The sequence below is a fragment of the Variovorax gracilis genome (genome assembly GCF_030317115.1).
GTDB lineage: Bacteria > Pseudomonadota > Gammaproteobacteria > Burkholderiales > Burkholderiaceae_C > Variovorax > Variovorax gracilis.
The window spans coordinates 1-111,405 of the sequence record NZ_JASZYF010000012.1 but is presented as its reverse complement, the minus strand read 5'-3'; the positions used below and the strand labels follow the sequence as shown (position 1 = coordinate 111,405).

Genomic DNA, 111,405 nt, shown 5'->3' with positions numbered 1-111,405 from the left:
GCCCTGACGACGTCGAGCTTCGCGCTCGATCGCCATCGCCTGGCTTCGCTGCTGGGATTCGACGGGCCGGTCGAGAACGCCTATGACGCGAATCATCTCGCGCCGGTCGACACCAGCCTGGAGGTGGCGGCGGCACTCGGCATCACGGCCGTGCAGATCGGTCAGTTCGCGCAGGACCTTCACGCGCAGTACGCGGCGCCGGCGCCGTGGGTGACCCTGCAGCGGGGCGAGCTCGTAGGGGTCAGCAGCATCATGCCGCAGAAGCGCAATCCGGCTGCCTTGGAGCAGCTGCGCGTGCAGAGCAGCATGCTCCTGGGCGAAATGCAGGCCGTCTCCCTCATGGCCCACAACGTGCGCACGGGAATGTTCGACTACCGGTCCTACGATCCGGTGCCGAGTGCCCGCGTCCTCGCCGTGCTCGAGCTCCTGCGCAAGGTTGTCGGCGGGCTTGTCGTCGACAAGGAGCGCGCGCTGGCAGAGGTCCATGCCGACTACTCGACGGCGACCGAGATCGCCGACGCCTTGCTGCAGCGCGCCGACGTCCCGTTCCGCATCGGCCATCACTTCGCCTCTGCGCTGACGGACTTCGGCCGCTCGCGCCGGCTCAGCCTGCGCGAGATTCCCTATCGCGAGGCCGCGCGCATCTACGAGTCCATGGCATCCCAGCCCTTCCCCCTGGACGCGAAGGCATTTGCCGAGGTATCGGGTCCCGAGTACATGGTCTTCGGCCGCCAGGGCGCGGGCGGCCCGCAGATCGCCGAGGTGGACCGGATGCTGGCCCGCCAGCGGGAGGCAGTCGCCGCCGATCTTGCGTGGACGCAGTCCTGCCGATCCCGCCTGTCGCTCGCCGAGGCGCAACTGGATGCCGCCGTTGCAGTGATCGCGAACGGCACGACAGCCTCCCTCACCACCATTCCTTCAAACCCGGAGACAACATCATGAAAAGACTTCTCTCGCTGCTGGCGGTCCTGACCGTATCGCTTTCGACCCTGGCCGCGCCCTACCCGGACAAGCCGGTGCGCATCGTCGTGCCCTACTCGCCGGGTGGCGGCGGCGACGTGGTGGGCCGCCCGCTTTCCCAGGAGCTGGGCAAGCAGCTGGGCAGCTCGTTCTTCATCGACAACCGCGGCGGCGCGGGCGGCAACATCGGCATGGAGTACGTGGCGCAGGCACCGGCCGACGGCTATTCGGTGGTGCTCGCCCTCACCTCGCAACTGGCCATCAACCAGGCCCTGTACCCCAAGCTGCGCTATGACGCGATCCATGATTTCGCGCCCATCACGCTGCTGGGTTCGGCACCGTACTTCCTCGCGGTCAACGCATCGCTGCCAGTGAAGAACCTCGCCGATTTCATCAAGCTCGCGAAGGCGAAACCCGGCGACATGTCCTATGCATCGACGGGCAACGGCAGCGGCCTGCACCTGTCCATGGAGCTGCTGAAGTCGATGGCCGGCGTCGATCTCGTGCATGTGCCCTACAAGGGCGGCGGCGTGGCGCTGACCGCCCTCCTCGCGGGCAACGTGCAAGCGATGTTCGTGAGCTACGGGGCAAGGAGCAGATCAAGGCGGGCAAGATCCGGGTTCTCGCCGTGTCGTCCAGCCAACGCTCGCCGGCGCTGCCTGACGTTCCGACCATCGCGGAGTCGGGCGTGCCCGGCTACGAGTCCGGGGTCTGGTATGCCCTGCTTGCGCCGCACGGCACGCCTGCGGAGGTCGTCAAGCGCCTGCATGACGGTTCGGTGGCCGCGCTTCAATCGAAGGACTTGCGCGAGCGTTTCGCGGCGGATGGCGTCAAGCCGATCGGCTCGACGCCGGAGGACCTCAAGAAATACATTCAGTCCGAGCGCGTCAAGTGGGCCGACGTGGTGAAGCGCTCGGGCGCAACGGTCGAATAGGGATCGAAGTCACGCGCGCCTGGCGCTGCGATATAGGGTAAACCCTTGTTTAATAGGTGTTAACCCTATATCATCCATGTCTTTGATCTCACTGGGAGGACGGCCATGGTTGCAACTCATCTCGCTCTATCCATCTTTTCGGGCGGCGCGCCCGGCGCATTGCTCAGCCTTGTGAAGCGCAACCTGTCCTTCAAGTCCGCCTCTGCTTCCCCTGCGGCGCGGACCCGAGCTCAGGAGGCCGATGACTTGCGAGCGATGGCCGACAGGTTCGTGCGCAGCGATCCTGGCTTCGCGGATGATCTGTACGCGGCGGCCACCCGCCACGAACGCGCGGCCTAGCGCTGCGCGCGAGCGAATCACATTGCCTACGGATCACCGATCACGTTGCGTGGCTTAATGAACGAAGCACCTGCGAGATCGCAATCAAGTTCGTGAAATAGTCCCGCCCACGTGAACCTTTGGCGGACTTGTGAATGGCCATGAGGCGAGTAATCTGAGGGCACGGATTCTCCCTGGGTAGGCATCAAGGACCAACCCCTTCAGGCCCGCCTCGTGCGGGCCTACTTTTGACCTATCGACACCGACTCCATGACTGACATCGGCTGGGAAGAGGCGCTCCCAGCGGTCAGACGGAGTCGGTTCGCGCGCTGCGACCGGCTCCCGTGGGTCCCGAATGTCCAGCCCAATCTGCAACGAAGATCCGCGACCGGTTGGGCCGCCAAGAACTCGCCTCGATCACTGAATGCGCGGCCACAAAGATTTGCGCTCGGCCGTGAAATCTGCCCTTCGCATCTGGTGGGCGCCCCATGCCCAATAGGGCTGTTCCCTACTTCGTGGAAGCGGCAGTGACGAAGAAAATTGAATATGCGCTGATCGTCGAGGAGTCCATCCCAGGGCACTTCTACTGGATGGTTGTCTGGCGGACGCGTGTGGTCGACTACGCCCGCGGCCCGATGCCGACTCACGATTCGGCCACCTCCGCTGGCCTCGCCGCAATTCGATTGCATCAGGCGGATGACCTGCCTGCGGGCGTAAAGACCGCCTTGCGGCGTTTGTCGGGAACGCGCACTGAATGGGGCATAGAGACGAAGCCCGCCGAACTGTAGTCAGACTGGTCATGAAGACCTGGCCTGCCTGCACCAACTTTATCGAAAGAGATTGTCAGCCGAGTTTTGGCTTTGGCTTTCGAGCGGAACGCCGAAGGCAGTGAGAAAGTTGCACACCAACTGGCAGAAGCCCACCGTCAGGACAAGATCGGCCAACTGCCGAGTTACGACCGGGCAATGCGGCTCAAGAGTCGCAAGGTCAAATCGGCTGGTCGTCGGCGACGTCAGCGTTGTGTGGTGGCGATCGCGCCGTCACCACAGGAGCCTAACGGTCTGTAGCCGACGCCTCACGGGTGGCCTCTTGAGTATCCCAATAACAAGGGCACTCTGAGGGAAAGCCGGCATTCGCCCCCCGCTCAAGCGCAGGACAATCGTTCGCATCCCCCGCTGCGAGCGAAGTCCCATGCAATCCGGCAAAGCCACCCAGATCCAGCTCGACATCACATCCGATCTTCAGAAGTGGCGCGCGTTTCTCGCCATCGCCGAGCTCGGCAGCCTGACGCGCGCGGCACTTTTCTTGGACAGCAACCAGTCGCTACTGAGTCGTCATCTGAATGCGCTTGAACGGGAATGCAAAGCACGCCTCTTCAACCGCACCGGGCGCGGCGTGGCGCTGTCGGATGTGGGTCAGCGCATCTTCCCGCTGGTGAAGGCACTGCTTTCGGATGCGGAGCAACTCGAGCTGGAAATCCACGGTGAGGCGCGTGAGCCCTCGGGCCGGGTCACCATCGGATCGCTGCCTTCGATCACCAATCCGATCGTCGGCCGCCTGTTCAAGCAGTTGCGCGATCGTCATCCCGGGATTCAGCTCAAGATCCTCGAGGGCTCTAGCGGACAGGTCGAGGAATGGCTGGCCGATGCGCGCGTCGACATCGCCATCCTCTATCGTTACGGCAACGCGCTGCACGAGCTGGAGCAAGCGCTGGCTACCGTCGACAGCTACCTGATCGGTCCGGCAGGCGACCGGCTCACGAAGGCACCCGAGATCCCCTTCTCATCGCTGCACGAGCTGCCGTTCATCCTGCCGAGCGCGCCCAACGGACTGCGGACAGCGCTCGACGCCATGGCGCGTCAGGAGCACATCACGCTCGCGCCGGCTCTGGAGGCCGATTCGCTTCCGCTCATGCGATCGACGGTCGCCGAAGCCAGGCTCTACACCGTCTTGCCCATTCACGCCGTATGGACGGAGGTGCAGGAAGGCCGATTGCAAGCCGCCAGGATCGTCTCGCCGCCGCTGCAACGGGTCGTTTCCATGGCATTGGCGCGCAGCAAGGGGCCTGGCCGGGCCGTGTCGGCTGTCGCCTCGGAGATCGTCGGCATCGTGGAAGACAGCGCACGCACCGGCATGTGGCATTTCGGCGGTCCTGCGTAGCCGCGGCCTTGCACGCGCGTGCATAGCAGCGTTGCGGTGGGCGCAGATGCGCAGCCTGCGCTCGTCCCCTAAGCTCGTCGGCAACGATCGATCACCGGAGACAACAGCATGCCAAGAATTTCCCTGCCCGCGCCTGAAACGATGAATGCCGAGCAGCGCACCGTCTACGACAAGATTATTTCCGGCCCGCGCGGGCGCATTCAGGGTCCACTTCGCGCCGCGCTCCACAACCCGGAGCTCGCGGACAAATGGCAGGCGATCGGCGCCCTGCTGCGCTACGGCACGACCCTGCCGCCGCGGCTGTCCGAGATCGCAATCCTCGTCACCGGGCGCGCCTGCAATTCGCCTTTCGAGTGGTACGCCCACCGCGCCGAGGGAGAAAGAGCCGGAATCGAGCCCCCGATCATCGAAGCGCTTCTCGCGCAGACCGAACCGCCGGGCATGTCGGCAGACGACGCCGCCGTCTACCACTACGCGGTCGAGCTCAATCGCTACAACTCGGTTTCCGATGCGACCTACGCGGTCGCCCTTGCGCGTTTCGGCGAGCGGACCGTCGTTGAACTGACGGCGCTGGTCGGCTACTACACGATGGTCGCCATGACGCTCAATTGCCACGAGATTCCGCTGCCGGAAGGCGTGGCGCCAGCGTTCCCGTTGCCTCAGAAAGCAGCGCTGCAATGAGCGACGCGGCAAGCGCCAGGGATGCTGCCGAGGGGTGGGATTGCCACGCCCACCTGTTCGGTCCGTACGATCGCTTTCCGTTGGCGGCCGAGCGAAGCTACACGCCACCTGAAGCCATCGAGGCGACCTATCTGGACCTGCTCGCACGACTCGGCCTTGGCCATGGCGTGCTGGTGCATCCAAGTGCGTATGGCAAGGACCATTCGTTGCTGTTGCATGCGCTGTCCGCGCAGCCCGCCCTGCGCGGCGTGGTCGTGGTGCAACCTGGTGATCCACTGGCGCTTGGCGGCTTGCGTGAGCGCGGCGTGCGTGGCGCACGCTTCAGCCATCGCAGCGGCCCTGGCACCAACTTCGCGGGCAGCGCGTCATTCGACGACCTGTGCGAGTTGGCCCCTGCGTTGGCGGATGCCGGCCTGCATGCGGAACTCTGGACAGACTGCAAGGCCTTGCCGGCCATTGCACCGCAGTTGCTGGGATTGCCCGTCCCCATCGTGATCGACCATATGGGAGGCTTCGACGTGACCGCTGGCGTCGACGATGCAGGGTTCCGCACACTGCTCGACCTGCTGGCAACCGGCAAGGTCTGGGTCAAGCTTTGCGCCTACCGCAACCTGCTCGGATCATCCGACTGGCAAGCGGGGCGGCCGTTCCAGCAAAGGATGATCGAAGCCAACCCCGAGCGTCTGGTGTGGGGCAGCGACTGGCCCCACTTGCGCGTGACGCCCGTTCCCGATACCGCGCAATTGCTTTCGATGTTCAAGGAATGGGCGGGGAGCAAAGTTGTCGCGGACAGGGTGCTGCGTATCAACCCGCAAGGCCTTTACCGATGAGAACGCCCACCGCGGCGAGACAGCTTCCGCGGGCCGGGTTGTCGGTTCTTGCCGGCTGCGGGAGCTCGGATCAGCGCCCCTCGTAGAGTGGAGTGCGCTTCTCAAGAAATGCGCGCATGCCTTCCTTCTGGTCCTCGCTGTCGAACAGCCGCTCGAAGTAGCGGCGCTCGAGTGCAAGCGCGGTGTCCATCGGCACGTCCGCACCGAGACGCACCGCGTCGCGAATGGACTGAACGGCCAGCGGTGGCATGGCGGCGATCTGTCCAGCCAATTCGATGGCCCGCGCAAGCGCTTGCCCGGTCGGAACCAACTCGCTCACGACGTTGGCCATGTAGGCGTCGCCGGCCGGGATCATGTCGCCGGTCAGGCTCCAAAGCAGCGTCTTGTAGCGCCCCGCGGCGCGCAGCAGCCGCTGCGTGCCGCCCGCACCGGGCATGATTCCGACCCGTATTTCGGGCTGGCCGAACTTGGCGTCCTCCGCTGCGATGATGATGTCGCAGGCCAGCGCCAGTTCGCAGCCACCACCCAGCGCGTAGCCTTCCACCGCGGCGATCACCGGCTTCGAGAGTTGCCGCACGACGTGGAAGACCCGGTCGGTGTCCAGGCGCACATGGTCATTCGGACGCATGGTCGACATCTCGCCGATGTCGGTGCCAGCGACGAAATAGCCTTCGCTGCCGGTCAGTACTACGGCGGCAATGGCATCGTCGCTCGCCAGCGCCTCCAGGTGCTCGACCAGGTCGTGCTTGACCTGGAGATTCAGGGCATTGCGACGCTCCGGCCGATCGATGGTCACGATGCCGACGCGGCCTCTGCGCTCGCTGCGCACCACCGGACAAAGGGTCTCGGCGTTCATGACGCGGCCTGCACTTCGCGCTGCAGCCACACCGAACCGCGGTAGCGGTCCTCGCCATAGCTTGCGCCCAGATTTCGAACCGTACGAAGCACGGTTGCCAGACCGATGTCGCGGCCCCATGCCATCGGACCGACGGGGTAGTTGACGCCCTTTGTCATCGCCGCGTCGACGCTGTCGGCGGAGGCGATGCCCTGGTAGACGGCTTCAGCGCCCTCGTTGACCAGCATGGCCACCGTGCGCATGACCAACATGCCGGGCACGTCCGCGAGCTGCGAGACACGCTTGCCTAGTGCGCCGAACAGGCCCGCGGCTTTGAGGACGTCGACGGCGCTCGCCTGGGCCGCCGCGGCAATCGCAATTCGGCCACACGTGGCGTAGTCAAGGGCGAGGTCGAACAGCACCACCGCCTCGCCCAGCGCGGCGGCCCGCTCGGTCGCCGTGCGGCCATCGGTCAACGCGAGTACGAGCCCGTCGACGCGCAAGAGGCCATCACCTGCCGTCCGCTCCAGGCGAATGTCGTCAAGCGTCACCAGCAGATCGACCAGCGGTCGCGCCGGGCCGAGGTCACCCTCGACGCGAACGACCCACGGCTTCCTGTTCGTCGCGAGCTCGTCAATCACGACAGGGCTTGCACCGTCGCGGTAGTCGAAAAAGCCTCGGCCCGACTTGCGTCCCAGCCAGCCGGCATCGACGAGATCCTTCTGCATCAGCGACGGCTTGTAGCGCGGATCGTCGAAGAAGGCCTGGTATACCGAACGAGTGACGGCGAAATTGACGTCGTGGCCGATCAGGTCCATGAGTTCGCACGGCCCCATGCGGAAGCCGCCGGACTCGCGCATCACGGCGTCGAGGGTCGCGGGCGAAGCCACCTGCTCCTGCAACAGCCGCAGAGCCTCGCCGTAGAACGGACGCGCGACCCGGTTGACGATGAAACCCGGCGTCGAGCGGCAGTACACCGGCGTCTTGCCCCAGGCCAGCGCCGTCGCAAAGATCGTCTGCGCCACGTCGGGCGCGGTGACGTGGCCGCTGAAAACTTCCACCAGCGGCAGCACGGTGGCCGGGTTGAAGAAATGCATGCCGACGACGCGCTCCGGTCGCTTCAATCGACCGGCCAGCGCGGTGACCGACAGTGAGGAGGTGTTGGTGGCGACGATGGCATCGACAGGCAACTGGCTTTCCAGCGCCGAGAGCGCGTTGACCTTGGACTCGAGGTCTTCGTAGATGACCTCGATCACGAGACCGACCTCGGCCATTGCGCCGTCGGGCAGTGTGGATTGAACGCGCTTCAACACTTCGTCGCGCGCCGCGCTGTCGAGCTTGCCGCGCGCCACCCGCTTGTCCAGGCTTGCGCGGATCATGCCGAGGCCCCGCTCGACTGCCGCGTCGCTGGCGTCGCGCAGGTAGACGGTGTGTCCGGCGGCGGCAGCGACCTCCGCGATGCCGCTTCCCATGGTGCCAGCACCGACGACGATGACGCTCTTGTTCCGCGGCAACGCATCGCCGCAGCTCGAGGTAGTTTGATCAGCCATCGACAGGCTCCGTGGATTGGAAGGACGGCCGAGCCTGCAAGGTTGCAAACCAGGCGGCGAGACGGGGCGCCAGCGCGCGCCAGTCCAGCGAGTCGAAGCGGTAGTCGAGATACCCGAGGGCGCAGCCAAGCGTCACGTGACCGATGGAGAACGGCGCGCCGCCGATCGGGTCGGCCTCTGCGTCGAGCAATTTCAACGCAGCGCGGGTCTTGAGCTCGAAGGCATCCGTCAGCGCCTGCAACGGATGCTCGCGTTCGCGCTCGTTGCGCCACAGGATCAGCACATCGAGCAGGCCATCCCCCAGCGCATGCCAGCGCAACGCCTGCCATCGTGCCTCGCCCTGCACAGGGAACAGCGAACCGCCGGCCCGATCGTTCAGGTATTCGCAGATCACGATCGAATCGAATAGCGTTGAGCCGTCTTCGCGCACCAGCGTCGGGATCTTCGACAACGGGTTGTCTTTCATGATGGTCGCATTGGGCTTGAGCATGGCCGCCACCGAGCGCACGAGCTCGAGCTTGTGCACGACGTCGAGTTCGTGCGCGCAGATCATCACCTTTCGCACATAGGGCGACTTGGGTGACCAGTGCAGTTTCATCTTTTCCGTCATCAGATCGCTCCCGCGGCTCGCAGGGAATCGATGCATCCAGGGCTGTAGCCCAGCTCGGCCAGGATGTCGTCGCTGTGCTGGCCAAGCAGCGGCGGTGCGGACTGTGTCTGCAGCGGCGACTCGGCAAAGCGCATCGGACTGACCACCTGGGGCACGTCGACCCCGCTCGGGTGCGGCACGTAGCGCAGCATTTCGCGCGCCTTGACTTGCGGTTCCTTGAACACATCCGCCACGGTGTTGATGGGGCCACAAGGCACGCCGGCCTTGTCGAGGGCTGCAATCAGCCGGTCGCGTTCCCACTCGGCGAAGACGTCGCGCAACATGCCCGAGAGTTCGCCGATGTTGCGCACCCGCTGTGCGTTGGTGGCGAAGCGCTCGTCGACGATCCAGTCGGGCCGCCCGAACACCTCGCACAGCTTCGCGAACTGGCCGTCGTTGCCCACCACCAGGATCACATCGCCGTCCGCACAGCCATACACGTCCTGCGGCTGGATGTTGGGATGCGCGTTGCCGTTGCGGCGCGGCACCTTGCCCGAGACCAGATAGTTCATGGCCTGATTGGACAGGGTGGCGACCTGCACGTCGAGCATCGCGATGTCGATGTTGTCGCCGACGCCCGTTTCGTTGCGCCGTGCCAAAGCGGCCAGCACTGAGACGGCGGTGTACATGCCGGTCATCAGGTCGACCATCGGGATGCCGACCTTCTGCGGTCCGCCGCCCGGGCGACCGTCCTTCTCGCCGGTCACGCTCATCAGGCCGCCCATGGCCTGAATGAGGAAGTCGTACGCGGGCTGGTCGCGCCGCGGTCCCGTCTGGCCGAAGCCGGTGACCGAGCAGTAAATGAGGCGCGGGTTGACCTCGCGCAGCGATGCTTCATCGAGCCCGTAGCGCTTGAGGGTGCCGGCCTTGTAGTTCTCCAGCACGATGTCCGCCTTTGCGGCCAACGCCTTGACGATCTTCTGCCCTTCGGGCTTTTCGAGGCTCACCGTGATCGAGCGTTTGCCGCGATTGACGGCGAGGTAGTAGCCCGCTTCCTTGGTGTCTTTGCCCTCGGCGTCCTTCAGGAACGGAGGGCCCCAGGTGCGGGTGTCATCGCCGGCGCCCGGCCGTTCGACCTTGATCACGTCGGCGCCGAGGTCGGCGAGGATCTGGCTGGCCCAGGGGGCGGCGAGGATGCGGCTCAGATCAAGCACCTTGACATGCGAGAGGGGGCCTTTGGCGGTGGTCATGTGAAGTCTCCTTTGGATGGGGACAATTCTGGAATTGCGATGCGTTCCGGGCTACGCCCTCGGCGGCAACGCTGTGATGCGCCGCGGCGCATACCGGCGGCCTGCACTGCACCGGTCCGCATAGCAGGTTTGCGCGGAAGACCGGTGCCACGCGACGGCCATGTTCCTAAAGTCCATTCATCACGAACCGGAGACATTGACCATGAATCGACTTCTCAAATCCGCCGCGACACTTGCCTTTGCATTGGCCGCAACTTCAGGATGGGCGCAGGCCTACCCGACCAAGCCGATCCGCGTGATCGTGCCCTTCCCCGCAGGCGGTCCTGTCGACCAGACAGCGCGTGCGCTGGGCTCCCGGCTGAGTACGTCGCTGGGCCAGTCCATCATCATCGACAACAAAGGGGGTGCGGGCGGCCTGCTCGGCGCCGACGCCGTTGCCAAATCGCCGGCGGATGGCTACACGCTGCTGTTCTCTTCTGCCGGCGCGCTGGCCATCGTTCCGCACATCGTGCCGTCGATGCCCTACAACCCGCAGAAGGACCTGGTGGCCGTCACCCAGGCACTCAAGGTGCCTGCAGTGCTGGTCGTGGCTGCCAACTCGAAGTTCAAGGCATTTGCCGACCTGAAGGCCGCTGCCACGGGCGATGCCAGCAAGATCAACTACGCCTCGGCCGGCAGCGGCACCACGCCGCACCTGCAAGCCGAGTTGCTCAAGCGCGAAGCGAAGCTCAACATGAACCACATTCCCTATCGGGGTGCGGCACCCGCGCTGACGGACCTCATGGGCGGGCAGGTGGACATGATGATGGTCGACATCCCGGTGGTGCTGCCCTTCATCCAGTCGGGCAAGCTGCGCGCGCTGGCGGTGACCGATGCCAGGCGAATCCCGGTGCTCAAGGACGTGCCCACTGTCGGCGAGCTGGGCTTGCCCAAGGCCGAGGCCTACAACTGGTACGGAATGCTCGCCCCGGCTCGCACACCGCCCGAGATCATCAACAAGCTGTACACCTCCGTCGGTGCCGCATTGCGCTCCCCGGAACTGAAGCAGCAATTCGATCATCAAGGCGTGGAAGTCGTCGGCAGCAAGCCGGAGGAATTCGGAGCGTTCATCTCCGCGGAGTCGGAACGCTGGGGCACGCTGGCAAAGGCGGTGGGCGCCAAGCTGGAATAGCGCGGCGGCCGAATGCATCGGCCGAGTCGGCCGGTCGAATCACAGTCTTCAGCGCCCGTGCGGGCGCTGAAGACTTTTCCCTTTACGCTGCTGCCGGCCTCCTGGACAACTCCAGCTTGGCGATGGCATTGCGGTGCACTTCATCCGGGCCGTCGACGATGCGCACTGTGCGCTGGTGCGCATAGGCCTCGGCCAGCCAGAAGTCCTGGCTGACGCCGGCCGCGCCATGCGCCTGGATCGCCCAGTCAACCACCTTGCACGATGTGTTGGGCGCGACCACCTTGATCATGGCGATCTCCGCACGCGCTTCCTTATTGCCGACCGTGTCCATCTTGTGCGCTGCATTCAGCGTCAGCAATCGCGCCTGGTCGATCAGGCAGCGCGACTCGGCGATGCGTTCGTGCCAGACGGATTGCTCGGCCAGCGGCTTGCCGAAGGCGATGCGCGAACGAAGGCGGTCGCACATCATCTCCAGCGCGCGCTCGGCGGCGCCGATGGAACGCATGCAGTGGTGGATGCGTCCAGGGCCAAGGCGGCCCTGGGCGATCTCGAAGCCACGGCCTTCGCCCAGAAGGATGTTGCCGGCCGGCACGCGGACGTTTTCCAGCAGAACTTCCATGTGGCCGTGCGGTGCGTCGTCATAGCCGAACACCGACAGGTGGCGCAACACGCTCACGCCGGGCGTGTCGCGCGGCACCAGCACCATCGACTGTTGCGCATGGCGCGGCGCGTCCGGGTCGGTCTTTCCCATCACGATGAAGATCTTGCAGCGCGGGCTGCCCGCGCCGGACGAGAACCACTTGCGGCCGTTGATGACGTACTCGTCGCCCTCGCGCGTGATGGTGCACTGGATGTTGGTGGCGTCCGAAGAGGCAACGGCCGGCTCGGTCATCAGGAAGCCGGAGCGGATCTGGCCGGCGAGCAGCGGCTCGAGCCATTGGTCCTTCTGCGCCTCGGTGCCGTAGCGCTCGATGGTTTCCATGTTGCCCGTGTCGGGCGCCGAGCAGTTGAACACCTCGCCGGACCAGGAGACACGGCCCATCACTTCGCACAGAGGTGCGTAGTCCAGGTTCGAAATACCTGGCACGCCGCGATACTCGTGCGGCAGGAACATGTTCCAGAGGCCGGCGGCGCGCGCGAGCGGCTTGAGCTCCTCGATCAGCGGCGACACCTGCCAGGCATTGCCCGAGCGACGGAATGCATCCATCTCCTCGTAGTAGCGTCCCTCGTTGGGATAGATGTGCTGGTCGAAGAACTGCCGCATCCGCTGCAGCAGGTCCTGTGTCTTGGGGGAGGGTTCGGCAAACATGGTGTGTCCTTCAGTCTTGAGGGCCGCGTCCGGTCCTGACGCTTGCTGTTCAAGATTAGAACGCTGCCGATGAAAAGAAGCCGTCTCGCGTGTGACGAGGCGGCTGGCGATCGGAAATCAGTCGAGGCGCACGCCGGAGCGCTTCACCACCTCCGACCACTTCGCTGTATCCGCGCGAATCAGTGCCGCGAATTCCTTCGACGTGCTGAGACGAACTTCGATGCCGGCATCGGCCATCTGCCGGACGATGTCAGGCGACGACATGGCCGCGCCGATCTCGTCATGCAACTTCGCGACGATGTTGCTGGGCGTGCCGGCCGGCGCGAGCACGCCGAGCCAGAGCGACATCTCGTAGCCGGCCATGCCAGGTGTTTCCGAGATGGTTGGCACGTTCGGCAGGGTCGGCAGGCGCTTGCGGCCGGTGAGCCCGAGCGGCCGCACCTTCCCGGTCTTGACGTATTCGACGAAGTTCGACGCCGTGTCGAACATCATCGAAGTGCGACCGCCGAGAAAGTCGGTCATCGCGGGCGCGCTCCCCTTGTAGGGGACGTGCGTCAGGTCGACCTTGGCCAGGCTCTTGAAGAGCTCGCCGGACAGGTGGCTGGTCGTGCCGTTGCCCGCCGATGCAAAGGTCAGCACTCCGGGCTGCTTGCGCGCAAACTCGATGAGGTCAGCCACCGACTTGGCGGGCACGTCCGGATTGACCACGAGCAGGTTCGATGTGTTGTGCGTCAGCGTGATGGGCTCGAAGCTCTTGGCCGGGTTATAGCGCAAGTTCTTGTACAGGCTCGGGTTGATGGTGAGCGAACCCATGGTGGCAAACAGCAGCGTGTAGCCATCCGGAGCCGCAGTCGCCACCGCTTCGGCGCCGATGCCACCGCCAGCACCGGCGCGGTTGTCGATGATCACGGCCTGGCCGAGTCGTTCTGCCAACTTCTGGCCCATGGTGCGTGCCATCAGGTCGGTCGCCCCTCCTGCGGGGAACGGCACGACGAGGCGGATCGGCTTGTCCGGATACCCGGCCGCATGGGCAGGCATACCCAGCGCCGAGAGCCCGAACGACCCGCAGGCCAGCAGCATTCCACGTCGGGTCGGGTGCAGGTTGCCCGCACGTGAGCGTGACTCGGCGGGCGCCATGGCTCAGCGTCCCGTGAAGATCGGCGCGCGCTTTTCCGCGAACGCGCGCTGCGCTTCCTTCGCGTCGTCGGTCTTGCCGATCAGCGCCGTCATGTCCTGTTCGTAGCGATAACCGTCGCGCAGGCTCATGTCCTCGATCACGTTCAGCGTGTGCTTGCCCATGCGTGTCGACACCGGGCTCTTGGACGCGATGGTGGCCGCGATCTCCAGCGCCTTGGGCATCAGGTCCTCCGGTGTCGTGCACTCTTCGATGATGCCGAGGCGATAGAGCTCGGCCCCTGGCACGCGCATGCCAGTCAACATCATCCGACGCAGGCGGGAGTGGCTGAAGAGCCGCATCGCGTGGCGGCAGCCGCCGAGCAGTCCCACGTCGACTTCGGGCAGGCCGAGCGATGCTTTTTCCGATGCGATCAGGATGTCGCTGGAGGCTGCCATCGCGACACCGGAGCCGAGCGCAGCGCCGTTGATCGCACAGATCACCGGCTTGGCGCATTCCCGAATCGCGTGGAAACACTCGCGAGTCCGCCTAGAGTGCGCAGGCAGGTCGCCTGGCCCCTTGATGACCGACGCGCGGCCCTTAAGGTCGGCGCCGGCACAGAACACCTTGCCCGCGCCGGTCAGCACGACGACGCGCACCTCGTCCATCTCCGAGATGCGATCGAGGGCCAGCGTGAGTTCGTCGTTGAGCGTGCGCGTAAGCGCATTCACTGGCGGGCTGTTGAGCGTGAGGGTGGCTACGAAGTTGTTCAGTTCGTAATTAAGTTGGGTCAGGTCGTCCATGGTCTCCATTTCCGGCGCGAAGCGCGCTCGTCTTGTTCGGTATGCCAGTCTAGTGACGGGACCACCTCTAAGAAGCCATCGGTCCCACAGAGCTGGTATGCAGTTTTCGGCAAGTCGCGTGCGCGGAACGGAGAAAATTCACCAGTCAAAACACGCAGGCTGCGCCCATTTGACGACCTGCCAAGCGTGCACGACGGCGAACGGCCGCACGACCCTTCTCCCGCACCGCCGACGTTCCAGTAAACCCCATAGACGACCGCAACGGGCCCTGACCGCCATTTCGCGACTTTCAGAAGCAGTCGCTCACGCGCGACAGAGTCGCGCCGATCGACCGTGATACGCTCACCCGATCGGCGTTGGGCCTGGGGACGGGGAGACCGAGATACGATCCGGTCATGACGCAATCACACGACCTCTTCGCTCCGCCGCCCTGCTGCGCATACGTTCCTGGCTCGGCCCTGGGGTGCATGAGGAACGCGAGTTGCCGCTCGAGTCCGAGGCTTACAAGACCACTCCAGTCAATCGCTGGACCGTCATCGCGGTGAAGACTTGAAACTGTCTACTGAGGTATCGGTCCCGTGCAAGTGATCCAGGCTCGCGCCCAGAGGACTTCCCTGAAGCAGACGCGGTTCGCGCCGCTTCCGTAATTCACTTCAGGGCTGTGACCCCGCCTCCAGATGCCAGTGGACGAGAACTTGAGACGACGCATCTGTTCCGGCCTCGGACGCCAGGAGCGTCTCGTGATGGACTCGCAGGCGTTCCGGCCCGCTGCGGTCGCCCTCGTGGTGCTCGAAGAGGGGCCTGGCGCGGATCTTCCGGGCATTGATTCTCCCCCGACCTGGAGCAGCGGACCGGCGATTCTCCTGACCCGCAGGTCCGAGAAGCTTCGCGCGCACGCGGGTCAATGGGCACTTCCTGGAGGAAGGATGGACCCCGGAGAATCTCCCGAAGGGGCTGCGCTGCGGGAACTTCGGGAGGAGGTCGGACTGGAACTCGGCATGGCGCAGGTGCTCGGCAAGCTGGACGACTTCACGACACGATCAGGATTTGTCATCACGCCTGTCGTCATGTGGGCGGGGATGGCGAAAGACCTGGTGATCAACGAGGCCGAAGTGGCGAGCGTCCATCGCATCCCGTTAAGCGAGTTCATGCGATCGGATTCACCCCTGCTCGATGCGATCGAGGACAGCCCGAACCCCGTCTTGAGAATGCCCGTCGGCGATACGTGGATCGCCGCACCGACCGCGGCCTTTCTCTATCAGTTCCGTGAGTTGTGCATCGCGGGCCACGCCATCCGCGTGGCGCACTACGAGCAACCCGTCTTCGCGAGAAAGTGACCCGTCCGTCGGGCTCGATGCACAGGTGAAGTGGGGCGCGCGGATCGCGAGATCGCTGCGCAAGGCGTCCGTCAAGGGGCGCCCGAGGCCGGCAGGCGTCGAGGCTGCGCCGCGCCGGTTCGCCAAATCCTTCCTGATATTGAGCGCGCGAGTGAAAAACTGCGTCCGGCGAATGTGACCTACTTCACTGCCTCGAATCCGTGCAGGGCGGATAGTGAGGCACCGGCCCGCGCGCTCCTGTGAAAAGGGTTTCTGGGGCGTTGCGGTTCGATCGGATGCATCTGCGGGAGCCAGAAGTGGACGCCAACCAGTCGCCGAAGCGCCAGTTGCAACGAGGGGAACAGCTCGTTGAGCGAGCCTTCGGCAATTCAGCCGTGGAGCTCGCAGTGACCGCGTCGGCTCGGCTCTCGCCACGACGCGCACCCGGCACAGATGTCGATGTGACACGCGTGGCCCTCATGCGCCGAAATGCGCCCTCATCCGCTGAGTGGACGGCGTCGGCAGCCCTCACCAACAGCATGTCGCCCCTCGACGATGCGGAGCTCACTCTGTCGCGCCGCCTCAAAGTCGTGCTATTGGTGGATCTGGTCGAATCGGTCGTCCTGATGCAGGCCGATGAACTGGGCGTGATTGCGCGCTGGCAAGCGTTCATCTGCTACGTCAACCGCATCATCCTGCCCGCCAACGAGGGACGACTGGTCAAGAGTCTAGGCGACGGATTGATGGCCGAGTTCGACTCCGCCACGAGCGCGGTGAGCGCGGCCGCAGCCATGCACGCGTGGATGGCCGAACGTTGCGAACCGCTCTTCGACGGCAGGCCTTTGGCGCTGCGCGCGGGCGTGCACGCAGCCCACGTCTTCGTCGGACGCGACGACGTCTACGGTGCGGGAGTCAATCTCGCGGCGCGCGTCGCGACGCTGGCCGAACCCGGGGAAACGGTCGCGACGGCCCAGGTCCGTGACCTTCTCGACGACGTCCTCGATGCAGACATCCACGATCTGGGTGACTGTCACCTCAAGCACATCGACGAGCCCGTCCGGGCGTTTCGCGTCGGTCCCGCTCGTGACCTGGGCAGCCAACCGTCGCGGGTCTTGCCTGTACAGCTTCACGCGACAGTGGCCGTGATTCCGTTTGCCTGTCATCTCGCGGCGCAGGAGTTCGCGTCGGTCGGGGACCTGCTGGCCGACGGCATCATCGAGCGACTGTCGCTCTCTGCGGACCTCCAAGTCGTGTCCAGGTTGTCGAGCGGAAGCTTCAAAGGACGCTCCAGTTCATTGAACGAGATTGCAACGTGCCTCGATGTCCGCTATGTCGTATCCGGTAGCTATACCGTGTCGGGCTCCACCCTGGCCGTCACAACTGAACTCGCGGACGCGTCGAGCGGTCACACCCTCTGGGCCGCAAGGCTCCAAAGCGACTGGCGTGCTCTCCTGGTGCCTGAAAGCGAGTTGATCCATCAGGTGGCCGATGCAGTGCACAGCAAGTTGCTCGAGAGCGCAGCCGTCAAGGCGTGCAACCGCCCGCTGCCAACTTTGCGGAGCTACGAGCTCTTTCTCGGTGGCATCACCTTGATGCACCGAGCGAGCCCCGACGGCTTCGAGCTCAGCCGACGCTTGCTCGAATCACTCGCAGAACGGCACCGCACCGTCGCATCGGCGCATGCGTGGCTTGCCAAATGGTATGTGTTGCGAACCATCCAGGGCGCGGTCGACGATCTGCCGCGGGCGGCGTCAATGGCGCTGGAGCACACCCGACGAGCACTCAGGACCGAACCCACCAGTGCGCTTGCCTTGGCAGTCGAGGGCTTCGTCTACGCGCACCTGAAGCAGGACATCGGGTCGGCATCGCGGCGCTTGGCCGCGGCTTGCGAAATGAATCCCAGCGAGGGCCTCGCGTGGCTCTTTTCGGGCGTCATCCATGCGTTCCTTGGCGAGCCCGAGATGGCCTTGCAGTCGGGTCACAAGGCGCTTGCGTTGTCACCCATGGATCCCCTGCGCTACTACTATGAGTCGCTCATGGGATCGTGCGAGTTCAGCGCTGGCCACTACGAGGAAGCGATTCGATGGTGCGAACGCTCGCGCAAGCGCAATCGTCAGCACCTGTCCACGTTGCGGGTGCTCATTGCAGCCTACACGGCCGCCGACAACGGCGCCCAAGCGATCCTGATTGCCAACGAGTTGCGCCGCCTGAAGCCGACCTACACGGTGGCTGCGTACGAGGCGCAATCGGTTGCCGCCCGGTATCCCTTTGGCCAACAGATCGCGCGGGCCCTGCGAAGCGCGGGCATCCCTGGGTAACCTACAGCGCGGGCATTCGCTGCTGGTTTCGTTTTTTCACGAGGAGATCAACATGCTTTCACTCGGTGGTTCGACGTTGGGCGGTTCTGGTGGTTCCGGCGGGTCCGGCGGATCGGGTGGCTCGGGCGGCTCGGGCGGCTCCGGCACCCTGGCGGATGCCTTCGCGACGCCGCTGGTGGTCAGTGCGTTGTGGACGAGCCGCGACGGCACGATGGAGGTGGATTCGCACCGCACCGCCGAGCACCTTCCGAAGCTCGCCGCGCTGGGGAATGCGGACCAGCTCACGCGCTGGGAGCCGTGGGTGCGGGCGATCGTTGCGCAGACCGAACTCAACGAGGGCCTGGTTTTCACGCGGGAGGGCGAGTCGCTGCACCTGGCCCAGGGAGGCACGCGCCTCGCCACCCTGGCGCGTCCCTCGCAGGAATTCTTCCTCAAGCAGCTCGGCCTGGTTCAGAGCTGGGCCGAGCTGCGCGACGAACGCGCCAACGAGATCCTCGCGCAGATCGACAACCAGTACGCCTTCATTGGCGCAGTCACGGGCCTGAACGTCGGCCGGCACCGCTGGACGCTCGAGTGGCTCACGATGGCGCTGCAGCTCGTGATCCCGGTCGAGATGAGGTTCAAGCACGAGCTGGCCTGCCACCGGCCCGTCGAGTTTTCTCCCCAGGTGCAGCCGATCATCACCACGCCCGGCCATGGCACCTATCCGATGGGTCACGCAGCCCAGGCGTTCGCGACGGTGGTGGCCTTGCAGGGCCTGCTGGGCCTCAAGGACAGCGATCCGATCGCGACCCAGCTGCAGCGACAGGCCGACCGCATCAGCGTCAACCGCGTCGTCGCGGGCGTGCACTTCCCGATCGACGCGCACGCGGGCGCAGCGCTGGGGCGGACGCTGGGCGAGTACTTCCTGTGCCGCTGCGGCCTGTCCAACAGCTGCATGCAGCGAAGCTTCGGCCTGAACCTTCTGCCCGAGAATGCCGGCACCGAAGACTGCGATTTCCCGGGGACGGGTGATCAGTGGAAGGAGGGCTTCGGGCGGCCGGATGGCGAGGTCGAGCACAAGGACTTTGGCTTGTCCCCCTTCATGAAGAAGGTCACCGATCTGGCGCGGGCAGAGTGGCCCGGGGTCGCGTCATGAACTCCACACCGCAAGCGTCGCCGCTGCTCTTCGAAGGCGTGGCGGACGCCTATCTCGAATGGGGCCTCAAGACCGAATTTCGCTACCTCGGTGGCCGGAAGGAGGACCGCATCGGGCTGCTGCTGCAATGGAAGACACGCGGGCGCGAGGAGGCGGACGCCAATATCGCGAAAGCGCAGACAGAGCAGCCCGGACTCGACATGGTCGACGTCTATGCCGGGAGATCGGTCTGTGCGCTCGCGGTCCCAGCGGAAGACCTGAAGGATTTTCTGACGAAGCTTGCAGACTACGTGGAGGGGGTCGAGCTTTCCACGCCGATCGTCGTGTGCCCGCGCGAGCAGGCCGAGGGAACCTCCTCGCCGACATCGACACCCGAAGCCACCGGTGGCACCGCTGCACCGATACCCTCGCAGCGGCCCGAATCGCCCTCGATCCTGCTGGGGCTGCTCGATGACAGCTGCGCCTTTGCCAACCGCCGCTTCCTTCGCGACGGCGTTCCACGTGTCCATTGGCTGTGGGACCAGAACGAGAAGTCTGCAGGCAAGATGCCCACACGCCAGAACGGCCCCGGCGCGAAGGCCGAATTCCGCAAGACCGACTTTCGATACGGCGGTCAGTGGTCGGGCGCGCAACTCGCCGAGACGCTCGAGCAGGCGGGCGGCAACGAGGACGCGGCCTACCGACTTTCACGCGTGAGTGGCCTGCAGCGCCGCGCCACCCACGGGGCGCACGTGATGGACCTGATGGCCGGTGGCAGCGAGCATCCAATGGTCGTCGTCCAGTTCCCGGCCGTCGGCATCGACGATCCGTCCGGGCGCTGGCTCGCGCGCCATGCGCTCGATGGCCTGCACTATGTGCTCGCGCATGCAGGCCCCCAGACGCAGAAGGTGGTGGTCAACATCAGCTGGGGTCCGCAGACCGGGCCCCACGATGGCACGTCGCTGCTCGAGGAGGCGATCGACGAGCTGGTCGCCGGGTCGGACGGTCAACTCGAGGTGGTGTTCCCGGCGGGCAACACCTACAGCTCGCGTGCGCATGGCGTGGTCGCGCTCGCAACCGGCGGCGCAGTGCAGTGGGTCGTGCCGCCCGATGGAGGGATGCCCGCCTTTCTCGAGGTCTGGTGGCCCGTCGAGGTGGACCCGGTGCAGGCCCGACTGACCGTGGAAGCGCCCGATGGAACGGTTCTTTCCGCAACACCCGGATTCGTGGAGGCGCCCGCGGCACGCTGGTCGATCACGCTGACTCGCGCGCGCAAGAACGGCGCCATGGCGCTCGTCGCGGTCTCTCCGACCGCCGGAGGCCAGGGCTGCAAATCCGCGGCAGCCACCGGCCCACACGGCATCTGGAAAGTGTCGGTCGACCGGATCGAGGGATGCACCGGCGAAGCGCACCTCTACATTGCGCGCGCCGACCATGACATGGGCGCGCGCCGCCGTGCCCGGGCGAGCTACCTGCGCGACAAGGCTTCGGACGACGCGCGCTTTCGCCAGCCTGCACTGCGCGACGAGGAAGCACCGCGATCGGTGGTCCGTCGCACAGGAACCCTCAACGGCGTTGCCACCGGCACCGCCAGCCGCGTGGCCGCGGGCTACGTGGGCGATTGGACAGATTCGACCCAGGACTGCCGGCTCTCGAGCTACTCCTCCTCGGGACCGTCGCGCGATGGCAAGAAGGTCGGCCCGGACTATGCGTTCATGACGGACCACTCGCTCGTCGTGAAAGGCGTGCGGGCTTCGGGGGTGCGAACGGGCACGGTGGCGCGGCTGGTGGGCACCAGCATGGCGGCACCGCAATATGCGCGCGAGCTCGCGGTCGCATCAAAGCGATCGGCTGCCAAGGCCAACGAAAAGGTCGCTCCGTCGACTATCGATCCGCGCTTCGGCAAGGGATACAGGAGACCGCTCGAGAGGCATTGAAATCGAATGACAGTCGGCGGGGGATCGTTCGCGCGCGTGGATGGAGCCATGGTATCCAGCATCCCGGGCGCAATTCGATCTGCCCAACGAGCCCGACTCGACCCCGCGGATTCGGGGCTGACGCCGTGAGTACCTTGACCGACGCTTGACGTGACGCATGCCGCGCGCGCAACATTGGTCCGGTGAACTTGGAGCGATGCCCATGAAAGTGCAGCGCGCAGACTTTCCCGGCGCCGAAGGTCAACGCCTGGCAGCGCGAATCGACATCCCCGAGGGCCCCGTCCGGGCCTACGCGCTCTTCGCCCATTGCTTTACCTGCGGCAAGGACATCTTTGCGGCGAGCCGTATTGCGCAGACCTTGACGGAGCATGGCATTGGGGTGCTGCGCTTCGACTTCACGGGCCTCGGCGCGAGCGAGGGAGAGTTCGCGAACACCAGTTTCTCATCCAACATTGCCGATCTGGTGGCGGCGGCTGACCACTTGCGACAAGCGTACGACCCTCCACGCATGTTGATCGGGCACAGTCTGGGCGGCGCCGCCGTGCTGGCTTCCGCTTCGCAGATCCCCGAAGCACGAGCCGTGGTGACCCTGTGTGCGCCCAGCGATCCGTCCCATGTCACGGGTCTGTTTCGCCAGAACCTCGAAGCCATCGAATCCCAGGGCGAGGCGGAGGTGCAGCTGGCGGGTCGGCCCTTCCGGATCAAGCGCGACTTTCTCGTTGACATTGCCAACCACAGCCTGACCGAGAAGGTGGCCGCGCTCCGCAAGGCCCTGCTCGTGATGCATGCACCCACCGACACGACGGTGGACATTTCGAATGCCACGAACATCTACCTGGCAGCCAAGCATCCGAAGAGCTTCATCTCACTCGACAACGCCGATCTCCTGCTGAGTCGGAAGGACGACGCCGTCTATGCAGCGAACCTGATCGCGGCCTGGAGCCAGCGCTATCTCTAGCCAGTTCCAGGCAGGCCGCATCGTTCGGGCACAGACACGCATGTCTATCGATGGTCGCTCGCGCAAGGAGCGGTGCGAGTTCATCACGGGCATTCGGGCACCACGACGTCCACGGGGCCGAATTGCTGGTAGGAATAACTCTCCGGGTCGACATAGATGCGCTCCCGAATCATCTTCGGCTTCGAATCATTGGCGTACGAGAGGATCCGAGCTCCGGGATCCGCCTCGATGTCGTGATCCTTGAGGCACGCTTCACCTGTCTCGGCCACTCCGTCACATCGAGCTTTCAGCGATGCGCATCAGCCTGAGGTCGTTCACCATCCACACGCCCGCGCCATGCCATTGATCAAGCCAAATTGCAACGCGTCCCCTCCTTGCCGACATGAAGGCAGTGGATCGGACGCCGTGTTCCTCATCGCGCGGTTGCGCGACGCGGACCTCCGACGTCATCCGACGCCGAGTGAGTGGGTCACTCTAGGCACGTCGCGGCCGATTGGTAAGGCGATGCGGCACAAAGCGCTCTTTCACCTTCGTCCACAACGCGCAGTCGCAAACGGGCACGCCGTCGCCATCACCCAAGGTCGTGCACGGCACAGATTTGTTCCCAAAGCCGCCCCACCACCCCCCGCGCATTGACCCGCGAGCGGTAGGCCACGATGCTCACATCGATGTCCCACGCGCCGTCGCCCAGCGGCACCAGCCCGGCCAGCCGGCCCGAGACGAATGAACTGTCGGGCAGCCACGCGATGCCCATGCCCTGCAACGCAAGGTCGCCGAGCACGTCGGTCATTTCGGCCTCGAAGGCGCGATAGCCGACCAGCGCCTGCGCCGACTGTTCGATGGCCGAGTCGACCACGCGCGCGAAGTAGCCGCTGGGCGAATACATCAGCAGCGGCAACGGCTTCAACACCGTGCCCGGCAGCTCGAGTCGGCCCGATTCGGCCAATGCGCGCGACATATAGGGCCGCACCTTCTCGACGCCCAGTTCGTGCCGCTCGAAACGCGTCGCATCGATCTGCACCGGGTGCGCGGCCTGGTGAAATCCGATCAACACATCGGCCGATCCCGCATTGAAGGCCGAGACCGTGTCGTGCACATTGCCCACCTCCAGGCTGCAACTCATGTCACCCGCGCCCGACCAACGCGCCCACCAGCCCGGCAGCCGCGTGCTGGCCAGCGCATAGGTGGAGGCGATGCGCACGTGGTTGCGCGACGGCGCGTCGCCGATCTCAGCCTTGGCGTCGGCGATCTGGTTGAGCAGGCCCGTGGCCACCGTGCGAAAGCGCTCGCCCGCGGCCGTGAGCTTGGTCGGGTAGCTCGCGCGGTCGATGAGCTTGGCGTCCAGCCACTGCTCCAGCGCCTGGATGCGGCGGCTGAACGCGGCCTGCGACACGTTGCGCATCTCGGCCGCACGCGTGAAGTTCTGCACCTCGGCGAGGGTGACGAAATCCTGAAACCAGCGAATGTCCATGGTGCGAATTGACGCCTGCGCGGGCGAATTTTGCAAGTCGAATGCCCATTCGTTGTTCGCATCGGCGATGCGTGCCGCGCATTGCCCCCGGATGCAAACTCGACATTGGACCGCGGTGCCGCTCCTCGCGACCATTCACGAACCCTCTCACCACTTCAGCAAAGGATTCGGACATGAGCGAGCAACTACGCGCGGCGGCCAAGGAATACATGGTGCGCTACGGCGGCGACACCTTCCCCAACCTGTTCCGCAGCGCCCGCGGCGCCATCGTCATCGACGACACGGGCCGCGAGATCCTCGACTTCACCTCGGGCCAGATGTGCGCCACCATCGGGCACAACCACCCGGCCATCGTGCGCGCGGTTCACGAGGCCGGCGAAAAGGCCTTCCACATGTTCAGCGGCATGATCCCTGAAGTCGTGGCCGAGCTGGCGCAGAAGATGGCGACCGAGTGGATGCCCGCACCGCTCACCAAGTCGATCTTCGTGAACACGGGTTCCGAGAGCAACGAAGTGGCGCTGCGCATGGCCAAGATGTACACCGGCGGCTTCGAGATCCTGGCCGTGGGCGGCTCGTGGCACGGCGTGACGGGCGGAACCAGCGCCGTGTCCTTCGCGAGCGACCGCAAGGGCTACGGCGTGCACGTGCCCGGCGTCTACCTGATGCCCGAGCCCAACGCCTATCGGCCTTACATCCAGGGCATGTCGGGCGAGGAGTCCGCGCTGGCTTGCCTGGAGTTGGGCCTGAAGATGTACGACATGGCCTCCACGGGCCGGCGCGCAGCCATCATCATCGAACCCATCATCAGCGCGGGCGGCGTCCTGGTGCCGCCGAAGTCGTACATGCAGGCCCTGCGCAAGGCGGCCGACGACCGCGGCATGCTGCTGATCTTCGACGAGGCGCAGACGGCGTTCGGCCGCATCGGGCACCGCACCGCGTCGGACTTCTACGGCGTGGTGCCCGACATCATGTCGGTGTCGAAGACCATGGGCGGCGGCCTGCCGCTGGCGGCCGTGGCCACCAGCCCGAAGATCGAGCAGGACGTGTTCGAAAAGGGCTTCACCTTCTACACGAGCCATGTCTCCGACCCGCTGCCCGCCACTGTGGGGCTGGCCGTGCTGGACACCATCCGAAAGGAAGGCCTGATCGAGCGCGCGCGCACCACCGGCGCCTACCTGCGCGGCCAACTGCTGGAGATGCAACAGCACTATGAAGCCATCGGCGACGTGCGCGGCGAAGGCCTGTTGCTGGGCGTGGAGCTGGTGCAGGACCGCGCCTCGCGCTTGCCGTACCACGAGTTGGGCGCGCGCACGACGAAGAAGTGCTTCGAACTGGGCCTGAGCATGAACATCCGGCGCCGCCCCGAGCGCGGCTCGGTGTGGCGCATTGCGCCGCCGCTCACGGTGAGCCGCGCGGAAATCGACCGCGCCATGGCCATCCTCGACCGCGCACTGCGCGAGAGCCTGGACGAGATCGCGAGTCCGGCCCCCGTGGCGCTGGCGGCCTGACCGGCACGGTGCGCATCATCATCATGAAGAACCGAACGATCTTCATCAGCGCAGCACTGCTGCTCGCCGTGGCGGGCGCCGGCGCGCAGGACAGCGGCGGCACGCTGGCCAAGGCCAGGGCAGCGGGCTCCATCACCATGGGCGTGCGCGAAGCCTCGCCACCCCTGTCGTATTCACTGGGCGGCAGCCACGTGGGCTATCACGTCGAGCTGTGCGAGCAGATGCTCGGCAAACTGCTGCCGGGCGTGGCGATCCGGCAGATGGTCGTGACCTCGCAGAACCGCGTGCCCCTGCTGCAGAACGGCACCGTCGACATCGAGTGCGGCTCCACCACCAACAACGCTGCGCGCCAGCAACAGGTCGCGTTCGCGAACACCTCCTACATCACCGAGGCGCGTTTCGCGGTGCGGGCGGCCAGCGGCATCCAGTCGGTGGAACAGCTCAAGGGCAGGACCATCGTCACCACCACCGGCACCACGCTGGTCCAGCGGCTGCGCAAGCTGGAGCAGGACCACAAGGGCTCCGGCTTGAACATCGTGCTGGCCAAGGACCATGCCGAAAGCTTCCTGCTGCTGGAAACCGGCCGCGCCGACGCCTTCGCCATGGACGACAACACGCTGGCCGGCAACATCGCCCATGCGCGCAACCCAGGCGATTTCAGGATCGTCGGCAAGCCGCTGGGCATCGAGCCGATTGCGATCATGCTGCGCAAGGAGGACCCGGCGTTCAAGAGCGCGGTGGACGGCTACCTGGATGGTGTGATGGCCTCGGGCGCGCTCGAGAAGCTCTACGCGAAGTGGTTCATGGCGCCGATCCCGCCTCGCAACGCCGTCATCAACATTTCGTTGAGCGACTCGCTGAAAGCGGCGTTCCAGTCGCCGAACGACCGCCCGGCCGAGGCCTACGAAGACAAGCCTTGAGCGTCTCGAGCGTGCAGTGGCGAAGCGCCGGCTGCCGGCGCCTCCGCCAGGATGGCACGCGCCTGCAGCTCGATGGGCCGATCCACCAGCTTGCCATCGACCGTGACGGCACCGTGCCCGTGCGCCAGCGCGGCAACAACTCGGCGGGCCCAGTCGATCTCGCGGTCCGACGGGGCGAAGCCGCTGTTCACTGCGCTCACCTGCCGGGGATGGATGCAGAGCTTGGCCCCCATGCCGTAGCGGCGCGAACGCTGCACGTCGTGCGCGATTTGCGCCGCATCGTCGGTGCCGAGTGTGACGCCGTCGACCGGCGCCTGCAGGCCCGCCATGCGCGAGACCAGCACCAGCTGCGTGCGTATCGCATCGAGTTCTTCTGCATCGCCGCGAATGCCTGCGTCGGCCATGAAGTCGAAGCTTCCGAAGGCCAGCCGCTGCACCCTGCGCACGCGCGCCAGCTCGACCGCCGCGAAATGCCCGGCGACGGTTTCCACCAGGGGCAGCAGCATCTGGTCTTCACGCAGCCGGCCGGCAAGTTCATGCAACTGCCCGGCGTCTTCCGCCTTCGGAAGCATCACCGCCCGCACGGCGCGCAGTGCGAGCAACTCGCAGTCATGTTCGTTCCAGGGCGTGCCTGGCGGATTGATGCGCAAGATCACGGGTCGGCTCGAAGCCTCCAGCCACGCGCGGGTGGCGGCGCGGGCGGCGTCCTTGTGGTCGGGCTGGACCGCATCTTCGAGGTCGACGATGACCGCGTGTGCGCCACTTGCCAACGCCTTGTCGATGCGTTCGGGTCGGTCACCCGGTACGAAGAGATAACTGCGTTCGATCATGGCGTGCATCCGATGAAGTCGAGAGATCAGGCGGCGCCCGTTGCCGCCGGCTGGCGTCCGCCGCGCAGCAGCGCCACGGTGCAGACGGCCGTGGCCAGGGCCAGCGCCACGAAGCCGGCGCGGTAGCTGCCGAACAGCGTGGCCAGAAGGCCGAAGACCGGCGGGCCGAGGACCACCCCGAAATAGGTGACGGCCAGCGTTCCGCCGGTGGCGATGCTGGCCTGCCCCGGCGGCGCCTGACGGGCCGCCTCGGCGAGGTACACGCCGTTCCAGCCGATCGCCGAGGCACCAAAGAGAACCAGCACCGCCAGCACCAGAACGGCAGGAACCCGGGTCGTGAGCAGCGCCGTCGCGAGCGCCGCCAGGCACATCATCAGCGACAGGACCGTGAGCATCCGGCGCGCGCCCAGCAGGCGATCCGCCACGTAGCCCCACAGCACCCGGCCGGTGACGCCGCCGACCTGCACCAGCGACAGCACCAGCCCGGCCGCCACCAAGCCGTAGGACAGAACGGCATCGAGGTAGGTGACCAGGTAGGCCGTGAGCGAGAGCTGGCACATCGAGAAGACGAAGGAACACCCGGCCAGCATGCGTAGCCCCGGATGCGAGAGCACCAGCCGCACCGGGCGCGCGAGATGCCCGAGCGACGGCTTCTGGCTCGGATCGCGGTCGGCGTCCAGGCTGCCGCGCAGCGATTGCGCGACCACCGCGCACAGGACATTGGCGGTCGCAGCCACCAGCAGCGCGGCCTGCCAGCCGCCCCACAGCAGCAAGCCAGGCACGGCGGCGCCAGCCACCACGCCGCCCAGGGGCACGCCGGTCTGCTTGAGCGAGAACACCAGGGACATGCGATGTGCGGGCGTCGTGCGGGCCAGCAGGTGGGAGCTGGCCGGCGTGATCGGGCCGTACCCGAGGCCGATCAGGAAGGCGCCCGCGGCGATGGCCGCCAGCGATGGCAACGCCGACAGCGCCAGCCCCGCCGCGCACAGCAGCAGGCCGACCTGGCTCATGCGAATGGCGCCGAAGCGCTTCACCGCCGTGCCTGCGGCCAGGCTCGTCAGGATGGCGCCGCCATAGACGATGGCAATGTACAAGCCGGTGTAGGCCGGCGAGATGCCTAGCGCTTGCGCCACCACGGGCGCCATCACGGGGAGGGTCAACACCGCTGCCGACACCAGCACCTGGATGGCCGTGGTGATGGCCAGCGGCATCAAGGACCGATCCTTCATCGACTGCCCGCCTCCCAATCGCGGCGCAGCATGGTGTTGTAGCTGAACCGATCGGCCGGGTGCGTGCTCTCGGAGACTTCCACCAGTTGCCCGTGGCGATTGCGATAGCGGCGGCAGATCCAAAGCGCCGGGCTGCGCGGCACAGCCTGCAGCGCGGCAGCCTGTTCGCGGCCCAAGGCCACGGCGCGGATCTCCTGCTCGACCGCCACCACGCGTTCGCCGAACTGTTCCTCGATCGCCGCATGCACCGCACCTCGCAGCGGCCCCATGATCCCGCGAATCGCGCGAAAGGCCGGATGGAGCCACAGCTCGGTGGTGCAGATTGGCAGTGGCTGCGCGGCGGCATGGCGACGGCCGCGCAGGTGCAGCCAGGTCTCGCCAACGCCGGCCTCCAGCTTGTCGGCCTGCAGGGCGTCCACTTCGACCGTGTCGCTGCTTTCGATCACCAGCGTGGTGTCGGTCGCGTACTGGTAGAGGTCGCTGACGTCCGCGATGTTCTGCCGATAGCCGCCCGCCTGGGCCGAGACCGCCTTGACCGTGGTGCCGACGCGGGGCTGACGCACCACCAGGCCGAGTTGCACCAGCCGGCGCAGCGCCTCGCGCGCGGTGGCGCGGCTCACACCGAACTGCTCGCACAACTCCTGCTCGGTGGGCAGTTGCGAACCCACGGGGTACTTGCCGCTCTCGATCTCGTTGAGCAGGGTCTTGGCCAACTGCATGTAGCGTGGCTGAGGCGACCCCAGCGAAGCGATCTGCGGGGCGGGGACGTTGTAGCTGTTCTCGGTCATTCGGCGATTGTGCGGGGTGCTGCGATCCGTCCGGCAGGTTTCAGATCGCGCCCGTGCTGCGCATCTGCGCGATCTGCTGTGCGCTGAAGCCGGCCTGCTGCAGCACGCTGTCCGTGTGCTCGCCCATGGCGGGAGCCGGTCTCGTCGGATGGGGGCCGGCGCGAACGGGTGACGCCACCATGCGCACCGGGCCGCTGGCGTGTTCGAAGTTCAGCAGCAGTTCCTGCTCGGCCACGAAATCGCTCTCCAGCGCCTGCGCCACGTCGTACACGGGCGCGGCCGGCACCTTGCCGGCGAAGCGCTTCATCCACGCTTCCGTGGTGGCGGTCTGCAGCACGGCGTCGAGCTCCTGCGTGATGCGGTCGCGGTGGGCCAGGCGGTCGGCAAAGGTCTTGAATTCCGGATCGTCGATCCATTCGGGCTTGCCGATGCACTGCGCCAGCACGGTCCAGAACTTCTCCTTGTTGCACATCAGGAAGATCCACCCGTCCTGTGTCTTGTAGAGCTGGCTCGGCGTCAGCGAGGGATGGCTGGAGCGCGTCTCGCGGCCGATCGCGCGGCCTGCATTGAGGTACCAGGTCGCCACGTAGGCCAGGTTGTGCAGCGCCACGTCGAACAGGCTGACATCGATGTCCCGGCCCACGCCGCTGGCGCGTGCGCCGACCACGCCGGCGAGCAGGCCCATGGCGGCGGTGGTGCCGGTCATCAGGTCGATGATCGACAGTCCCATGCGCGCGGGCGGACCGTCCGGTTCGCCGGTGAGCGAGAGATAGCCGGCCTCGGCCTGCATCAGGTAGTCGTAGCCTGGCCAAGCGGCCCGCGAACCGGTGCGGCCGTAGGCCGACAGGTGGCCGCAGACCAGCGAGGGATTCACGTCCTTCAAGTGCGCGTAGGTGAGGCCGAGCTTGGCCGGCAGGTCGCCGCGCAGGTTGTTGAACACGACGTCGGCCTTGCTCGCGAGGCGGCGCAGCGCCTCCTGGCCCTCGGGCTTCTTCAGGTCGAGCGTGATGCTCTTCTTGTTGCGGTTGAAGGATTGGTAGAAGTGGCTGTCGCCGGGCCCGAAATAGTGCGGGCCGACGGCGCGACCGACGTCGCCACCATCGTGCGGGTTCTCGATCTTGATCACCTCGGCGCCGAGGTCGGCCAGGTGCTGGGTGCCGAACGGGCCGGCGCCGTACTGCTCGACGGCGATGATGCGAAGCCCGGCGAGCGGCAGCCCGGCGGGTGCGTCGGCATGCGCCTGCACGGTCTCGCGCGCCATTGCGTGGGCCAGCGATTCGGGCGCGTTCATGCCGGGTTCCTCTCGATCAGTTGCTTGGCGATGATGATGCGCTGCAGTTCGTTGGTGCCCTCGCCGATCAGCAGCAACGGCGCGTCGCGGTACAGGCGCTCGATGTTGTATTCCTTGGAGTAGCCGTAGCCGCCGAAGATGCGCATCGCGTCGAGGGCGTTCTCCTGCCCTGCCTCCGTGGCGAAGTACTTGGCCATGCCAGCTTCCATGTCGCAGCGGTCGCCGCGGTCGTAGGCCTCGGCAGCGGCGTTCACCAGCAGGCGCGCGGCCTGGGTGCGGGTGGCCATTTCGGCCAGCTTGAGCTGGATCGCCTGGTGCTCGGCAATCGGCTTGCCGAAGGTCTTGCGCACCTGCGCATAGGCCACCGCCTCGTCGAGCGCCGCCTGGGCGATCCCGAGCCCGCGCGCCGCGACGTTGATGCGGCCCAGCTCCAGTCCGCCGAGCACCTGCTGCAGGCCCTTGCCTTCCACGCCGCCGACCAGCCGGTCGACCGGAACGCGATAATTCTCGAATGCGAGCGCGCAGGTGTCGATGCCCTTGTAGCCGAGCTTCTCGAGCTTCTTGCTGACAATGAAGCCCTCGCCCTTCTCCGCGATCAGCAAGCTCATGCCCTTGTGCCGCGGCTGGGCCTTGGGGTCGGTTTTCACGAGCAGCGCGAGGCAGTTGCCGTGCAGGCTGTTGGTGATCCACATCTTGCTGCCGTTGACCACGTAGTGGTCGCCGTCGCGCACGGCCACCGTGCGGATGGCCTGCAGGTCGGTGCCGGCATCCGACTCGGTCAGGCCGACGCCGCCGCGCAGCTCGCCGCTCGCGAAGCGCGGCAGGTAGTGGCGCTTCTGTTCTTCGGTGCCGGCGCGCTGCACCGCCATGGCCATGATCAGGTGCGAGTTGATGATGCCGGAGATCGACATCCACACGCGCGACATGCGTTCGATGATCTTGGCGTAGGTACGGGTCGACAGGCCCAGGCCACCGTATTCGGTGGCGATGAGACAGCCGAACAGGCCCATCTCCTTCATCTTCTCGACGATCTCGGCCGGGTACTCGTCGTCGTGCTCGAGCTGGTGGACGTGCGGCTTGACCTCCACCGTCAGGAATCGCTCCAGCATGTCGAGGATCAGTTCCTCCTGCTCGGCATCGTGGACGACGGGTTGGTGGCGAGCGTTCATGCGTGTTTCTCCGTTCGGGCGGGACGGCCCAGCAGTTGGGCCAGTTCGGCCGTGTCGCCGCGCTCGATGTCGAGCACGGCATTGAGGATGTGGTCGGCGTGCGCGCGGGGCACCGCGCGGGTCGCGTTGTCGATGAACTTGCGCACGATGTCTTCGCCGCTGATCGGGCGCCCCTCGGCGCCCCGGTTGACCGGTTCGGCATGTCGCAGCACGCGGCCGTCGCTGAGCTCGACGATCACCTCGCCGCCGAAGTAGCGCGGGAAGTCGGCCGTGGGATCGGCCTCGCAATCCACCAGCGCGGCCAGCGCCAGGGTCTGCGCGTCTTCGTAGGCGCGTGGCTCCAGCGCGTCGAGCGTGAAGCTGCCGAAGCGCAGGCCGGTGGCCACCGAATAGGGAACGCTGAACTGCGCCTCGTAGGCGTTGGCGGGGCGCCGCTTGTTCTCGATCGGCTCGCACACCGTCTTCATCGCGCCGGCCGGCACCCGTGCCACGATGCGGCGCACCGGCGCGCCCCGCCAGTCCGCATGCAGGTGACTCGCGGCGTCGGCGCAAGCGTGCGTGAAGTGGCAGGCCGGCACCGGCTTGACCGCGACGCGCTCGATCTCCCACTCCGCGCCCAGGCCGGCGCTGGCCAGCGACAGGTCGCACAGTTCCGCCAGCGGACCGAGGTGGCTGCGGTACAGGCCGAAGCGGCCCTCGTACGCGGCGCGCGTTCCGACGAACCCGTTCTTCGCGAGGGTTGCCGCGGTGATGCCGGCAGCGCCGGCCCAGCCCGGGTGAATTCGCTTGGTCCAGGCGCCGTCCTGCAGGAACTCGAGGCTGCCCGAGGCGAAGGACAACGCGATGCCCTGCGCATCGGTGGCGATGTCGGGCGACAGGCGCATCAAGCGCGCGGCCGCGAGTGCGCAGCCGAAGGTGCCGATCAGCCCGGTCGGATGAAAGCCGACCTGGTGAAAGCCGCCCTTGGCCGCGGCGCCCAGGCGGGTCGCGGTTTCCATGCCGACGATGTAGCTTGCCAGCAGCTGCGCGCCGGAGGCCCGCAGCCGCGTGGCCAGCCCGAGGGCGGCCGGCAGCACCGAGGTCGTCGCATGGATCACGCCTGCCGGATGGGTGTCGTCGAAGTCGAGTCCATGCACCAGCAGCGCGTTCATGATCACCGCGTCGCGCAGCGGCAGGTCCTGTCCGTAGCCGATGACGGGCGTGTCGCCGCCGGGCCCGGCGAGTTCGCGCAAGCCTGCCAGGGTGGCGCGCGAGAAGTCCCACTGCGTGCTGGCCAGTGCGATGCCGAGCGCATCGAGCATCAGGTGGGCAGCGCGCGAACGCACGGCCTCGGGAACGGCGGCCAGTTCCAGGCCGGTGGCGAAGTCGGAGAGCCGGCTCGAAAGCGTGGTGGCGGCAGCGCGTGCCGCGGGTTCGGCGTGGGTCATGGTCGCTTCAATCCACCTTCGCGCCGGAGAGCTTGACCGCGAGCGCCCATTTGTCGATCTCGGACTGGATGTAGCGGGTGAACTCGTCGGGCTTCATCACCGAAGGCTCGGCGCCCAGCGCGTTGAGCTGGTCGCGCACGTCCGGGGCATCGCGCCAGTGGGCTTGCAGGGCCTTGTTGAGCGTGTCGATCACCTCCTGCGGCGTGCCCTTGGGCGCCGCCAGGCCCACCCAGGCCGGGGCCTCGAAGTTGCCGAGGCCCGCCTCGGCGATGGTCGGCACGTCGGGCGCCGCCGGGTTGCGCTTCTTGGACGCCACCGCCAGCACGCGGACCTTGCCGGTGCGCATGTGCGGCAACAGCGCCGGGCCGGTGTCGATCATCACCTGCACCTGACCCGCGATCAGGTCGGTGACCGCGGCCGGGCTGCCCTTGTACGGAACGTGCGTGAGTTCGATGCCCTGCGCATGCTTGAACAGCTCCATCGTCAGGTGGCTGGTCACGCCGCTGCCGGCCGAGCCGTAGTTGATCTTGCCGGGCGACGCCTTGGCCAGGCTCACCAGGTCGGCCGCGGTCTGTGCCTGGAAGGCGGGGTTGACGGCGAGGAAAAGCGGCACCACCGCCAGCAGGCTCACGGGCTGGAAGTCGCGCAGCGGATGGTAGGTGAGCTTGGAATAGAGACTCGGATTGATGGCCATCGTGCCGCTCGAGCCCACGAGCAGCGTGTAGCCGTCGGGCGCCGCCTTGGCCACGGTCTCCGAGCCGATGATGCCGGCCGCGCCGGCCTTGTTGTCGACCACCACCGGCTGGCCCAGGGCATCCTGCAGCTTCTTCGCCGCGACGCGGGCGATCATGTCGGTGGCCTGCCCGGCCGGAAAGCCGACCACGAGGCGGATCGGGCGGTCCGGGTAGACGGCATGGGCCGCGGTCGCCGCCAGGGCGAAGGCCGCGGCGACGGCCTTGGCGAGCAGCGTGAAGGTCTTCTTGGGGGGCATCGGTTTGTCTCCTCGATGGATGGAAGGTGAATGCGAACGCGCGTCGTTCAGTCGCCCACGCCCGAGCCCCGCCGGGGTATCAAAGACATGCGGATGAATTCCATGACCATCACCCCGTCCTGATTCAGGCCGCGGGTGCGCGTGGTGACGATGCCTTGCGAGGGGCGGCTCCTGGATTCGCGCACCTCCAGCACCTCCGACTCGGCGTACAGCGTGTCGCCCGGGAAGACGGGGGCGGTGAGCTTGATCTCCTTCCAGCCCAGGTTGGCGATCGCCTTCGCGCTGACATCGTTGACCGTCATGCCGAGCACCACCGCCAGCGACAGGCCGCTGTTGACCAGCGGCCTCTTGAACTCGCTCTTGGCCGCGAAGTTCGCGTCGCAGTGCATCGGATGCGCGTTCATCGTCATCAGCGAGAAGTTGATGTTGTCGGACTCCGTGATGGTCCGGCCCGGCCGGTGCTCGTAGACATCGCCGACCACGAAGTCCTCGAGGTAGCGGCCATAGCTGGCGACATAGCGCTGCGGTTGGGTTTGGACGGCGGTGAGCATCGGATCCTCTGGAAGTGGCGGGATTTGGTTGAATTGGCTATTTGTACGTACAAATGATAGGGCGGCGGGTGTCGTCTGCTCCCGGGGAATACCCTAGGGTGGCGCAACCGCGCCGTTCTGATAATGCGCATTACCAACCTAGTAATACGCATAACCCTTTCATGAGCACCGTCCGGCGCCTGACCCAGCAGGACATCGCCAAGCTCGCGGGCGTGAGCCAGGCGACGGTGTCCCTGGTGCTCAACGACGCCGGCAACACGTTGGTGCGCATCCCGCCGGAAACCCGCGAGCGGGTGCAGAAGATCATTCGCGAGACCGGCTACGTGCCGGACCCGATCGCCCGGCGCATGGCCAGGGGGTCGAACCGGATCCTGGGCGTGTTCACCTACGAGCCGGCCTTCCCGAACGCCCACGCCGACTTCTTCCTGCCCTTCCTGTTCGGCATCGAGGAGGAGGCGCAGGCGCGTGGCTACGACCTGCTGCTCCTGACCGGCGCCGGTCAGGGCGCGCAGCGCAAGATCTTTGCCGAGGAGAGCCGGTTGCGCATCGCCGATGGCTGCATCGTGCTGGGCAAGACCTTCGACCGGACGGAACTCGCGCGGCTGGTGGCCGGCGACTACCCCTTCGTTGCCATCGGCCGTCGCGAGCACGCGGGCGGGCCCGTGCCCTTTGTCGGCGGCGACTACGCCACCGCGACCGCGGCGCTGGTGCGGCAGGCGCAGGAACTGGGCCATCGGCGCCTGGCCTATCTGGGCGCCATCGGCCCGGCCGAATCGCCGCAGGATCGCTGGACGGGCTTCAAGGCGGCGCTCGGTGCCGACCTCGAACTGGTCCTGCAACTGCCGGACACGCCGCCCGACGATGGACAACTGCTCGACGCGTTGCTCGCCAGCGGCGCGACCGCCGCCTTCTGCGTGGAGTTGGCCGATGCGGTGCGCCTCGAACGCGCGGCCCGGGCGCGCGGGCTTGGCCTGCCCGACGATCTCTCGGTCGTGGCGCTGGGCTCGCACATCCGCACGGAAGGCAGCGGCACGCGCTTCGCGTCGTTCGTCGTGCCGCGCGAGGAGATGGGCCGCCAGGCCACCGCGATGCTGGTGCGCCGTGTCGAAGGCGGCACGGCGCAGGCAGTGCAACAGGTGCTGCTGCCCTGCGAGCCGATCCGTGGCGAGACGCTCGGCCCCGCAAGGCCGCACTGAACTTCACCCCAAGGAACAACGACGCATGCGAGCGATGAAGACGGACATCCTGGTGGTCGGTGGCGGCCTCGGCGGCGTGGCGGCAGCGCTGGGCGCGTTGGAGGCCGGCCGCACGGTGGTGATGAGCGAGGAGTACGACTGGATCGGCGGCCAGCTCACGAGCCAGGCGGTGCCGCCCGACGAGCACAGCTGGGTCGAGCAGTTCGGCGTCACGCGCCGCTACCGTACGCTGCGCGATGGCATTCGCCGCTACTACCGGGACCACTACCCGCTCACCGCCGCCAGCCGCGCGTGGGCCGCGCTGAATCCGGGCGCCGGCTGGGTCAGTCGCCTCTGCGCGGAGCCGCGCGTCGGGCTGGCGGTGCTCGAAGCCATGCTCGCGCCCCATCGCGGCGCCGGCCGCCTGACCGTGCTGCAACCCTACCGCCCGGTCGCGGCCGACACGCAGGGCGACACGGTGCGCGCGGTGACCTTGCGCCATCGCGACACGCAGGACGAGATCACGGTCGCCGCCGCCTACGTGGTCGATGCCACCGAACTCGGCGACCTGATGCCGCTGACCCGTTGCGACTACGTGACGGGCTTCGAGAGCCAGGCCGACACGGACGAGCCGAGCGCTCCGGCCACGGCGCAGCCGCACAACGTGCAGGCGGTGTCGATCTGCTTCGCGATCGACCACGTCGACGGTGACCACACAATCGACAAGCCGCGCAACTACGACTTCTGGCGCGCCTACCGGCCGCACTTCTGGGGCGGCCCGCTGCTGGGCTTGAAGGCGCCCAACCCGCGGACCCTGGAGATCGCCGAGCGATCGTTCACCCCGAACCCCGACGACGATCCGCTGCAGGTCGATGCCGACCAGCGCAAGAGCGGCGGGGACCAGAACCTGTGGACTTTCAGGCGCATCGCGGCGCGGCGCAACTTCACGCCGGGCGCCTACGCCTCGGACATCTGCCTGGTGAACTGGCCCATGATCGACTACATGGAGGGCTCGATCCTCGATGTGTCCGAGGCCGAGAAGACGCGCCACCTGCAGGCCGCGGCCGAGCTCTCGCGCGCGGTCTTCTACTGGCTGCAGACCGAGGCGCTGCGCGCCGATGGCGGCGCGGGATTTCCCGGACTGCGCCTGCGCGGGGACGTGACCGGCACCGCGCACGGCCTGGCAATGGCACCCTACATCCGGGAAAGCCGGCGCATCCTGGGCGTCACGCGCATCGTCGAGCAGCATCTGTCGCACGCCGTGCGCGGCGACCAGGGCGCCGTGCGCTACCGCGACAGCGTCGGGATCGGCATGTACCGCATCGACCTGCACCCCTCCACGGGCGGCGACAACTACATCGACGTGCCGTCCTGCCCCTTCGAGATCCCGCTCGGCGCCTTGCTGCCGCGTCGCCTGACAAACCTGCTGGCCGGCGGCAAGAACATCGCGACCACGCACATCACCAACGGCTGCTACCGGCTGCACCCGGTGGAATGGAACGTCGGCGAAGTGGCCGGGATGCTGGCCGCGCATTGCCTCGACCACGACACCACGCCGCACCAGGTGCAGGCCGACGACGCTCGACTCGCCGCCTTCCAGGCGCTGCTCGCGCGCGCCGGCGTCGAGACGCGCTGGCCCGACGTGCGCGCCTACTGAGACACCGACCGCTTCGCAGACACCGAGGAGACCCGAACCATGCCCCACCCCAAGACGTTCGTGAGCTTGCGCGCCATCGCCGGCGGCCTGGCCCTGTCGCTGGCCCTCGCGGCCGGCGCATCGGCCGAGACCCGGCTGCGCATGACCATCTGGAGCGCCAACGAAGCGCACCTGAAGCTCTTCAACGGCATCGCCGAGGGCTTCAAGAAGGAGAACCCCGAGGTCACGGTCAGTTTCGAATCGCTGCCCTTCGAGACCTACACGACCGCACTGACCACGCAGATCGCCGGCGGCAACGCCCCCGACATGGCCTGGATCTTCGAGACCACCGCCTTTGACTTCGTCAACTCCGGCGCCCTCATGCCGCTGACCAAGACGCTGGCGGCCACGCCGGGCTACAACCTCGGCGAGATCAGCCCGTCGGCCACCGAGCGCTGGTCCAGGGGCGGCATGCTCTACGCCTACCCCTTCTCGACCTCGCCCTTCGCGGTGTTCGTCAACAACGACCTGATCCGCAAGGCCGGCGCCAAGACCCCGGCCGAGCTGATCGCCGCCGGGCAGTGGACCTGGCCCGCCGCCATCGCGACGGCGCAGGCGGTCGCGCAAGGCGGCAAGGGCGGCCTGGTGGTGCGCGACTTCAACTACCAGGCCTGGCAGTACCTGTCCTCGGTCTGGAATGCTTGGGGCGCCGCGCCCTGGAGCGCCGACGGCAAGCGCTGCACGTTCACCGACAAGCCCATGGTCGACGCCCTGGGATTCATCCACGACGCGATCTTCACGAAGAAGGCGATCCCCGGACCCGGCCAGAACGTCGACTTCTTCGCGGGCGATGCCGCCATGACGATCACGCAGATCAGCCGGGCCTCGCTCCTGCCCAAGGACCATCGCTTCGATTGGGACCTGGTGCCGCTGCCCAAAGGCACCACGGGCGACTACGCGATCGTCGGCCAGGCCGGCATCGGCGTCCTGCAGTCGGGCAAGAACGCCGCCACGGCGGCCGCGTTCGTCGCCTACATGACCAACCCCGAGAACTCGGCCAAGCTCGCGCAGTTCTTCCCCTCGGCGCGCAAGTCCCTGCTCAACGCCGAAGTGCTCGGCAAGACCAACGCCCTGCTCTCGCCCGCACAGCTCGACAAGGTCGTGATCTCGGGCATCGCGACCGGCAAGGTGATGCCGGCGCACACGGACTTCGCGCGCCTGCAGCAGATGGTGCGCTCCGGCCTCGATGCCGTGTGGCAACCCAAGGCCGACATTCCGGCGGCGACGCGCGCGATCTGCGCCCAGATCGACCCGCTGCTTGCGAAGTAAGGCACCGCCGCCAGCGCGCGACACCCCGCCGGACTGCACCCATGGCACGATCAGCCGATCCCGCTTCCGAACGGCCGACGCCCCCGCCGCGGCCGTTCTGGACGATCGCGCGACGCGACAGCGTGGCGGGGTGGCTCTTCGCCGCACCGCAACTGGCGGGCACGCTCGTCTTCGTGCTCGCTCCGCTGGTGCTGGTGTTCTGGTACTCGCTGCACGAATGGAACGTGCTGGCCAACACCTTCAGCTACACCGGCGCCGGCAACTATGAGCAGCTCTGGAGCGACCCTTCGCTTCCGGGCGTACTGCTGGCCTCGGCCTTGTTCTCCAGCGGGCTGGTGGTCCTGAACATGAGCCTGGCCCTGCTGCTCGCCGTGCTGCTGAACCAGAAGCTGGCGGGCATCACGGTGTTGCGCACGCTGTTCTTCTCGCCCGTGGTGGTCTCGCTGGTCGCCTGGACCATCGTCTGGGGCTTCCTGCTGCAGCACAACGGCGGCATCAACGGCACGCTCAGGCTGCTGGGCATCGAAGGCCCGAACTGGCTGCGCACGCCCACCACCGCGATGCTGTCGGTGATCGTGGTGCAGGTGTTCAAGAACGTCGGGCTCAACATGGTGCTCTTCCTCGCCGCGCTGCAGGGCGTTCCGCGCGAGCTCTATGAAGCTGCGCGCATCGACGGCGCGCCGCGCTTCAAGCAGTTCCGTCGCATCACGCTGCCGCTCATCAGTCCGACGATCCTGCTGACGTCCATCATCACGATCGTCGGCTCGCTGCAGGTATTCGCGCAGATCGCGGTGCTGACGCAAGGCGGGCCGGGCGTGTCCACCACGGTGCTGGTGTACTACCTGTACCAGCAGACCTTCCAGTTCCATCGCTTCGGCTACGGCTCCACGCTCGCCATCGTGCTGTTCGCGATCGTGGCGCTGCTGACCCTGGCCCAGTGGCAGATGCGCAAGAAGTTTGTTTTCCATGAACAGTGAGATGCCCGCACGCATGAAGGTCGCGCTGTACGGGCTGATCTGCGTCTTGCTCGTCCCCTTCGTGTTCCCGACCTGGTGGATGGTGACGTCGTCGCTCAAGCCGATCAGCGACATCTTCGTGTTTCCGCCGCAGCTGTTTCCGACGCATCCGGACTGGAGCACCTACACGCAGGTGTTCACGATCCAGCCCTTCGCGCAGCAGTACTGGAACTCGGCCTGGATCGCGGCCGTGGTGACCGCCGGAACGCTCGCCGTGTCGTCGATGGCGGGTTACGCCTTCGCGCGCATCCGCTTCCCCGGGGCCAATGCCTTGTTCATGGTCGTGTTGACCGGGCTGCTGATCCCTTCCGAGGTGACCATCGTGCCGCTGTTCCGGATGTTCCTGAAGCTGGGCTGGGTCAACACGCACTGGCCGCTGGTGCTGATACCGATCTTCGGCGCGCCCAGTGTGTTCGCGACCTTCGTCATGCGCCAGTTCTTCATCGCGCTGCCGCAGGAGCTGGAGGAAGCCGCGCGGGTGGACGGGCTCGGGCGCTTCAAGATCTTCCGCACCATCGCGCTGCCGCTCGCGCGGCCGGCGCTGGCGTCGGTGGCGATCTTCACCTTCCTGCACAGCTGGAACCTGTACCTGGAGCCGATCGTGTTCCTGTCGACGCCCTCGAAGTTCACACTGCCGCAGGCACTCACGCAGTACACCGACGCCTACGGCGGGCCGATGTGGAACATCCAGCTGGCCGCGGCCACGCTCACGGCGCTGCCGATCCTGATCGTCTTCGTGCTGGCGCAGAAGCAGTTCGTCGAAGGCCTGGCCCACACCGGGCTCAAGGGCTAGCTCTTTCCTCCAGACCCACTTCATGGCAGCCGTCCTTCTCTCCGGAATCCAGAAGCGCTTTGGCGCCGTGCAGGTCATTCACGGCCTGGACCTGCACATCCAGGACGGCGAGTTCGTGGCGCTGGTGGGGCCCTCGGGCTGTGGCAAGTCGACGTTGTTGCGCCTGATCGCAGGGCTGGAAGCCGCCACGCACGGCCGCATCCACATCGGCGGGCGCGACGTGACCGACCTCGATCCGAAGGACCGCGACATCGCGATGGTGTTCCAGAACTACGCGCTCTATCCGCACATGACGGTGGCGGCCAACATGGGCTTCTCGCTGGAGCACCGCGGCCGGCCGCGCTCGGAGATCGACCAGCGCGTGCGCTGGGCGGCCGACCTGCTGGGGCTGGCCCAGCTGCTCGCGCGCTACCCGCGCCAGCTCTCGGGCGGCCAGCGCCAGCGCGTCGCCATGGGGCGCGCCATCGTGCGCGATCCGCAGGTGTTCCTGTTCGACGAGCCCCTGTCCAACCTGGATGCGAAGCTGCGCATCGTCATGCGCGGCGAGATCAAGGGCCTGCACCAGCGGCTGCGGACCACCACGGTCTATGTCACGCACGACCAGGTCGAGGCGATGACGATGGCCGACCGCATCGTGGTGCTCAACGCAGGCCGGGTCGAGCAGGTGGGCTCGCCGCTCGAATTGTTCGACCGCCCGGCCAATCGGTTTGTGGCGGGGTTCATCGGCTCGCCGGCGATGAACTTCATCGCCGGCCGCTGCACGCCCACGGGCTTTGCGGGCGCCGGCGTCACATGGCCTCTTGCTCCGGCCGCCCATCCCATGCATCCGGGACGCGAGGCCGTCTGCGGCGTCCGGCCCGAGCATTTCGAGATCTGCCTGCCCGGCGAAGGCATGGCAGCGCGGGTGCTGCTGGTGGAGCCGCTGGGCTCCGAGACGCAACTGAGCCTGCGACTGGGCGAAGCGCAGGTGATCGCCCTGTTCCACGAGCGCCTCGCCATGGCGCCGGGCGACGTGCTGCACCTGCGGCCGAAGGAGGGTGCGGTGCATCTGTTCGACGCAGCAAGCGGCCTGCGGATGGACGGGGCGTCCGACGCCCCACGCTGATCTCCGGCCGTGCCGCTCACGGATCAGGAATCCCCGTCCGCGTTGGTCGACGAGACCGTGCGGCGGAACCTGGATGAGGGAAGAAGCCGAGCGCGGTGAGGCCTGCCCGTCGCCCCGAAGCTGGGCATCACGCAAGCAGCAGCGGCATACCGGGGTCGCCCTTCTGCATGGCGCGCTGGTAGGCCTCCCGGCCTGCGATGCGCTGCAGGTAGGCCAGGATGCTCGGATACGGCCCGAGGTCGAACGGCATGAAGTACCGCATCGTCGTCAACGAGAAGACCGTCATGATGTCCGCAGCGGAGAAGCTCTCACCGGCCAGGAACGGCACGTTGCCGAGCCGCTTCTCGATCAGCGCGAAAGCGCCCACCAGGCGGCCGCCCAGGCGGGCGGCGATGGGGTTGTCGTCCGGCAGGTTCAGTCTGCGCAGGATCATGTTGCGACCCATGTTCGGCTGGAAGTTCCCGTTGGCGTAGTGCCACCAGAAGAGGTAGTGCGCATAGTCCGGGTGATCCGGTCCGAGCGTCAGCCGCCCGTTGCCGTACTTCGCGATGATGTATTCGACGATGGCACCCGACTCCGCAAGCAGGAGATCCCCGTCGCTGATCACGGGCGCCGTGCCGAGCGGGTGCAGCGCGACCAGTTCCGGCGGTGCCAGCGCGGTGACCGCATCCCGCACGTAGTGCCTGAGTTCGTAGGTCAGGCCGAGCTCCTCGCACAGCCACACGATACGCTCTGATTGCGACTTGCCGAGATGATGGACGGTCAGCACGGTGCTTCCTTGAGACTGGGACGATGGATCATCGCAGGGGTGCGGGTTCAGCCCTCCCGGAACGCAGCGGCTGCGGTCAGAATGCGACCCGCTGCGGCTCGGCCTCTCCGGGTCGACGGCGCGATCGGATGACACCCCGCCGGGAACTCGCCCGCTCCGTCGCGCTGGCGTGTGAGCGGGTCCATGGCCTCGGAGCGGACGCCTGTTGTTGCCGCTGCAAACGTTCCCCTCCTTGGCTTCAAGGCCCGTGGCGAGCGGCGGCGCGGACGGCGAGGGCCGCAAAAGTCGACCTTGTCCTATTAAACTTTCGTTCTAATAATGGAACGTTCGACGCCTCCATCGGCGCCCTCCCTTCCCATGAAGCTTCTTCCCTCGACCGAACTGTTCATCGATGCGGCCCGCGTCGAGTTCGAACCCCTGGTCGGGATGTGGCCGAAAAGCATTGGCGGCAAGGTCCTCCCCATCGGAGCGTCGGTCTTCGGCGATCTGTTCTTTCAGAGGCCCGAGGGCAACGTACAGAAGCTGGACGTGATCGAAGGCGGTGTGCATCACGCGGCCTTTCATCTCGGGGAATTCACGCTGTTGCTGGGCTCGCAGTACTGGCGTGACACCCACTTGATGAGCCATGGCGCGGGTCTGGCCCGGCGCCGAGGCCTCGCCCGACGGAAGGGGCAGTTCTTCGGCTTTACCAGGCACCCCTTTCACGACGGCCGGATCGACTGGAATTCGCTGACCTGCTTCGACGCGGTGGAGTGGCACGCGATCTGTGCAAAGGCGCTGGACAGGCGACCCGGGCCAACCGGTTCCCAGACTCGCACCGCCCGGGTTCGACGGCCCGTCGACGGCTGATGCGGACGACGACGAGCCACCAACTGGCTTCGTGAAGGAAGCGGGATGCGATTCCAGGCGACAGTCCAGGCTGTCGTGCGCGTCCGCGGCAAGGTGGTCGGGCAGGTTCGCGACGCCATGGCCGCCCGGAAGCCGCGCTGGATCACGCCCCGTCGCGGTTTGGGATCACCGGCCATGATCGCCTCCACGCGCACCGTTCACCGCGGCGCCGCGCAAAAAAAGGACCCGCAGGCCCTTTCATCCGGTGGCGAAGTCGCTCAGCCGATTCGAACTGCGACGGCGGCGGAAGCGGCTATGACGACCCCTACAAACACCATCAGCGCCACGGACCAGGCGCGCCTGGCGTGCAGAACGGGTCCCGCGGACGAACCGGAGAGCTTCGCGATCCAGAGAAGCGCTCCCGAAATGACACTCAAGGCAGCCGCAAGGACGAGGAAGGTGGCGAAGTCCGCCCCCACCGGGCCGGCATAGAAATTGGCGCGACTGACGGGCACGACGAGGGTAAAGATCAAAAACATGACCGACCCGGCGACGACGATCCAGGACACTGCTTGCGACAGCGACGCGAGAATCCGCTGCGCAGACCATTCCGATGGCCAGGTGAGCGGGCGCAGGTCAACGCGAGCGAAAGGAGACGCCTGCTTGACGTCCTCATTCGTAACACTTCGGGATGCGGCCTCGGTAAACATGGGTCTCATCGTAGCCCTTCGGTAAAAACCCGTCCAGCCAAGGTTTTCCATCGAGTTTCGCTATCGCCCGCGATTGCCGCATAGTAGAAGTGACCCTCTCCCCGCCTCATCTGGTCCACCAGGATCGGCGTCGCCTTCACCAGTTCCCAGGAGGACATTCCTGCATAGATCGGGTCGCCATGCTCGGCGAGATTGATCACGACGACCTTCCGGATGTGCCGGTTTCGCTGGAGGGCATGGAGAAAGTCTACGTCGATCGGACTTCCGATCAGCACGAGGTGGTCAATGTCGTGCCCGATCGACGCATAGTAGTTTGCCGTCTGCGCTGCAAGGAGCGAGCCATAGGAATAGCCGATGAGGTTGAACTGCCTGCCCCCGCCGTTCATTCCGCGAATCGACCAGGTTCGGGATTGCTCCTCGAATCGATAGGTCGAGCCAGCCCGCAACGCGTCGATGAACATGCCTGCCGGGCCGACGTACGCGCGCGCCGATGAATCGAAACCGACATACAAGTTGCGGAGGCCTGCCTCCTCGAGAGCCTGCAGCTGTGGGCTGATGTAGTCGCCGTCCAATCCCGCGCCACCCCAGTAAATCGTCCCCCTGGGACGATCAGCCGCCGCTTGCTGCGTCGTTGCGGTGCTGAGCCGCATCAACGCCGCAGGCGGAGGAGGGTCCGTCAGCACCACGGCCCCCACGACGGCCAACATGCCGCAGATCCATTTCGCTCCTCTCTTCATTGATTTCTGGGTTCCCTCGTCGGTCGAACAGGTCGGCGGCAAGTTGCTGCGCAGCGCTGAAGCTACCCTACCGCGAAGCATTTTGCGCATAAAGCGTCACCTCCTGGCGCCGACACGGCGCGTGGTGTACGGCAACGTGCGCTTCCCGAAAGGCCACCAGGGCGGCTGCGGTCGCAAGGTTGCGCCACCGCGGGTCAGCGAGCACGCCGCACACCCGATGGGACGAACGCTGCGTGGCGTGTCCGAAAAGAACGAACAGGCGCTGCGATGCGGCACACTGGTGCTCTCGTGGAGATGGGCGATGCGCAAGACCTTGCGAGCGGTACTTCTTGACGTCGATGGCACACTGCTCGACAGCAATGACGCGCATGCGCGCAGCTGGGTTGAGGTGCTGGAGCGCCATGGCTTTGCGGCCTCCTTTGCCCAGGTCCGTGCGCTGATCGGCATGGGGGGCGACAAGCTGCTGCCTGAACTCACCGGGATCGATCGGGACCAGCCTTCTCACGCCCGGATGTCCGGGGAGCGCACCGCGCTTTTCGTGGCGCGCTATCTGCCGAGCCTCAAGCCGACGCGCGGCGCGCGCGCGTTGCTGGAACGCATGCTGTCCGAGGGGCTGCAGCTCATCGTCGCCACTTCGGCGGGCCACGAACTGGACGCGCTGCTGAAGCAGGCGGGCGTTGATGACCTCATCGAGCACGCAGCGACTTCGGACGATGCCAGGCATTCGAAGCCGGACGCGGACATCGTTCACGCGGCGCTGGAGAAAGCAGGCGTCGCGGCGCGACATGCCGTGATGCTGGGCGACACACCCTATGACATCGAGGCCGCGCGCCGGGCAGGCGTCGGAACGCTCATCGTTCGCTGCGGCGGGTGGTGGAAGGACGATGCGCTGACGGCCGCCATCGGCATTTACGACGACCCGGCCGACCTGCTGGGGAAATGGCCCGAGCCGTGGCTGTCGCCCTGACGCCCGGTTCGGGGCGCCCGTCCTGTCCGTGTGGCTCGTCCGCTTCGCGCGCGAGCCACCGCTGGCGCGGGTCCGCGGCGGCGGAGTGACGGAAGTCACACCGGCCCTGCGTACTGCGTACTTCGCCAAACCGGGGCCGACGCGTAAATTGGCACCGACATCGCGCACCGGGCGCGATCCAGCATCGGAGCATCGCCATGAAACTCTCTTCGCGCTGCCTGTATTGGTTGACGAGCGCACTTTCGCTGGCGGCGGTGGCCGTCGCGCTGCTGCAGCCGAACCCCGCAGTCGCGGCCGAGCGCGTCGACCTGAGCACGCTTGAGATCCGGATCGTCTGATCGACACGGGATTGCGGTCACAGAGCCACTGAGCGGCGCAATGCCGCATTGATCTGCGCGAGGACGGAAGCCACGCGGAACGTCCAAGGGGCTCTTCGCGCTGAGCCAACGCGCAGCGCTTGCTCGGGGCGTCACGGACTCCTCACAGACCACCCTCGGGAAACGACGCGCGGTAGCCAGCACGTCGGCCGGCACCGATGCCGAGGCCAAGCTGTCGCCAGACCCCACGAAGCGATTTCGACTCACGTCAACAGAGACCCCGCGTCAACAGAGACCGGCCGGCGCAGCCCGCGCATGACCCGCTGCCGCGCCCACCTGGAGGAGAAGAACTGTCACCCGCGGTGCGCGAGCTCCGGCCGCACGCCCTTGTGCAGGACAGCGTTGCCGAGCATCAGAAGATGAAGTGCCAGGGCGCCATGCCGCGCCCGACGGCGTCCGACGCGAGAGACGACGAGACCGCCTTCGCTTGGCTGTGTGACGTGTGCTTCGCCACGGTGTCGATCAAGAGACGGGTCGCCTGACAGCCGTGTGTCCTTGACTGTGTCCTTGATCGCGGGAGGGTGGTGCAGCGTGCGCGGCCCCGTCTCCCGCTCCTTGCCGATAGAAGCTCTATCCGTGCAATTTTTTCTATCCTTGAGTCCGCCCGGATTTGATCTAGGCTGACTTCGTGCATGTGCGGTCGCCCTCGAACTCGCCCCTCGTCGACCCGCAGGCGCCGCGACTCGCGCAATGGGTCACATGCGCAGAAGAGGTCTATGTCTCGCACCATCCGCTCTATCAGTGACCTCGCGCAGTTGCCTGACGACGAACTGCTCGCTTGTCTTGGACAGTTGCGCGCTGCCATTCACGAGGCCAAGCGCAAGCATGCGGCCGCACGACGCGAGGCACGAGTTCCTGCAGACGAGGCGTTGGAGTTTCACACGTTCGAATGGCGTCCCAAGGGTCCCCAGCGCTTGGCTGCCCCGACCAAACTGAGCCTGCAAACTCCCGTCGAAGAGATCCCCGTCCGCGCCCGTGCCCGTGCCCGTGACGCTCTGTCCCAGCTCCACATTTTCTGCGTCGAGGATCTGTCAGCCATCAGCGAGCAAGAACTCATGATGAAGGAAGGAATCGGTGCAAAGACCCTGAATCGCCTTCGCGAAGTCCTGGCGTGCGTCGGCCTGGACTTTCTGTCGAATCCCATCGCGCCGACGACTTCATGCGAGGAACTCCGAAGGCCCCTTGACGCGCCAGGCAACGCGGGTGTGCGCGAGCTATGAGTGAAAGCGTCGATTGGGTAGCGCTCTATGCCTATCCGTCACACCTCCTGGAACTGCAGCCCGGGGACGCTGGCATCTTTGTGTGTCCGCCGGCCTGGAGAGGACGGCTGAGCACGGTGTGTGGAGTCTGGCTCAAATGCCATACCGACTGGGCCTCCTACTTCCCGAATGGCACTCCCTGGAAGCAGGTGTTCTGGACCGAGGCCGATGAGGAGGGCCTGAGGGTGGTGCGTGCACCCCTGACAGAACAGGGTCGCGGCGTGTGCTCACGGCGATTCAGATGCCTGCCTCGCAGCGACGTTCAGCCGCGTCGCACGGAGGCGCTCGAGCGCATCTTCGCCATCTGGTCGACCGGGCAGTGCGAAGCATGCTTCGGCGAGCGACCCCGATAACCGGAGGAGTCTTGCGGACATCGTCGGTCGCCTGCCCGCCTGCCCTCCGGAGATCGCACGAACGCAAGTTCGAATGACGGCTCTCCACGCCTCCGAAATGCGAGTCTGGGCCCGGAGGAGGCGTTCGAGCCACCGGATCGAACGCCCGCAATGCAGTGCCCCAGCGCCGCTTGATCGCGGCGAGCGATTGAGTCAGCTGATGATGACTTCTGCGCGCGTCAGGATGTGCTTCGGTATCGTCAGATCGAGCGCCTTTGCGGTCTTGAGATTCACTGCCAGTGTGAAAACCATTGGCTGGGCAACCGGCAGATCGGCAGGCTTTGCACCCCGGAAGATCTTGTCGAGGTAATACACATTCAGCCGATGGAGTTCGTGGCCGTTGATGGAGTAGCACATCAATCCCCCGATCTGCGCGTACTCCCCTGAGTAGATCGCAGGCAGTCGCGCGCTTGCCGCGAAATCAACAATGGTGCTTCGGAATAGCCAAGTGAGCGGGTCTTCGAGCGTCATCAATGCATCTGCCCTGGCTTTCAGGGCCATCTGACACGCGGCTTGCACGTCATCCGGCCCTGTGAAATGGCACGGTTCGAGCTTGAACGCGAGGTCACGGGCGGCTTGCTGGGTCGCCTCCCAATCCCTCAGCTTTGCGGGATTGGCGACGTTCCAAAGCACCGCGATGCGCAAGGCACCCGGGAGCAATTCCCTCAACAACTGCACGCGCTTCACACACAGTTCGGGCAGCATTTGGCTGCTACCGGTGATGTTCCCTCCGGGTCTTGCCAGACTCGCGATGAGTCCCCGCCCCAAGGGATCGCCATGAACCATGAACACGATCGGGATGGTGCCTGTGGCCTGTTTCGCAGCCTCCGTCTGTGGCGCGGCGTAGGTCACGATGACATCCACATTCAGGCGCACAAGCTCTGCCGCAAGCGCAGGCAGACGCTCCGTTCGATCGGTATGCCTGTAGACGACGACCAGGTTCGTGTCGAGGATCCATCCGAGCTTGGCCATGCCCTGGACCCATTCAGGCGAATAGGGAGCTTGGGTCGGCTCTGGCGGTCCAACGTCCAGCCAGCCGATCCGGTAGATCCTGCCCGGCTCCTGTGCCCGCATCACTTGCGGCAGCACGACCAGTGCAAACAGCCCCACGGAGATGTCTCGCCTATTCATGATGTCCGCCTTCCGGGTGACGCGACGATGCATCGTCCAGTATCAACGGGCGCCGGCCAGAGTCAAATGCGCAGTTGCAGGCCCCTCGACGTGCGCATACGAAGGTCAGGTTGCGGGCCGCAGACCGACGATCGAAGAGTCAGCGCGTTCCGGCACGATGCGCTGGACGCCGATGGCCCACAGGGGGCAATCGACTGCCTTCGCGCGCCGTGCTTCAGACCGGCGCGCGGGCGGTCCGCTGGCGGTCGGTCGCGACAGCGGTCTGCGACTCCCGCCACCAGCGCCCGCCGGCCTGCGGTTGCCGAAGCGACATCCGCTCGCCCATTGCTGGCGTGGCCAGCGCAATACCACCTGCCACGGCAAGGGCGTCGATGCGGTCGAACGGCTCGGCCCAACCGTGCATTGCGAGGTCGAAGGTCCCGTTGTGCACCGGCATCAGCCAGCGGCCCTTCAAGTCGCGATGGGCCTGCAGCGTCTGCTCGGGCTGCATGTGCACATCCGGCCATTGCACATCGTACGCGCCGGTTTCGAGCAGCGTCACGTCGAAGGGCCCGAAGCGCTCGCCAATGGTCTTGAAGTCGGCGTGATAGCCGGTGTCGCCGCTGAAGAACAGGCGCAGGTTGTCGGCCACGATGACCCACGACGCCCACAGGGTGCGATCGCCGTCGAAGAGCCCGCGGCCAGAGAAATGCTGCGCCGGCGTGGCGACCAGGCGTACCCCCTGCACGGTGGTCTCCTGCCACCAGTCCAGCTGGCGCACCTTGGCGGGGTCGACGCCCCAGGCGATCAGACGATCTCCCACGCCGAGCGGCGTCACGAACACGCCCACCTTCGGCGCCAGCTTCATGATGGCCGCCTCGTCGAGATGATCGTAATGGTCGTGCGACAGGATGACGCCCTTGATCGGCGGCAACTCGTCGATGCCGATGGGCGGCGGATGAAAGCGCTTGGGCCCCAACCACTGAACCGGCGACGCCCGCTCGGAGAACACCGGGTCGGTGAGCCACAGCTCGCCCCCCAACTTCAACAGCAGGGTGGAATGTCCCAGGCGGAACAGGCTCGCATCGGGCGCCTGTTCCAGCCGGGCCGCGCTCAGCGCGTGTACCGGAATCGGCTCGCGCGGCACCGTGGTGTCGGGCTTCTGCGTGAGGACGCGCCAGGCGATGGCGAGCGTCTTTGCCAAGCCGGGCGCCTCGCGTGGCACGACGTTGCGAAACTTGCCGTCATGCTCCTGTGGTGACATGGCAGGCGCGGACGGGATGGCGCTCGAGGCACAAAGGGGCACAGTGGCCATGATGGCGAAGACTCCGGTGACAAGAAGACGGACAAGCGAGCGATTCATTCGATTGCGGCGACGGCGCACCACGTAACTACACTGCACAGTGTAGTTTCACAGTGTAGGGGCGGACGCGAAAAAAGTAAACCCATCGGTGTAAGATGGCGTATGACCGAGCAACAGCGTCTGACCGACCGCAAGCGCGAGGCGATCGTCCAGGCCGCCATCGCCGAGTTCCGGGCCAATGGCTTCGATGCCACGAGCGTCGACAAGGTGGCCGCGCGCGCCGAGGTGTCGAAGCGCACGCTCTACAACCATTTCCCGAGCAAGGACGAACTCTTCGCGGAGATCCTTCGCGTGCTTTGGGACAGCAGCGCCAGTCGGATGGATCTGCCCTACCATGCCGATGAACCGCTCGAGGCGCAACTGCTCGCGCTGGTGATGCAGAAGATGGCGTTGCTTTCCGATGACAACTTCCTCGACCTGGCGCGTGTCGCCATCGCGGCGGCCATGCATTCGCCCGCACGCGCAAAGGACATGATCTCCCGGCTGGGCGAGAAGGAAGGCGGCATGCTCGCGTGGATCCGGGCGGCGCAGAAGGACGGCCGTCTGAAGGCCGGCGACGCCCCCTTGGCGGTGCAGCAGCTCGAGAGTCTGGTGAAAGGCGTGGCCTTCTGGCCGCAGGTCGCGATGGGACAGCCGAAGCTGACGCCGCGGGAGCAGCGCAAGCTGGCTGCTTCGACGGTGGCGCTTTTCCTCAGCCACCACACGGCGTAGGGGCGCCTTCCCTGGGGATTCCCCGAGGAGCGCGAGAGCGGCTTTCACGCGTCAACGCAGGTTCGGTCGACCTTGGTGGACGCGCTCATCGCCGAGCGCTCGGGGCATTGACCCCGTGTTACCAGTGGGACCGCGACACGAGCCCCTGTCCTACATCCTCGATACGGGCATGATAGGACAAGAGCAGCTTGCCCTGCCGATGGCGACCTGTGCTGGACGCGGCAGTGGCTGGACCGGCCTCAGCGCCCTTCCCGTGTTTTCCTTCAATCTGTCCAAGAAACCGGTCATGCCCTCACCTCGACGCGACGCGCGCGGCGATTCGCCACGCTGGTTGTACCCCGTCGGCTCTCGCGCGGAAAGTCTCCCGGAACCCTGCTGTCTCACAGGCCCGCAGCGCGCGCTCAAACGCTCCGTGGACATCGTTGGAGCACTGCTGTTCTTCGTGCTTCTCGGGCCGCTGTACCTCGTGGTCGCCGCGGCGGTGCTCGTCGGGATGGGCCCGCCGGTGCACTCTTGGCAGGCTCGCCTCGGACAGGGCGGGCGCCTCTTTCGCTGCTGCAAGTTCCGATCGATGGTGAAGGGTTCGGACGACGTCCTCGCGCGTCAACTGATGAACGATCCCGTGGCGCGAAGTCAGTGGGACGAGTTCCAGAAACTGAACGACGATGCACGCGTCACGCGCGTCGGGCGGGTCATCAGGCGACTGAGCCTCGACGAGCTACCGCAGTTCTACAACGTGTTGAAGGGCGACATGAGCCTGGTGGGCCCTCGACCTTGCATGGTTCGCCAGCGCAGCATGTACGGTCCCGGCTGGGTCCACTACTGCCACATGCGTCCCGGCATCACGGGCCTGTGGCAGGTGAGCGGCCGGAATCGCCTTCCGTACGCCGACCGCGTTGCTCTCGATGCCCGATATGTGTCGGAATGGTCGCTTCAACTGGACGCAAGGATTCTCGCGCGCACCTTCAGGGTCGTTCTGCAAGGCGATGGGTCGTCCTGATCATCGCTCACCTGATCACTGACAGGCCGGCAGTCCACCCAGTGCGCCGAACGCTCCAAGGAGCTTGACAAGCAACGCCACCGATGTCCGACAGCAGGGGCCTGAACGCACCGAATTCAAAGACCTGCTCGCATGCGGTGTAAGACTGCACGGGCCGGTGCGACCAGGACGACCTCGCGCCCGCGTCCTCAAGGGGTCAACCCGCCCAGAGAGAGAGAGAGAGAGAGGGAGAGGCGCAGGCCATCGAGGCACGTCGCGAAACGCTGGAGAAGTGCCTGACGGCATCAGATCAGTCGCAAGGTACGTGCCGACGTTTCACAATGACGGGCAATTTCCCGCCAAGCCGTGCGTCTCTGTGCCGGTTCGGACGCAACGGCACGACAGGAAAGCATCCCGCAGGTAAGGAGGCACCCGAAACGACACCTTCCGACAGCGGCTCGGACTTCGAGTACCGCGGCTGGTCCGTGCATGTCGAAGCCACTGGCTCGAGCACGAGACCAGCGCATGCCGAGTTGTTCTACCGAGGCGCGTGCCTGCTTTGCATCGCGATCCCCAGCGACGGCATGGATCCGCAGTGCATTGGCTGGGCCCTGGATTCAAGGGCTTGCAACTTCATCGACGAATGGTCGCGCGAAACGCAGCACAACAACCTGTGCGATGAGTGGTAGGCGGATCGCGCAGTGGCACCAAAGGCACTGCACGCCCTCTTCCGCAACTGTCCATTCGTGCGTGCCTGACCGTCCGCGTCGCTCGACCGCCGCACGGGCCGAAATCGCTCGCATGCATGCCCCGACGGATGCGAAGGCGTAGGACACGGGCCACCCGCCGTCGAGGCAGGCGCTGCGCGGAGAGGTCGGCCGCGCGCGTCACAGTCGACCGGCGGCCTCTGGTCGATGAAGGCGAAATGAACCACCCTGCAGACGGACCCCCACGCGCTTACGCGACGCGAGGCGTCGACCCTGCAGCACTGTGGGGTCGCCGGCTCCATCTGGGCTGCGCCGGCTGGAATGTGCCGCGCGCCTTTGCGGCCGCGTTCGGCGAGGGGCCCTCGCAACTCGCGCGCTATGCGACCCGCTTCAACTCCGTGGAGATCGACAGCTCGTTCTATCGGCCGCATCGCCGTCAGACCTACGAGCGCTGGGCCGCGAGCACGCCACCCGACTTCGCCTTCAGCGTCAAACTCCCGCAGGCCATCACGCACGAGCTGCGCCTGGTTCGCGCGATGCCTGTTTTCGATCCGTTCTGGGATCAGGTCCAAGGCCTTGGAACGCAACTGCGCTGCTTGCTGGTGCAGCTTCCGCCCAGCCTGAGCTTCGACGCGCACGTGACAGACCGATTCGCTGCCGCGCTGCGTCGGCGCTATGCAGGGCCGGTGGCGATCGAGCCGCGTCACGTCAGCTGGTTCACGCAGGACGTCGATGCGCTGCTCGCGAGCTGGCGCTTCGGCCGCGTGCTGGCGGATCCGGTGCGCCATGACGCGGGAGCGGCACCGGGCGGATGGCCGCAGACCGTCTACCTGCGGCTGCACGGATCCCCGCGCATGTACTGGTCGCGTTACGAGGATGTCCTCCTCGGCTTGCTCGCGCCGCGGCTGTCGGCGGCAGCTGTACACGCCGAGCACTGCTGGTGCATCTTCGACAATTCCGCGGCCGGCGAGTCCGTGGGCGACGCGCTGCGGCTCGACGCCATGCTGGCCGGCGTACCGCAATCTCGCGATCGCTGATCGGAGCTCCCTGGCGTTGCACCACCGGCGTGAGGACGGGCCTGGGGACCGCGCGCCGGGCTGTTCGCCCACGCGGTGGCGCAGTTTGGGCGCGGCGGCGCCATCGCCGCGGCAACGGCACGGCGCTGAAGGCCTGCGAGCACGCTGGCATCGAGACCTGCGTGCCCAGGCCGATGACCTCGAACGCCAAGGCCGAGGGCCTCCTCGACGAAACGCGACCTCCACTCCATCGCGAAGGCGGACGAGTGCCTGTGTCCTGCCGGCGAACGAGCGAACTACAGATTGAGCACGTTCGAGCCGAACGGGCTCAAGGCCGTCTCTGCTTGCACCCGAGCAAGCAGTCGCCTACTTCGCGCGTGGTTGCTGGATGACTTGGCCCGAAGCCCGCCGAACTGACATTCCAGCTTTGACAAACATGGCGCAGGAAACCGTTGCCTACGCCAGGCGCAGGCGCAACAAAGACCATGGAACCATTAAATCTTGTGCAATGGCCTGCATTTGCGGCGTCGGTTGCAGCGGCCTACCTCGTAGCCTCAAGTTCAAAGGGAAGGCGCAATGCGGGCTTCTGGATATTTCTGCTCAGCAACGGCCTTTGGTTGGTTTGGGGGCTTCACACCGACGCATGGGCCCTGATCGCCTTGCAAGTCTGCCTGGCCGCGCTGAACGTTCGTGGGCTTTTCAAAACGGAGCCGGATTGATCCTGCAGAATCTCGCCACAGCGCGAACGCGACGATGAACGCCGCGTCGAACGGCATCGACGCATGCTCCCGAGTCGACCACCCCGTTCATCTCGTCTCATTCGCCAGCCCGGCGAAATACAGGCCCGTGAAGAAGGGGAATGATCGCTCCGGGTGGCCGGGCACGTACAGCGAGCGTTCGTAGACCTTCCATCGATCTCGCAGCGTATAGCCTTGCGCTTCCACCTCGCGGATCAGCCGATCACCGTTGAACACATGCATTGGAGCGAAGCAGCCTTCGCCGATGTTCTGGGTCGTCACGAAGTCTTCGCCCGCACAAAGCGGCAGCTTGTTGAGCAGGAGATGCATGGGCTGTTTGAAGCATCGCTTCAGCAGATCTGCCGGTCGCGCGTCCTCCAAGTAATGAAGTGCGCCCGCGGAAAGCCAGATGTCAGCGTCAGCGCTGCTGATCGTGCGGTTCAAGTCATCCGTGAAGCTCAGAGATTTCACGCCCCGGGCCGCTGCCAGCGCGCACCCGATGGAGACCATCGCGGGGACTTCGATGATGTGCCAAGTGAGGTTGCTCGGCATCTCGAAGTACCGTCGATAGGCGTGGTAGTGCACGCCGACCGAACCTCCAATGTCCAGCACGCTCGTGGCTCCGCCGCGAAAGGCCCTCTCGAGCCACCACATCACCGGGTAGTCGTAGGCGAATACCTGCCGCGTTCGGACCTCGACGTACTCGGTCGCCAGCTGTTCGTTGTTGAATTCAGGGCTCGGCGGCAAGCGTTCGCGAGCCGCCGCGAAGCTGTCGAACACGCCGAAGTAGAGGCTCGTCCCCGCCTTCGCGAGGAATTGACGCCTTCTCCATCGGAGCAACGCAGGTCGAGTGACCGGTCCCTCCAGCAGCTCGCGGACAATCTGGGCGGCGCTCGCGTGTGACATGCCTCATTCCCTTGCATGCGGCCGATCGCGTGGATGCGACCTGCGCCATTGTCTGCGCAGGAGCAACCATGGAAAGTAGGATTTGACTCCCAGAACCGGGTCGGCAGAAGGGATGGGTTCCCACGTTTGCTCACCGTCAAAGAACCGGGTCGGACCTGAGCGCGCCCCGGCCAGCCGAGAGGCCCCGTTCTTTCTCCTTGCTGCATCCTTGGGCCGGCCCCGGAGAAACGCCAGGGGTCGTCTGTCACAGCGATGGGCGCACCCTCGCGATCAACGATCCAGTGCTTACGGATCATCGGGCGAGCGACGCGCGGATAGCGATCGACATCACTCGACACTGAGCCGCTGGCGCCGTCCACAAAAGCCAGAGCGCTCCAGCCAGCGCGGCCAGACCATGGCCGGTCCTCCCAATGAAAGACCCTACCGTTGCCGTCGCCGCACTTGACCCCGCGGGCCTTCTTGCCCGCCTCTTGAAGGCTCCTGGGATGCGCCGCCCAAACGATCAGCCCTGCGGCGATAGCGGCCCATCCAAGTCAATGCCCTGCGCTTGTGCGAGCAACCGAGCCGCCGCCTTAGCGGCCATCTCCAACCGCCTCACGTCCCGCTCGTCGAGATGGTCGCGCGGCGAGAAACTGAAGCCGCAAAGCACGCCATAGAGAGTTCCGTCCGAGTACCGGACCGGGACGCCGATGTGGGCGCCAAGCGCTTCATACGTCGGCGGCAGGCCGAATTTGGTTCGCACGCGGGCGACACTCGCCAGCACGTTGGGCATGCTGCCATCTACGATGCGCTTGCAGATCGTCTGATCAAGAAAGTGACTCTGGCCGACCTCGATCGGGGCACTTCCTTTTCCAGCGGCGATATGACGGAAGACCCGTTTCCCCTCGACGAATTCACCGAGGAAAACAACCTCCAGGTCGAGCTGCTCGCGAACGACTCGCAGCAGTCCACCGATCGACTGTTCAATGTATGAAACGCCGTCCTGGAAATCGGCTTCCGCCGTGACCGCCGCTGCCCGTTCCAACCCTTCGGGACGGTCGATGTCCCCGCCCCTTCCCCCGTCTGTTTCCACCGCCCTATCCTCCTGACGCAATCGTATGACGTTAGTGCCGGTTCTCCCTGCGCGAAACGACGCAGAATTCACGAAAATGGTTGACATATATAACGACTTTGACCGCGACATTCCAATTCGGGTCTCGTGCGGGCATCGCCGGCGCCAACTTACAGTTCCTCATTCAGGTGTGACTTCTCAGCGCCGCCGGCTGCTTGATCGCATCGGCCCCTGGGATCAGCCCATCTGCCTGAGCCTTCTCTCGCGAAAGCGCGGCTCAGGTGTTTGCTCTCACCCAGACGGGGGCGCCGAGCGCTCGAGGAAGTCGGTTGCCCAGGGCTCTCCCCGAACGGTCCCACGTGCCAGGAACCTTTGGCGCGATTGCAATGCACCAGGTCGTGCGCGCCGCCATGGGGGAGCGAGGCCATCGCCGTTGCAAACCCGTCGACATGCTTCGAGCGGAGGGCCGAAGAACGGCGAGGAGGCCTACGAGCGCTGACGCTCTCGGCGCGGCTGATGACCTGTCGAGAGCGCACACAGGACCTTCGAAGCTTCGGCCCCTGACCTGACCTCGGCCCCTCCCGCATTGCGCCGTGCGGCCCTTTCAATTGAATGCTTTCGGTCTAAACTCCCCCCAGCGAGCGCACCGCTCGCGGCGGTAGTCCCGACAGTTCGTCGGGAGCCGATCTGATCCAGAAGCGATGACACGACTTATCGTCTCAGGTGACAACGGCGGCCCTGTGCGCTGGGGTTCTCCGGTTTACCTTTGCGTCAACTCGCGCGCGATCGCCTCGGCGGAAGTCGCCGCACTCGATGGGTCGGGGCGCCTCCTCCATATCGAGCACTTTCGTCCGCTGGGCATCAGTGCGGAGCACGCGATCGCAGTACGGAAACTGGCATTGCTCGAGATCATCTTCCATGCGATGTCGCTGGAAGCTGCGTTGTGTCGCATCACTGTGTCGTTGCACTACCGGGCACCGGGCGAAGACGAAGGGATCGCCGAAGCAGCCGCACGAGCCTCATTTCTTCGAAGCTTCGGCGCCACCGAAATCACGGTGGTTCCCGATGTCGCACAGAAGAGAGCCGGACAGTATGTCGTCAACGCGATCTGGGAGCCCCACCCGACCGCTCTGCAGATGCTCGAAGAATGCCTCGCCCTGGAGCAGGCCCGCTACAAGCGGTTCACCACATCGCCGTCGCTGCAACGACGCATGAAGCAGTGGCTGCGCCCCGTGACGCAGCGTCTTCGCGCCGCCAACCCGTAAGGAATGCCGCCCTCGCCAAGCGCGGAGCACCCGAGCGGGCTCCGGCACATCCCGTTTCGTCCAAGACCGAGCCGTGGCGCCGGGTCGGAACGCGATCGGAATACGACCAGACGCAACGGCAGTTGCGACCCGAGCAGGCTTTCGGTCAACGCTTCAACCCATCTTCATTTCGCCATTGGGACTCAACACGGCTGCCAATCCTGGCTGCTCCAAAGACTCAGCCCTACGGAGAACAGCGGTCCACGGCGACGCACCTGGCCGGTCCATGCGTGCCGCGGCGGATGTACTTTTGCGTCAGGGTGGAGGGCCAGTGCTCGACCTGGCTCAGCCAGGACGCAGAGATCGGCGTGAAGTGCACAGTGAAAAGCTCGCATGCCGGGCAAGCCCGTTCCCGAAGGCAGGAGCCTGGCGTGTTCAACGGGTGTCCATCACGCGAGGTGGATGTCCGGCACTGGCGGCACGTCAGCGCGATGGTGAGCGGCGATGCACATGCCCGGTGACGGATCCTGTGCCGATGTCCAGCGCCGGGGTGGTGGTGCCGTGGCACTCGGGTCGCGGGTACGGCGGCTCGGCGATGCCCGGGACCCCGGCGTGCGACCTTCTCTGTTTCGGGGAGACGCCGCCGTCGCTACGATGCTTGCCGTCATGTCCGACAGCGCAACACCGCCGAGCGATCCCTACTGGCCGTTCCCGCCGTGGCCCAATCCGCTGGACGGAGACGACGAGGACAGACGCGCGAGCGCGCGGGCTGCGGCGGACGAGGAAGACATGGAAGCTGAACTCGAAGCGCAGACCTCGCGCTTGTGGGCGAAGTATCTCCAACTGCGTGCGCGTTCGAAGAGGACCTGACCGAGCCGGTGACCAGCGCGCTCCGCGCAGCCGCAAGCTCCGCGAAAGCGTTCGCCCAGACGGTGCGGGCCGTATGGGCAAACGCCCGTCGCCCCGAAAGGCAGCAGACCCCTCCGGCGGTACGGCACACCCAGCAGCCAGATGGGTCAGAAATTCCAGCGGTCATCGGGTCAGCGACATGTCTTATGCAGTGGTGCGGCGGAGCCCTTGGATGTCACCATGGCTCCATCGCCTTTGCGAAACCTCTCCAGTGCGACCGGCCATCACTCTTCCCAGCCCTCCCCGCCTCGGCGGCTCGCTCCTGGCGGCCGTGGGTTTGGCCTTGGCGGGTGCGGCGCCCCAGCTTTCCGCGGAGCAGGACACGATCTGTGACGAGCTCGCCAACGTGAGCGTCGAGATGAACAAGGCGCGCAAGCAAGGCATCCCGCAGGCTCGGGTCGCCGCCGCCGCTGCGGCCGAAGCAACCGATCCCAGCACAAGCAAGGCGATGCAGGACATCGCGCAGGCCGTCTATGACATGCGCAACGACAACGACCTGACGGTCCGGGCCCGCGTCGAAAGCGAATGCAGGAGGACGCGTAGCCGCTAGGCGGAGCCGGAGGTTGATGAGAACCTCGCTCGCGTACCGGAACGAGGACTTGACTTCATCCCGCGACCCCCGATTCGGGGCAAGATCAGGAAAGCATCTGCTGCTGCCCGCGAGGCTCGAAGTAGACGACCAGGCGCCGCAGTTCATCCTCGAATGCCGGCATTGCCGCGACCACGTTCTTCCAGGTGCCGCCCCGGCTGGCGCGCTCCACGTTCTCGCAGGCGGAGGCGAATGCAAGAGCGCCGACCATCTTGCCGGCACCCGCCATGCGGTGGGCGAACTGGGTGCTCTGGGCAGCGTCCTCGGCGGCCACCGCCTGCCGGAGTGCGGTCGAGTCGTCCTGGCAGGTCTGCCGGAAGGCCACGAGAACCTCGGCCACCATCGACGCGTCGCCCGCGCATTTCGCAGAGAGGAGTGCCTCATCGATCGGTCCGGGGGCGACGGCATCGTCCCGGCTCGCTTCGACCGGCGCCGCAGGCGCCTGTGTCGCCCTGGCAAGAGGCAGCCATCGATCGAGCTTTTCACTGAGCTGCGCCAGCTCGACCGGCTTGACGAGGAAATCATCCATGCCCGCGGCCAGGCACGATTCGGCCTCTCCCTGCATCGCATTCGCCGTGCAGGCGACGATCGGCACACGCGCGCGCCCCGCGTCGGACTCCAGCTCGCGGATGCTGCGCGCCAGGTCGTAGCCGTCCATGTGCGGCATGTGGCAGTCGGTGATGACCAGCCCGAAACGCCCCGACTTCCACATCTCCAGGGCGTTGACGCCGTCGTCCGCGGTCTGGGCGGCGTAGCCGAGGGCACGCACCTGGCGCATCAGCAGCATGCGGTTGACGGGATGGTCATCGACCAGCAGCACCAGGGTGCCTTCGGTCTCGGCCTGCGCGGTGCTGGGTGCCATGCGGCGCGCCGCCGTCGCGACCGCCTGCGCACCCGCCGCCTCGTTGTCGCCACCCGGCGGCGCCTCGGCAATGGGCAGCGACAGTTCCAAGGTGATCGTCGTGCCCCTCCCTTGCTCGCTGTCGAGCCGGATCGAGCCCCCCATCAACTGCGCCAGTTGCCGCGAGATGACCAGCCCCAGCCCGGTGCCGCTCGGCCGTCGCCGCGCAGCATCGCCTTCCGCCTGGGTGAACGGCTGGAACAGCCGCTCCTGGTCCTCGGGCGAGATGCCGATGCCGGTGTCCTTCACCTCGAAGCGCAGGCGTTCCTGCCCGTCCGCGCGCCCCAGGCATTGCACGTTGATGTCGATCCAGCCCTCGGACGTGAACTTGATCGCGTTGCTGACGAAGTTGTTGAGGATCTGGCGCAGGCGCACCGGATCGACCCGCAGCGCCGGACTGATCCGCGCATCGACCATGCGGCGCACGATCAGGCCCTTGCTGCTCGCGTTGCCCAGATAGATGCTGTGAACTTCCTCGATCACGCGCTTGATCGAGACGACTTCCGGACGCACCTCCAGCTTGCCGGCCTCGATCTTCGAGAAGTCGAGGATGTCGTCGATGACGCGCAGCAGCGAACGGCTTGATTCACGCACAAGCCCCAGCGTCTCGCGTTGTTCCGTGTCGAGCTCGGACAGGCTCAGCAGTTCCAGCATGCCCAGCATGCCGTTCATGGGCGTCCTGATCTCGTGGCTCATGGTGGCCAGGAAGGTGCCCTTGGCGCGATTGGCGGCCTCCACCTCGGCACTGCGGTGCGCCAGGGCCGCGTTCAGCCGTTCGATCTCATGTTCCTTCTTCTTTCGCTCCGTCACGTCTTCCGACATGGTCAGCAGGTAGCGCGGCTGGCCGGTCTCATCGAGGATCGGGATCTTTTTCGCGTGGAGGATCCGCACGCTGCCATCATGGGCATGCAGGGTCTCCTCGGGGATGTCGACCTCGCGGCCCAGCGCCAGGGCCTCCTTGTCCTTGGCGGTGAAGAAATCGGCCTCCTCCTTGGAACTGACGAAGTCGTGAACGGTCTTGCCGAGGAGCTCCTTTTCGCTGCGGCCCGTCAGTTCCTCGAGGGCGCGGTTGACGCGGATGAGCTTCAGGTCGACGGCGTCCTTGACCATGAACTGATACGGGATCTGGTGAATCACCGAGTTCAGGAACGCATTGGCTGTTTCCAGTTCGGCGGTGCGCTGGCGCACGCGCGCCTCGAGCTCGGCGTTCAAGGCACGCAGGTTCTCTTCCGCCTGGCGCAGTGCCGCTCGCTGCCGTTGCTCCTCCAGCGCTCGCCGTACCGAGAAGCCCAGCCGTCGCACCCGCTGTTTGAGCACGTAGTCCGTGGCGCCGGCCTTCATGCATTCCACCGCCTCTTCCTCGGTCATCAACCTGTCGGAGATCACGATCAGCACAAGTTCCGGCTGCTGCTGCCGCACGTACTGCAGCATCTCCAGGCCGCCGACCTCGTAGTCCGACAGAACGAGGTCGAAGGCCTGCCGGTGCAGGTTGGACATGAAGGCTTCCCGCGTCTGCACCCACACGATGTCGCAGGTGAGATCCTCGCCCTGCAGCCTGCCGCGGATGAGCTCCGCGTCGGCCGGGTCGTCCTCGAGATGCAGCACGCGAACGGCATCGGTCATCTCGGCCCGCCCTGCTCGTCGCGCAGCGACTCGACGACGTCCTTGAACACCTCGCGATTGCGTTCGCTCAGCGCGGAGAGGGCCTCGTGCGCACGCAGGATCCGGCTCTGCGCGGCGGCCTCATCGCCGCCCGTGCCCAGGGTGCGGAGCTCGGGCGCGGCCGGCAGGTCCTCGCGGATCGCCACGAGCACCTGTTGCATGCTCAGCTCCTCGAACAGGGCGCGCACCGCGGGTGCCACGCCCATGAGCGACACACCCCCCCACGCGACCAGTTCGTGCACCGTGCCGAGACAGGTGCTGTCCATGTACTCGCAACCGGACAGGTCCAGCACCAGGGGGCGGCCGCCATTCAGAACGATCAGGGCCGCTTCGTGGAAGGCATCGCAATGCATCCAGGAGGCCCGGCCACGCAACGCAAGATAGGCGGCGCCGTTCGTCTCGCCATGGAAGACGACATCGTCCTCGGGCCGCACGGCGCCTTGGACAGTGGCCGCGGGCGCCTCGGCGCCGTTATCGAACCACGAGGCGCCCGCATGCGCATCGATGAGCAGGATGGTCACGTCATCCCGATCCGCGACGGCCGGCGCCTCGCTGTGAAGATAGGCCATCATTTCCTGCGCGCTGGCGAGCGGCTTGGCGAGCACCTGCTGCAGAAGATCCAGTTCACGCTCCGATCCCGAGGGCAGCAGCCCGTCGGTGTAGAGCAGGATCCGGTCACCCGCCAGGAGCTGGAGGCGTTCCTGCTCGAACTGCGCGTCCGGCGACAGCCCGAGCGCGGGCCCCGTGCGTCGTATCAGACGCGTCTCCCGGCCATCGCGCGCGTGCATCACGGGTGGATGGCCCGCCGACGCCAGCGTGAGGCTCGCATCCGACGAATCCAGCAGACCAAAGACGGCTGTCAGGAAGAGGCCCGGCGCAGCGTGGGCCTCGCAGATCGAGCGGTTCACCGCGGCCAACACTTCCGCCGGCGGCAGCGCGAGGCCCGTCGCCGGGTCCACCAGCACCAGCCGCTGCTTGAACAGCACCGACAGCATCGCCGAGGTCACCCCGTGACCGGTGGCGTCGGCCAGATAGAAGGCGAGGTGCCGCTCACCCAGCCGCACCACGTCGTAGAGGTCGCCGCCCACGTGCTGCCCGGGCCGGTAGACCGCCTGGATGCAGTAGCCCTCCATCGGGGGCGGGCTGCGCGGCAGCAGCGCGCGCTGGATCACCTCCGCCCGCTCGAGGTCGCGACGAAGCACTTCGGAAGTCTCTTCGAGCTGGCGGACCTTGCGCTGCAGTTCGTGGTGCAGCCGCTCGCGTTCGGCCAGCAATTGCCGTCGCTCGAGCGCGTTGCGCACCGCGACACCCATCTCTTCCGAGTGCGGCGACTTGGACAGGAAGTCGAAGGCCCCCAGGCGGATCGCGGTCACGGCCGAATCGAAGGTCTCCAGCCCTGAAAGCACGATCCACATGGCACCCGGGACCGCCTGGCGCCCCCAGCGCAGGAGTTCCAGCCCGTCCATGCGAGGCATCATGATGTCCGTCAGCACCAGCGCGACTTCCGGGTGCTCGAGCAGGACTTTCTGGGCGGCGAGCCCGTCGGATGCCTCCAGCACCGGGGAGCAGCCGAGGTTCTCCAGCGACCGCTTCACCATCAGGCGGGTTACCGGCTCGTCGTCGACCACGAGCGCGACGGGAGGGGCAGGATCGGGGTTCATCGCTTCTGCCAGCAGCACGTGCTGTGCGGGAAACGGATTCTCCGAGCCGCCGGGACGGTTGGCAAGCACAAGGCCCGCCTCGCGGCTACCCGGCGTCGGCGGCCCGACCCGCCTGCTCCCGCTCTTCGATCAATCGAGCTTGCGCCACGGGGTCGCTCGTCGCTCTGCCCAGGCCACCCCGCCGTACAGCCCGATGCCCAGCAGCGCGAGCACGAAGACGGCCGCAAACACGCGAGTGGTGTCGAAGGTGCCCTGTGCGCTGAGGATCACGTAGCCGAGCCCGCGCTGCGAGGCGACGAATTCGCCGACGATCGCGCCGACCAGGGCGAGCGAGATGGCGACTTTCATGCCGGTGAGGATCGAGGGCAGCGCGCAAGGCAGTCGCACCTTGAGGAAGAAGTCGAGCGTGGATCCTTTGAGCACGCGGCCGAGGTCGAGCACGTCCTGGGGCACCGACCTCAGGCCGTGGACCGCGTCGACGATCACCGCGAACACGGCGATCAGGAACGCGATGGCAATCTTCGGTTCCGAGCCGGTGCCGAGCCAGATCACGAAGAGCGGCGCGATCGCGACCTTGGGCACGCTGTTCAGACCCACGATCAGCGGATAGATCGCATGTTCGAAGCGACGCGATCCCACCAGGAGCATGGCCAGTCCCACACCCACCACCGCGGCCAGCGCAAAGCCGCCAAGGGTCGTGAGCAGCGTGAAGCCGGCATGATCCAGGTACCAATGCCATTCGTTCCCCAACTCGAGCAGCACCGCGGACGGCGGCGGCAGCGTGATGGGCCGCACATGCAGCAGCCGCACCGACGCCTCCCACAGCAGCAGGAAGATGACGATCGAGGCGGCACCGAGGGCCCACTGCCGGCCCTTTTTGTGGAGGGTGTTCATGCGGCCAACTCCTCTCTGATCTCACCGGGCTCTTCGTTGATGAGCCCCATCTCGTGGAAGAGCTTGCGGATGCGTCCCGTGTAGGCGCCGAATCGAGCCGTCTCGCGCACCGCCAACCGGCGAGGACGCGGGAGGTCGACATCGATGATGTCCGCAATGCGGCCCGGCCGCGGCGACAGCACGACCACGCGATCGGCCAGGAACACGGCTTCCGCGATGCCGTGGGTCACGAACATCACCGTGTTGCGCGTCTCGAGCCAGATGCGTTGCAACTCCACGTTCATCTGGTCACGCGTGAGCGCATCCAGCGCACCGAAGGGCTCGTCCATCAGCAGCAGGCTGGGCTTGTCGATCAGGGCGCGGCAGATCGCGGCGCGCTGGCGCATCCCACCGGACAGCTCGCGCGGATAGCGGTCGCCGAACTCGGAAAGACCCGTGAGCGCCAGCAGTTCCGCCATGGGGGCGCGGTAGTCGGCAGCCGGCTTGCCCGCGAACTCGATGGGCAGCAGGATGTTGCGCTCGATGCTGCGCCATTCGAGCAGGGCATCGCGCTGGAAGACCATGCCGACATGATCGGGCGGCCCGTCCACGGGCTGGCCGTCGACGCTCAGCGCTCCGCCGCTGATCGTCTCCAGGCCGGCCACGCAGCGCAGGAAGGTGCTCTTGCCGCAGCCACTCGGGCCGAGGATGCTGACGAATTCGCCAGGCTTCACGTCCAGCGAAATCCCATCGAGCGCCGTCAGGGCACGCTCGCCGGGATAGACCTTGCGCACGCCCTTGGCGTGAATGGCGGCCGCGTTCATTTGGCCGCCACCGCCGAGACCGCGACCGGACGCACCAGGCCGGGCACGAAGAACTCGTTGCCATCCTTGATGGACTTGACCAGCCCGGCGTCCGACAGCGTCTTGACGGCCGTGCTCCAGTCGGAAGCCACAGGCGCGCCGAGCGGCTGCCCCGCCGGCGCCGGCAGTTGGAAGAAGCCGCGCAGCGCATCGATCTGCCCGCGCAACACCTTGCTGTCGAGCCTGGCTTGCGGACGTTGTGCCACGATGGCCTCGACCGCCTCGTCCTCGTGGCCGCTGTAGATGTACTGCCAGCTTGCAGCAACGACGCTTGCGAACTTGGAGATCGCTTCGCGCCGTGTAGCGAGTTTCGACTCGGAAGCGAACAAGCCGAAGCTCGGCATGTTGAGGTTGTAGTCCGCAAAGCGGATCGCTTCGGAAGAACGGGTCTGCGAGACCACCGGCAGGAAGAAGGGAATGGTGGAGAAGGCGGCGTCGGTGCGGCCGGCCGCATAGGTCGCGGCCTTGCCGGCGGCATCGACGTTGATCAGGTCGATGTCGCTCTTTTTCAGGCCGCCCGCCGCGAGGAAGGCATCGATGAAGGGGGCTTCCAGAGAGCCCGCGGTGTAGGCCACCTTCTTGCCCTTGAGGTCCTTCGGTCCCTTGATGCCCGCGCCGGCCGGCACCAGAAGGCCGACGTCGCTCAGGCGCGCGAACACCGCCACCGCCTTGACAGGCAGCCCCTTGTCGCGGGCGATCATCATCGAGGCGAGGGCCGCGTGGCCGACATCGAACTGGTCGCCCGCGCCGACGATCTGCACCGTGGTCACCGAGCCGTTGCCATCTTCGAGCTGGACATCGAGGCCGGCGGCGTTGAACCAGCCCTTTTGCTGCGCGAGATGGACGGCGCCGTGCACCCCCCACGGTGTCCAGTCGAGGCGGACCTTGAGCTTTTCAGGCGCCTGCGCGGCGGCGCTGGCCGCCAGGGCCAGGCCGACACAGCCGGCCAGCAGACGGGACAAGAGTTTCGGGATCGATGCAATCATGACGTGGGACCTCCAGAACAAGTGAACAGGCAAAGCTCCGTCCGCGGCGCGAGCTCGAAGCCCGTGCCGTGAAGGGGTTGGTGGATCAGCGGGGTACCGGTGTTTCGTCAGCCGCCGGCACCGAACAGGCGCCGTATCCGGGACCACAGAACACTCCAGCCGAGGCTCATGGCGTTGAGCCGTGCCGGAGGCAACTGCGCATCGGGCGCGCGCGTGGGGTCCATGCGCAGCGCCACGTTCTTGCCGAACTCCTGGATCAGGCGTCCGACGAAATCCTTGACCAGTCCCGAACGCGAGAACTGTGCCAACGGACCCTGCAGCGAGTACAGGAGATCGACGTCGACGCGGGTCGACGCGGGGGAGGCCTCGACCAGCCGATAGGCCACGTCCCCGTTGGCGCGGGACTGGCTCAGCGAGTCCTGCCCGGCGCCCTTGAGCACGGCCGAGCGCGAGGACTCGTCGCGCTCGAGGCGCGCCGCGCCATTGAAGCTCGCGGACATCGGACCGAACTTGATGGCGACACGACCCTTCACGCGGCTGCCCGCATGCTCGGTCAATTCGGCCCCCGGCAGGCAGGCGGCCACGGCCGGGAGATCGGCCATGAAGCGCCAGACTTCCGCGGCGGGATAAGGCACGGTGAAATGACCCTTGATGCGGGTGCCCTTGGCCGCAGTGCTCGCGTCTGCGGGCTCCTCGGCCGCAGAGGTGTCGGATGCGAGCGTCGCCGAGCTTCCGGTGTCGGTGGCCTCGAAAGGCGTGAATGCGGCCTTGGCGATCGGAATGACGGCAGCATTGCGTATCGCGTTCGTCGCTTCGCGCAGGGCCGTGATCTCGGGATGCGCATCGCCGCGCGTCTGATCCAGGACATCCCGGATCGCACCCACGATGCCGACGTAGCCGGTGCAACGGCAAAGGTTCCCCGACAGCTCGAGCCGGACCTTCTGCTCATCGGCATCCGGGCATCGCAGAACGATGTCGCGCGCCGTCGTCAACATGCCCGGCGTGCAGAACCCGCACTGCAACGCATGGTGGCGCGAGAACGCGGGGCGCAGCAGCGCCATCACGGGATCGTCGGCGTAGCCCTCGACCGTACGCACCTTGTGGCCGTCGCAGGCCACTGCGAAGGTGATGCAGGAGCGGACCGGTTGATCATCGACCAAGACCGTGCAAGCGCCACAGACACCGTGCTCGCATCCGAGGTGGGTGCCGGTCTGGCGGCCTTCCTCGCGAACAAAGTCGGCCAGGTGCATGCGCGCGGGGACATCGCGACGGATCTCCTGCCCATTGATTTCGACGGCGATCGAGGTCATTGCGTTGTCTCCGGAATCAGAACCTGTTGAAGGCAGCGTTCGACGGCGGCGACCAGGAGCTTGCGGTCGACCGCGTCCTTGGTCGGGGTCGCGCCGGCGACGGCTGCCTGGATCGCGGCGCGCTCGGGCAGGCTGCCCGTGCGCGCCACATGAGCGGCCAGCGCGGGCAAGGCCTGCGGTGCGCCATCGAGTGCCCCCATCACGACCCGCGCCAGCTTGCGCGCAGGATCGAACACCGCGGCGCAGCTGGCCTCGGCAAACTCGCCGGTCTTGCGGCAGAACTTGTGATAGCCCCAGCGCGCCGAGTCGCTCAGCGCCGGAACGTGCACCGCTGCGATCAGCTCGCCGTCCGCCAGGTCGGTGGTGTAGGCGCCTTGCATGAAGCGGTCCATCGGGACGCGCCTGGACCCGGTGGCCCCGGCCATCTCGATCTGCGCGCCAAGGGCCGCCATGACCAGGACCCAGTCGGCCGCCGGATCGGCGTGCGCCAGGCTGCCGCCGACGGTTCCCCGGTTGCGGATGGCACGGTAGGCGATGCCGCCCGCTACCGCTTGCAGCATGCCGCCGCGCAGGAGCGGATGGACGCCATCCTCGATCTCGGCATGGGTGACGGCGGCGCCGATGCGGATGAGAGCGGCCTCCTTCGTCACCTGGCGCAACTCGGGCAGCGCGGAGACATCGACCACGAGCTTGGGCCGCGTCAGGCGCAGGTTGAGCATGGGTCCCATGGATTGGCTGCCGCCCATGACCTTGGCCGTGCCGACGGCGCCCGCCAGCACACGGAGCGCCTCGGCCAGCGAGGCGGGGCGCAGATACTCGAAGCTTGCGGCTTTCATGAACCGGTCCTCATGCGGCCTTGCGGCTGCCGACGACTTGCGCATCCGCGATGGCCTGGAGCAGGCGACGCGGCGACAAGGGGGTTTGGGAGACCTCGGCGCCCAAGGGGCGCAAGGCGTCGTTGACGGCGTTGAAGATGGCCGCGGGCGGGGCGATGGCACCGCCCTCCCCCATCCCCTTGGCGCCGAACTCGGTGTGAGGCGACGGCGTCTCGAAGTGATGGATACGCATGTGCGGCACTTCGGTGGCGCCGGGCAGCATGTAGTCGGCCAGGGTGGACGCGAGCGGCTGGCCGTTGCGGTCGTAAGGCGTCTCTTCATAGAGGGCGGTCCCGATGCCCTGGGCGACGCCACCGTAGGTCTGTCCTTCGACCACCATCGGATTGATCATGGTGCCGCAGTCCTCGACGATCACGTAGTCGAGGATCTCCACATGGCCGGTTTCGGGGTCCACCGCCACCGCGACCGCGTGACTGGCATAGGTGAAGGCGCCGGTATCGACCTTGGGCTTGTAGCCGATGGTGATCTCCAGCCCGGCCGGATCGACGTCGGGCGGCAGCCGGCTCGGGTCGATGAACCAGGCCCTGGCGACGTCGGCGACCGACACGCGGCCCGCGGCGCTGACGACGTGGCCCGCCTCGAAGGTCACGGCGTCGTCGCCCACGCCGAGCAGGTGGGCGCCAATGTGACGGATGCGCGGCAGCAGTGTCTTGCAGGCCCGCGACACCGCTCCGCCCGACATCACCAGCGAGCGGGATGCATAGGTACCCGTGGAGAACGGCGTCTGCCCGGTGTCCCCGTGCAGCATCTTGATCCGCGCGATGTCGACGCCCAGGACCTCATGGGCGATCTGGGCGAAGGTGGTCTCCATGCCCTGGCCGTGGGAATGCACGCCGACGCGGATCTCCAGGCCGCCGTCCGGCGTGATGCGCACCGTCGCCTGGTCGAATCCGGGAATGACCGGCGTGCCCCAGGTCGCGAAGACGGAGGTGCCGTGGGCCGATTGCTCGGTGTAGGTGGCGAAGCCGACGCCGATCAGCTTGCCGTCGGCGCGTGCCTCGCGCTGGCGCGAGCGCACGTCGGCGAAGTCGATCATGTCCCGCGCCTTCAGCAGGCTGGCCGGATAGTCACCGCCGTCGAAGTGCTTGTTGGCCACGTTGACATAGGGCATGGCCGACGCCGGCACCAGGTTCTCGAGGCGGACTTCCCAAGGCTCACGGCCCACGGCACGCGCGATCGCGTCCATGGTGAGCTCCATGGCAAAGCACACGCCGGTGCGCGCCACGCCGCGGTAGGGCACGAAACCCGGCTTGTTGGTCGCCACGCACTCGGTGACACAGCGATAGCCTCGGAAGGCGTAGGGGCCGGGGAGATTGCCGACGGCCTGGCCAGGCTCGAGTCCGATGGTGAAAGGCCACACCGAATAGGCGCCGCCGTCGATGGTGATGCGCGCGTCGAGCGCCAACAGCCTCCCGCGCTCGTCGGCATAGGCGGTCATCTGGTACTTGTGCTCGCGGGTGTTGGCCCCGGCGATCAGGTGCTCGCGGCGATCCTCCAGATAGCGGAAGGGCTTGCGATGGGTCTTGGCCAGCCAGGCCACGCAGAGCTCTTCCTGTTGCAGCACGCACTTGTACCCGAAGGCACCGCCCACGTCCGGGGAGATGACGCGCACGCGCGCCTGGTCGAGCTCGAGGCATTCGGCCAGCACGGTACGGATCATGTGCGGCACCTGCGTCGCGCTCACGACCACCAGCTGGTCGGCCTGATGGTCCCAATAGGCGAGCACGGCCTTGCCTTCCATCGGCACCATGCATTGCCGCGCCAGCGACACCTCGCGCCGCACCACCAGCGCGGCGCGCCTGGCGTGGACCTCGAACTCCTTGTCCGCCTGCAATGTGACGAACGTGTTGTTGCGCCACCCCGGGTGGATCAGCTCTGCGCTTGCCGCGCGCGACGTTTCGGCGTCGGCATAGACGGGAAGCTCCTCGTACTCGATCTCCACTTGCTCGGCCAGGTCCTCGGCTTCGGCGCGCGTCGCCGCGAACACCATGGCGACCGGTTCGCCGACGAACCGGACCTTGCCCGAGGCCAGAGGCGGCTGCGCCGAGGCCTGGTAGGTCGGCAGCGTGGAGTCGGCCAGGATGTCCTTGGCATCGGCCATCGTTTCGCGCAGCGCGACCTGCCCGGCCCGGGCAGGCGGGAGATGCGTCGCGACGATTCGCGCGTGGGCCAGGGGACTGCGGAGAAAGGCGACTTCGCTGAGCCCGGGCATGCTCATGTCGGCGACGAACTGGCCCTTGCCATGGAGGTGGCGGGCATCCTCCTTGCGCAGGACCCGTGCGCCTACGCCTTGCGCGCTCGAGGCGCGGGGGTCATCGGTGTGGGTGTGCATGTTCAATGTGTCTCGTGTTCAAGTGCCCAGTGGCGGATGGGGCAGATGGGCCGATCGCGTCGGCCACGTGCAGGGGAAGCGGCCCCCCTCATGCGCGGCATGTCGATTCTGGCCTTGCCGCGATGGCCGGTTCGCGCGTGCGGATTGCGTTGGTTCCATGATTCCCTCGATCGGCTACTGGGTTTCGCTGCTGGGGCTGCCGAAGAGCTTGGACGGATCGTCGCGTTCGGCGGGCTCCTCGGATCGCTGGGGCGTGGTCTGGAAGTTGAGGTTCACCTTGTCGGTATCGACCACGGCCTCCTTGTCGAGGAAGGCAGTGACCGTCTGCGGCACGAAGATCACCACGGCGACCAGGATCAGCTGCATCGCCACCCACGGGATGGCGCCCAGGTAGATGTCCTTGGACAGCACCTTGCGCGGCAGCTTTCCTTCCTTGTGCAAGGTGTCGGAGATGCCGCGCAGGTAGAACAGAGAGAAGCCGAAGGGCGGGTGCATGAAGCTCGTCTGCATGTTCACGCAGATCAGCACGCCGAACCAGACCAGGTCGATGCCCAGCTTCTGCGCCACGGGCCCGAGCAGCGGGAGGATGATGAAGGCGATCTCGAAGAAGTCGAGGAAGAACGCCAGGAAGAAGATGAAGATGTTGACGGCGATCAGGAAGCCGATCTGCCCGCCCGGAAGATCGGCCAGCATGTGCTCGATCCACACGCCGCCGCTGACCCCCTGGAACACCAGCGAGAAGGCCCGCGAGCCGATCAGGATGAACACCACCATCGCCGTCATGCGCATGGTCGCGGTCATGGCGCTTTGCAGCAGCGGCCAGCTCAGGCGGCGGTGAATGGCCGCCAGCAGGAATGCTCCGAGTGCCCCCATGGCGCCGGCTTCGGTCGGGGTGGCGATGGCGTTGTCGATGCCGGGCAAGCCGCCCATGCTTCCCAAGACCGCGAAGATCAGGAAGGCGGACGGGATGATGCCGCGCAGGCATTTGGCCCACAATGCCCACCCGGTCAGCGTTCGGGCTTCCCTGGGGATGCCGGGCACGTCCTGCGGCCGGAAGCGCCCCAACAGGAAGGTGTAGAGCGCGAAGAGAAAGACCTGGATGAGGGCCGGGCCCCAAGCGCCCTTGTACATGTCGCCGACCGAGCGCCCGAGCTGGTCTGCCAGCACGATCAGGCACAGCGATGGCGGCACGATCTGGGTGATGGTTCCGGATGCCGCCAGCACCCCGGTGGCATAGCGCATGTTGTAGCCGTATCGCATCATGACCGGCAGCGAGATCATCGCCATGGCAATCACCTGCCCGGCCACGGTACCGGTGATCGCTCCCAGGATGAAGCCGACGATGATGACCGAATACCCGAGGCCGCCACGCACCGGCCCGAACAGCTGGCCCATCGAGTCGAGCATGTCCTCGGCCAGGCCGCACCGCTCCAGCACGCAACCCATGAGGGTGAAGAAGGGGATCGCCAGCAGCAGGTCGTTCGACAGGATTCCGAACACGTTCAACGGCAGCGCGGCGATGAATCCGGCTGGAAACCAGCCCATGTAGATGGCAACGCCGCCGCTGGCCACACCCAGGGCCGCCAGCGAGAACGCCACCGGGAAACCCAGCAGCAGCACGGCCACCAGCGCCGCGAACATCAACGGCGGAAAGGCTTCGAGGCTCATTGCAGGGGCTTTTCGTAGTGGGTGTTCATTTCGTACCGGTCCTGCAGCCACAGGACGCGCTTGGCGATCTCGCTGAAGGCCTGCAGCACGAGCAGGCCGAAGCCCAGCGGCAGCAGCACCATCGCGGGCCAGCGAATGAGGCCGCCGGCATTGGGGGACGTCTCGCCGGAGCTGATCATGTCGACCAACAGCGGCCACGACAGCCAGGTCAGCAGGGCCATGATGGGCAGCAGGAAGACCACCAGGCCAAACAGGTCCAGCAGCACCTGAGCGCGCGCCTTCCAGCGGCCATAGAAGAGATCCACGCGCACGTGCTCGTTGAGCCGCAGCACCTGCGCGGCACCCAGCATCACGCCGGCGCCGAAGAGATACCACTGGATCTCCAGCCAGCCGTTCGAACTCGTGCCGATGACGTAGCGCACCATGGCGTTGCCGCCGCTGATGACGCAGGCGAGCAGAAGCGCCCATTGGGCTATCGCGCCCGCGAGATCGGTCAGGCGATCGATGCCGCGCACCCAGGCTGGCAGGGCGCCGTGGACCGGTGGGAGGTGTTTCATGGGGGGCCTATCGTTCTCTGCAGGGCGCCTCTCGGGGCGCCCTTGCCATCGACCATCTACTTGCTGGCGCTTCCGGTGACGTTGGCGAAGGTGTAGTTGTCCAGTTCGGCCTCGGCCACGCGGAACCAGCTGGCCTGGTCGCGGCGGTACTTGAGCCAGCCCGGCAGCATCGCCTTGAAGTCGGGATTCGCTTCGGCCAGTTCGTTCATCAGGTCGTTCGACGCCTTGAACGCGGCGTCCATCACCGGCTTGGGGAAATAGGACAGCTTCGCCCCTTGGCCTACCAGCTTCTTGATGGCTTCGGGATTGCGGTTGTCGTAGTCGGCGACCATCTTCATCGTCTGCTCGTTGCAGGCGCATTCGAAGGCGGCCTTGTATTGCGCAGGCAAGGCATCCCAGGCCTTGGCGTTGACCATCGCGGTGATCGAGGCGCTGCCCTCCCACCAACCCGGCGAGTAGTAGTACGGCGCAACCTTGTTCAGGCCCAGCTTCGCGTCATCGTAGGGGCCGATCCACTCGGCCGCGTCGATGGTGCCCTTCTCGAGCGACGGATAGATGTCCGCCGCCGGAATCTGCTGGGGCACGGCGCCGAGCTTGGACATCACCATGCCGCCGATGCCGCCGATGCGCATCTTCAATCCGTTGAGATCGGCAACGCTCTTGATGGGCTTGCGGTACCAGCCCCCCATCTGCACACCGACGTTGCCGCAGACGAAGTTGGTGATGCCCATCTTCTTGTACATCTCGCGCAGCGACGCCATGCCGCCGCCGAACTGCATCCACGCGTTGTGCTGGCGGGCGTTCAGGCCAAAGGGCAGTCCCGTGTCGAAGGCCACCGCCGTGTTCTTGCCGACGAAGGCGGAGGCCAGCACATGGTTGACCTCGATGGTTCCGTTGCTGACGGCTTCCATGTTCTGTGGCGGCGGCACGATCTCGCCACCGGCAAAACACTGGATGGTGAACTTGCCGTCGGTGAGTTCGGCGACGCGCTTGCACAGGTGCTCCGCCGAGCCATACATCGTGTCCAGGCTCTTGGGCCAGCTGGTCGACATGCGCCACTTCACGGCGGGTGCGGTCTGGGCCAAGGCAGGAATGGCGAGCGACGCGAGGCCGGCTGCGGCCCCCGTCTTCTGGAAAAAGCGACGTCGTTGCATGAATCGATCCTGGTGAGGTGAGGGCCAATCGGGAGGGGTCATGGGTCGCTCGAAACGGATCGAAGCGCCCATAAGTCGTCAGTATGCTGAGCTAAATATGCAGTGTCAACGACATTTTCACGGAAGTCGCTCAACGCACCAGGATCGCCCTTCGACGCCCCTTGCATGAGCGCATCCTGTGCGCTCGCGCACGAATGAAGTGCAACGTCTTCATTGGTGATTTCCCTGATTTCACGCCTGACCCGTGATTTCCCATCAAGGCGACATCTTCTTTTTGATGGTGATCGAAGCGCTCACAAAAAATGCTTGCCACGCTCGATTTATATTCAGTACACTGAACATATCGAGTCAGTGTACGTTTCAAAGGAGCCAGGCCATGACATGGATCAGGATCGCCGCCACCAGCCAGTTGCAAGAAGACGAAGTGATGCCGATCAACGTCGGCGAGGCCCAGCTGGCCCTGTTTCGAAGCGGGGGTGAATTCCACGTGACGGACAACGTCTGCACGCACCAGTACGCCCTGCTGTCCGACGGCTATGTGGAGGACGGCTGCGTCGAGTGCCCCCTGCATCAGGCGCAGTTCGACCTGCGCACGGGCCAGGCCCGGTGCGCACCCGCTACCCAGGCCATCCGCGTCTATCCCGTTCGCGTCGAGGGCGAGGACGTCCTCGTCGATGCCTGAGAGCGCGCTCGCCCCATGACGAACGCTCTTCCCATCCTCATCATCGGCGCCGGACAGGCCGGGGCGACCGCGGCGGCCACGCTGCGTGCCCTCGGCCATGAGGGCCGCATCGTGGTCGTCGGCGATGAACCTCACCTGCCCTATGAACGACCGCCTCTGTCCAAGGCCGTGCTGACCGACGCCGCCAAGGATGGCCAGGTCGGCATTCATGCCGCGGGCTTCTACGCGGAGAAGGGCATCGAGTTGCGGGTCGGCGTGCAGGTCGCTTCGCTGGACACCGCCCATGCCGTCGCCCACTGCAGCAGTGGCGAGCGCATTGCGTTCAGCCAGGCGTTGATCGCGACCGGTGGCAGCGCGCGCGCCCTGCCCGCCCTGCCACCCGGAACGCCGCGTGTGCACTACATCCGGACCTTGGCCGACGCGCAGGCACTGCGCGGCGCACTGCAAAGCGAGACGAACCTGACCGTGCTCGGCGCCGGCTTCCTGGGGCTGGAAGTCGCGTCCACCGCGCGCGCGCTGGGGCTGGAAGTCACGGTGATCGAGGCGTCGCCACGGGTACTGGCGCGTGCCGTGCCCGAGGCGTTTTCCCATTGGCTGGCCGAACGGGCCGAACATGCCGGCGTCGACCTGCGCCTCGGAACGAACTGCACGGCCATCGAGCCTGCCGCCGGGCACATCGCACTGACACTCGGCGACGGCCGTCGCCACCAGGCCTCGCAGCTGCTGGTCGCCATCGGCCAAAGCCCCGCGGTCGGGCTGGCCGCGTCGAGCGGGCTGGCGCTGCATCCGCAGACGGGCGGCATCCGCATCGACGCGCAATGCCGAACCAGCGCCACCCATGTCTTTGCCGCCGGCGACTGCACGAGCCAACACCAGCCGCTCCTGGGCGAAGAACTCCGCCTGGAATCCTGGCAGAACGCCAACGAACAGGCACGCATCGCCGCCGCCGCCATGCTCGGCGTGCCGACCGAGGCCGCCGCGACTCCCTGGTTCTGGACGGACCAGTTCGACTGCAACATCCAGATGGTCGGCCTGCCGCGCGCCGGCCTTCGCTATCACGTGCGCGGGGAAGTCCGGGCCGACGTTCCGGCACCCCGGTTCGTCCTGATCGGAGCGGATGGCGAGGCACGCGTGCGGCATGTCATCGCCGTCAATGCCGGCGCCGACGTGCGGCCGCTGCGCAGCCTGGTCGACCAGGGCACGCCCTGCGACCCGGCCGCGCTCACCGATCCTTCGATTCCCCTGCGGCAAGCCGTGCGCGACGCACAGGCCGCCGCGGCCACCCTCGCCCTCAGTTGACCGGAGCCCCCATGTACAGCACCCACGCGATCATCGACCGCACACCCCGAGCCAAGGATGCCGAGCTGGCGAACTGCCAATGGCCCGCGGACGCCCTGCATTTCATTCCGGACTGGATCTACACGAGCGAAGCCGTGTACGACCGGGAGATGGACAGGATCTTCCGGGGCCGATCGTGGAACTACGTCGCGCTCGAGGCCGAGATCCCCAACACCGGCGACTTCAAGCGCTCCTATGTCGGCGCGACGCCCGTGGTCGTCTCGCGGGCGCAGGACGGGTCCGTCAACGTGTTCGAGAATCGTTGCGCCCATCGGGGTGCCGAGTTCTGCCGGCACAGCCAGGGCAACGCCACCGAGTTCGTCTGCCCCTACCACCAGTGGTCATACGACCTCAAGGGCAATCTCCAGGGCGTCCCGTTCAAGCGCGGGGTCAACCGCCAGGGCGGCATGCCCAAGGACTTCCGCAACGAGGATCACGGCCTGCGCAAGCTGCACGTGGCGACTCGCCACGGCGTGGTCTTCGCGTCCTACAGCCCGGAGATGGAGTCCCTCGAGGACTACATGACCCCGGAGATCCTGAAGGATTTCGACGTGGTGTTCCCGGGCAAGGGCCTGAAGGTGCTCGGCTACTACAAGAACGAGTTGCCCTGCAACTGGAAGATGTACCACGAGAACCTGAAGGACCCCTACCACGCGACGCTGCTGCATTCGTTCCTGGTGGTGTTCGGCCTGCTGGTCGCCGGCAACGACGCCGCCATGATCGCCGACCCGGTGCATGGTCGCCACGGCACCATGGCGTCTGCCAAGAAGGAAGACAAGTACGCCGCCGTGAGCGACGAGAACAAGAAGGAGATGCGCTCCTTCCATGAAGGCATGCGCTTGCGCGACGACCGCTTCCTGGAGTTCGTCAAGGAGTTCGACTCGCCCTGGTCGGTCACCATGCAGACCATCTGGCCCAACCTGATCGTCCAGCGCGAAATGAACACCCTGGGCGTGCGGCAGATCGTTCCCAACGGTCCCAACAGCATGTTGATGCTTTGGACCATGTTCGGCTATGAAGACGACACCGAGGAGATGACGCAGCACCGCCTGCGCCAGGGCAACCTGATGGGCCCCTCCGGCTTCCTGGGCCTGGAGGACAACGAAGCCATGAAGTTCGTGCAGGAGGGCGTGCGCCGCTCCAGCACCGACACCAACGTGCTCAAGCTCGATGCCGGCAACGTCGGCACGGCCAACTCGCTGATCTCGGAGAGCGCCATCCGGGCCATGTACAGCTACTACCGCGAAGTGATGGGGTTCTGAGCGCCATGAAAGCATTCACTCAATCGCTGTTCCGCGAACGCACCATCGCAGGAGCGCGCGCGCGCGAGCTGCGTCTCGCGGTGGAGGAGTTCAACGCCGACTACTGCGCCGTGCTCGACACCGGCAGCGTCGAGGACTGGCCGGAGTTCTTCACCGAGGACGGCATCTACCGCGTCACCGCCCGCGAGAACGCGGAACTTCGGATGCCCGTCGGCCTGGTGTATGCGCACGGCCGCAACATGATGCATGACCGCGCCGTGGCCATCGCCAGGACGCAGATGTTCGCGCCGCGCTACAACCTGCACCTGGTGACGAACACGCGTGTGACGGCGGAGTCCGAGGCGGGCGAGATCCAGGCCCAGGCCAACTTCGTGCTGCTGCAGACCCTGGTCGAAGGCCCGAGCACGGTCCACATGGCCGGCAGCTACTACGACACCTTCGTGCAGGTCGACGGCCGCCTGCTCCTCAAGGAGCGGCAGGCCATCTACGACTCCACCATCATCGCCAACGACGTGGTGTACCCCCTGTGAAGCCCGAGGCCTCAGATCGCCCGCAGCACGGTGCGGCTGTACTGGTTGTTCGCCTCGACCAGGATGCGCATCAGGTCCATGAGCATGGTGCGCTCGGCCGGGCGCAAGGGCGCCAGCAGGCGCTCCTGCGCCCTCGCCATGTCGCCGCGCAAGGATTCGACGACGGTCTCGCCTGCGGGCGTCAGGCGCACGTGACGCAGCCGCTTGTCGGCCGGGTTCGGCCGGCGCACGACCAGGCCGCGATCCTCGAGCCGCTTGACGACGTCGGCGGTGGTCGTGCGGTCGAGCCCGACCTCCTGGCCCAGCGAAGTCTGGTCGAGGTCGGGAATCACCGACAGCGCCGTCAGGATCGCGTACTGCACGGGCGTCACGTTCTGCGATTGGCACTCCTCGAAGAACATGGCCACGTGGATCTGGTGCAGGCGCCGCACCAGAAAGCCGGGACGGGCGAAGAGCAATTCCTTTGCCGGATCGACCGTCGTCATGCCGATCGCCGCGTTCGGCGCAGCAGGCTCTGGGGCTGATTCACGCTTCCTGGATGCCACATCTCGTCCCGTTTGTTAGCACACTGAAGATTGTATAGACCCGTGCAGAAAGCAGCGCCTTCGACACAGCGAATCCTCGCGGAACAGCAGGTGCGCCGCGCGCATCTGCGCGGCGCGATGGAGAACGAATGGCTGCAAGCCCGCTTCAGTTTCTCCTTTGCCGACTATCAGGATCCCAACCACGTGCACTGGGGGTCGCTGCGCGCACTCAACGAGGATTGGGTCGCGCCGGGCGGCGGCTTCGCGCGCCATGGGCATCGCGACATCGAGACGCTGACCTATCCGCTCCAGGGCCGCATCCATCACACCGACAGCCTCGGCAATGACTTCGAGTTCGGGCGAGGCGAGATCCTGCGCATGAGTGCAGGCACCGGCATCGAGCACAGCGAGATGAACGCGTCGCGAACCGAGCCCGAGCGACATCTGCAGATCTGGTTGTACCCGCGCACGCGCGGCGTGAATCCCGGCTGCGCCCTCACGCGTGTGGACGAAGAAGACACGCTGGGACGCTGGTGCCCCATCGCCTCGCCAGACGGGCGGGAAGGATCGGCAACGGTCCAGCAGAACGCCGTGATCTTCGCCAGCCGCCCCGCCATCGACGGCGAACTCGACTACCAGCTGGCACAGCATCGGCTGGGCTACCTGCACGTCGTGTCCGGCGAAGTCCAGGTCGACCCTGGATTGCTGCTGCGCGCGGGCGATGGCCTGCGCTTCACGCACCGCGAACACCTCGCGCTCATCGCCGCCTCGGCCGACGCCGAGGTCCTGCTGTTCGATCTCTAACGCCTTCCTCCACCCCTTCTACCTCACGCGGAGAACTTCCCCAATGAACCGAATTCGCAAGATCGCCCTGGAAGAGCACTTCATGGCGCCTGGCTTCGAGCGCTACTCCAAGACCTTTCTGCAGCACATCGACAAGGCCACCTACGCCGAGCTCGCGAGTCGCCTGGCCGACTTCGACGAGTTGCGCCTCACGGAAATGGATCGCGCCGGCATCGCCGTGACCGTCCTGTCCCAGACCGGGCCGGGGGTGCAGGGCGAACTCGACACCCACGCGGCCATCGCCAGCGCCAAGGACAACAACGATTTCCTGGCGAGCCAGGTCGCGCGCCATCCCACGCGCTATGCCGGCTTCGCGACACTTCCCATGCAGAGTCCGCAAGCCGCTGCCGAAGAGCTGACGCGTGCGGTGGTGGCGCTGGGATTCAAGGGGGCGCTGGTGAACGGCCATACCCAAGGCCGCTACTACGACGATCCCGCCTTCGACGTCGTGTGGGAGCGCTTCCAGGCGCTGGACGTTCCGCTCTACCTGCATCCCATCGACTTTCCGGCGGTACCCGCGTCCTTCGCGGGGCATGCCGAACTGACGGGAGCGACCTGGGGCTGGGGCGTCGAGACCGCGACCCACGCCCTGCGCCTGCTCTTCAGTGGCGTCTTCGATCGATTCCCGAAACTCAAGGTGATCCTGGGCCACATGGGCGAGGGCCTGCCCTTCCAGCGCTGGCGATTCGACAGCCGCTTCGGTGCGTACCCGCACGGCATCCGCCTGCACCGGGCGCCGTCCGAATACATCGGCAGCAACATCGTCATCACGACCTCCGGCGTCTGCTCCGGTGCCGCCCTGGCCGGTGCCATCGCGGAGTTGGGCGAGGAAGCCGTGATGTTCTCGGTCGACTACCCCTACGAATCGACCGCCGTCGCTGCCGATTTCATCGAGTCGGCGCCGATGGACGACCGCACGCGGCACCTGGTGTGCCACGGCAATGCCGAACGCCTTCTCAAACTGAACGCGGCCTGATCGCGTCCCCACTTCAACCGACAAGGAGCCCCTGTGTCCAAGACCTACCGCATCGGCCAGATCGTGCCGAGTTCCAACACGACCATGGAAACCGAGATCCCCGCGATGCTGCGGCTGCGCGAGCAAATCCGTCCGGAGCGCTTCACCTTCCACTCCAGCCGGATGCGCATGAAGACCGTGAAGAAGGAAGAACTGGCGGCCATGGACGCGGAATCCGACCGCTGCGCCATCGAGTTGAGCGATGCGCGCGTCGACGTCCTGGGCTACGCCTGTCTGGTGGCCATCATGTCGATGGGGCACGGCTACCACCGTGCGTCGGAGAAGCGCCTGCGCGAGCACACGCAGGCCAATGACGGCAACGCACCCGTGGTGACCAGCGCCGGCGCCCTGGTCGACGCCCTCCAGGTGATCGGTGCCCGGCGCATCGCCCTGGTGGCACCGTACATGAAACCGCTGACGGAGCTGGTGGTGGACTACATCCGCAACGAAGGCGTCGAGGTCGTGGATTGGCGAGCGCTGGAGATCCCCGACAACCTCGCGGTCGGTCGCCACGACCCGGCCCGCTTGCCGGAGATCGTTGCCGGCATGCACACCGATGGCGTCGACGCCATCGTGCTGTCCGCCTGCGTGCAGATGCCGTCGCTGCCTTCCGTCGCCAAGGTGGAAGCCATGACCGGCAAGCCGGTCGTCACGGCAGCGATCGCCACGACCTACGCCATGCTGAAGGCGCTGGACCTCGAGCCGGTGGTTCCGGGCGCGGGTGCGCTGCTGTCCGGCGCGTACTGAGACGGAGAAGGAAGCAATGAAGAGCACTTTCCTTTATGGCGCGAACCTGCACGCGAACGGCATCCGCCAGCACTACCTGCGATACGGCGGCAAGGGTCGACCGGTCATCCTGGTGCCCGGCATCACCAGTCCTGCCGTGACCTGGGGGTTCGTGGCGGAGCACTTCGGCCAGCAGTTCGACACCTATGTGCTGGATGTGCGGGGACGTGGCCTGTCCGAAGCCTCCGACGCGCTCGACTACGGGCTCGATGCCTGCGCGGGAGACGTCGGGGGATTCGCCCGCGTGCTCGGCCTGGAAGGCTATGCGCTGGTCGGGCACTCGATGGGCGCGCGCATCGGCGTGCGCGCCGCGCGGCACCATCCCGATGGACTGGAGCGCCTGGTCCTCGTCGATCCCCCTGTCTCGGGTCCGGGACGCCGCCCCTACCCGGCCAAGCTGGACTGGTACATCGACTCGATCCGGCTGATGCGCGACGGCGCCGGCATGGAAGCCTTGCGCCCCTTCTCCCCCACCTGGACCGACAGCCAGCTTCAACTGCGCTCCGAATGGCTGCACACCTGCAACGAGCGCGCCATCGTCGCCTCCTACAACGGCTTCCACGAGGACGATGTCCACGCCGACCTGCCGCATGTCAAGGTGCCCACGCTGCTGATGGTGGCCGGCCGCGGCGACGTGATTCGCGCCGAGGACATCGACGAGATCGGGCGCCTCGTGCCGTCGATCAGGACCGTGCGCGTGCCTGACGCGGGGCACATGATCCCGTGGGACGACGAGACGGGTTTCCTGAGCGCTTTCGGCAACTTCCTCGGCGCACCGCTCGGCGGGGTCGCCAACGACCACTAGGAGATTTCCATGCCTGTGAGCGACCATCAGCTGATCGACGCCTGGAAGCAGGTGTTGACGCTCTCCAAACTGGAAGCGGGCCAGACCGTCACCATCCTGACCAGTTCGGCAACGCACCCGCAAACCCTGTCCAGTGCACTCATTGCGACCCAGCAGATGGGTGCCATCGTCAATCGGCTCGATCTGCCGCCGGTGAACGCCGATAAGGCCTTGAGCCGCGACAGCCTCGCCTACCTGGGCACGACCCCGCTGACGGGCAACAGGGCCGCCATCGCCGCACTCAAGGCCAGCGACCTGGTGCTGGACCTGATGACGCTGCTGTTCTCTGCGGAACAGCACGACATCCTGGCGGGCGGGACGAAGATCCTGCTGGCGGTCGAACCGCCGGAGGTGCTGGTGCGGATGGTGCCGACTCTGGCGGATCGGGCGCGGGTCAAGTCAGCGGCCGCCCGCATCGCTGCCTCGCGCGAGATGCACGTCGTCTCCGCGGCCGGCACCGACCTGCGCTGCAGGATGGGAGAGTTTCCGGCGATCAGCGAATACGGCTTCGTCGACGAACCCGGGCGCTGGGACCACTGGCCGAGCGGCTTCGCGCTGACCTGGCCGGATGAAGGCGGCGCCCATGGGCGCATCGTGATCGACCGTGGCGACATCCTGTTGCCGCAGAAGTCCTACGTCTCCGAGCCGATCGTGCTCACCGTCGAGAACGGCTACGCCACCAGGATCGAAGGCGGCGTCGATGCGGAGTTGCTCGGCGACTACATGGCCTCTTTCAAGGACCCCGAGGCCTACGCGATCTCCCACATCGGCTGGGGGCTGCAACCGCGGGCCCGCTGGTCCACGCTCGGCCTGTACGACCGGGAGGCCACCATCGGCATGGACGCGCGAGCCTACGAGGGCAACTTCCTTTTCTCGCTGGGGCCCAACAACGAGGCGGGGGGCAAGCGAACGACGGCCTGCCATATCGACATCCCTCTGCGCAAATGCACGGTCAGGCTCGATGGCCGGGAGATGGTGCGCGAGGGCAAGGTCATGGACGGCGAGGAGAAGCGCGATGCACGCTGAAATCAAGACCTACGAACGCCAGGGATTCGGAGCGGCGCTCGAACTGCGCGCACCGGCAGGCCTGCTGATCGTCGACTTCGTCAATGGCTTCGCGGATCCGGCGGTCTTCGGCGGCGGCAACATTCCCCAGGCGATCGACCACACCGTGGCGCTCCTGGCAGCTGCCAGGGCACGCGGGTGGGCCATTGCGCACAGTCGCATCGTCTACGCCGACGATGGCGCAGACCACAACATCTTCTCCCTGAAGGTGCCCGGCATGCTCACGCTGAAAGAGGATGACCCCCGCAGCGCGATCGTGCCGCAACTGGCTCCGCTGCCGGGCGAACTCGTCGTGCGCAAGACCGTCCCGTCGGCCTTCTTCGGAACCTCGCTGGCGGCATGGCTGAGCCAGCGTGGCGTTCAGACCCTCGTGGTGGCCGGTGCCGTCACCAGCGGATGCGTGCGAGCGAGCGTGGTGGATGCGATGTCCCACGGCTTCAGGCCGCTCGTCGTTGCCGACTGCGTCGGTGACCGCGCCATCGCGCCTCACGATGCCAGCCTGTTCGACATGGGGCAGAAGTACGCGGCCGTGATGACGCGTGACATTGCGCTGGCCGCGCTGGAGAAGGTCAGCAACCCGTAAGTTGCAGAAGAGGCACGGACACCCGATCCTCGCGCAGCCCGAAGATGGGCTGCGCGCGGCTCTGACGGTGCACCGACGACGCCCCACCCTCACGCAAGGGGCCATGAAGGGTCGGTCGGGCCCGCGTCGAAGCTCTCGGTTCTCAACGGGCGCTTGCGGCGATCACGCCAAGTGCACGACCCACGCAGGGCCAACGCGAGAGATCGCGCTCGTGAGCGTGTGTGCACTCACCGCAACCTCGACAACAATCGAGTCCCTCCCGACTCTCGTGGCGTTGGATGCACCCGCTATGGATGACTGTCTGATCCGCTTCGCGGCAGAGACCCCTGCGGGGGCGAGAATGCGAACGCCTTCATGCAACAAACCGGGACGATTTCTTTCCCGCCATCATTCGATGTCCATGCGCGTGCCTGAGCGCAAGAGAAGCTCGACCGCCGTTGGTGCCGTGCTGCTTGGCATCGCGACCGCGCTGCTTGCGCCTTGTGCGCGATCCGCACCGTTCGAGCGACTCGAGATCGGCGCGTCGGTGCCAGACGGCGAGATCGACTTCGGGCTGTCGAAGGTGGTGCTGCCCGCTCCCGGCTCCGAGTGGCGGGTGATCGCCGCGAAGGGGAGCGCTTCGATCGCTCCCAGCGGCGACCGCATCTACACGATCAAGCTTCGCAACGTCGTCCTGGTGCGGATCAGGGAGGGCCGGTGGGCAGGCTTGATCGAACTCGGCGGGCTCGGCGAGTCCCTGACCTGGGCGCCCTGGATGACCTCGGCGTGCAGAGTGGCCGCAAGGACAATCTACTCCGAAGGCGTGGACGCAGACCGGTTCAAGCCGACCTGCCTGATGGTCACGTCGTCGTTCCCGACGAAGAACATGGGGACCTCGCCCGGCGTCTTTCAGGACGCCTTGGACTGGCTGAAAGAGCATGGCATCGCAGCGCCTGAATTCGTCCACCTGGGTCGCTTCGCGCGCTATGCCGAAGGCAACTACAACCACATGAATGCCTATTTGTCGGCGGACGTGCACCCGGCGGACTCGGTGCCCCGGATGATGGGCTTCCTGGCATGGATGAAGGACGCAGCCCAGGCGAGCGCAGCGGGGGTGGTCGAACCGTGATGCTGGGCCCGTTGGAGCCTTGAGCCGAGCGGACCTGACTTTGCGCTCCTGGCGCTGCCGGTCATGATCGCAGGCGCCTCAGCGCGACACCGTGCGCCACAGAGCGATCAGCACCGGCCATCGGGCCGGCGACCCGCTCAACGGACTGGGCGTACGCACCAGAGCCTCGAACAGCGGTCGAACTGCCAACTCGTTCACGGAGCATTTTGCTCGACTATTGGATAGACGACCCAAAGGGTCGGTAAAATTCGTCCCGTGGTGCAGCGATGACGCAGCGCCCTCAACCCTTCAAGGACGTCCACCGATGAATCCAGCACTCCCGACAGCAAGGCCTTGGTGACGGCCTCGCGCGACGACCCAGCGCCCGTGCCGGCCAGCATGCGGATCACTCCCCCGGTCAACGACTACCAGGCGCCGACGCCCAAGGACCTGCAGCTGCTCAAGGAGCACTTCGGTCTCACGGCCTACGAGATGGCGCGCCTGTTCGCCGTGCAGCCCGAGCAGTGGCGAAAGCACACGGGGGGTCAGAGTCCCCGCGAGATCAGCGTCACGCGCGCCTTCTTCATGGCGGCGTTCCAGGTGCTCAGCGAGGAAGAGATCGAGCGCGTGGTGGCGTACATGGCGAGCTTCGGCGCGCTCTGGAACCAGGACGCCGAGCCGCCGCCGCGGCCCGAGCCACGCTACCGCCAGCGCAACGAAGCCTCTTGAGGCTCGAGCTCCGCAGCGGAGCTGCCAACAACTCACGTCGACGTATGCACCACAGCTGAGTGCATACGCGGGCGATGTTGCCCGCAAGTGCGAGAAACGAAATGAACAGGTTCATGCCGGCAGTGGTGCTCGGCGTCTGCGTTGCTGCGTCTGCTGCAGCCAGTGAGACATGCCCTTCTGTCGCTACCTTGGAGTTCAGGCCGGACGTCCCTACGGAAGCTGACGCTGTCGAGTTGCGCAATGCAACCCCCTGGCGATCCCGCGGGGAGATTCCGACACCAAGGCGCGGCGAGCTCGTCGGACGGATCCAAGCGAATTTGCCCAGGGACTGCTGATGCCCGCGCCCACTGAATGGCAGCCCGCGCCACATCCCACGCTCGCCGGCTTCTATTGCCTGCGGCGCTTCCCGCATGCGGATCAGCCGCCCGAGCATTTCGGCAATCGCCTCGGCGGCGAGCCAAGCATCGAGGCCTTCGCCACGCGCGAACAGGCCGAGCGCGTCAGCCGATACGCCAAGGGCCGTCGAGGCTGCATCGTTGACGAACGCGATATCGACTACGCCTGACGGCTTCCGGCTCTAGCCGCAGCGTGCCACGGGCGGCTATGGCCGGGGGCTTTTCCCCGGATACGAAGAAACCCAGAAAACCATGTACACCACCAAACCATTGATCGCGACTGCGCTCGTCCTGACGCTCGCCGCTTGCGGCGGAGGAGGCTCGAACGGCTTCGTCCCGGCGCCCGCTCCCTCCCCCTCGGCCTCACCCTCGGCGGAAGCGCCCGCGTCGGTCGTCGAGACACCGGCCCCGGCGACCGAAGCGCCGGCCCCGGCGCCGGAACCGTTGCCGGAGGTCGTCGATCCCCCCGCGCCGCCGGCGCCTCCCGCACCTCCCGCACCGCCGGCGCCGCCGAAGACGTGGAAGGACGCCGATTGCGCGCGCACGGGCGCCGACCTCCCGGCCTGCTCGGCGAACTTCTCGGACAACTCCGCGAGCGCCAGCCTCGTGGAGGAAAGCGGCGCGCCGGCGGTCCAGCTTGCCACCATCGCCGCGCTGAAGGCGCAGAACCCGAGCAAGAACAACGGCGTTCTCGGCAACAAGGCCGTCTACGGCCTGTCGCTGCTGCACAAGCTCAAACTCTCCGACTATCCGGGGATCAGCTTCGAGGCCAAGCTCAATACGCCGGCCCGCGCTGACACCACGATCCCCGAAGACCTGTATGTGACGATCACCGTGAGCCCGGCTTGCGATGGCCTCAGCTACCTGAACCTCATCACGAGCGCGCCCGATATGGCGCCCGTTGCGACCGCTGACGGCTACTTCCGCTATTCGGCGGCGCCGGCCGACGTGCGCTGGTTCCGGACCGGCTCGAAGCCCTTCCCGGCGGCGCCGGCCACGCCCCTCCTGAACGGCGCGCTCTCGGGCCTCGGCGCCTACTCGCTCGGCGGCCTGATCGCGGCCTACCCGGATGCTTGCATCTGGAACTTCCCGAACCCCACCACCGAAGTGCCCGGCGGGATCACGCCGGCGCTCGATTTCAATCTCGGCGATTCCGGCACCACGACGAACAAGAAGGCGTGGATTCGCGCCATCATGATCGGCGACAAGTCCATCTTCTGAGCATGCTGGTCCGGCTCGTGATCCTCCTGGGCGTCCTCTTCCTGATCGGGCTCGTCGTCATCTGGATGGACCCTCGCCCGTTCTAGCGCGTTGGCATGGCCCTGGGCAGGGTCGCGCACGCTTCGAGCGCGGCCCGCCCGGTCGCGCCTGAAGCCGTGACCTCGGCGGGTCGACATCGCCCGGCAGCGACCCATGCATCCAGCTCTTGGGCCTTGGCTTCCGATCAAGCAACAGGTGCGTACGCAGGGCCTTGGTCGGGACGGTAACTCCGCAGGTCCCGGGTTGAAGCCCAGGTCGAGCAGCCACTCAAGCCGCAACGCCCGTCTGAGGCTCAGCCCATAATCGGGCAAAGTCCTTCGATGTCCGTCGCGTCCCACTCCCTCTGGTCCCCGTTGCGTCTGCCGGCATTCCGGGGCCTGTGGACCGGCAGCGCCATCTACTTCACCGGGAACGCCATGCAGGTCATGGCGGCTTCGTGGCTCATGGTGGAGCTCACGGGCTCCTCATTCCTCGCAGCGCTGGTGCAGACGGCGGTGTTCCTGCCCATGTTCCTGCTGGCACTGCCCGCAGGCGTGCTGGCCGACATCACCGACCGACGGCGGCTGATCCTCAATGCGCTGGCCGTTCAGGTTGCCATCGTCCTTGCCCTGTCCCTGCTCGCGTTGGCGGGATGGGCAGGTCCGGGGACCTTGTTGCTGTTCACCTTTTCCGCCGGCTGCTGCACGGCGCTCCTGTCGCCCGCCTGGAACACCAGCCTGGCCGACACCGTGCCGCGCGAGGACATGCCGCAAGCCATCACGGCGATGTCCATCGCCTGGAACAGCGCGCGCGCACTGGGGCCGTCCATCGCGGGCTTCGTCTTCGCATGGCTGGGTGCGGGCTGGGTGTTCGTGATCGCCGCCGTCAGCGTCCTCGTGATGATGCAGGCACTGCGGCGCTGGCCCCCTGCCCCCCATGCGCAGTCGCCCCTGCCGGCGGAGCGCCTGTGGAGCGGCACCATCGCGGGCCTGCGCTATGCCAGGCACTCGCCCATGATCCTGGCGCAGTTGCTGCGCACCGTCGCGTACAGCGGTGCGGGCTCGGCGCTGTGGGCGCTGTTGCCGGCCATCGCGGCGCAGCAACTCAAGCTGGGCGCCACCGGATTCGGCTTCCTCATGGGATGCCTGGGCACGGGCGCGGTCGCGGCGGGCCTGGTGCTGGGCAAGCTGCGTGCGCGCCTGGGGCTGGAGCGCCTCGTCGGACTGGGATGCGTGGTTTTCGCGGCCGTGATGCTGATCGCCGCGTTCGTGCGCATACCCATCGTGGTCTTCGTGGCGCTGGCCATCGGCGGCGCCGCATGGATGGCGGTCATGGCCACCTTCAACACCGCGACGCAGTCCAGCGCGCCTCCCTGGGTGCGTTCGCGCGCCGTGGCCCTGCACACGCTCAGCGCGCTGGGTTCGTTCGCCATCGGCTCGGCGTTCTGGGGCGCGGTTTCCGGAATCACTGGATTGGCTATCGCCTTGAGCATCGCAGCGCTTGCCATGACGGGCGGCATTTTTCTTGCCCGCTGGCTGCCGTTGCGCATGGGCGCCTCGCAGGAGGTCACCCCCGTCGCGCTCTGGGAAGAACTTTTCATCAAGGATCAGCCTCTGCCAGGAGATGGCCCCGTGTCGGTGGAGATCTGCTACTGCATCCGCGCCGGCGAAGCCGAGGAATTCCTGACCGCCGTGACCCAGCTGCGCGCCTCGCGGCGGCGCGACGGCGCCACCCTATGGCGCGTCTATCGCGACCTGGGCGATCCGTCGCGCTATATCGAGCGCTTCATCGTCGCTTCGTGGGCCGAATACTTGCACCAGCGCGCCCGGGCCACGCTGGCCGACCAGGAAATGGAAACTCGTCTCCAGGTGTTCTTGCGCGACGGCGTGCCGGTGACGACGCAACACTACATTGCCGAGCGCTGAAATCGCATGCTCGAAGGGCTGGCTGCGGAGCCCGCCTTCGCAGGGCGCACATCGGGAGAGTCAATGGGTGCGGGCATCGACCAGCAGTTCGGCCGTCACCGTCCGTCCCGCGCGACAACATATCCCCTCGAGTTCCTCGATGACGACGTCGACGCGTCGCAGGAACAGTTCCCGGCTGCCGGGCGTGGCACGTGTGCTCAAGGCCCACGTGAGCTCGGCCAGGCGTTCTTCCCGCGCCTGACGGGCCCACGGCCGCAACTCGCAGTAGCACAGAAGGGCCAGGCGGCCGAGGTCTTCGTGGCGGCGCGCGTAGGCGACATCGGCCACGAGATCGTCGAGACCCAGCATCAGACTGTCGGAAAGGGTATCCATGGTGCAATGCAGCATTCTGCGGGCGGGACGGTAGGGCGTGCAACCTAATCCCTATCGCCTTTCCCTCCACCTTTCTTCACTCGGACTGATCCCCTGTTGCGTCGTGGTCGTATCGAGCAGACTGGCATGCTTGTTGCGACGCAGCAAAAAGTTCTCTTTCTTCTCTTTCACTGGAGCAAGCGGAGGGTGTGATGCGGTGGCTGCTGATGATGTGGATGATCCTGGCCTGCGGCGCGGCCCGCTGCGAGGACGCACGCCCGACGCCGGACATCGTCGAGGTGCTGCGGGTCTCACACCAGAAGCAGCTCGACGCCATGACGCCCGCCGATGCCGCGAGCCCGCGCGCCCTGAAGGTACGCGAGTCCTTCGAGAAGCTCTTGCGCGGCCTGAAGGGTCCCGCCCTTTCGAAGGTCGAGCTTCGCGTCGTGCGCGGCGACATCGTGGGCGAGACGCTGCAAGGCCGCATCGTGGTGGCCAATGTGGCCCTGGCAGACCTGCCGGAAGGCGAGCGCATCTTCATCCTCGCGCACGAACTGGGACACGTGGTGCTCGATCACTGGTCGCAGATGGGCCTCGTCTACGCGAAATGGGTGCCGGGCCCCGTCGAGCAACAACACACCGACGCCATCGCGGACCGCCTGGGCCGTGACGCATCGGCCTTGGCCTATCGGCAGGAATTCGAAGCCGACGCCTTCGCCCTGAGCACGCTGCGCGCCCTGGACCTGCCGGATCAGCATGTGCTCGCGGCCTTCATGACGCTCGGCTGGCGCAACGACACCGCGACGCACCCGGGCACGCGCAAGCGCCTCTCGGCATTGCGTGCCCTGGCACCCGACGGGCGTTCGGTGCAGCCCTGAGGCCGAACAGACGCTTCTTCGCGCCCATGGCGCCTTGCCTTGCGCTGGTCGACGATCGTCAGACCGTCGTTCGACGTTCTTGCCCGGAGCGGACGTAACAATCTCGAACGCCTTTCATCCCTCGATGTGTGCGACGCTGGGCGTCGGAGGCCGCAGGCTGTGCCCGGCCGAAGGAGGTGATTCGATATGACCGTGGGTCTCAGTCGACGTCGCGTGCTCAAAGCAGCCACCTTGGTCGCCCCCCTTGGCGTGTCCGCGCAGAGGACCAGGCCGAACTCACGGCGAATCGGCGTCATATGGCTGGGCGGGCAGTCGACGACTTTCGGGCCCGGCTCGAGGGAGGCTCTCTTTCGCGACAGCCTCCGCCGGTTCGGATGGACCGAGGGACAGAACCTGGCGATTGAATCCCGATTCACAGGGACCGGCGTCAACCTCGCCCACCACGTCGAGCAACTCCTCGCGATGAAGGTGGATGTGATCGTGGCCATGGCGTCACCGATTGCCCTTGCCGTCAAGGACATGGCCTCCTCGGTGCCTGTCGTGTTTGTCGTCTTCGGCGATCCGGTGGAATTCGGACTGATCGACAGCCTGGCTCGTCCAGGCGGCAATCTGACAGGCATCTACATGCCCACGGCCGAGCACGCCGGAAAGCGCCTGGATTTGCTGCATGGGGCGGTGCCCGGCAGCAACCGCATCGCAGCGCTGACGTTCCCGAACTCGCGCGCTCGCCTCGAATTGCGGAACACCGAGGCGGCCGCAGGGAAGCTGGGCGTCGAGCTTGTCGAAGTCAAGGTCGGCGCGATCGACGAACTCGACTCGGCCCTTCTTGCCACGAAGAAATCCGGCGTCGCAGCGGTCACCCTGCTCACGGAGCCGCGCACCAGTGTCAACCTGGGACGCATCGCGGAGCAATGCCTTGCGCAAAGGCTGCCGTCCATCGCGGGCTACGCGGGTTTCGCCTGGCTTGGAGGCCTGATGGCGTACGGCGCCGATGGTCGTGAAGGTTTCAGCCGAGCCGCCTACTTCGTCGCCAGGATTCTTCAGGGCGAGCGGCCCGCGGATCTTCCAGTGGAGCAGAGCACCAAGTACGTCCTGGCCTTGAATACCAGGACCGCCAGGATCTTGCGAGTGAGCTTCTCCAAAGCGCTGAGACAGTACGCCGACTTTGTCGTGTCGTGACGCGGACTTTCGGCGGGATTGCTCGAAACCAAGCGCCGCACGGCAATCAGGCGGTCGCTCGGCAGATTTCTAGTTGCGCTCGCGAAGCGTTGTTGCCATGCCTTCGTTGTACGTTCCGTCCACCAAGACGAAGAGCATCCGGCACGGCTTGTCCGAGCGATTGGCCCAGGCGTGGTTCGTCCCACGCTGCACGACGACGCTGCCGGCCTTCAGCGCCACCTCGCCCTTGTCGAGCACCAGTGTGAGTTCGCCTTCGATCACGATGCCATAGTCGACCGTCTCGGTGCGATGCATCAGTGGATGCGGCGCAGCGTCGCCCGCGGTCGAGGCGCCGGCATCGCCGATCTCCTGGAAACCGGCCTGCATGTCCGCCGCGCTGCGCGAGAGCAGCTCGGGCGTGTCCGGCGGAATGTCCACGAAGCGGACCCGCGTGCCATTGCGCGGCGGGGGCAGCATCAGCGGTCCAGGCGTAGGGTCCGGGCCATTGTCGATGGCGGCGGGCGTGCCCGCTGTCGACCACACCTCGTGGAACACCACACCCTCGATGCCCTGCAGTTCGACCACCGTCGCAAGAGGTCCGTCGCTCGACACGACGGCGCGGCCCTTGTCGTCATGCCCTGTCACCACGCGGTGGATGGGAGGAAAGCTCATCTGCGGTCTCCTTTCGAATGAAAGATGTCAGCGCCGAATCACTCGGCGGTGATGTTGTTGTCCTTCACCACCTTGGCCCAGGCGCGTGCATCTTCGCCCAGGAAATGCCGGAAGGCCTCCGGTGGCTCGCCCACCGGCGTCAAGCCATAACCTTCGAGCTTGGCCCGGAATGCCGGCATGGCAACGACCTTCTGCGACTGCGCAAGCAGGCTCGCCAACACCGGCTCGGGCGTCCCCTTGGGTGCAAAGATGCCGTGCCAGGAATCGCCGACGAAACCAGGCAGCACCTCGGCGATGGCCGGCACATCCGGCAGGCCATCGATGCGCTTCGCACTCGACACGCCCAATGCCCGCACCTTGCCCGCCTTCACCTGCGGAATCGCGCCCGTGCTGGCGTCGAAGGCAACGTCGACACGCTGCGCGATCACGTCCGGCAGGAAATAGTCCTTGTAGGGCACGTGGGTCATCGAGACGCCGGCCTGGCCGAGCAGCCTCGCCATGGCCACGTGCGTGCCCTGGCCGATGCCCGCGCTCGCATAGGTCATCGCGTCGGGCTTGGCCTTGGCCTCGCGGAGCAGGTCCTGCAAGGTGCGGATCTTCGAGTCGTTCGAGGTGACCAGCACGTAGGGCACCGAGAGGATCCGCGTCACCGCAACGAAGTCCTCCACCTTGTACGGGAGCTTCTTGTAGACGTAGGGGTTGATCGAGAAGGTGTTGTTCACCGTCCAAAGCAAGGTGTAGCCGTCCGGTGCGGCATTCGCCGCGGCCTGCGCGGCAATGATGGTGCTGGCGCCGGGACGGTTCTCCACCACGACCGCCTGCCCGGTTGCCTTGGAGAACTCGTCGCCCCAGAGGCGCGCGATCACGTCCGGCGAGGTGCCCGCCGGGAACGGGACGATCAGCTTGACCGGCCGCGATGGGTACGCCGACTGTGCGCTCGCGGAAAAAGTTGCCGCTGCCAGCAGCGCGCCGGCCATGCCCAGCAGTAGTCGCCGGGAAAGGTTCTTCGTTGTCATGGGTTCGTCTCCATTGTTGATTGATCCGTCGTCGGTTGTGCCGGTGAGCGTCAGGCCCTCAGATCCAGGCGCCGCACGAGCGCCGGGAAGTCGGCCATGTCCTGGCGGATGGTCGCTTCGAGCACCTGCGGCCCACCGCCCACCAGTTCCCACCCGTTGACCTGGGCACGGGCCTTCATCTGCGTGTCGGCCAAGGCCCTGTCGAGCGCCCTGTTCAGCCGCGCGACGACCTCGGGCGACGTGGCGCGCGGCACCGCGAGGCCGATCCAGAACGATGGGTCGTAGCGGGCAAAGCCCGATTCGGCCAGCGTCGGCACGTCGCTCATCGAAGCCAGCCGCCGCGCGGCCGTCTGCGCCAGCGGCACGATGGTTCCGCCCTTGAGCCCGGGTTGTGCCGAAGAAAAGTCCAGCAGCGCCAGTTGCACCTCACCCGCCATCAGGCCGGTGGTGAGCGGCCCGGAGCCCTTGTAGGGCACATGGACCAGCTCGATGCCGGCCAGCGCCTTGAACTGCTCGATGGCGATGTGGTTGGTGGCCCCGATCCCGGCGCTGCCGTAGAACAGCTTGCCAGGCTGGGCCTTGGCCTGCGCGATGAAATCGCGCAGGCTGCGCCAGGGCGACCTGCCCGGCGTCGCCAGGATGCCGACTGCACGCAACGCCAGCCCGACCGGTGCAAGGTCGCGCGGCGGATCGACCTGCGCGCCCTGCTGCACCAAGGGCGCGACGATGTGATTGGAACGCGAGGTCACCAAAACGGTATAGCCATCCGCTGGCGCGTTGGCCACCGCCGCGCTTCCGATCAACCCGGCGGCGCCCGGCCGGTTGTCGATCACCAGGGGCTGCCCCAGTTCCGCGCGCATCGACTCGGCCAGGAAGCGCGCCACGATGTCGGACGGGCCGCCCGGCGGGTTGGGCACGACCAGCTTGATGGGACGCTGGGGATAGGGGCCATCGGCCCACGCGCGGCGCACGGCAAGAGGCGCGACGCCCGCCAGCAAGGCAGTGGCAAGGAAGGATCTGCGGTGGCTCATGCGCGTGTCTCCGAAGTGGGCAGCAATGCGGGCAGCGCCGTGCGCCCGCCCAGGGTTTCGGCCACCCAGTCGGCGATGTAGGCGCCGGCGTTGGCCGAGTTGTCGAAGCTGGAATGCTGGGAACCGCCCTCGCGGTCGGTGAAGACTTTCAGTTCCCGCCTGGGGCTGTTCACCAGTTGCTCGAAGGTGCGCTGGGCCCACTTCAGCGGAATCTGCGAGTCCTTCTCGCCGTGCGTCACGAGGAAGGGCACGCGAATCCGCTCGACGACGCCGTCCAGATGCACGTCCTCGGCGATGCGCATGAAGTCGTCGACGTCCCGGGCGCCCCACACCCAGCACACATGCGACCAGTAGTGCGGCACCGGGAAGCTGCCTTCCTTCTCGAGCCGCCGCTTCTGCACGTCGCGCCAGTCGTGGTTCGCACCCCAGACCACGCCGCAGGCAAAGCGCGGCTCCATGGCCACTGCCCGCGGGCAGTAGTAGCCGCCCAGCGAGACGCCCTCGCATCCGATGCGCGCGGGATCGACGCCCGCGCGCGTTTGCAGCCAGTCGACCACGCGACTGGCCCAGTGCTCACTGTCGTATCGCGCCGTGAGCCCGTGCAGCCGAAGCGCCTCGCCGGTGCCGGGCTGGTCGAGCACCAGCGATGCCACGCCGCGCTGGGCGAGCCAGCGCGGAAGGCCGACCCGGTACTTCATTTCCTTGGTCGAATCCAGGCCGTTCAGTTGCACGAGGATCGGTGCGCGAGCGCCCGACGCGAGGCCTTCGGCGCGGACGTAGAGGCCGGCCAGATGCGCGCCGCCATAGGGAATCTCGACGCGCTCGCAGTTCTCGCCGGCCAGCCGCACGCCGCGCTCGAAGGTGTCGAGGAAGCGTCGGTAGAGCGCCTCGCGCCCGGGTGCGCCGTGGGCCTGCAGGCGCTCGGCGGTGATCAGGTAGGTCGCGGCGCGCCCGAGCTTGTCGCCCGCGGAAATCAGCCGGCCGCTGGCCTCGTCCTCGGCCGCGAGTTCGCCGAGCTGGTCGGCCATGCACTCCCAGCTCTCGCGGAAGGCGGCCGAGGCGGCCGCATCGGGCTGGCGCGCGGCCTCCTGCAAGGGGGCGCACATGGTCTCGATCTCGCCCATCCGTGCACCCATCTCGATGGCGAGGTCGACCGACAGATTCCAGACGTAGTTGGTTGGGAAGTACTTGAACATGTGTCTCCTGTCTCGATGGGCCGCGCCGATGCTAGTCAGACGGGTGGCGCGTGACGAATGGTTCTTCCCGATGCGAGGTATGGGCTGGCGCCATACCTGGTTTCTGGTTCAGCCTCCGTCCGACACCAGCGTGCCGCCATCGACCACGAGCGTCTGGCCGTTGATGAAGCCGCCGGCCGGCGATGCCAGCATCGCGGCGACACCGGCCACCTCGTGCGGCTCGCCCACCCGGCGCAAGGGCGTCATCGCCAGGCGCCGCGCCATGAAGTCTTCGTCGTCCAGCAGCGCCTGCGCCAGCGGCGTACGGATCAGCCCGGGCGCGATGGCATTGGTCCGCACGCCGCGCGGTCCCCATTCGACGGCAAGGTTGCGCGCCATCTGCGACAGCGCGGCCTTCGTGAGGCCGTACAGGCCGATCGCGCGGTTGCCGCGTGATGCGGCGATGCTGGCCATCAGGATGACGCAGCCAGATTTGCGCGAAGCCATGCCGGGCACCAGCGAGGCACACAGCGCATGCACACTGGCCAGGTTCACCTGGAAGACTTGCTCCCAATCGGCTCGACCCACGTCGAGCAGTGGCCCTGCGGGACCCTGCATCCCTGCATTGCAGACCACCGTGTCGATGCGGTCGAAGGCTTCGAGGGCGCGGGGGCCGAGGCGCGCGGCTTCGCACGCGTCGGACAGGTCGGCGAACACCGTCCGCGCGCGCACGCCCCACTCACGGCATTGCGCAGCGAAGGCCTCCAAGTCGCTGTCGGCCCGGTCGGACAGCACGAGGTCGGCGCCCTGCCCTGCAAAGGCCCGAGCGATCGCCTGGCCCAGCCCGCCGGCCGCGCCGGTGACCAAGGCGACCTGGCCATGCAAAGCGAACAGCGCCGGGCCCGTCGGCTCAATCAAGCTGGACCCCCACCTCGCGGATCACCTTGCCCCAGCGGGCGGTCTCGGTGCGAATCAGCTCGGCGAACTCGGGCCTCGAACTGGGCGCCACCAGCAGGCCCAGCTCGGTATAGCGCTGCACCACGTCGGGCGACTGCACGGCCTTGACCAGCTCGTCGTGCAGCAGATTGGCGATGGGCTCGGGTGTGCCGGCCTTCACCACGACGCCGGTCCAGCCCGGGACGTCGAGCGACGGCAGGCCCAGTTCGCCGATGGTCGGAACCTGCGGCAGCTGCGGCAGCCGGCGCTCGCTGCCCACCACCGCGAGCGCCCTCGCCTTGTTCTCCCGCACCAGCGGGATGCTGCTGGGCGTCACGTCCAGCAGCAGGTCGATGTGGCCCGCCATCAGGTCCTGCACCGCCGGGGCACCGCCCTTGTAGGCCACGTGGGTCATGTTGCCCTTGACCTCGCGCTTGAGCATCTCCATCCAGATGTGCGGCTGGCTGCCCATGCCGTAGGAACCGTAGTTCAGGCCCTGCGCGGAACGTGCCGCCTCGAGCACGTCCTGCCAGGTCTTGAGCCTGCCGTTGGCCGGCACGATCACCAGCGTGGGTGAGACCAGCAGGCGGGTCAGCGGCATGAAGTCCCTGAGCGTGTCGTAGCTGAGCTTGGGATACAGGCCGGCGTTCATCGAGAACGGGCCGAGGTCGCCATAGAACAGCGTGTAGCCATCCGCGGGCTGCTGCTTCACGTGATTCGCACCGATCTGGCCGCCGGCGCCTGGCCGGTTGTCGACCACCACGGGCTGCCTGAGGCTGGCCGAGAGCTTCTGCGCGAGCATGCGCGACAGCGCATCGCCGAAGCCGCCCGCCGGGTAGGGCACGACCCAGGTGAAGGGCCGTGCCGGAAAGGCGGCGGCTTGCGCGCCGGCCCGGCCGGCGAAGGATGCCAGCGGCAGTGCGGCAGCCGTGCACAGCAGGGAACGTCGGGTTGGATGTTGCAGTGTCATATCGATGGGACGGCGGGGCCGTGCTGGGAGAAAGAAATCAGGGCTCGGATGGGGAAGGGACGCATCAGCGCCATGCGTCGTCCTCTTCGGCAAGCTCGAAGCCGGGTTCCAGCGCGCGCTGCACCAATGCGGCAGGCGTGCCGTCGTCGCGCAAGCCAAGCGCGCGCGCCGCACGATCGTCCAGCGGCGGGTAACGGCCGAGAACCGCCTCTACTGCGGCTTGCGGCTCATAACCCACCAGTTGGTCGCCGTCCACGCCGTAGACCGTCGACAGTGTCTGCACGACCTCGGCCATCGACAGGCGCAGTACCGGCAGCACCCAGGCGCGCGACCCGTCGTCGGCACCGCCGGCGCCCGGGTCCATCACCGCCGCATGCAGGAGGTTCTGCGCGCAGCGGCGCGCGGACATCCACCAGCCTGTCGCGGCGGGCGCGACCGGACAGATGAAACCTTCTCCCGCGCGGAGCGCATGCATCACGTCGCTCATGAAGGCCGAGACGAGGCCCGAGGGCGCGCGCGGACGCGCCACGATGCCCGGCAAGCGCAGCGAGCGGCCGTCCAGCAAACCACGGCGTGTGTAGTCGGCCAGCACGATCTCGCACGCGAGCTTGTGGGCGCCGTAGGTCATCGGCGGGCGCGTCGGCGTGGTTGGGCTGACCAGGTCCGGAAGCGGATGGCCGTAGACCGCGATCGTGCTGGCGTAGACGACGATGGGCGGGCCTTTGTCGGCGCTGCGCTTTGCGGCCGCTACGGCGAGCGTTTCGAAGAGATCCAGGCTCGCGTCGAGGTTCACCCGCCGGCTCAGCGTCCGATCGGCCTCGGCGGCGCCGCCGGGCACCGCCGCGAGATGGAAGCACACGTCCGGCGCGAAGGCAGCGATGCGCTCCCGCACCTGCGCGTGGGCCAGGTCCCCTTCGATCCGGACGACGTCCGCGGGTAGCGCGGCCCATTGCGTGTCGCATGCCGCCAGCTGTTCGAGGGGCCGGTCACCGACCCGTCGGCGGGCATGTAGCAGTTGCAGGAGGGTCGCGCCGATGAAACCACCGGCGCCGGTCACCAGCACGCGCATCCTCAGTCCTCGAAGATGGCGACCGCGCGGGTCCAGCCGGCAGAGGCGCCGCGGATCTTGTGCGGAAAGCAGCAGATGGTGAAACCATCGCCCGGCAGCGACTCGAGGTTGTGCAGCTTCTCAAGATGGCAATAGCCGATGTCGCGGCCGGCCTTGTGCCCTTCCCAGATGAGCGAGGTGTCGCCCGTCTCGGCGATGCGGCGCGCGGTGTAGGAGAACGGTGCGTCCCAGCTCCAGGCATCGGTGCCGGTCAGGCGCACGCCGCGCTCCAGCAGGTACATGGTGGCCTCGTAGCCCATGCCGCAGCCGGCCGACACATAGTCGTTGTGGCCGTATCGCTGGCCGGCACGGGTGTTCACCACCACGATCTCCATCGGCTGCAGCGCATGGCCGATGCGAGCCAGCTCCGCATCCACATCGGCGGCCGTGGCGACATGACCGTCCGGCAAATGCCGGAAGTCCAGCTTCACGCCGGGCCGGAAACACCAGTCCAGCGGCACCTGGTCGATGGTGATCGAAGGACGGCTCCCGCCCAGCTTCGCGTCCTGCGTGGAATGGAAGTGGTACGGGGCATCCAGGTGGGTTCCGTTGTGCGTTGACAGGCTCACCCATTCGGCGGCCGCCGCCTCGCCATCCGGGTAGTCCTCCGGCCGGGTGCCAGGGATAAGCTGCATGAACTCGTGCACGGTGTCGCCGTGCCTCTGGTAGGTGATCTTGGGCGCGAGCGGTGGCGGGTCCGAAAGGACATCGTTCTCGAGGAAGATGGACAGGTCGACGAAGCGAGGCATGGTGCGAGTGGCTCCTGCTCACGCCCGCGGCGGGGACGACTGCACTACGCGCTGGTCGATCACGCCGAAGACGGGCCGGTCTTCGAAGCGCGCCTCCATGCGCACGCGGTCACCGAAGTGCATGAACGGCGTCGTGCTGGCGCCGCTTTCGATCAGCTCGATGGCACGCCGCTCCGCGATGCACGCCGAGCCCCTGGCCCCGCCTGCGTTGGACACGGTGCCGGAGCCGATGATGGTGCCGGGCGAGAGCTTGCGCGTCTTGGCTGCGTGTGCAATCAGCTCGTCGAAGCCAAAGTTCATCTCCCGGCCGTTCGGATTGCCGAACCACTCACCGTTGTATTGCACGTTCAGGTCCAGATGCACGCGTGCGTCGCTCCAGGCCACGCCGATCTCGTCGGGCGTCACCGCCACGGGTGCGAAGCTGGAGGACGGCTTGGCATGGAAGAAGCCGAAGCCGGTGCGCATCTCGCGCGGACCGAAGGCGCGCAGGCTGAGGTCGTTGATCTGCACCAGCAGCAGGATGCGGTTGCGCGCGAGCGGCGCGGGACATCCCATGGGCACCTCCCGCACGATGACGCCGAACTCGCCCTCGAAGTCGATGCCATGCGCCTCGTCGGGCAACGGCACATCGTCATGCGCGCCCAACAGGTCGTCCGAGCCACCCTGGTACATCAGAGGGATCTGGTCGCTGTCCGGAATGGGCGCGATGTTGAAGGCCCTTTCCATCAGCCGGCCGTGGTTCAGGAACGCCGAGCCGTCGCACCATTGGGGCGCGCGCGGCAGGGGTGCCGCGGCCTGAGACGGATCGAAGTCGAAGGCACCCGGTGCTGTGCCGGCGTTGAGAGATCCGTAGAGCGCAAGGAGATCGGGCGCCGTGCTGTCCCATCGCTCCACCGCATCCAGCAGGCTGGGCGCGATGCGGGTTGCATCGACTGCCTGCCGAAGGTCGGTCGAAACTACGACGAGGCGGCCATCCTTGCGGCCGTTCGTGAGGGTGGCGAGTTTCATGCGTGAAAGTCTTCGTTCCAGTGGATGGGTGCCAACCCGGGCACGGGCGAGCGAAAGCTGGGCAAGGTGGTGCCGCGCAGGCTGCCCAGGTAGACGGTCTGCAGGTCCGGACCGCCGAAGGTCAGGCTGGCCATCCAGGGCGCAAGCGTGCCGCAGGCCGCGGCCATGATCTCGGGGGTCAGGGTGCGGGCTTCGTAGTGGGCGTCGAGCGCACGCGTGGCGTCGGGGTTGCCGTCATCCAGGAGCGTCAGCAGCTCGCCGTCCGGCGTGATGGCCACCAGCCGGTCGGCCATCACCAGGGTGACCCACAGATTGCCGAAGGCATCGAAGGCCACGCCGTCCGGGAACCCGGGGAGCCTCTGCGGCCCGTACACCTCGCGAAGGCCGAGCGAACCATCGGGCCGCACTCTCAGCCGGGAGACCCGGCGGGCGTTGCTTTCGACCACGTAGAGCCATTCCTCCGCCGCGTCCATTCGGACCTCGTTGGTGCCCTCGAAACCTTCGGCCACGATGCGAGGGCCCTGCTCGTCAATGACGGCGATGTAGCCGTCGGCCGCACGGGCGTTGATGGAATCGGTCCAGGGGTTCATCCGCGTGGTGACGGTGAGCCAGAGGCGGCCGGGCCGGTCGCGCAGCACGAAGTTGGCCTTCCCCAGTGGCTGGCCGTCGATGCGGTCGAACAGGCGGCGGACACGGCCCTCGCGGTCCATGATGTCGACCGAGTCGGTGCCCCAGTTCGCCACAACGATCTCGCCATTGGGCAGGAAGGCCATGCCGTTGGGCAGCGAGCCCTGGCTCTGCACGTAGCGGCTGTCGAAGTCGCTCGCAGCAGCAGGCTCCGCTGAAGCGCGCGGGACCACCAGACGCTGCTCGCCGCCGGGAGCAATGCGCATCGCGCCGCCGCGTGCATCCGCCGTCCACAGCGTTCCATCGCGCTCGGCCAGGATGCATTCGGGACGTTGGAGATCGTGGCCGACGTGCCGCATCGATGCCCGATCGACTTGCCAGCCCCGCAGGGGATTGTTCTTGACCATGCCGCTCTTGTGTTGAAGAGCGCGCAGGTTAGATGCGCCTCAGCGCCGGCACCAACGGTTTCTTCCGATGCCTGCCATCGCCCCGCGCAATACCTGCGCCTCGCTAAGATGGCCGCGGTACTGACGGAGACATCCCATGCGTTACCAGCGCATCGACCTCAACCTGCTGATCGCGCTCGATGCCTTGCTGGCCGAGCGCAACGTGACCCGCGCGGCGGAACGCATGCACATGACCCAGTCGGCCATGAGCGGCGTGCTGTCGAGGCTGCGCGAATACTTCGAAGATCCCCTGCTCGTGCCGGTGGGCCGCAGCATGCAGCTGACGCCGCGGGCCGAAAGCCTGATCGAGCCTGTGCGCAACATCATTCTGCAGGTGGACGCCACCCTCGGCGTCAAGCCCGAGTTCGAGCCGACGACGGCGCGCCGCCATTTCCGATTGATTGCCTCCGACTACGTGACGCAGGTTCTGCTGGCCGAAGTGCTCCGTCGCATCGCGCAGACGGCCCCGCACCTCAGCTTCGATGTGCGGCCTACGTACAGCGGCATGGCGCAGGACCTCGACCAGGGCCGCGTCGATTTCCTGATCACACCGGCACACCTCACGCTGGCCGAGCACCCGCAGTCGGTGCTGTTCGAGGACACCTATCACGTGATCGCATGCCAGCAGAACCTCGAACTGCAGGAACGCATCACCCTGGAGCAATACCGGTCGTTGGGGCATGTCGTCTATCAGGCGGACCAAGGCACCAATCCCTGGTTCGAACAGTGGTATGCAAACCAACATGGCAATACGCGGCGCGTCGAGGTCGTCGCGCACGGCTTCCTGCTGATGCCGCGCTTCGTCGTCGGAACTCGCCGGATCGCAACGATCCAGACCCGCCTGGCCAAGCAATTCGTCCAGGCCATGCCCTTGCGCCTTCTTGATCCGCCGCTCGAGACGCCCAGGCTGACCGAAGTGCTGCAATGGCACCGCTATCGCGACGATGACCCGGGCGTCGGGTGGGTTCGCGACCAGATCACAGAGCTAGCCGCAGCCATGCCGCCAATCTAGTGCCGCGCAATTCCATGTGCCGAGACGGCGCGCTGAGTCGCATCGGCGGGCCAGCAGCCATGGAAACCCTCCAGGCACAGCACCGCCCGCCCGCGGACATGCCTCGCTTGTGTTCCAGGGCCGAGCCCCGCGGGGCGGAGCAGAATCGGGAGGTCTCGTCGCAACCAAGGCTCATGACGCCGGTGGCGGGGCCGGCGGGGCTTCTTGATCGAACCGGGGGACCACCATGCATGACAGTGACCCTGAGGGCAAGCGCCTTCCCATCAAGCTCGACAGCACCTCGAATGGCGAGTTCGCACCGGTGTCGCTGTGGCCGGCGAACATCGAGGCCAACCGCCTCGCACACGAGGCCGCGGCAACCAACGCGAAGCGGCTGGGATGCTCGAAGCGAGCGTTCCTGACCTCGTCCTGTGGCGCAGCCAGCACGCTGCTGGCCTTCAACGCGGCCAACGCCGCGGCTGGAAGGACCGGCGGCTTCTTCGAGCTGCCCCGCGACGCCGAGCTGGATATGCAGCTCGCGCGTGCGCAGGTCGGCCCCGCCAGGCAGGAGTTCATCCTCGACGTCCAGGGTCACTTCATCGACACGCCGAAAGGCAATTCGAAGAACGCGGAGGTCTTCCTCAAGGACGTGTTCATGGACAGCGACACTGACGTGATGGTGCTGTCCTTCGTGCCCTCCGCTCGCGACGCCGAACCGGTCACGATCCAGGCCGCCGACGAGGTCCGCAGGCTGGTCGACAAGCTCGAGGGAACGCACCGGCTGCTGCTGCATGGACGCGTCAACCCGAACCAGCCCGGAGACCTCGAAGGCATGGACGAGTTGCACGAGAAGTGGGGCATCAGCGCCTGGAAGACCTACACGCAGTTTGGACCGAACGGCCAGGGCTACTTCCTGCACGACGACGTCGGCATCCGGTTCATCGAGAAGGCTCGCGCACTGGGCGTCAAGAACATCTGCATCCACAAGGGGCTGCCGTTCGGACCACGCTCCTACGAGCACAGCCAGTGCAGCGACATCGGCGTCGTCGCCAGGCGTTACCCGGACGTGAACTTCCTGATCTATCACTCGGGTTTCGTCAGCACGGTGACCGAAAAGGCCTACGACGCGAGCGGCAAGAGCGACGGCATCGACACGCTGATTGCGTCCTTGCGCAAATACCAGGTCAAGCCGAACAGCAACGTCTATGCGGAGCTGGGCAGCACGTGGCGCTTCCTGATGCGTGACCCCGAACAGGCGGCTCACGCCCTGGGGAAACTGATCGTCGCTTGCGGCGAGAACAACGTGCTGTGGGGCACGGATTCGATCTGGTACGGCTCACCGCAGGACCAGATCCAAGCCTTCCGGACGTTCCAGATCTCGGCGGAACTGCGCGAACGGCATGGCTATCCCGAGATGACGTCTGCGCTGCGGGCGAAGATATTCGGTGTCAACGCCGCGAACGTGTACGGCTTGACGCCGACGGAAGTGAAGCGATACGCCGCCCGCGACTCGGTCGCCCAAAAGCGCATGGCCTACCTGGAGAAACCCGATCCTCACTTCAGGACCTACGGGCCAAAGACGCGACGCGAGTTCCTCAGGGTGTTCGATCCCGCTGGCTGAGCAGCACAGGGGAGACTGTTGGCGGAAGACGCGCTCACCCGGTACGTCTCCGCACCTTCACGGCGTGGTCCACCAGCCGCTCCATCGGCACCAGAATCGTCCTCTCAGCTTGTTTCGGCCGCTTCGCGCGCCGAGTGGGGGGCCAGCCGGCGCCTCAGAGACGTGGTCATGACCGACGCTTCGCCTTCGATCACGACGGTGTCGCCCACGCGGCAGGTGGTCGCCAGCACGGCACGCGCCCTGGCCTCGTCGATGCTCACCACACTCACCGTCGCGTGGACGGTGTCGCCCGGCCTCACCGGCGCACGGAACTTCAGCTGCTGGCCGAGATACACCGTGCCCGGCCCGGGCAGGCGATTCGCGACGGCGGCCGAGATCACGCTCGCGGTCAGGTAGCCATGCGCAATCCGCCCGCGGAACGGTGTGGTCTGCGCGAACTCCTCGTTGGTGTGCATGGCGTTGTTGTCCCCGGACACGCCGGCGAAGAGCACGATGTCGGCTTCCGTGATCGTCTTCGAGTAGGTCGCATCCATGCCGGGACGCAGGTCCTCGACGTCGTAGCCGCCCAGTTCATTCATGGCTCGGTTCTCCTGGTCACATGCCGGTGTAGTTGGGGCCGCCACCGCCTTCGGGCGCGACCCACACGATGTTCTGCGTCGGATCCTTGATGTCGCAGGTCTTGCAATGCAGGCAGTTCTGCGCATTGATCTGGAGTCGTTCGGCGCCGTCGCCGCTGCTCACGAATTCGTAGACGCCCGCCGGGCAGTAGCGGCTCTCGGGGCCGGCATAGCGGGCGAGGTTCACGTTCACCGGCACCTCGACGTCCTTGAGCGTCAAATGCGCCGGCTGGTCTTCAGCATGGTTGGTGTTGCTGACGAAGACCGAACTCAGGCGGTCGAAGGTCAGCTTGCCATCGGGCTTCGGGTACCTGATCTGCATGCAGCGCTCGGCCGGCAGCAGCGATACATGGTCGGGCTGGGTGTTGTGCAGCGTCCAGGGCGGATTCGCGATGCCGATCTTGGGCAGCAGCCATTGCTCGACGCCGGTCATCAGCTGGCCGATGCGCGGCCCCTTCTTGAACCAGAGCTTGAAGTTGCGCTGCTGGTCGAGCTCCTGCTTCAACCAGCTTCGCTCGAAGGCTTCGGGAAAGGCGCTCAACTCGTCGTGCGAGCGGCCGGCCGTCAGCGCGGCAGCGACGGCTTCGGCGCACAGCATGCCACTCTTGATCGCGGCATGGCTGCCCTTGATGCGCGCCGCATTGAGGAAGCCGGCATCACAGCCCACCAGGGCGCCGCCCGGGAACACGAGCTTGGGAAGGGCCTGCGGCGTGCCGATGTTGATGGCGCGTGCCCCGTAACCGATGCGTTTGCCACCGTCGAGGTGGGCGCGGACCGCGGGGTGCGTCTTCCAGCGCTGGAACTCCTCGAAGGGGCTCAGCCACGGGTTCCTGTAGTCCAGGCCGACCACGAGGCCGAGCGTGACCTTGTTGTCCGACAGGTGGTAGAGGAAGCCACCTCCGAAGCTCTCGTCGGTCATGGGCCAGCCGGCGGTATGGACGACCAGACCGGGCTTGGCTCCATCCGGATCGATCTCCCACAGCTCCTTGAGACCGAGGGCGAAGCTCTGCGGATCCTTGCCCTCGGCCAACTTGTAGCGCTCGATCAACTGGCAGCCGAGGTGGCCGCGCGCGCCTTCGGCGAAGACGGTATAGCGGCCGAGCAATTCCATGCCCAGCTGGAAGCTGTCGGTCGGCTCGCCGTCCTTGCCCAGGCCCTGGTGCCCCGTGGCCACGCCCCTCACGCCACCTTGCGCGTCGAACAGCACTTCTGCTGCGGGGAAGCCGGGGAAGATCTCCACGCCCAGGCTCTCGGCGTGCTGCGCCAGCCACTTCACGAGGTGGCCGAGTTGCACCACGTAGCAGCCGTCGTTGTGGAGGTTGCGCGGCACCAGCCAGTCCGGCACACGGCGATCGCCGGTCTCGGAGAGGAACAGCACGTCGTCGCCCGTCACCTGCTGGTGCAGCGGCGCCCCGAGCTGCTTCCAGTCCGGCAGCAGTTCGGTGATCGCGCGCGGGTCCATCACCGCACCGGAGAGGATGTGCGCGCCCGGTTCGGAGCCCTTCTCGAGCACGACCACTGACGCATCGGGATTCAGCTGCTTCACGCGGATGGCGGTGGCCAGGCCGGCGGGCCCGCCGCCGACGACGACCACGTCGTAGTCCATCGCGTCTCGCGGTCCGAACTTCTGGAGGATGTCCTGGGGTTTCATGTTGACTCTCGGTGCGCGCAATGAGATCAGCGCCGGGCAGCGCGGATCGCCTGCACAGCTTCCGGGTTGACCAAGGTGCTCAGATCCCCCGCGTCCTCGCCCAGCCAGGCCGACCGAACGACACGCCGCATGAGCTTCATGTTGCGGGTGCGCGGCAGGTCGGCAACGAACACGATGTCGGCTGGCTTGAAGGCGCCGCCCAGGCCCGCCGTCACCGCGGTCGACAGGACCTTGATCGCCTTCTCGCGGTCGGTATCAGGCCGTGCGACGCACAGGCAGACCACGGCCGTGCCCTTGATGAGGTCGGGAACACCGATGGTGACCGCGTCCTCCAGCAGCCCCGTGCCCATCAGCAGTGCCTCGATTTCAGCGGGCCCGGTGCGTTTGCCGGCGATCTTGAGCGTGTCGTCCGAGCGCCCGTGCACGTACCACATGCCATCGGCGTCACGACTTGCGAAGTCGCCGTGCACCCACAGATCCGGCAGGCGCGACCAGTAGCTCTCGAGGTAGCGCTCGCGGTCGTGCCACAGCCCGCGCGTAAGGCCGATGGTCGGCGTGCGCATCACCAGTTCGCCGGTGACTCCCACGCCGACGGAAGCGCCATTGCTGGCGTCGACCACGTCGGCGCCGGTGCCCGGCACGGCACCCGCAAAGGCACAGGGCTTGAGCGGATGGATCACGGTGCCGGTCAGGATGCCGCCCATCTCCGTGCCACCCGAGAAGTTGAGCAGCGGCACGCGACGCTGTCCTACCCGCTCGAAGGTCCAGTGCCAGGCTTCGGGCGTCCAGGGTTCGCCGGTGGAAATCATCACGCGCAGCGAGCTGAGGTCGCGCTCGGCCAGCGCGGCGTCCGGCAGCGACATCGACAGGCGCGCGATCGTGGGCGCCAGGCCCAGGTAGGTGACGCGATGGCATTCGACCAGCCGCCAGAGGCGGTCGGGCTGTGGATAGTTGGGCGCCCCTTCGGCCAGCACGACCGTGGCGCCGACGAGCAGGCCGCCGAACACGAGCATCGGCCCGACGAGCCAGCCCATGTCCGACATCCAGAGGAAGCGGTCCCCGGCCTTGAGGTCCATGCAGATCGAAAGGTCCAGCGCCGTCTTGATCGGAAAGCCGCAGTGCGAATGCACGACGCCCTTTGGCTTGCCGCTGGTGCCCGAGGTGAACATCAGCAGGAAGGGATCGTCGGCCGGCATGGCTTCCGTCGCCACGTCGGCCACACCCTCGGGCGCGCCTGCGGTGAGCTCGTCCCACCAGTGATCGCGCCCCTGCGTCCAGTCGTGCGGAGCCGCGAGATGGCGCAGGACGACGACGTGACGCACGCCCGGGCAGTGCGCCAGGGCGACATCGACGACGCTCTTCGCCCCGACCGGCTTGCCACGACGCGCGGAGCCGTCGACGGTGATGACAGCCACCGCCCGGCCATCGTTCAGGCGTTGGGTGATTGCGTCCGCACCAAAGCCAGAGAACATCGGCAGCACGATGGCGCCGATCTTTGCGACGGCCAGCATCGCGGCGGCAGCATGCGGGAGGTTGGGCAGGTACATGCCGACGACGTCACCGCGTCCGATACCGAGACCGCGCAGGCCCCAGGCGAGGCGGCAGGTCTCGCGGTCCAGATCGGCGAAGGTCCAGGTGCTCACTGCACCGTCTTCGCCTTCCCACACCAGCGCCGGCTGTCCGTAGTGCTCGGTGCCGCGCCGCCGGTCGAGGCAGTTGAGCACCACGTTCGTCACGCCGCCCACGCACCAGTGCGCGAAGGGCAGCCCGTCGCCCACGTCCAGCACCCGCTCGTACGGACGTTCGAATCGGTAGTCGAGGAAGCGGATCAGCTCGTCGTGAAACCAGCTCGGGTCCATGCTCGCGCGCTCATTGAGCGCCTCGAAGCTGTCGACGCCCAGCGCACGCATGAAGCGGGTCAGGTTGGCCTCTTCGACCATCGCCGTGTCGGGGCGCCAGACAACGCCGGGGGAAGTGGAAGGATCGATCTGCATGATGTGCATTCCCATCAAAAGGGGAGAAACGAGGCGGTGGCCGCGCCTTCAGTTGAACGCGGCGATGCCGGTGATCGCACGGCCGAGGATCAGCGCATGCACATCGTGCGTGCCCTCGTAGGTGTTGACCACCTCGAGGTTGACCAAGTGGCGCGCCACCCCGAACTCGTCGCTGATGCCGTTGCCGCCGAGCATGTCGCGTGCGACGCGGGCGATGTCCAGCGCCTTGCCGCAGCTGTTGCGCTTCATGATCGAGGTGATCTCCACGGCGGCCGTGCCCTCGTCCTTCATGCGGCCCAGGCGCAGGCAGCCCTGCAGGCCAAGCGAGATGTCGGTCAGCATGTCGGCCAGCTTCTTCTGGATCAGCTGGTTCGCCGCGAGCGGACGACCGAATTGCTTGCGGTCCAGCACGTACTGGCGGGCACGCTGGTAGCAGTCTTCGGCCGCCCCCAGGGCACCCCAGGCAATGCCGAAGCGCGCGCTGTTGAGGCAGGTGAACGGGCCCTTCAGACCGCGCACGTCAGGGAAGGCGTTCTCCTCGGGGCAGAACACCTCGTCCATCACGATCTCGCCGGTGATGCTGGCGCGCAGCCCGACCTTGCCGTGGATGGCCGGTGCCGACAGGCCCTTGGCGCCCTTGTCGAGCACGAAGCCGCGGATCGCGCCTTCGTCGTCCTTGGCCCAGACGACGAACACATCGGCGATCGGGCTGTTGCTGATCCACATCTTGCTGCCGCTGAGGCTGTAGCCGCCCGGCACCTTCTTCGCCCGGGTGATCATGCTGCCCGGGTCCGAGCCGTGGTTCGGTTCGGTCAGCCCGAAGCAGCCAATCCATTCGCCCGAGGCGAGCTTGGGCAAGTACTTCTGCTTCGTGGCCTCGTTGCCGAATTCGTTGATCGGGACCATCACCAGCGAAGACTGCACGCTCATCATCGAACGGTAGCCCGAGTCCACGCGCTCGACTTCGCGCGCGATCAGTCCGTAGGCGACATAGTTCAGCCCGGTGCCGCCATAAGCCTCGGGAATCGTCGGCCCGAGCAGGCCGAGCTCGCCCATCTCGCGAAAGATCGCGGGATCCGTCTTTTCCTGGCGGAACGCGTCCTGCACGCGCGGCAGCAGCTGCTCCTGGCAGTAAGCGTACGCCGCATCGCGGATCGCGCGTTCGTCGTGCGTGAGTTGCCCGTCGAGAGCGAGTGGGTCGTCCCAGGCGAAGGTGGGATGCGCGGAAGTCTTGGCCATGTCTGTCTCCTAGTGCTGGTTCATCAGCTCGCGGCCGACGATGATTTGCTGGATTTGCGTGGTGCCTTCGTAGAGGCGCAGAAGCCGCACGTCGCGGTAGAAGCGCTCCACCGGGTACTCGTTGATGTAGCCGGCGCCGCCGTGGACCTGCACGCCGCGGTCAGCCACCCGGCCAGCCATTTCAGTGCAGAACAGCTTGGCGCACGACACGCGCATCGAGACGTCGGGGTCGGACACCTGCGGTGGCTTGCGGTCGAAGCGCTCGGCCACCTCGCGCACCAGGGCCCACCCGGCGAGCAACTCGGCCTGGCAGTCCGCCAGCATGGCCTGGATGAGCTGGAACTCGCCCAGGCGCTTGCCGAACTGCTTGCGTTCGCGTGCGTATCGGGCCGATTCGTCGAGCACGCGCTGCGCGATGCCACAGGCCACCGCCGAGATGTTCAGGCGCCCGCGGTCGAGCACCTTCATCGCGTCTTGAAGCCTTGGCCAGGGACGCCGCCGATGATGTTGGCCGCCGGAACGCGCACGTTCTCCAGGATGACGTCGCAGGTCATCGTGCCGCGCTGGCCCATCTTCTTGTCCTTCTTGCCAAGCTTGATGCCGGACAGGTCGGCGGGGACGATGAAGGCCGAGATGCCGGAGGCGCCCGGACCGCCGGTGCGCGCCATCAGCGTGAAGGCGCCGGCGCGCGGAGCGTTGGTGATGAAGCGCTTGGTGCCGTTGAGCACGTAGTGGTCGCCGTCGAGATCGGCCTTGGTCTTCAGCGAGGCGGCGTCCGAGCCGGCATCGGGCTCGGTGAGCGCGAACGACATGACCAATTCGCCACTGGCAACGCGCGGCAGGTAGTCCGCCTTCTGGTCGGGCGTGCCGTCCATCAGGATGCCCTGCGAGCCGATGCCGATGTTGGTGCCGAACACCGAGCGGAAGGCCGGCGCGGTGCGGCCCAACTCGAAGTTGACCTGCACCTCCTGGCTGACCGACAGGCCGATCCCGCCGAACTCCTCCGGCACGGTCAGGCCGAACAGGCCCATGTCCTTCATGGCGTCGACCAGTTCCGGCGGGACTTCGTCGTGCTCCTCCAGGTGGTTCTCGGCGGGCACCAGCCGCTCGCGCACGAAGCGCTGCACGGTGGACAGCAGGATGTCGAACGATTCGGTGTCGAAGGCCATGGGTGTGCTCACTTTGCGTCGATGTGCTGCTCGGTCACTCGAGAACGATCTTGCGGTCCTTGATGAGGGTCGACAGGCGTCTTGTCCTCCTCGGCCAACAGCTTGCGGAACTCGGGTTGCGCCAGCGGCGCCGGCTCGGCGCCGAGGCTGTTGAAGCGCTCCTTGAGCGCCGGGGCCGCCAAGGCCTTGGTCAGTTCGCGCGACAGGCGCTCCGTAACGTCGGCGGGCAGGTTGTTCGGCGCCCAGACGCCGAACCAGATGTCCAGGCTGGCGTTCTTGATGCCGAGGTCGGCGTAGGTGGGCGCGTCGGGGAAGAAGGGCGACTTGCGGTCGCTCGCCACGCCCAACAGCTTGACCTTGCCGGCCTTGATGTGCGGAAAGGCGATGCCCGGATCGAAGGCGAAGTCGGCCTGTCCGGCCATCACGTCCTGCAGGGCGGGCGCGGACCCGCGATAGGGCACGTGCGTGATGTAAGTGCCCGTGCTCTGCTTGAACAGTTCACCGGCCAGGTGGGGCGGTGTACCGGTGCCTGACGATGCGTAGTTGAGCTTGCCTGGCTGGGTCTTGGCGAGCGCGACGAGGTCCTTGATGTTCTTGGCCTCGATCGTGGGCTTGGCCACGACGTACATCTGCATGCGGCCAATGCCCATGACTGGCGTCAGGTCGCGCGAGGGCAGCACATTGGACTTGAACAGGTAGGGGTTGGCCGTCTCGACCGAGGTCGGCGCAACCAGGATGGTGTAGCCGTCCGCAGCGGCTCGGCCCACTTCGGCGGCGCTCATGTTGCCGCTGGCACCGGGCTTGTTGTCGACGATGACGGGCTGACCCAACGATTCGGTGAGCGCCTGCGCCAGGGCGCGAGCCATGACGTCGGTGCCACCGCCAGGGGCGAACCCGACCACCAGCCGGATGGGCTTGGTGGGCCAGGCCGTCTGGCTCACCGCGGGCAGGCTCGCTCCGGCCAGAAGCGCCGCTGCGCAGGCTGCAAGCAAACGGCGCTGCTTGAAGTGGGAAGTCGATGTCGAAGTCATGGCTGTCTCCTGGTCGTTGTCCATTGGGCGCTCGGGTTATCTGGCGTACTTGCGGAAGTCGGGCTTGCGCTTTTCCTTCAGGGCGTTGACGCCCTCGCGCGACTCTTCGGTGTCGTAGTACAGCTTCAGCGCGTACATGCCCATGCCGGCGATGCCGCTCTGGTGTGCCGTGTCCATGTTGAAGCTGCGCTTGGCGATCGCGATGGCGGTGGGGCTGCGCTCGCAGATGGTCTCGGCCCACTCCTGCACGGTCTCGTCGAGCTTCTCGGGCGGCACACAGATGTTGGCCAGGCCCATGGCGACGGCCTCCTGGCCCGAGTAGCGCTTGTTGAGATACCAGATCTCGCGGGCCTTCTTCTCGCCGACGACGCGTGCGAGGAAGGCGGTGCCGTAGCCCGGATCGACCGAGCCCATCTTCGGGCCGACCTGGCCGAAGACGGCCTTCTCGGAGGCGATGGTCAGGTCGCAGATGGTGCACAGCACGTTGCCGCCACCGATGGCGAAGCCCTGCACACGT

Annotated in this window: 105 protein-coding genes and 2 pseudogenes (1 of these 107 only partly in view); 52 read left to right on the top strand and 55 right to left on the bottom strand. The window is 66.5% G+C overall.

Features of this window, described 5'->3' with window-relative positions; translation table 11 throughout:
- The 8 genes and pseudogenes from QTH97_RS22280 to QTH97_RS22245 all read left to right on the top strand — a co-directional run.
- Positions 1-942: the 3' portion of an argininosuccinate lyase gene (locus QTH97_RS22280; protein ID WP_286570649.1), read on the top strand. It extends 552 nt beyond the left edge of the window; the window shows 942 of its 1,494 coding nt (coding positions 553-1,494); its start codon lies beyond the left edge, outside the window; it ends in the stop codon at positions 940-942.
- Positions 939-1,484 (top strand): annotated as a pseudogene (locus QTH97_RS22275) (Bug family tripartite tricarboxylate transporter substrate binding protein); the annotation flags it as partial. The gene QTH97_RS22280 and the pseudogene QTH97_RS22275, both read left to right, overlap by 4 nt.
- 104 nt (positions 1,485-1,588) lie before the next feature.
- The gene (locus QTH97_RS22270) at positions 1,589-1,894 is read left to right on the top strand and encodes a tripartite tricarboxylate transporter substrate-binding protein (RefSeq protein ID WP_286570648.1); all 306 of its coding nucleotides are present in this window, start codon (positions 1,589-1,591) and stop codon (positions 1,892-1,894) included.
- A gap of 105 nt (positions 1,895-1,999) precedes the next feature.
- Positions 2,000-2,233, top strand: coding sequence for a hypothetical protein (locus QTH97_RS22265; RefSeq protein WP_286570647.1), 234 nt, complete (start codon positions 2,000-2,002; stop codon positions 2,231-2,233).
- A 506-nt stretch (positions 2,234-2,739) separates the two neighbouring features.
- Positions 2,740-3,000: a hypothetical protein gene (locus QTH97_RS22260; protein WP_286570646.1), complete on the top strand. Its 261-nt coding sequence runs from the start codon at positions 2,740-2,742 to the stop codon at positions 2,998-3,000.
- Between the two features lie 403 nt (positions 3,001-3,403).
- On the top strand, positions 3,404-4,372 hold the full coding sequence (locus tag QTH97_RS22255) for a LysR substrate-binding domain-containing protein (protein WP_286570645.1): 969 nt from the start codon (positions 3,404-3,406) through the stop codon (positions 4,370-4,372).
- 108 nt (positions 4,373-4,480) lie between these two features.
- The gene (locus QTH97_RS22250; protein WP_286570644.1) at positions 4,481-5,053 is read left to right on the top strand and encodes a carboxymuconolactone decarboxylase family protein; all 573 of its coding nucleotides are present in this window, start codon (positions 4,481-4,483) and stop codon (positions 5,051-5,053) included.
- Positions 5,050-5,883, top strand: a complete 834-nt coding sequence (locus QTH97_RS22245) for an amidohydrolase family protein (RefSeq protein ID WP_286570643.1) — start codon at positions 5,050-5,052, stop codon at positions 5,881-5,883. The genes QTH97_RS22250 and QTH97_RS22245 overlap by 4 nt, the downstream gene beginning before the upstream one ends.
- A 70-nt stretch (positions 5,884-5,953) precedes the next feature.
- Here the strand turns inward: QTH97_RS22245 and QTH97_RS22240 are convergent, their stop codons facing one another.
- From QTH97_RS22240 to QTH97_RS22225, 4 genes are read right to left on the bottom strand one after another with little or no spacing between them, the layout of a single operon-like run.
- Positions 5,954-6,739 carry an enoyl-CoA hydratase-related protein gene (locus QTH97_RS22240; RefSeq protein ID WP_286570642.1) on the bottom strand — a complete coding sequence of 262 codons (786 nt, stop codon included), beginning with the start codon at positions 6,737-6,739 and terminating at the stop codon, positions 5,954-5,956.
- Positions 6,736-8,268, bottom strand: a complete 1,533-nt coding sequence (locus QTH97_RS22235; protein ID WP_286570641.1) for a 3-hydroxyacyl-CoA dehydrogenase — start codon at positions 8,266-8,268, stop codon at positions 6,736-6,738. Before QTH97_RS22235 ends, QTH97_RS22240 begins: the two co-directional genes overlap by 4 nt.
- On the bottom strand, positions 8,261-8,878 hold the full coding sequence (locus QTH97_RS22230) for a glutathione S-transferase family protein (RefSeq protein ID WP_286570640.1): 618 nt from the start codon (positions 8,876-8,878) through the stop codon (positions 8,261-8,263). Before QTH97_RS22230 ends, QTH97_RS22235 begins: the two co-directional genes overlap by 8 nt.
- Positions 8,878-10,107, bottom strand: a complete 1,230-nt coding sequence (locus QTH97_RS22225; RefSeq protein WP_286570639.1) for a CaiB/BaiF CoA transferase family protein — start codon at positions 10,105-10,107, stop codon at positions 8,878-8,880. Before QTH97_RS22225 ends, QTH97_RS22230 begins: the two co-directional genes overlap by 1 nt.
- A gap of 202 nt (positions 10,108-10,309) precedes the next feature.
- Between QTH97_RS22225 and QTH97_RS22220 the strand changes: the two genes are divergently transcribed.
- On the top strand, positions 10,310-11,278 hold the full coding sequence (locus QTH97_RS22220) for a Bug family tripartite tricarboxylate transporter substrate binding protein (protein WP_286570638.1): 969 nt from the start codon (positions 10,310-10,312) through the stop codon (positions 11,276-11,278).
- 82 nt (positions 11,279-11,360) lie between these two features.
- On the opposite strand, the gene QTH97_RS22215 is transcribed toward QTH97_RS22220, so the two are convergent.
- The 3 genes from QTH97_RS22215 to QTH97_RS22205 form a co-directional block, all read right to left on the bottom strand.
- Positions 11,361-12,587 (bottom strand): acyl-CoA dehydrogenase family protein, encoded by a 1,227-nt coding sequence (locus QTH97_RS22215; protein ID WP_286570637.1) that lies wholly within the window; start codon positions 12,585-12,587, stop codon positions 11,361-11,363.
- A gap of 117 nt (positions 12,588-12,704) precedes the next feature.
- Positions 12,705-13,724, bottom strand: a complete 1,020-nt coding sequence (locus QTH97_RS22210; protein WP_286570636.1) for a Bug family tripartite tricarboxylate transporter substrate binding protein — start codon at positions 13,722-13,724, stop codon at positions 12,705-12,707.
- Positions 13,725-13,727: 3 nt separating this feature from the next.
- The gene (locus QTH97_RS22205; RefSeq protein WP_286570635.1) at positions 13,728-14,504 is read right to left on the bottom strand and encodes an enoyl-CoA hydratase/isomerase family protein; all 777 of its coding nucleotides are present in this window, start codon (positions 14,502-14,504) and stop codon (positions 13,728-13,730) included.
- 677 nt (positions 14,505-15,181) lie between these two features.
- Here QTH97_RS22205 and QTH97_RS22200 point away from each other — a divergent pair.
- The 5 genes from QTH97_RS22200 to QTH97_RS22180 all read left to right on the top strand — a co-directional run bounded on the left by QTH97_RS22200 (position 15,182) and on the right by QTH97_RS22180 (position 22,150).
- A complete protein-coding gene (locus tag QTH97_RS22200; RefSeq protein ID WP_444813462.1) occupies positions 15,182-15,841 on the top strand; it encodes an NUDIX hydrolase in 660 nt (219 codons plus the stop codon).
- A 518-nt stretch (positions 15,842-16,359) separates the two neighbouring features.
- Positions 16,360-18,138, top strand: coding sequence for an adenylate/guanylate cyclase domain-containing protein (locus QTH97_RS22195; protein ID WP_286570633.1), 1,779 nt, complete (start codon positions 16,360-16,362; stop codon positions 18,136-18,138).
- Positions 18,139-18,190: 52 nt separating this feature from the next.
- A complete protein-coding gene (locus QTH97_RS22190; protein WP_286570632.1) occupies positions 18,191-19,276 on the top strand; it encodes a phosphatase PAP2 family protein in 1,086 nt (361 codons plus the stop codon).
- Complete coding sequence (locus QTH97_RS22185) at positions 19,273-21,192, top strand: S8 family serine peptidase (RefSeq protein WP_286570631.1); 1,920 nt, start codon at positions 19,273-19,275, stop codon at positions 21,190-21,192. Before QTH97_RS22190 ends, QTH97_RS22185 begins: the two co-directional genes overlap by 4 nt.
- A gap of 202 nt (positions 21,193-21,394) precedes the next feature.
- Positions 21,395-22,150, top strand: coding sequence for an alpha/beta hydrolase family protein (locus QTH97_RS22180; RefSeq protein WP_286570630.1), 756 nt, complete (start codon positions 21,395-21,397; stop codon positions 22,148-22,150).
- Positions 22,151-22,233: 83 nt separating this feature from the next.
- Here QTH97_RS22180 and QTH97_RS22175 read toward each other — a convergent pair whose 3' ends face one another.
- On the bottom strand, positions 22,234-22,419 hold the full coding sequence (locus tag QTH97_RS22175) for a hypothetical protein (protein WP_286570629.1): 186 nt from the start codon (positions 22,417-22,419) through the stop codon (positions 22,234-22,236).
- A 302-nt stretch (positions 22,420-22,721) separates the two neighbouring features.
- On the bottom strand, positions 22,722-23,621 hold the full coding sequence (locus QTH97_RS22170) for a LysR family transcriptional regulator (RefSeq protein ID WP_286570628.1): 900 nt from the start codon (positions 23,619-23,621) through the stop codon (positions 22,722-22,724).
- Positions 23,622-23,794: 173 nt separating this feature from the next.
- Between QTH97_RS22170 and QTH97_RS22165 the strand changes: the two genes are divergently transcribed.
- Complete coding sequence (locus tag QTH97_RS22165) at positions 23,795-25,129, top strand: aspartate aminotransferase family protein (protein ID WP_286570627.1); 1,335 nt, start codon at positions 23,795-23,797, stop codon at positions 25,127-25,129.
- Positions 25,130-25,152: 23 nt separating this feature from the next.
- On the top strand, positions 25,153-26,049 hold the full coding sequence (locus tag QTH97_RS22160; RefSeq protein ID WP_286570626.1) for a transporter substrate-binding domain-containing protein: 897 nt from the start codon (positions 25,153-25,155) through the stop codon (positions 26,047-26,049).
- Here QTH97_RS22160 and QTH97_RS22155 read toward each other — a convergent pair.
- Genes QTH97_RS22155 through QTH97_RS22120 form a run of 8 tightly spaced genes read right to left on the bottom strand, consistent with a single transcriptional unit; the run spans position 26,031 to position 34,325 of the window.
- Positions 26,031-26,879 (bottom strand): HpcH/HpaI aldolase/citrate lyase family protein, encoded by an 849-nt coding sequence (locus QTH97_RS22155; RefSeq protein WP_286570625.1) that lies wholly within the window; start codon positions 26,877-26,879, stop codon positions 26,031-26,033. The two genes, QTH97_RS22160 and QTH97_RS22155, sit on opposite strands and share 19 nt — an antisense overlap.
- A 26-nt stretch (positions 26,880-26,905) precedes the next feature.
- Positions 26,906-28,108: an MFS transporter gene (locus tag QTH97_RS22150; RefSeq protein ID WP_286570624.1), complete on the bottom strand. Its 1,203-nt coding sequence runs from the start codon at positions 28,106-28,108 to the stop codon at positions 26,906-26,908.
- On the bottom strand, positions 28,105-28,896 hold the full coding sequence (locus tag QTH97_RS22145) for a GntR family transcriptional regulator (RefSeq protein ID WP_286570623.1): 792 nt from the start codon (positions 28,894-28,896) through the stop codon (positions 28,105-28,107). The genes QTH97_RS22150 and QTH97_RS22145 overlap by 4 nt, the downstream gene beginning before the upstream one ends.
- Before the next feature lie 40 nt (positions 28,897-28,936).
- On the bottom strand, positions 28,937-30,157 hold the full coding sequence (locus tag QTH97_RS22140; RefSeq protein WP_286570705.1) for a CaiB/BaiF CoA transferase family protein: 1,221 nt from the start codon (positions 30,155-30,157) through the stop codon (positions 28,937-28,939).
- Between the two features lie 26 nt (positions 30,158-30,183).
- Entirely contained in the window at positions 30,184-31,356 is a 1,173-nt protein-coding gene (locus QTH97_RS22135; protein WP_286570622.1) for an acyl-CoA dehydrogenase family protein, read from the bottom strand.
- The gene (locus QTH97_RS22130) at positions 31,353-32,783 is read right to left on the bottom strand and encodes an MmgE/PrpD family protein (protein WP_286570621.1); all 1,431 of its coding nucleotides are present in this window, start codon (positions 32,781-32,783) and stop codon (positions 31,353-31,355) included. The genes QTH97_RS22135 and QTH97_RS22130 overlap by 4 nt, the downstream gene beginning before the upstream one ends.
- Before the next feature lie 7 nt (positions 32,784-32,790).
- The gene (locus QTH97_RS22125) at positions 32,791-33,774 is read right to left on the bottom strand and encodes a Bug family tripartite tricarboxylate transporter substrate binding protein (RefSeq protein WP_286570620.1); all 984 of its coding nucleotides are present in this window, start codon (positions 33,772-33,774) and stop codon (positions 32,791-32,793) included.
- Positions 33,775-33,821: 47 nt separating this feature from the next.
- Positions 33,822-34,325 (bottom strand): MaoC family dehydratase, encoded by a 504-nt coding sequence (locus QTH97_RS22120; RefSeq protein ID WP_286570619.1) that lies wholly within the window; start codon positions 34,323-34,325, stop codon positions 33,822-33,824.
- Between the two features lie 161 nt (positions 34,326-34,486).
- On the opposite strand from QTH97_RS22120, the gene QTH97_RS22115 reads away from it, so the two are divergent.
- The 6 genes from QTH97_RS22115 to QTH97_RS22090 are packed head-to-tail and all read left to right on the top strand — an operon-like array spanning position 34,487 to position 41,379.
- Positions 34,487-35,521 carry a LacI family DNA-binding transcriptional regulator gene (locus QTH97_RS22115; RefSeq protein WP_286570618.1) on the top strand — a complete coding sequence of 345 codons (1,035 nt, stop codon included), beginning with the start codon at positions 34,487-34,489 and terminating at the stop codon, positions 35,519-35,521.
- Positions 35,522-35,546: 25 nt separating this feature from the next.
- Positions 35,547-37,157, top strand: a complete 1,611-nt coding sequence (locus QTH97_RS22110; protein WP_286570617.1) for an FAD-dependent oxidoreductase — start codon at positions 35,547-35,549, stop codon at positions 37,155-37,157.
- A 39-nt stretch (positions 37,158-37,196) separates the two neighbouring features.
- Positions 37,197-38,465 carry an extracellular solute-binding protein gene (locus tag QTH97_RS22105; RefSeq protein ID WP_286570616.1) on the top strand — a complete coding sequence of 423 codons (1,269 nt, stop codon included), beginning with the start codon at positions 37,197-37,199 and terminating at the stop codon, positions 38,463-38,465.
- Between the two features lie 41 nt (positions 38,466-38,506).
- Positions 38,507-39,442 (top strand): carbohydrate ABC transporter permease, encoded by a 936-nt coding sequence (locus QTH97_RS22100; protein ID WP_286570615.1) that lies wholly within the window; start codon positions 38,507-38,509, stop codon positions 39,440-39,442.
- On the top strand, positions 39,432-40,274 hold the full coding sequence (locus QTH97_RS22095) for a carbohydrate ABC transporter permease (protein ID WP_286570614.1): 843 nt from the start codon (positions 39,432-39,434) through the stop codon (positions 40,272-40,274). Before QTH97_RS22100 ends, QTH97_RS22095 begins: the two co-directional genes overlap by 11 nt.
- Before the next feature lie 22 nt (positions 40,275-40,296).
- The gene (locus tag QTH97_RS22090; RefSeq protein ID WP_286570613.1) at positions 40,297-41,379 is read left to right on the top strand and encodes an ABC transporter ATP-binding protein; all 1,083 of its coding nucleotides are present in this window, start codon (positions 40,297-40,299) and stop codon (positions 41,377-41,379) included.
- A 127-nt stretch (positions 41,380-41,506) separates the two neighbouring features.
- On the opposite strand, the gene QTH97_RS22085 is transcribed toward QTH97_RS22090, so the two are convergent.
- Positions 41,507-42,148, bottom strand: coding sequence for a glutathione S-transferase family protein (locus QTH97_RS22085; protein ID WP_286570612.1), 642 nt, complete (start codon positions 42,146-42,148; stop codon positions 41,507-41,509).
- 318 nt (positions 42,149-42,466) lie between these two features.
- Between QTH97_RS22085 and QTH97_RS22080 the strand changes: the two genes are divergently transcribed.
- A complete protein-coding gene (locus QTH97_RS22080) occupies positions 42,467-42,997 on the top strand; it encodes a hypothetical protein (protein WP_286570611.1) in 531 nt (176 codons plus the stop codon).
- Between the two features lie 257 nt (positions 42,998-43,254).
- On the opposite strand, the gene QTH97_RS22075 is transcribed toward QTH97_RS22080, so the two are convergent.
- Both QTH97_RS22075 and QTH97_RS22070 read right to left on the bottom strand, forming a co-directional pair.
- On the bottom strand, positions 43,255-43,686 hold the full coding sequence (locus QTH97_RS22075) for a hypothetical protein (protein ID WP_286570610.1): 432 nt from the start codon (positions 43,684-43,686) through the stop codon (positions 43,255-43,257).
- A 5-nt stretch (positions 43,687-43,691) separates the two neighbouring features.
- A complete protein-coding gene (locus QTH97_RS22070; RefSeq protein WP_286570609.1) occupies positions 43,692-44,393 on the bottom strand; it encodes a hypothetical protein in 702 nt (233 codons plus the stop codon).
- Between QTH97_RS22070 and QTH97_RS22065 the strand changes: the two genes are divergently transcribed.
- The 3 genes from QTH97_RS22065 to QTH97_RS22055 all read left to right on the top strand — a co-directional run bounded on the left by QTH97_RS22065 (position 44,392) and on the right by QTH97_RS22055 (position 46,987).
- Positions 44,392-45,390 carry an HAD family hydrolase gene (locus QTH97_RS22065; RefSeq protein WP_286570608.1) on the top strand — a complete coding sequence of 333 codons (999 nt, stop codon included), beginning with the start codon at positions 44,392-44,394 and terminating at the stop codon, positions 45,388-45,390. The genes QTH97_RS22070 and QTH97_RS22065 overlap by 2 nt on opposite strands.
- 197 nt (positions 45,391-45,587) lie before the next feature.
- The gene (locus QTH97_RS22060; protein ID WP_286570607.1) at positions 45,588-45,728 is read left to right on the top strand and encodes a hypothetical protein; all 141 of its coding nucleotides are present in this window, start codon (positions 45,588-45,590) and stop codon (positions 45,726-45,728) included.
- 755 nt (positions 45,729-46,483) lie between these two features.
- A complete protein-coding gene (locus QTH97_RS22055) occupies positions 46,484-46,987 on the top strand; it encodes a hypothetical protein (protein ID WP_286570606.1) in 504 nt (167 codons plus the stop codon).
- 584 nt (positions 46,988-47,571) lie between these two features.
- Here the strand turns inward: QTH97_RS22055 and QTH97_RS22050 are convergent.
- Both QTH97_RS22050 and QTH97_RS22045 read right to left on the bottom strand, forming a co-directional pair.
- Positions 47,572-48,582: an ABC transporter substrate-binding protein gene (locus tag QTH97_RS22050; RefSeq protein WP_286570605.1), complete on the bottom strand. Its 1,011-nt coding sequence runs from the start codon at positions 48,580-48,582 to the stop codon at positions 47,572-47,574.
- Positions 48,583-48,763: 181 nt separating this feature from the next.
- The gene (locus tag QTH97_RS22045; RefSeq protein WP_286570604.1) at positions 48,764-49,843 is read right to left on the bottom strand and encodes an MBL fold metallo-hydrolase; all 1,080 of its coding nucleotides are present in this window, start codon (positions 49,841-49,843) and stop codon (positions 48,764-48,766) included.
- 150 nt (positions 49,844-49,993) lie between these two features.
- On the opposite strand from QTH97_RS22045, the gene QTH97_RS22040 reads away from it, so the two are divergent.
- The 4 genes from QTH97_RS22040 to QTH97_RS22025 all read left to right on the top strand — a co-directional run bounded on the left by QTH97_RS22040 (position 49,994) and on the right by QTH97_RS22025 (position 54,023).
- Complete coding sequence (locus QTH97_RS22040; protein WP_286570603.1) at positions 49,994-50,602, top strand: TetR/AcrR family transcriptional regulator; 609 nt, start codon at positions 49,994-49,996, stop codon at positions 50,600-50,602.
- A gap of 169 nt (positions 50,603-50,771) precedes the next feature.
- Entirely contained in the window at positions 50,772-51,602 is an 831-nt protein-coding gene (locus QTH97_RS22035) for a sugar transferase (RefSeq protein ID WP_506555387.1), read from the top strand.
- A 904-nt stretch (positions 51,603-52,506) separates the two neighbouring features.
- Positions 52,507-53,325 carry a DUF72 domain-containing protein gene (locus QTH97_RS22030; RefSeq protein ID WP_286570601.1) on the top strand — a complete coding sequence of 273 codons (819 nt, stop codon included), beginning with the start codon at positions 52,507-52,509 and terminating at the stop codon, positions 53,323-53,325.
- Between the two features lie 464 nt (positions 53,326-53,789).
- Positions 53,790-54,023, top strand: a complete 234-nt coding sequence (locus QTH97_RS22025) for a hypothetical protein (protein ID WP_286570600.1) — start codon at positions 53,790-53,792, stop codon at positions 54,021-54,023.
- A gap of 87 nt (positions 54,024-54,110) precedes the next feature.
- Here QTH97_RS22025 and QTH97_RS22020 read toward each other — a convergent pair whose 3' ends face one another.
- Both QTH97_RS22020 and QTH97_RS22015 read right to left on the bottom strand, forming a co-directional pair.
- Positions 54,111-54,947: a methyltransferase, TIGR04325 family gene (locus QTH97_RS22020; protein ID WP_286570599.1), complete on the bottom strand. Its 837-nt coding sequence runs from the start codon at positions 54,945-54,947 to the stop codon at positions 54,111-54,113.
- 502 nt (positions 54,948-55,449) lie between these two features.
- Entirely contained in the window at positions 55,450-56,019 is a 570-nt protein-coding gene (locus QTH97_RS22015; RefSeq protein ID WP_286570598.1) for a GAF domain-containing protein, read from the bottom strand.
- A gap of 680 nt (positions 56,020-56,699) precedes the next feature.
- Between QTH97_RS22015 and QTH97_RS22010 the strand changes: the two genes are divergently transcribed.
- The 3 genes from QTH97_RS22010 to QTH97_RS22000 all read left to right on the top strand — a co-directional run bounded on the left by QTH97_RS22010 (position 56,700) and on the right by QTH97_RS22000 (position 58,701).
- Entirely contained in the window at positions 56,700-57,263 is a 564-nt protein-coding gene (locus QTH97_RS22010; RefSeq protein ID WP_286570597.1) for a hypothetical protein, read from the top strand.
- Positions 57,264-57,908: 645 nt separating this feature from the next.
- Positions 57,909-58,112 carry a hypothetical protein gene (locus tag QTH97_RS22005; RefSeq protein WP_286570596.1) on the top strand — a complete coding sequence of 68 codons (204 nt, stop codon included), beginning with the start codon at positions 57,909-57,911 and terminating at the stop codon, positions 58,110-58,112.
- A 385-nt stretch (positions 58,113-58,497) separates the two neighbouring features.
- Complete coding sequence (locus tag QTH97_RS22000; protein WP_286570595.1) at positions 58,498-58,701, top strand: hypothetical protein; 204 nt, start codon at positions 58,498-58,500, stop codon at positions 58,699-58,701.
- Between the two features lie 85 nt (positions 58,702-58,786).
- Here the strand turns inward: QTH97_RS22000 and QTH97_RS21995 are convergent, their stop codons facing one another.
- The 11 genes from QTH97_RS21995 to QTH97_RS21945 form a co-directional block, all read right to left on the bottom strand.
- Entirely contained in the window at positions 58,787-61,264 is a 2,478-nt protein-coding gene (locus QTH97_RS21995) for a response regulator (protein WP_286570594.1), read from the bottom strand.
- Complete coding sequence (locus QTH97_RS21990; RefSeq protein ID WP_286570593.1) at positions 61,261-63,033, bottom strand: SpoIIE family protein phosphatase; 1,773 nt, start codon at positions 63,031-63,033, stop codon at positions 61,261-61,263. The genes QTH97_RS21995 and QTH97_RS21990 overlap by 4 nt, the downstream gene beginning before the upstream one ends.
- A 60-nt stretch (positions 63,034-63,093) precedes the next feature.
- Positions 63,094-63,858: an ABC transporter permease gene (locus QTH97_RS21985; RefSeq protein WP_286570592.1), complete on the bottom strand. Its 765-nt coding sequence runs from the start codon at positions 63,856-63,858 to the stop codon at positions 63,094-63,096.
- Complete coding sequence (locus QTH97_RS21980) at positions 63,855-64,661, bottom strand: ABC transporter ATP-binding protein (RefSeq protein WP_286570591.1); 807 nt, start codon at positions 64,659-64,661, stop codon at positions 63,855-63,857. The genes QTH97_RS21985 and QTH97_RS21980 overlap by 4 nt, the downstream gene beginning before the upstream one ends.
- Positions 64,658-65,686 carry an ABC transporter substrate-binding protein gene (locus QTH97_RS21975; protein ID WP_286570590.1) on the bottom strand — a complete coding sequence of 343 codons (1,029 nt, stop codon included), beginning with the start codon at positions 65,684-65,686 and terminating at the stop codon, positions 64,658-64,660. The genes QTH97_RS21980 and QTH97_RS21975 overlap by 4 nt, the downstream gene beginning before the upstream one ends.
- Before the next feature lie 107 nt (positions 65,687-65,793).
- Entirely contained in the window at positions 65,794-66,996 is a 1,203-nt protein-coding gene (locus tag QTH97_RS21970; RefSeq protein WP_286570589.1) for a xanthine dehydrogenase family Fe-S subunit, read from the bottom strand.
- Positions 66,993-67,832, bottom strand: a complete 840-nt coding sequence (locus tag QTH97_RS21965) for an FAD binding domain-containing protein (protein WP_286570588.1) — start codon at positions 67,830-67,832, stop codon at positions 66,993-66,995. The genes QTH97_RS21970 and QTH97_RS21965 overlap by 4 nt, the downstream gene beginning before the upstream one ends.
- 10 nt (positions 67,833-67,842) lie before the next feature.
- Complete coding sequence (locus QTH97_RS21960; RefSeq protein ID WP_286570587.1) at positions 67,843-70,224, bottom strand: xanthine dehydrogenase family protein molybdopterin-binding subunit; 2,382 nt, start codon at positions 70,222-70,224, stop codon at positions 67,843-67,845.
- A gap of 174 nt (positions 70,225-70,398) precedes the next feature.
- Positions 70,399-71,892 carry a TRAP transporter large permease gene (locus QTH97_RS21955; RefSeq protein ID WP_286570586.1) on the bottom strand — a complete coding sequence of 498 codons (1,494 nt, stop codon included), beginning with the start codon at positions 71,890-71,892 and terminating at the stop codon, positions 70,399-70,401.
- Entirely contained in the window at positions 71,889-72,449 is a 561-nt protein-coding gene (locus tag QTH97_RS21950; RefSeq protein WP_286570585.1) for a TRAP transporter small permease subunit, read from the bottom strand. The genes QTH97_RS21955 and QTH97_RS21950 overlap by 4 nt, the downstream gene beginning before the upstream one ends.
- Positions 72,450-72,505: 56 nt before the next feature.
- A complete protein-coding gene (locus QTH97_RS21945) occupies positions 72,506-73,603 on the bottom strand; it encodes a TRAP transporter substrate-binding protein (protein ID WP_286570584.1) in 1,098 nt (365 codons plus the stop codon).
- A gap of 376 nt (positions 73,604-73,979) precedes the next feature.
- Here QTH97_RS21945 and QTH97_RS21940 point away from each other — a divergent pair, with 376 nt between their 5' ends.
- Genes QTH97_RS21940 through QTH97_RS21925 form a run of 4 tightly spaced genes read left to right on the top strand, consistent with a single transcriptional unit; the run spans position 73,980 to position 77,415 of the window.
- Positions 73,980-74,285: a non-heme iron oxygenase ferredoxin subunit gene (locus QTH97_RS21940; protein WP_286570583.1), complete on the top strand. Its 306-nt coding sequence runs from the start codon at positions 73,980-73,982 to the stop codon at positions 74,283-74,285.
- Positions 74,286-74,300: 15 nt separating this feature from the next.
- Positions 74,301-75,584 carry an NAD(P)/FAD-dependent oxidoreductase gene (locus QTH97_RS21935; protein ID WP_286570582.1) on the top strand — a complete coding sequence of 428 codons (1,284 nt, stop codon included), beginning with the start codon at positions 74,301-74,303 and terminating at the stop codon, positions 75,582-75,584.
- Between the two features lie 11 nt (positions 75,585-75,595).
- Positions 75,596-76,885, top strand: coding sequence for an aromatic ring-hydroxylating dioxygenase subunit alpha (locus QTH97_RS21930; protein ID WP_286570581.1), 1,290 nt, complete (start codon positions 75,596-75,598; stop codon positions 76,883-76,885).
- A gap of 5 nt (positions 76,886-76,890) precedes the next feature.
- Positions 76,891-77,415: an aromatic-ring-hydroxylating dioxygenase subunit beta gene (locus QTH97_RS21925; protein WP_286570580.1), complete on the top strand. Its 525-nt coding sequence runs from the start codon at positions 76,891-76,893 to the stop codon at positions 77,413-77,415.
- An 11-nt stretch (positions 77,416-77,426) separates the two neighbouring features.
- On the opposite strand, the gene QTH97_RS21920 is transcribed toward QTH97_RS21925, so the two are convergent.
- Positions 77,427-77,900: a MarR family winged helix-turn-helix transcriptional regulator gene (locus tag QTH97_RS21920; protein WP_286570579.1), complete on the bottom strand. Its 474-nt coding sequence runs from the start codon at positions 77,898-77,900 to the stop codon at positions 77,427-77,429.
- Positions 77,901-78,002: 102 nt separating this feature from the next.
- Between QTH97_RS21920 and QTH97_RS21915 the strand changes: the two genes are divergently transcribed.
- From QTH97_RS21915 to QTH97_RS21885, 7 genes are all read left to right on the top strand, one after another.
- The gene (locus tag QTH97_RS21915; protein WP_286570578.1) at positions 78,003-78,743 is read left to right on the top strand and encodes a pirin family protein; all 741 of its coding nucleotides are present in this window, start codon (positions 78,003-78,005) and stop codon (positions 78,741-78,743) included.
- Positions 78,744-78,786: 43 nt separating this feature from the next.
- Entirely contained in the window at positions 78,787-79,758 is a 972-nt protein-coding gene (locus QTH97_RS21910; RefSeq protein ID WP_286570577.1) for an amidohydrolase family protein, read from the top strand.
- A 33-nt stretch (positions 79,759-79,791) separates the two neighbouring features.
- Positions 79,792-80,544, top strand: coding sequence for a maleate cis-trans isomerase family protein (locus QTH97_RS21905; protein ID WP_444813461.1), 753 nt, complete (start codon positions 79,792-79,794; stop codon positions 80,542-80,544).
- A gap of 16 nt (positions 80,545-80,560) precedes the next feature.
- Positions 80,561-81,388, top strand: coding sequence for an alpha/beta fold hydrolase (locus tag QTH97_RS21900; RefSeq protein ID WP_286570576.1), 828 nt, complete (start codon positions 80,561-80,563; stop codon positions 81,386-81,388).
- A 9-nt stretch (positions 81,389-81,397) separates the two neighbouring features.
- Positions 81,398-82,453: a 2,5-dihydroxypyridine 5,6-dioxygenase NicX family protein gene (locus QTH97_RS21895; protein WP_286570575.1), complete on the top strand. Its 1,056-nt coding sequence runs from the start codon at positions 81,398-81,400 to the stop codon at positions 82,451-82,453.
- Positions 82,443-83,075 (top strand): isochorismatase family protein, encoded by a 633-nt coding sequence (locus tag QTH97_RS21890; protein WP_286570574.1) that lies wholly within the window; start codon positions 82,443-82,445, stop codon positions 83,073-83,075. The genes QTH97_RS21895 and QTH97_RS21890 overlap by 11 nt, the downstream gene beginning before the upstream one ends.
- 400 nt (positions 83,076-83,475) lie before the next feature.
- Positions 83,476-84,183, top strand: a complete 708-nt coding sequence (locus tag QTH97_RS21885; RefSeq protein WP_286570573.1) for a hypothetical protein — start codon at positions 83,476-83,478, stop codon at positions 84,181-84,183.
- Between the two features lie 194 nt (positions 84,184-84,377).
- Here QTH97_RS21885 and QTH97_RS21880 read toward each other — a convergent pair whose 3' ends face one another.
- The gene (locus QTH97_RS21880) at positions 84,378-84,563 is read right to left on the bottom strand and encodes a hypothetical protein (protein WP_286570572.1); all 186 of its coding nucleotides are present in this window, start codon (positions 84,561-84,563) and stop codon (positions 84,378-84,380) included.
- On the opposite strand from QTH97_RS21880, the gene QTH97_RS21875 reads away from it, so the two are divergent.
- The 4 genes from QTH97_RS21875 (at position 84,562) to QTH97_RS21860 (ending at position 88,450) form a co-directional block, all read left to right on the top strand.
- Positions 84,562-84,891 carry an XRE family transcriptional regulator gene (locus tag QTH97_RS21875; RefSeq protein WP_286570571.1) on the top strand — a complete coding sequence of 110 codons (330 nt, stop codon included), beginning with the start codon at positions 84,562-84,564 and terminating at the stop codon, positions 84,889-84,891. The two genes, QTH97_RS21880 and QTH97_RS21875, sit on opposite strands and share 2 nt — an antisense overlap.
- A gap of 334 nt (positions 84,892-85,225) precedes the next feature.
- Positions 85,226-85,456, top strand: a complete 231-nt coding sequence (locus QTH97_RS21870) for a hypothetical protein (protein WP_286570570.1) — start codon at positions 85,226-85,228, stop codon at positions 85,454-85,456.
- An 82-nt stretch (positions 85,457-85,538) separates the two neighbouring features.
- Positions 85,539-86,507 carry a hypothetical protein gene (locus QTH97_RS21865; RefSeq protein WP_286570569.1) on the top strand — a complete coding sequence of 323 codons (969 nt, stop codon included), beginning with the start codon at positions 85,539-85,541 and terminating at the stop codon, positions 86,505-86,507.
- A 359-nt stretch (positions 86,508-86,866) separates the two neighbouring features.
- Complete coding sequence (locus QTH97_RS21860) at positions 86,867-88,450, top strand: MFS transporter (protein WP_286570568.1); 1,584 nt, start codon at positions 86,867-86,869, stop codon at positions 88,448-88,450.
- A gap of 60 nt (positions 88,451-88,510) precedes the next feature.
- Here QTH97_RS21860 and QTH97_RS21855 read toward each other — a convergent pair whose 3' ends face one another.
- Positions 88,511-88,822, bottom strand: coding sequence for a hypothetical protein (locus QTH97_RS21855; RefSeq protein ID WP_286570567.1), 312 nt, complete (start codon positions 88,820-88,822; stop codon positions 88,511-88,513).
- Positions 88,823-89,013: 191 nt separating this feature from the next.
- Between QTH97_RS21855 and QTH97_RS21850 the strand changes: the two genes are divergently transcribed.
- Both QTH97_RS21850 and QTH97_RS21845 read left to right on the top strand, forming a co-directional pair.
- Positions 89,014-89,679: a M48 family metalloprotease gene (locus QTH97_RS21850; RefSeq protein ID WP_286570566.1), complete on the top strand. Its 666-nt coding sequence runs from the start codon at positions 89,014-89,016 to the stop codon at positions 89,677-89,679.
- 186 nt (positions 89,680-89,865) lie between these two features.
- Positions 89,866-90,858: an ABC transporter substrate-binding protein gene (locus tag QTH97_RS21845; RefSeq protein WP_286570565.1), complete on the top strand. Its 993-nt coding sequence runs from the start codon at positions 89,866-89,868 to the stop codon at positions 90,856-90,858.
- A 69-nt stretch (positions 90,859-90,927) separates the two neighbouring features.
- Here QTH97_RS21845 and QTH97_RS21840 read toward each other — a convergent pair whose 3' ends face one another.
- The 10 genes from QTH97_RS21840 to QTH97_RS21795 all read right to left on the bottom strand — a co-directional run bounded on the left by QTH97_RS21840 (position 90,928) and on the right by QTH97_RS21795 (position 100,536).
- A complete protein-coding gene (locus tag QTH97_RS21840; RefSeq protein ID WP_286570564.1) occupies positions 90,928-91,509 on the bottom strand; it encodes a cupin domain-containing protein in 582 nt (193 codons plus the stop codon).
- Between the two features lie 38 nt (positions 91,510-91,547).
- Positions 91,548-92,525, bottom strand: coding sequence for a Bug family tripartite tricarboxylate transporter substrate binding protein (locus QTH97_RS21835; RefSeq protein ID WP_286570563.1), 978 nt, complete (start codon positions 92,523-92,525; stop codon positions 91,548-91,550).
- 50 nt (positions 92,526-92,575) lie between these two features.
- On the bottom strand, positions 92,576-93,556 hold the full coding sequence (locus QTH97_RS21830; RefSeq protein ID WP_286570562.1) for a Bug family tripartite tricarboxylate transporter substrate binding protein: 981 nt from the start codon (positions 93,554-93,556) through the stop codon (positions 92,576-92,578).
- Positions 93,553-94,752 carry an alpha/beta hydrolase family protein gene (locus QTH97_RS21825; RefSeq protein WP_286570561.1) on the bottom strand — a complete coding sequence of 400 codons (1,200 nt, stop codon included), beginning with the start codon at positions 94,750-94,752 and terminating at the stop codon, positions 93,553-93,555. Before QTH97_RS21825 ends, QTH97_RS21830 begins: the two co-directional genes overlap by 4 nt.
- Positions 94,753-94,860: 108 nt before the next feature.
- The gene (locus QTH97_RS21820; RefSeq protein WP_286570560.1) at positions 94,861-95,649 is read right to left on the bottom strand and encodes an SDR family NAD(P)-dependent oxidoreductase; all 789 of its coding nucleotides are present in this window, start codon (positions 95,647-95,649) and stop codon (positions 94,861-94,863) included.
- A complete protein-coding gene (locus QTH97_RS21815) occupies positions 95,642-96,637 on the bottom strand; it encodes a Bug family tripartite tricarboxylate transporter substrate binding protein (protein ID WP_286570559.1) in 996 nt (331 codons plus the stop codon). The genes QTH97_RS21820 and QTH97_RS21815 overlap by 8 nt, the downstream gene beginning before the upstream one ends.
- Before the next feature lie 64 nt (positions 96,638-96,701).
- The gene (locus QTH97_RS21810) at positions 96,702-97,706 is read right to left on the bottom strand and encodes an NAD-dependent epimerase/dehydratase family protein (RefSeq protein WP_286570558.1); all 1,005 of its coding nucleotides are present in this window, start codon (positions 97,704-97,706) and stop codon (positions 96,702-96,704) included.
- 2 nt (positions 97,707-97,708) lie between these two features.
- Positions 97,709-98,494: a cyclase family protein gene (locus QTH97_RS21805; protein WP_286570557.1), complete on the bottom strand. Its 786-nt coding sequence runs from the start codon at positions 98,492-98,494 to the stop codon at positions 97,709-97,711.
- An 18-nt stretch (positions 98,495-98,512) separates the two neighbouring features.
- The gene (locus QTH97_RS21800; RefSeq protein ID WP_286570556.1) at positions 98,513-99,502 is read right to left on the bottom strand and encodes a fumarylacetoacetate hydrolase family protein; all 990 of its coding nucleotides are present in this window, start codon (positions 99,500-99,502) and stop codon (positions 98,513-98,515) included.
- On the bottom strand, positions 99,499-100,536 hold the full coding sequence (locus tag QTH97_RS21795; RefSeq protein ID WP_286570555.1) for an SMP-30/gluconolactonase/LRE family protein: 1,038 nt from the start codon (positions 100,534-100,536) through the stop codon (positions 99,499-99,501). The genes QTH97_RS21800 and QTH97_RS21795 overlap by 4 nt, the downstream gene beginning before the upstream one ends.
- 136 nt (positions 100,537-100,672) lie before the next feature.
- Between QTH97_RS21795 and QTH97_RS21790 the strand changes: the two genes are divergently transcribed.
- The gene (locus QTH97_RS21790; protein WP_286570554.1) at positions 100,673-101,587 is read left to right on the top strand and encodes a LysR family transcriptional regulator; all 915 of its coding nucleotides are present in this window, start codon (positions 100,673-100,675) and stop codon (positions 101,585-101,587) included.
- A gap of 226 nt (positions 101,588-101,813) precedes the next feature.
- Positions 101,814-103,187, top strand: coding sequence for an amidohydrolase family protein (locus QTH97_RS21785; protein WP_286570553.1), 1,374 nt, complete (start codon positions 101,814-101,816; stop codon positions 103,185-103,187).
- A 104-nt stretch (positions 103,188-103,291) separates the two neighbouring features.
- Here QTH97_RS21785 and QTH97_RS21780 read toward each other — a convergent pair whose 3' ends face one another.
- The 7 genes and pseudogenes from QTH97_RS21780 to QTH97_RS21750 all read right to left on the bottom strand — a co-directional run.
- Positions 103,292-103,765: a MaoC family dehydratase gene (locus tag QTH97_RS21780; RefSeq protein WP_286570552.1), complete on the bottom strand. Its 474-nt coding sequence runs from the start codon at positions 103,763-103,765 to the stop codon at positions 103,292-103,294.
- Between the two features lie 16 nt (positions 103,766-103,781).
- Positions 103,782-105,455 carry an electron transfer flavoprotein-ubiquinone oxidoreductase gene (locus tag QTH97_RS21775; protein WP_286570551.1) on the bottom strand — a complete coding sequence of 558 codons (1,674 nt, stop codon included), beginning with the start codon at positions 105,453-105,455 and terminating at the stop codon, positions 103,782-103,784.
- A gap of 26 nt (positions 105,456-105,481) precedes the next feature.
- Entirely contained in the window at positions 105,482-107,449 is a 1,968-nt protein-coding gene (locus QTH97_RS21770; RefSeq protein ID WP_286570550.1) for an AMP-binding protein, read from the bottom strand.
- 48 nt (positions 107,450-107,497) lie between these two features.
- A complete protein-coding gene (locus QTH97_RS21765) occupies positions 107,498-108,688 on the bottom strand; it encodes an acyl-CoA dehydrogenase (protein ID WP_286570549.1) in 1,191 nt (396 codons plus the stop codon).
- Between the two features lie 9 nt (positions 108,689-108,697).
- Positions 108,698-109,857: pseudogene (locus QTH97_RS21760) on the bottom strand (acyl-CoA dehydrogenase family protein).
- A gap of 8 nt (positions 109,858-109,865) precedes the next feature.
- Positions 109,866-110,888, bottom strand: a complete 1,023-nt coding sequence (locus tag QTH97_RS21755) for a tripartite tricarboxylate transporter substrate binding protein (RefSeq protein WP_286570548.1) — start codon at positions 110,886-110,888, stop codon at positions 109,866-109,868.
- Between the two features lie 36 nt (positions 110,889-110,924).
- A partial coding sequence (locus QTH97_RS21750; RefSeq protein WP_286570547.1) for an enoyl-CoA hydratase-related protein occupies positions 110,925-111,405 on the bottom strand: 481 nt, incomplete at its 5' end.

Excerpts from the sequence above, each read along its gene's own strand:
- QTH97_RS22265 (WP_286570647.1), top strand. The coding sequence starts at position 2,000 with ATGGTTGCAACTCATCTCGCTCTATCCATCTTTTCGGGCGGCGCGCCC.
- QTH97_RS22255 (WP_286570645.1), top strand. The coding sequence starts at position 3,404 with ATGCAATCCGGCAAAGCCACCCAGATCCAGCTCGACATCACATCCGAT.
- QTH97_RS22250 (WP_286570644.1), top strand. The coding sequence starts at position 4,481 with ATGCCAAGAATTTCCCTGCCCGCGCCTGAAACGATGAATGCCGAGCAG.
- QTH97_RS22245 (WP_286570643.1), top strand. The coding sequence starts at position 5,050 with ATGAGCGACGCGGCAAGCGCCAGGGATGCTGCCGAGGGGTGGGATTGC.
- QTH97_RS22240 (WP_286570642.1), bottom strand. The coding sequence starts at position 6,739 with ATGAACGCCGAGACCCTTTGTCCGGTGGTGCGCAGCGAGCGCAGAGGC.
- QTH97_RS22235 (WP_286570641.1), bottom strand. The coding sequence starts at position 8,268 with ATGGCTGATCAAACTACCTCGAGCTGCGGCGATGCGTTGCCGCGGAAC.
- QTH97_RS22230 (WP_286570640.1), bottom strand. The coding sequence starts at position 8,878 with ATGACGGAAAAGATGAAACTGCACTGGTCACCCAAGTCGCCCTATGTG.
- QTH97_RS22225 (WP_286570639.1), bottom strand. The coding sequence starts at position 10,107 with ATGACCACCGCCAAAGGCCCCCTCTCGCATGTCAAGGTGCTTGATCTG.
- QTH97_RS22220 (WP_286570638.1), top strand. The coding sequence starts at position 10,310 with ATGAATCGACTTCTCAAATCCGCCGCGACACTTGCCTTTGCATTGGCC.
- QTH97_RS22215 (WP_286570637.1), bottom strand. The coding sequence starts at position 12,587 with ATGTTTGCCGAACCCTCCCCCAAGACACAGGACCTGCTGCAGCGGATG.
- QTH97_RS22210 (WP_286570636.1), bottom strand. The coding sequence starts at position 13,724 with ATGGCGCCCGCCGAGTCACGCTCACGTGCGGGCAACCTGCACCCGACC.
- QTH97_RS22205 (WP_286570635.1), bottom strand. The coding sequence starts at position 14,504 with ATGGACGACCTGACCCAACTTAATTACGAACTGAACAACTTCGTAGCC.
- QTH97_RS22200 (WP_444813462.1), top strand. The coding sequence starts at position 15,182 with ATGCCAGTGGACGAGAACTTGAGACGACGCATCTGTTCCGGCCTCGGA.
- QTH97_RS22195 (WP_286570633.1), top strand. The coding sequence starts at position 16,360 with ATGTCGCCCCTCGACGATGCGGAGCTCACTCTGTCGCGCCGCCTCAAA.
- QTH97_RS22190 (WP_286570632.1), top strand. The coding sequence starts at position 18,191 with ATGCTTTCACTCGGTGGTTCGACGTTGGGCGGTTCTGGTGGTTCCGGC.
- QTH97_RS22185 (WP_286570631.1), top strand. The coding sequence starts at position 19,273 with ATGAACTCCACACCGCAAGCGTCGCCGCTGCTCTTCGAAGGCGTGGCG.
- QTH97_RS22180 (WP_286570630.1), top strand. The coding sequence starts at position 21,395 with ATGAAAGTGCAGCGCGCAGACTTTCCCGGCGCCGAAGGTCAACGCCTG.
- QTH97_RS22170 (WP_286570628.1), bottom strand. The coding sequence starts at position 23,621 with ATGGACATTCGCTGGTTTCAGGATTTCGTCACCCTCGCCGAGGTGCAG.
- QTH97_RS22165 (WP_286570627.1), top strand. The coding sequence starts at position 23,795 with ATGAGCGAGCAACTACGCGCGGCGGCCAAGGAATACATGGTGCGCTAC.
- QTH97_RS22160 (WP_286570626.1), top strand. The coding sequence starts at position 25,153 with ATGAAGAACCGAACGATCTTCATCAGCGCAGCACTGCTGCTCGCCGTG.
- QTH97_RS22155 (WP_286570625.1), bottom strand. The coding sequence starts at position 26,879 with ATGATCGAACGCAGTTATCTCTTCGTACCGGGTGACCGACCCGAACGC.
- QTH97_RS22150 (WP_286570624.1), bottom strand. The coding sequence starts at position 28,108 with ATGAAGGATCGGTCCTTGATGCCGCTGGCCATCACCACGGCCATCCAG.
- QTH97_RS22145 (WP_286570623.1), bottom strand. The coding sequence starts at position 28,896 with ATGACCGAGAACAGCTACAACGTCCCCGCCCCGCAGATCGCTTCGCTG.
- QTH97_RS22140 (WP_286570705.1), bottom strand. The coding sequence starts at position 30,157 with ATGGCGCGCGAGACCGTGCAGGCGCATGCCGACGCACCCGCCGGGCTG.
- QTH97_RS22135 (WP_286570622.1), bottom strand. The coding sequence starts at position 31,356 with ATGAACGCTCGCCACCAACCCGTCGTCCACGATGCCGAGCAGGAGGAA.
- QTH97_RS22130 (WP_286570621.1), bottom strand. The coding sequence starts at position 32,783 with ATGACCCACGCCGAACCCGCGGCACGCGCTGCCGCCACCACGCTTTCG.
- QTH97_RS22125 (WP_286570620.1), bottom strand. The coding sequence starts at position 33,774 with ATGCCCCCCAAGAAGACCTTCACGCTGCTCGCCAAGGCCGTCGCCGCG.
- QTH97_RS22120 (WP_286570619.1), bottom strand. The coding sequence starts at position 34,325 with ATGCTCACCGCCGTCCAAACCCAACCGCAGCGCTATGTCGCCAGCTAT.
- QTH97_RS22115 (WP_286570618.1), top strand. The coding sequence starts at position 34,487 with ATGAGCACCGTCCGGCGCCTGACCCAGCAGGACATCGCCAAGCTCGCG.
- QTH97_RS22110 (WP_286570617.1), top strand. The coding sequence starts at position 35,547 with ATGCGAGCGATGAAGACGGACATCCTGGTGGTCGGTGGCGGCCTCGGC.
- QTH97_RS22105 (WP_286570616.1), top strand. The coding sequence starts at position 37,197 with ATGCCCCACCCCAAGACGTTCGTGAGCTTGCGCGCCATCGCCGGCGGC.
- QTH97_RS22100 (WP_286570615.1), top strand. The coding sequence starts at position 38,507 with ATGGCACGATCAGCCGATCCCGCTTCCGAACGGCCGACGCCCCCGCCG.
- QTH97_RS22095 (WP_286570614.1), top strand. The coding sequence starts at position 39,432 with ATGAACAGTGAGATGCCCGCACGCATGAAGGTCGCGCTGTACGGGCTG.
- QTH97_RS22090 (WP_286570613.1), top strand. The coding sequence starts at position 40,297 with ATGGCAGCCGTCCTTCTCTCCGGAATCCAGAAGCGCTTTGGCGCCGTG.
- QTH97_RS22080 (WP_286570611.1), top strand. The coding sequence starts at position 42,467 with ATGGAACGTTCGACGCCTCCATCGGCGCCCTCCCTTCCCATGAAGCTT.
- QTH97_RS22075 (WP_286570610.1), bottom strand. The coding sequence starts at position 43,686 with ATGTTTACCGAGGCCGCATCCCGAAGTGTTACGAATGAGGACGTCAAG.
- QTH97_RS22065 (WP_286570608.1), top strand. The coding sequence starts at position 44,392 with ATGCCGCAGATCCATTTCGCTCCTCTCTTCATTGATTTCTGGGTTCCC.
- QTH97_RS22070 (WP_286570609.1), bottom strand. The coding sequence starts at position 44,393 with ATGTTGGCCGTCGTGGGGGCCGTGGTGCTGACGGACCCTCCTCCGCCT.
- QTH97_RS22060 (WP_286570607.1), top strand. The coding sequence starts at position 45,588 with ATGAAACTCTCTTCGCGCTGCCTGTATTGGTTGACGAGCGCACTTTCG.
- QTH97_RS22055 (WP_286570606.1), top strand. The coding sequence starts at position 46,484 with ATGTCTCGCACCATCCGCTCTATCAGTGACCTCGCGCAGTTGCCTGAC.
- QTH97_RS22050 (WP_286570605.1), bottom strand. The coding sequence starts at position 48,582 with ATGCATCGTCGCGTCACCCGGAAGGCGGACATCATGAATAGGCGAGAC.
- QTH97_RS22045 (WP_286570604.1), bottom strand. The coding sequence starts at position 49,843 with ATGGCCACTGTGCCCCTTTGTGCCTCGAGCGCCATCCCGTCCGCGCCT.
- QTH97_RS22040 (WP_286570603.1), top strand. The coding sequence starts at position 49,994 with ATGACCGAGCAACAGCGTCTGACCGACCGCAAGCGCGAGGCGATCGTC.
- QTH97_RS22035 (WP_506555387.1), top strand. The coding sequence starts at position 50,772 with ATGATAGGACAAGAGCAGCTTGCCCTGCCGATGGCGACCTGTGCTGGA.
- QTH97_RS22030 (WP_286570601.1), top strand. The coding sequence starts at position 52,507 with ATGAACCACCCTGCAGACGGACCCCCACGCGCTTACGCGACGCGAGGC.
- QTH97_RS22025 (WP_286570600.1), top strand. The coding sequence starts at position 53,790 with ATGGAACCATTAAATCTTGTGCAATGGCCTGCATTTGCGGCGTCGGTT.
- QTH97_RS22020 (WP_286570599.1), bottom strand. The coding sequence starts at position 54,947 with ATGTCACACGCGAGCGCCGCCCAGATTGTCCGCGAGCTGCTGGAGGGA.
- QTH97_RS22010 (WP_286570597.1), top strand. The coding sequence starts at position 56,700 with ATGACACGACTTATCGTCTCAGGTGACAACGGCGGCCCTGTGCGCTGG.
- QTH97_RS22005 (WP_286570596.1), top strand. The coding sequence starts at position 57,909 with ATGTCCGACAGCGCAACACCGCCGAGCGATCCCTACTGGCCGTTCCCG.
- QTH97_RS21995 (WP_286570594.1), bottom strand. The coding sequence starts at position 61,264 with ATGACCGATGCCGTTCGCGTGCTGCATCTCGAGGACGACCCGGCCGAC.
- QTH97_RS21985 (WP_286570592.1), bottom strand. The coding sequence starts at position 63,858 with ATGAACACCCTCCACAAAAAGGGCCGGCAGTGGGCCCTCGGTGCCGCC.
- QTH97_RS21980 (WP_286570591.1), bottom strand. The coding sequence starts at position 64,661 with ATGAACGCGGCCGCCATTCACGCCAAGGGCGTGCGCAAGGTCTATCCC.
- QTH97_RS21975 (WP_286570590.1), bottom strand. The coding sequence starts at position 65,686 with ATGATTGCATCGATCCCGAAACTCTTGTCCCGTCTGCTGGCCGGCTGT.
- QTH97_RS21970 (WP_286570589.1), bottom strand. The coding sequence starts at position 66,996 with ATGACCTCGATCGCCGTCGAAATCAATGGGCAGGAGATCCGTCGCGAT.
- QTH97_RS21965 (WP_286570588.1), bottom strand. The coding sequence starts at position 67,832 with ATGAAAGCCGCAAGCTTCGAGTATCTGCGCCCCGCCTCGCTGGCCGAG.
- QTH97_RS21960 (WP_286570587.1), bottom strand. The coding sequence starts at position 70,224 with ATGCACACCCACACCGATGACCCCCGCGCCTCGAGCGCGCAAGGCGTA.
- QTH97_RS21955 (WP_286570586.1), bottom strand. The coding sequence starts at position 71,892 with ATGAGCCTCGAAGCCTTTCCGCCGTTGATGTTCGCGGCGCTGGTGGCC.
- QTH97_RS21950 (WP_286570585.1), bottom strand. The coding sequence starts at position 72,449 with ATGAAACACCTCCCACCGGTCCACGGCGCCCTGCCAGCCTGGGTGCGC.
- QTH97_RS21945 (WP_286570584.1), bottom strand. The coding sequence starts at position 73,603 with ATGCAACGACGTCGCTTTTTCCAGAAGACGGGGGCCGCAGCCGGCCTC.
- QTH97_RS21940 (WP_286570583.1), top strand. The coding sequence starts at position 73,980 with ATGACATGGATCAGGATCGCCGCCACCAGCCAGTTGCAAGAAGACGAA.
- QTH97_RS21935 (WP_286570582.1), top strand. The coding sequence starts at position 74,301 with ATGACGAACGCTCTTCCCATCCTCATCATCGGCGCCGGACAGGCCGGG.
- QTH97_RS21930 (WP_286570581.1), top strand. The coding sequence starts at position 75,596 with ATGTACAGCACCCACGCGATCATCGACCGCACACCCCGAGCCAAGGAT.
- QTH97_RS21925 (WP_286570580.1), top strand. The coding sequence starts at position 76,891 with ATGAAAGCATTCACTCAATCGCTGTTCCGCGAACGCACCATCGCAGGA.
- QTH97_RS21920 (WP_286570579.1), bottom strand. The coding sequence starts at position 77,900 with ATGACGACGGTCGATCCGGCAAAGGAATTGCTCTTCGCCCGTCCCGGC.
- QTH97_RS21910 (WP_286570577.1), top strand. The coding sequence starts at position 78,787 with ATGAACCGAATTCGCAAGATCGCCCTGGAAGAGCACTTCATGGCGCCT.
- QTH97_RS21900 (WP_286570576.1), top strand. The coding sequence starts at position 80,561 with ATGAAGAGCACTTTCCTTTATGGCGCGAACCTGCACGCGAACGGCATC.
- QTH97_RS21895 (WP_286570575.1), top strand. The coding sequence starts at position 81,398 with ATGCCTGTGAGCGACCATCAGCTGATCGACGCCTGGAAGCAGGTGTTG.
- QTH97_RS21890 (WP_286570574.1), top strand. The coding sequence starts at position 82,443 with ATGCACGCTGAAATCAAGACCTACGAACGCCAGGGATTCGGAGCGGCG.
- QTH97_RS21885 (WP_286570573.1), top strand. The coding sequence starts at position 83,476 with ATGCGCGTGCCTGAGCGCAAGAGAAGCTCGACCGCCGTTGGTGCCGTG.
- QTH97_RS21875 (WP_286570571.1), top strand. The coding sequence starts at position 84,562 with ATGCGGATCACTCCCCCGGTCAACGACTACCAGGCGCCGACGCCCAAG.
- QTH97_RS21880 (WP_286570572.1), bottom strand. The coding sequence starts at position 84,563 with ATGCTGGCCGGCACGGGCGCTGGGTCGTCGCGCGAGGCCGTCACCAAG.
- QTH97_RS21870 (WP_286570570.1), top strand. The coding sequence starts at position 85,226 with ATGCCCGCGCCCACTGAATGGCAGCCCGCGCCACATCCCACGCTCGCC.
- QTH97_RS21865 (WP_286570569.1), top strand. The coding sequence starts at position 85,539 with ATGTACACCACCAAACCATTGATCGCGACTGCGCTCGTCCTGACGCTC.
- QTH97_RS21860 (WP_286570568.1), top strand. The coding sequence starts at position 86,867 with ATGTCCGTCGCGTCCCACTCCCTCTGGTCCCCGTTGCGTCTGCCGGCA.
- QTH97_RS21855 (WP_286570567.1), bottom strand. The coding sequence starts at position 88,822 with ATGGATACCCTTTCCGACAGTCTGATGCTGGGTCTCGACGATCTCGTG.
- QTH97_RS21850 (WP_286570566.1), top strand. The coding sequence starts at position 89,014 with ATGCGGTGGCTGCTGATGATGTGGATGATCCTGGCCTGCGGCGCGGCC.
- QTH97_RS21845 (WP_286570565.1), top strand. The coding sequence starts at position 89,866 with ATGACCGTGGGTCTCAGTCGACGTCGCGTGCTCAAAGCAGCCACCTTG.
- QTH97_RS21840 (WP_286570564.1), bottom strand. The coding sequence starts at position 91,509 with ATGAGCTTTCCTCCCATCCACCGCGTGGTGACAGGGCATGACGACAAG.
- QTH97_RS21835 (WP_286570563.1), bottom strand. The coding sequence starts at position 92,525 with ATGACAACGAAGAACCTTTCCCGGCGACTACTGCTGGGCATGGCCGGC.
- QTH97_RS21830 (WP_286570562.1), bottom strand. The coding sequence starts at position 93,556 with ATGAGCCACCGCAGATCCTTCCTTGCCACTGCCTTGCTGGCGGGCGTC.
- QTH97_RS21825 (WP_286570561.1), bottom strand. The coding sequence starts at position 94,752 with ATGTTCAAGTACTTCCCAACCAACTACGTCTGGAATCTGTCGGTCGAC.
- QTH97_RS21815 (WP_286570559.1), bottom strand. The coding sequence starts at position 96,637 with ATGACACTGCAACATCCAACCCGACGTTCCCTGCTGTGCACGGCTGCC.
- QTH97_RS21810 (WP_286570558.1), bottom strand. The coding sequence starts at position 97,706 with ATGCGCGTGCTGGTGACCGGCGCCGGTGGTTTCATCGGCGCGACCCTC.
- QTH97_RS21805 (WP_286570557.1), bottom strand. The coding sequence starts at position 98,494 with ATGCCTCGCTTCGTCGACCTGTCCATCTTCCTCGAGAACGATGTCCTT.
- QTH97_RS21800 (WP_286570556.1), bottom strand. The coding sequence starts at position 99,502 with ATGAAACTCGCCACCCTCACGAACGGCCGCAAGGATGGCCGCCTCGTC.
- QTH97_RS21795 (WP_286570555.1), bottom strand. The coding sequence starts at position 100,536 with ATGGTCAAGAACAATCCCCTGCGGGGCTGGCAAGTCGATCGGGCATCG.
- QTH97_RS21790 (WP_286570554.1), top strand. The coding sequence starts at position 100,673 with ATGCGTTACCAGCGCATCGACCTCAACCTGCTGATCGCGCTCGATGCC.
- QTH97_RS21785 (WP_286570553.1), top strand. The coding sequence starts at position 101,814 with ATGCATGACAGTGACCCTGAGGGCAAGCGCCTTCCCATCAAGCTCGAC.
- QTH97_RS21780 (WP_286570552.1), bottom strand. The coding sequence starts at position 103,765 with ATGAATGAACTGGGCGGCTACGACGTCGAGGACCTGCGTCCCGGCATG.
- QTH97_RS21775 (WP_286570551.1), bottom strand. The coding sequence starts at position 105,455 with ATGAAACCCCAGGACATCCTCCAGAAGTTCGGACCGCGAGACGCGATG.
- QTH97_RS21770 (WP_286570550.1), bottom strand. The coding sequence starts at position 107,449 with ATGCAGATCGATCCTTCCACTTCCCCCGGCGTTGTCTGGCGCCCCGAC.
- QTH97_RS21765 (WP_286570549.1), bottom strand. The coding sequence starts at position 108,688 with ATGGCCAAGACTTCCGCGCATCCCACCTTCGCCTGGGACGACCCACTC.
- QTH97_RS21755 (WP_286570548.1), bottom strand. The coding sequence starts at position 110,888 with ATGACTTCGACATCGACTTCCCACTTCAAGCAGCGCCGTTTGCTTGCA.